Source organism: Vibrio sp. 9-16B-A1, from assembly GCF_056726165.1.
The window spans coordinates 1-95,363 of the sequence record NZ_JBSDZD010000016.1 but is presented as its reverse complement, the minus strand read 5'-3'; the positions used below and the strand labels follow the sequence as shown (position 1 = coordinate 95,363).

The following is a 95,363-nucleotide window of genomic DNA, read 5'->3' as shown; positions in this document are numbered from 1 at the left end:
GCCCTCTGTATGCGCCATTGTAGCACGTGTGTAGCCCTACTCGTAAGGGCCATGATGACTTGACGTCGTCCCCACCTTCCTCCGGTTTATCACCGGCAGTCTCCCTGGAGTTCCCACCCGAAGTGCTGGCAAACAAGGATAAGGGTTGCGCTCGTTGCGGGACTTAACCCAACATTTCACAACACGAGCTGACGACAGCCATGCAGCACCTGTCTCAGAGTTCCCGAAGGCACCAAAGCATCTCTGCTAAGTTCTCTGGATGTCAAGAGTAGGTAAGGTTCTTCGCGTTGCATCGAATTAAACCACATGCTCCACCGCTTGTGCGGGCCCCCGTCAATTCATTTGAGTTTTAATCTTGCGACCGTACTCCCCAGGCGGTCTACTTAACGCGTTAGCTCCGAAAGCCACGGCTCAAGGCCACAACCTCCAAGTAGACATCGTTTACGGCGTGGACTACCAGGGTATCTAATCCTGTTTGCTCCCCACGCTTTCGCATCTGAGTGTCAGTATCTGTCCAGGGGGCCGCCTTCGCCACCGGTATTCCTTCAGATCTCTACGCATTTCACCGCTACACCTGAAATTCTACCCCCCTCTACAGTACTCTAGTATGCCAGTTTCAAATGCTATTCCGAGGTTGAGCCCCGGGCTTTCACATCTGACTTAACAAACCACCTGCATGCGCTTTACGCCCAGTAATTCCGATTAACGCTCGCACCCTCCGTATTACCGCGGCTGCTGGCACGGAGTTAGCCGGTGCTTCTTCTGCAGCTAACGTCAAACAATGCCGCTATTAACGACAATGCCTTCCTCACTGCTGAAAGTGCTTTACAACCCGAAGGCCTTCTTCACACACGCGGCATGGCTGCATCAGGCTTGCGCCCATTGTGCAATATTCCCCACTGCTGCCTCCCGTAGGAGTCTGGACCGTGTCTCAGTTCCAGTGTGGCTGATCATCCTCTCAGACCAGCTAGGGATCGTCGCCTTGGTGAGCCTTTACCTCACCAACCAGCTAATCCCACCTGGGCATATCCTGACGCGAGAGGCCCGAAGGTCCCCCTCTTTGGCCCGAAGGCGTTATGCGGTATTAGCTATCGTTTCCAATAGTTATCCCCCACATCAGGGCAATTTCCCAGGCATTACTCACCCGTCCGCCGCTCGCCGCCCATAAACGCACCCGAAGGATTGTTTATGTCGCTGCCGCTCGACTTGCATGTGTTAGGCCTGCCGCCAGCGTTCAATCTGAGCCATGATCAAACTCTTCAATTTAAGATTTTGTCGGCTCAATGAATACTGAACATTACATATAGTAATGTTTGAATTGACTGTGCTGAGTCCGAAGACTCAATGGTCACTTCGTATCATTGAAACCATTTTGAAACCGAAGTTTCATATTGATTATCATCAACGAGTGCCCACACAGATTGATAGGTCTATATTTTTAAAGAGCTTCCTAACTTTGCCAAGCACTCAGTGCCGCGTCGTTAGGGGTGCGTATGATACGCTTTCAATCTTGAGTGTCAATAAGTTTTTTCAACTTTTTTTGTCACTCCCGACGTCGCTTTGTGACTTGCGCCTCATTCCGTGTCGGTGAGGCGGCATTATAGGGAGGTTTGAACTTATGACAAGCCTTTTTTTAAAAAAAACTTATAAGCGCTCAAAAATGACGCAAATCACTAAATAACGACTAAAATTTCAACATTTGAAGGCGGTCACAGCAATAGGTTGGCATTACATCGTGCTTAAACATAAGATCAATGTGTCTATTTTGTTAATAGCATCAGGACTTATTACTTCTCACCTACAAAGTAGTATTCAGATATGAACTCAAAAAAAACGTATTTAATGATAGTCGCGCTCGCGGTGTTAGGCGCCGTCGCTTTTTCTAAGATAGCTATCTCGCCCGCGATTACTTTTGTAATTGGTGTTTTCGCATGTGCGCTCGTTCTTTCTCTTTCTAACCCACCCTCAGAACAAAGCACTTCTTCTTCATCCGGCACCACTACCCTCTATGTGGGCAACCTCCCATATAAAGCTAACGAGTCACACGTAAGACAACTGTTTTCCGAGCACGGCCAGGTCTTCGCGGTAAGGTTAATGAAAGACAAGCGAACCGGTAAAAGAAGAGGATTTGGTTTTGTGGTAGTCGCCAGCGGTGACGCTGAGACCATTATCAAAGGGCTTAATGAGCAGGAGTATATGGAGCGGACGCTAAAAGTGCGCGTAGCGAACGATCCTAAACATCCGGATTCGGAAGAATCTCAATCTTAGCAAATCCCATCTCAGAGACACTCCGGCCAAGTGCATCGCCATCAAAAGGTGGTGCACTGGCAATAATAGTATTCAGTTCCACTCTCTTTTCTCCCCCATCTACGCCAAGCAGGTCTGCCACGCGGCGGGCGATCGCTTTTCCTGAATCAATCAGGACTACACCTTCACCCAGTACCTGACCGATCTCTTCTCTTAACAAAGGGAAGTGAGTACAGCCCAGAACTGCCACATCGATATGCGGTTTGATCGGCTCTAATACAGAAGCCAGTTCATTCAGGCAGACCGCTTTACCACGCAGCTTCTCTTCGGCCATATCTACAAGACGGGTAGAACCAAGAAGACGAACCGGCTTATCTGCGGAAAAGTGCCTAATAAGGTCATGCGTATACTGACGGCTGACTGTAGCAGGCGTCGCTATTACCCCTACGCCTTTCTTTGCAATAAGAGAAGCGGGTTTGATAGCAGGAACCACTCCTACCACAGGAATGGTCAGTGCTTCCCGCAAATGCGGAAGAACGATAGTGCTGGCAGTATTACAGGCGATCACCACCAGCTGAATGTTGCGCAGGCGAACCTGCTCACTGACCAGAGCCACAACCCGGTGGATGAGTGTCTCCTGAGGCAGCTCGCCATAAGGGTAGGCAAAATTATCAAACAGGTAGGTATAACTCAGCTGCGGCAGCTTAGCCGTCAGTTCCTGATAAACCGACAAGCCCCCCACTCCGGAGTCAAAAACCAGAATATTGTTGTCTGCTGTAGTGTTCACGCTGAAAACCTGTTTGTTTTATTCGCGCACATAATACTGCGACCGGGATTATTCGCAAACACTGGCCTGATATCTTTGATGGACAAATCGCTCTCCGTGCTCAACCTGTTGTGGCTTAAGTTCAATATAGCCTGTAAAACAGGGAGCCTTTGTCACCAGGGTGTGAAACTCGCCATTTTCACCACAAGGGTCGACGGACTCCGGCAGTGACGCCACCAGCCCCTTACTGTACCAAAGGCCACAGTAGTCAGCGCCAAGGCGGGTGGTATCGACAGTGACCAGCATGGTTTCGATACCACGCTGTATGATTTCCTCTGCCAGTTGCTCACTGGGTACACCCAACAACGGAAAGACGCACTCCCAGCCAGCTTTCTCTATATAGCTCTTTCGGTACTCAGCGATGCCATTGCAGAACATATCGCCAAACGCCACGGCATCGACCTCAAGCCCTGAGTTTCGGATCCCCTCCACCACCAGAGACTGATAGACAGGATTCGCCGGAAAGACTTCCGGCAGCTCTATCGTCACCAGTGGCAGGTCAGCCAGGCGGGCCTGCATTTCGACTACTTCCATCGGCGTGACCTGAAATGGCACTTCTTTACCTACATAAGTAGTGTACAGACCCACTACCTGGTATTGAGGATCTTCAAGCAGCTTTATCAGGGTAAGGGTGGAATCTTTACCAGATGACCAGCTGACAATGACGTTTTTAGGCGAATTCATATAAACCTCTGTAAAAAAACCGCCCGAAGGCGGTTTTGGTAAATCAAAACTGATGACTTAAACTCAGGTAAACACTTCGTCCTGGAGACGGATAACCATTCGCCGTTTGGTAGTCTTCATCAAACAAGTTATCTACTTTTGCTCTAAGTTGAGTATTCATCTCAAGATGATATGTAACTGATGCATCAAAAACAGTATAGGCACTCAGCATAATATCTTTCGCTGGGTAAGTGCTGTAATCAAGGTCTCGTCGCTCACCAACGTGAATAGCAGATAGTGACCAATCAAACTCACTCACACTTACCAAAGCACTCCATTTATAGGTTTCTTTTGCTCTGCGCTGCAACTGCTTTCCATCACTGTCTTTCGGATCTTTTATATCTACAGACACATTGTGCGAAACAACACCAGTCTCAAAGCCTGCTTCAAGCTCAACACCACGAATCCTTGTTTCGCCATCAACGTTTTCATATTTTTTTTGAGCACTATTGTAGCTAATCAGGTCCTGAACCCGGATATCATAGACTGTAACCGCCCAGTCAAATGAATCCGCCATACCTTTAAGACCAAAGTCAATGTTATCAGATGTTTCCGGTTTCAAATCTTTATTTGGCACAGTCCATGCGGAGCCATTTTGCTGAGATAACGTGGGAGCCTTAAATGCGGTACCGTAGGAGCCAAATACCGAAACAGAATCTGTGACAGAGTAGCCTGCCCCCATACTGTAAGTGGTGTTTTTACCATAGTCTTCGTTGTCATCAAGGCGACCGGACAGCTCAACTGTCAGCTTATCCAACTGACTAACCGCTCCGGCAAAAAAGCCCAGATTCGAACGGCTTTGGCTTTTTGCCGTACTCTTTTTATCGTCATACGTGTTATTGCGCCAATCCAGTCCGCCACTTAACGTTGTGTTGTCAGATACGTCAAAGCTATTTATCCAGCTCAGATTATCCTGAGAGTATTCATGATTATATTTATCGACAGAGTTGTCAGAGTATGGATTGTAAGTTCGGGAGCGACTCAACTCATTAGAGTACTGAAGTGAAGATGCGATACCGTCCTCAGAGTATGACAGCTGGCCACCAAGAACCCGGCTGTCTACTTGTGATTCAGCAGTTTTTCGCGCAGTTGCGGTCGAGTTATCATCATACTGATAGTAATTACGATATGCTCTGGCAAATACTGTTGCCTTCAAAGACTCCTGAAAAACATGATCGTAGCCAAGAGTTCCATTGGTAGACGAAAAACCATGTTCTTCACCATCATTGCCACCTGCTACAGGCTTTACGTTGTAGCCGTCATCCTTTTCATACCCTGCAGTTAAGCGCAGACGGCCGTTGTCAGATGTAGAGAATGATGAAGACAGATTAGCCTCGTTGTAACGACTGCCAGTACCAATCGTTACATTGGTTCGCTCCACTCCACTTTTTGAAGACGTAATAATATTGATTACACCGCCAATCGCTTCAGAACCATACATTGAAGCCCGGGCTCCACGAATGTACTCAACCCTTTCAATATGCAGAACGGGAACCTGATTAAAATCAACAGCACCACTCGCTGACTTAGCCATGCGAACACCATCAATCAGGAACAACACCTGATCCGAGCCTGTTCCCCGAACAAAAACACTGGCTGACTGACCACGACCACCGTTTTGGGTAACTTCTACCCCTGGTAATCTTTTTAATACGTCCGGGAGAGACTTAGCCTGCATCAGCTCAATCTCATCACGGGTAACAATACTGACCGGAGCCAGAACACTGTCTGCAGACTGCTCAAACCGGTTCGCGGTAACCACCATGGTCTCATCCGCGTCCTGAGCGTAAGAAACAGAAGGAATAGCAGAAATCAGCGACACCACTGTGGTCGCCAGAAGAGATTTTTTCATTGTTTTATCCTAAATCGCGAGAATCCCTGACACTGCAACACCCTGAGTGATTGATGTTATTTGGAGTGCAGTGCGTTATCGCTGGCAGATATTCGGACTTAAGAGCATGCCTGATGAAATCAGCAGGCGCCTTACGTCTCACTTCCCACTTAGCAAGCTAAACAGTGTTTGGGTCTTACCCGAGACGTTCGTTCTCTGATACCGCTGCGCGTCAGTTCCGGATTCACACCGGATTCCCTTTTAAGCCTGGATAAATTATTGAAATACCCCGGCACCAGCTAAGTGGCAGATAGTAGAGGGCTGGCTGTATGTTGTCCAGTTGTTATTGATAACCTGCCTGGTGCTTTTCCCGCTGTTTAGCCACCACCATTTAGCCACCAGGAGCGCCCGGACTGGACAAATGGCTACAATTGAATAAAATCTGCGCTCTTTATTTTTTCGCAACCATAAGGCATGACTTCATGGCTACTCTTGATGTAAATCCAGCCAGCTACCAGCAGCAGCTGGAAGAGAAAACCCAGCGTCTGACAAAGATGTTTGCAGATTACACTATGCCCGGGCTGGAAGTGTTTGAGTCTCCGGAAAAACACTACCGCATGCGTGCAGAATTCCGTGTATGGCACGAAGGGGATGATCTGTACTACATCATGTTTAATCAGCAGACCCGTGAGAAGTATCGTGTCGACCAGTTCCCGGCAGCCAGCCGTCTGATCAACGACCTGATGCCACTGCTGATGGAAGCGATGAAAGACAACGATACGCTTCGTCGCAAACTGTTCCAGGTGGACTTCCTGTCTACCCTGAGCGGTGAAGTGCTGGTTTCCCTGCTGTACCACCGTCAGCTGGATGATGAGTGGATTGAGCAGGCCAAAGCGCTTAAGCAGCGCCTGAACGACGAAGGCTTTAACCTCAACCTGATCGGCCGTGCGCGTAAGATGAAGATCGTACTGGACCGTGACTTCGTGGTTGAGAAGCTGAACGTGAATGGTGACAGCTACATCTACCAGCAGGTAGAGAACAGCTTTACCCAGCCAAACGCCACGGTTGCGCAGAAGATGCTGGAGTGGGCTATCGACTGTACCCAGGACAGCCATGGTGACCTGCTGGAACTGTACTGTGGCAACGGTAACTTCTCTCTGGCACTGGCGCAGAACTTCGACCGGGTACTGGCAACTGAGCTTGCCAAGCCATCGGTAGACTCTGCCCAGTACAACATCGCGGCCAACAAGATCGACAACGTTCAGATCATCCGCATGTCAGCGGAAGAGTTCACCGAAGCGATGGAAGGCAAACGCGAGTTCCGCCGCCTGAAGCAGCAAAACATCGACCTTAAGAGCTACAACTGCAACACCATCTTTGTCGATCCACCGCGTGCGGGTATGGATATCGACACCTGTAAGATGGTACAGGGCTACGAACGTATTATGTATATCTCGTGTAATCCGGACACCCTGCTGGAGAACCTGGAAGTACTGAGCGAAACACACAAGGTGACCCGTTTCGCCCTGTTCGACCAGTTCCCGTATACCCACCATATGGAAGCGGGTGTGCTGCTGGAGCGCAAGTAACAGACATAAAAAATGCCGCGATACTTATCGCGGCATTTTTGTATCTGTCGTCAGCTGAATGTTGCCTTACTGAGGCTTGGCAACATAGCCCAGCTTCTTACCGACCCACACCATCAGCAGCAGGGTAACGATAATCGAGAAAAAGTTAGATCCGGCTTCCGGGTACTGAGCCTTGAGAAAAGCCGAGTAACCAAAGGCACCGACAAAGAAGCACGCCAGCCCCACCAGTGGAATATCTTCTGCAACCGGCTTGCGCAGGTACTCCTGATACAGGTTTTGTACCGCCAGAACCAGGGCGATCAGCGGGAAGATTGAGAAAGACACCGCCTCCATCGTCAGTCCTGCAAGCAATGCGTTACCACACATACCAGCGACCAGCGCCAGCAGCAGCGTTTTCTTTTCTGACCCGCGGTCAGTAGTTGGAATATCTGTAGACATAGAATTAACCTGCTTGTTTGTTTTGCGTTTCACGTTCCCTGCGATAGGCGTCTGCACCTTTCGCAATAATTCTCAGCTGAGCCACCAGCTTTTCTGCCAGCTCATCTCTCTGTTGTTTGGTCAGATCCAGCGCTTCCGCACCTGAGCTGAATACCAGGGTTACACAGGCATCGGCCTGTACTGCCGCTTCCTGATGAGTCAGTCCGGTGCTCTCCAGGTACTCGGTCAGCTCGGCGACAAAGTGCTGCATCTCCCGGGCCACGGCGGCACGAAAAGCAGCCGACGTTCCCGAACGCTCGCGCAGCAGCAGGCGAAATACGTTCGGGCTGCTCTCGATAAATTCCATAAAGGTCTCTACCGAAGTGCGGATCACACTGCCACCCTTAACAATCCGCTGGCGCGCCTGGCGCATCAGCTGACGCAGCAACAGACCACCTTCATCTACCATGGTCAGACCGAGCTCATCCATATCTTTAAAGTGACGATAAAACGACGTCGGGGCGATACCCGCCTCTCTGGCGACTTCGCGCAGACTGAGATTGGAAAAACTGCGGTCAGCACTGAGCTGGCTGAACGCGGCATCAATCAGTGAACGACGAGTTTTTTCTTTTTGTTGAGCTCGAATTCCCATGTTGCAGAACTTATACCTGAAGACGTGTATTTTCCGTGTACTATAGCGCGAAAAAGGGCGCCCCGGACAGGCCGGAGACCTTACTTTACTCCTTTTTGACGCAATTGCCCGTGCAAAACCGGGAGATAATAGCCAGTTCACAAATTTAAAATTTGTCTCCTGCCCCGTGTTCTGAACAGACTCTTTCCCGCCCAACCAGGTTAAAATATCGCTAAGGATATGTTAAGCAAAACAATAAGGGACTGGGATATGAGCTCAACACACTTCGATGCGATCGTTATCGGCAGCGGTCCGGGCGGAGAAGGCGCCGCAATGGGGCTGACCAAACTGGGTCACAATGTTGCCATCATTGAACGCGAAAGCAGCGTCGGCGGTGGCTGCACCCACTGGGGAACCATCCCCTCCAAAGCCCTGCGTCACGCGGTCAGCCGGATCATCGAATACAACAACAACCCGCTGTTTTGCCACAACAACACCAGCCTGCACGCAACCTTTTCCACCATACTCGGGCATGCCAAGTCAGTCATCGACAAACAGACCCGGCTGCGTCAGGGCTTCTACGACCGCAACCAGTGCCGGCTTATCTTCGGGGAAGCGCGCTTTACAGACGCCCACACCGTCGCGGTTACCCAGCCGGACGGCAGCACCGATTATTACAGCGCCGACAAATTTGTCATCGCCACCGGCTCAAGACCCTACCGGCCTGCCGATGTGGACTTTGGTCACGACCGCATCTACGACAGCGACTCAATACTGTCACTGGAGCACGACCCAAGGCATATCATCATCTACGGCGCCGGAGTGATTGGCTGCGAGTATGCTTCCATCTTCCGCGGGCTGGATGTAAAAACCGACCTGATCAACACCCGTGACCGGCTGCTGGCTTTCCTGGATAACGAAGTATCGGATGCCCTCTCTTACCACTTCTGGAACAGTGGTGTCGTGATCCGCAATGACGAAACCTATAAGAAGATTGAAGGAACGCAGGACGGGGTGATCGTCCACCTGGATTCTGGCAAGAAGATGCGTGCTGACTGCCTGCTCTACGCCAACGGCCGTACCGGTAATACCGACACACTGAATCTGGAGGTCGCCGGGCTGACCCCGGACTCACGCGGCCAGCTGAAAGTGAATCAGAATTATCAGACCGAAGCTGAACACATTTATGCCGTAGGTGACGTGATTGGTTACCCGAGCCTGGCGAGCGCGGCGTATGACCAGGGCCGCTTTGCCGCCGAAGCGATCGACAAAGGCCAGTCCGACACTCACCTGATTGAAGACATTCCCGTCGGGATCTATACCATCCCGGAAATCAGCTCGGTGGGCAAAACCGAGCAGGAGCTGACGGCAGCCAAAGTGCCTTATGAAGTCGGCCGGGCGTCATTCAAACACCTGGCCCGCGCCCAGATCGCCGGTAAAGACATCGGCTCACTGAAAATCCTGTTCCACCGTGAAACCCGTGAAATTCTGGGTATTCACTGCTTTGGTGAGCGGGCGGCGGAGATCATCCATATCGGTCAGGCGATCATGGAGCAAAAAGGTGAGGCTAACAGTATCGACTACTTCGTTAACACCACCTTTAACTACCCGACCATGGCAGAAGCCTACCGGGTAGCAGCACTGAACGGCCTCAACCGGCTGTTCTGAGCCTATGCCTGCACCGGCAGAAAGCGCTGGCCGCGCCACTGCACAAGCAGTACGACGGCCAGTCCGATCCCGCGAATTGCCATAAAGCTCAGCATACCAATCCACAGGGCGTGGTTTTCCAGCCACGCCAGTAACCAGAAAACAACAAAGAAAGTGCAGGTCGCGACAAACATGCTGTTTCGCATCTCCCGCCCTTTGGTCGCTCCGACAAAAATACCGTCCAGCAGAAAACACCACATCGACACCAGCGGCATAGCCACCAGCCAGGGCAGATACGTCAGGGCGTGCTGTTGCACCTGCTCAATCGAAGTGATCAGGCCAATCATGTGATCGCCCCACACGCCAAACACCAGGGTCAGCAGCAGACTGATCACCAGCCCCCAGAACGTTGTCCCGAGTAATGATTCCCGCAGGGCTCTGGCATCCCGCGCCCCGGCCGCTTTGCCGACCATGGCCTCCATCGCGTACGCCAGGCCATCCATGCCATAGGAGATGATCATCAGAAAACTCATCAGCACCGCATTGGCGGCCACCGTGTCATCACCGTAGCTGGCTCCCTGAAAAGTCATAAAGCTGAACACCGCCTGCAGGCACAGCGAACGCAGGAAAATATCCCGGTTCAGCGCCACAAAGCGGCCCAGCCCTTCACCCAGGCCACGCACTCCGCTCAGCGGTGCCCTGAGCCCCAGCCGGCGCCACGTCCGGGCGACAAAAAACAGCCCCAGCAGCATACCGCTGTAGTCTGCCAGCACCGATGCCAGTGCCGCGCCTTCCACATTCCAGCCAAGGCCGATCACAAACAGTACATCAAGTACGATATTGGTCAGGTTAGAGATGATCACCATCCACATCGGAGCCCGGGCATTCTGAGTTCCCAGCAGCCAGCCGAGAATCACGAAGTTGGCCAGCGCCGCCGGGGCACTCCAGGCGCGGATAGCAAAGTACTGCTGACCATAAAGCTTCACTTCCTCACTGGCGTCGGTCAGGCTGAAAACAAGGTCGCCCAGCCAGCCATGACTGAGCAGAAACAGGGCGGCAAACAGCCAGGCGGTCAGCAGCCCCTGCAGGAGCACCCGCACCAGCTCACTGTTGCTCTCCCTGCCATACGCCTGCGCCGCCAGACCTGTGGTCGCCATACGCAAAAAGCCCAGCAGCCAGAAAGTCACGCTGACTACCGTGCTGCCCAGCGCCACACCCCCAAGATACCAGGCATGCTCAAGATGGCCGATCACCGCAGCATCGACCAGCCCCAGCAGCGGAACGGTAATATTAGACAGCACCATAGGCACAGCCAGCAGCAAAACCCGGCGGTGCAGCGACCATCTGGCAAGGGGAGAAAAAACGGAAAGATTCAAAGCGACCCCGCGGCTCACAGAACTGATGAAAAATGAGCCACGAGGGTAACGGGAAGCTGCGCGGTTGGCAATCAGGTATGCGGTAAAATCACCAGCGGATCTGGAGTACTGACGGGGTATAGGCGTAAGGTCTGCCGGTCAGGTTCGCCAGCCACTTATGCCACGCGCTCCAGCGCAGGCAGTCCTGGCTTTGCAGCGGTGAGTGCAGGCTGACCCATTCAGCCCATGGCAGCCAGTTACTGAATGTCTGTTGCGGGTTATTAAGCCCGTGGGCGTAAGCCTGGTTTCCGAGTTTTTTGCCCAGCCAGGTATCTGTTTTGTCTCCGGCGACCACAAAACAGCACTGCGCGTGCATAAAGCGTTTGGCCAGCGCCTGTAAAAACCGGCCCAGCACCGCTTTATCGACCTCCAGCAGGGCCTGGTCACAGACGATCAACAGAGGGGCATTTTCAGCCACTGCCAGATGCTGCAGCCAACTGAGCTCTGTCACACTGCCACAACGCAGCTGGTATCGTTCACAGGGATGAAAAAGGCGCTGACGCCATAAAAGATGCTCGCTGACGTCGATTTCTGTCCAGCGGCAGCGGCCGTTATCAAGGCGGTAGAAACGGGTATCCAGCCCCGCCCCCACATTCAGTACCCAGGCATCCGGATACTGACTGAGAAAACGGCTGATCTGCTGATCACACAGCTGAGTAACAGAGGCGTACAGCAGCTGTTGCTGATCCTGGTTTGCGCTGTGGCAGCCCGGGGCGAGCCGGCACTGGCGGCAGGCGCTGGCAGCAATCGGGTCATACACCAACCCCTGCTCATGAAGACTTTCCCGGCTGCGCATCCACATCGGACGCAGTAAATGTGCCGGGATCTGCCAGCGGGAGTCTTTGCCGCGCGGTGAAGGTATTCTCTGTGTCATCATCATCTTCCCTGAAATCAGAATTAGATGATAATAATTCTCACTAGCACTTTCAAGCCCTGGCAAAAACCCTCAGGCGCAGCATTACATCCAGGTGCTGTTGCGGATCACACCCACTGCAATGCCTTCAATATTGAAGTCCTGACTGGTCAGGTCCACTTTGATCGGCTCAAACTCTTCATTTTCAGCGTGCAGCAGTACCGTGGCACCTTTACGCTCCAGACGTTTAACCGTCACGTCCTCTTCCACACGGGCAACCACCACCTGGCCGTCACGTACGTCCTGGGTTTTGTGTACCGCCAGCAGGTCACCATCGAGGATGCCGATGTCTTTCATACTCATGCCGTTTACCCGCAGCAGGAAGTCTGCCTGAGGTTTAAACATCGCCGGGTCAACCTGGTAATGAGTTTCAACGTGCTCCTGAGCCAGGATTGGCTCACCGGCTGCAACCTGGCCGATCAGCGGCAGGCCTTCTTCTTCCTGCTGGTCTTCAAGCAGGATACGGATGCCGCGTGAAGCACCTGGAATGATCTCAATAACCTGTTTACGGGCCAGGGCTTTCAGGTGCTCTTCAGCCGCGTTGGCCGAGCGGAAGCCCAGCTCGCGGGCGATCTCGGCACGCGTTGGTGGCATTCCGGATACTTCAATCTTATCTTTGATCAAGTCGAATACTTGCTTCTGGCGTGGCGTCAGCTCTTTCATTACAGTCACCTGTCTTTTTATACAGTTAACTGTGAGTATATCCAGTGATGGACGGTTTTAAAAGCCAATTGTCTATTTTTTAACAGATTTCGTGTTATGACCGCAGGATCTGCCAGGCTGCTTTGCTTTTTAAGGTCACTGTTGCTTATCTTCAGAATAATCCGCTGGAATAAACCAGAGAACGCAGTAAAAGGTTGGACCAGTTTCTGGTATGCTTGCTGCGCATTTTTTCAGTAGCGGGCGGCAGCAAAAACCGCCCGTTGTACAGGATGAATCACCCGGAGGGTATAGCTCTCAGGGGTGGTCACCAAACATAACCGAGGCAGTGTACTGTTATGTCTTCCGGAGACACATTTTTCCGCTCTTTGCTTAAACTCCCCCTGTCGGTGTTAGTGAAGGGCAATACAATTCCATCCAACCCGGTTGAAGACCTGGGTATCGACATCACCAAACCGATTGTCTACGCATTACCGTTCCGCTCTAACGTAGATCTGGTAACCCTGCAGCGTTACGCACTCGACAGCGGCCTGCCGGATCCGCTCTCCCCGCTGGAGATCAATGGTCAGTCATTTGGCCGGTTTGTCTTTATCGCCACCCGTCCGACCCTGGTTCAGACCGACAGCGATGCGCCGCAGGAGTCGATTAGCCTGTTCTCTGATCTGCTTCAGCTTCACGCCGACAGCCAGGATCTGGATGTACAGGTTCTGCCGGTCACCGTGATGTGGGGACGCAAACCAGGTAAAGAAGAGAAACAAAAGCCTTACCTTGAAGCGATGAACGGCCCGCAGAAAATGATGGCGGTAACCGCATCCGGCCGCGACTGTATGCTGCGCTTCAGTCCTGTGGTGTCTCTGCGCTATATGGCAGATCAGCACGGAACCGACGAAAGCATCGCCCACAAGCTGACCCGGGTTGCACGCATCCACTTCTCCCGTCAGAAGATGGCTGCCTCCGGCCCGAACCTGCCTAACCGCCAGGTTCTGTTTAACCGTCTTCTGAAATCCGAGGCGATCAAACGTGCCATTGCCGATGAGGCAAGCAGCAAAGGGATCCCTCTGGAAAAAGCAGAGAAAGAAGCGCACGCCATCATGGATGAGATTGCAGCTAACTTCTCATACTCGCTGGTGAAAAAAGGCGAACGTATTCTGGGCTGGCTGTGGAACCGCCTGTATCAGGGCCTGAACATCAACAACGCGTCTGCGGTACGCAAGCTGGCGCAGGATGGTCATGAGATCGTGTATGTGCCGTGTCACCGCAGCCACATGGACTACCTGCTGCTGTCGTACGTGCTTTACCGTGAAGGTATGGTGCCACCGCATATCGCTGCCGGTATCAACCTGAACTTCTTCCCGGCAGGCCCGATTTTCCGCCGTGGTGGTGCCTTCTTTATCCGCCGCAGCTTCAAAGGCAACAAGCTTTACTCGACCATTTTCCGCGAGTATCTGGCCGAGCTGTTTACCAAGGGCTACTCGGTCGAATACTTCAGTGAAGGCGGCCGCTCCCGCACCGGACGTCTGCTGCCGGCCAAAACCGGTATGCTGGCGATGACCATTCAGGCAATGCTGCGTGGCCTTGACCGTCCGGTGACCCTGGTTCCGGTCTACATCGGTTACGAGCACGTGATGGAAGTGGCGACCTACGCCAAAGAGCTGCGCGGAAAACGCAAAGAGAAAGAAAACGCCGGCCTGGTGCTGCGTACCCTGCGTAAACTGCGCAACTTCGGCCAGGGTTACGTGAACTTCGGTGAGCCGATCCAGCTGAATCAGTACCTCAACGAGCACGCTCCGAGCTGGACCAGTGAGATCAACGCTATCGAGCCACAGAAACCGCAGTGGATGACGCCGGTGGTGAACCAGCTGGCCGACAAGATGATGACTCACATCAATGATGCGGCCGCAGCCAACGCCCTGACCCTGTGTGCAACTGCGCTGCTGGCTTCACGTCAGCGTGCCCTGTCCCGCGACACTCTGGAAAATCAGATCGAGTGCTACCTGGAGCTGATGCGTCAGGTGCCTTACTCACCAACCAGTACCGCACCGGATACAAGCGCTCAGGAGCTGGTTGCTCACGCCGAAAGCCTGGATAAGTTTGTCACCGAAGCCGACAGCATGGGCGATGTTATCTCCCTTGACCGTCAGCAGTCGATCCTTATGACTTACTACCGCAACAACATCATCCACATGCTGGCACTGCCGTCACTGATCGCGCAGCTGCTTGTCCAGCATCAGTCGATGAATGTGGCGGATATCCAGCGCAGCGTGGCTACCCTGTATCCGTTTTTGAAGAACGAGCTGTTCCTGCGCTATGACGAGCCGGAACTGCAGGCGGTAGTAGAACAGAGCCTTGATGAGCTGGTACGCCAGGAACTGCTGGTCCGTCAGACAGACCAAATCACTCTGAACCAGACCCGCATTCAGACTACGCTCCTGCTGTCACGCACCATTCTGGAAACCCTGCAGCGCTACTCAATTGCGGTTTCTCAGCTGGTTGCCAAACCTGATCTGGGTAAGAGCGAGCTGGAGCAGAAGAGTCAGCAACTGGCTCAGCGTCTGGGTCAGCTGCACGGTATCAACGCGCCGGAGTTCTTCGATAAAGGCGTGTTCAGTTCGCTGTTCAGCACCCTGAAACAGCAGGGTTACTTAAACAGTGAAGGTGAATGTGACCTTGAAAAAACCGAACAGCTGGCAAACATGCTGGGTGAGCTGGTCTCGACAGAGGTGAAGCTGACCATCCAGGAAAGCCTGTGTATGGACGACCTGGAAGACTGATCTCAGCTTTCCTGACATGACAAAAAACGGCACCCTGGGGTGCCGTTTTTTTATGTGCGGTTATTTGAGCATGACATCCAGCGCCAGCGCCAGCGCTATCGCCATCCCGGCATAGTTGTTGTTTAAAAAAGCACTGAAGCAGGCCTGACGGTCACGGTGACGGATCAGCCACTGCTGGTAAACAAACAGTCCGCCGGCTACCAGTACGCCCCAATAGAACACACCGCCGAGTGCCATCCGCTCACCCAGCCAGATAAGCATTGCCACGACAGCCAGCTGAAGCAGACCAATGATCAGCTTGTCGCGGTTGCCAAACAGAATCGCGGTCGACTTAATGCCAATTTTCAGGTCATCGTCCCGGTCCACCATGGCGTACTGGGTATCGTAGGCGATAGTCCACAGTGCGTTGATCGCAAACACCAGCCAGACCTCAGCGGGCAGCGCTCCCGCCTGAGCGGCCCAGGCCATGGGGATCGCCCAGCTGAACGCCAGACCAAGAAACAGTTGCGGCAGGTGGGTAAAACGCTTCATAAACGGATAGATGAAAGCGAGGAATATGCCCACAAACGAGAGTTTTACCGTCAGGCTGTTCATGCTCAGCACCAGCACAAACGAGAGCAGCGCCAGTACCACAAACAGCACCAGTGCCTCCGGGGCAGACACCAGACCGGATGGCAGCGGACGGGACTGAGTCCGCTTCACGTGACCGTCAAAGTGACGGTCCGCATAATCGTTGATCACACACCCGGCTGAGCGCATCAGAAACACCCCGGCGACAAACACCAGCAGCACTTCAACATCGGGCCAGCCACCGGCTGCCAGAAACAGCGCCCACAGGGTTGGCCACAGCAGCAACAGGGAGCCGATCGGCCGGTCCAGTCGCATCAGTTGAAAATAAGCACGCACTTTGGCAGTCAGCATCTATGCCATCTCCCTGGTATATAACGGTGCCCGGGGCAGAAACAATTCTGCCACCAGCATAGGTTTGTCATTCATCCACAGCCTTGAGCGCCGGGCCAGCAGATCGCCCTGCGGAGTATGAGCCACGCCGACTTCCAGTGCATCCCGGCGGACATTCTCTGCGCTGAATACGGTCTGACCGAGCGGAATTTCTCCAAGGCTCGCCAGTTCTGTATTCTGGTCCGTAAGTGAGGTGTGTGGGATCAGGGTCCGGGCCAGCACCCACGGGCTGTCATCACCACGCAGGATCACTTCCCTGACAAGGCAGGTCTGACGGCCAAGCCGGTCACTCTCCTGCTCTGTCAGCTGCTCTGCCGGCATCGGCTGATTTCTCAGCAGCTCTACCCCCAGCTGCTGACATTCTTCAGCCAGCAAACGGGACAGGGAACCTTGTTCCAGCAACCAACGACGGGACCAGCTACCACTAAAACTTAAATGCTCAGGCTGACACCATGCCACGTCTTCCAGTGCGGCAAAGTACAAGGCTCTCAACTCTTCCATACCAATATTCTACTTATCGCATTACAATTAATACGTTAACACGAAAAATTTGCTTTCAATTTAGTCACTGTTGACCCACTATTGTAACAGACTAAATCGTCACCCGGCTCATCATTACTAACAAGATAAGAAACAATTATGTACCGACACCTGTACGCAAAATTACTGCTGATTTTGGCTGCCCTGATCTCACTGCCGGCGATGGCAGAAGAGGAAGAGCAAACCGGCCCCAAGTTCTCTTACTACACCCTGCAGCCGGATCTGACCACCAACTTCCATACCAGCGGCAAAAAGCTGGGTTATCTGCAGGTGCGCATCGATATTATGGTCAACGACCCGGGTCATATCGTCATGCTGGAACAGCACAACCCGCTGATCCGCGATGCCATTGTGGATATGCTTGGGCAACAGAATGAAGACGTGGTGAAATCCCTGGCCGGACGCGAAGAGCTGCGCAAACAGCTGATGGAGAAACTCAACGAGTTACTGCTGGCCGAAACAGGCAAAACCCTGGTCGCAGACCTGTTGTTTACCAAGTATCTGTACCAGTAACCGGTATCCAGACACAAAAAAGACGGCTCAGCCGTCTTTTTTATTATCTGACAAAAGCCGCAATCAGCGTTTCTGACTATCCCACAGACCCAGCGCCACACCACTGAGCAGTCCCGCAAGGTGTGCGGTATTAGCGATGGCCAGAAACGGCTGAACAAAACCCAGCACCAGCCACACCAGCATAAAGCCCACGATCGGCTTTGGTACGCCGATTCCCTTTTGCGGTGCACGGGCCCCCATCACCCACAGGTATCCCAGCAGGGCATAAACCACACCGGACAGGCCGCCAAAATTGGCCCCTTCGACCCAGTACTGACCAGCACCGGACAGAGCGGCCGAAACCACAAACAGCTGCACCAGTTTACCGCTGCCAAGCTTCTGCTCGATATCCCCGCCGAACTGCCACCACCACAGCAGGTTAAACACGATATGGGTAACGGAAAAATGCAGCAGGGCATGAGACACCCAGCGCCACAACTGAAACTGCTGTCCTTCCAGCGCCGGGAAATGCATTGCCATAAACACATCACGTCCCGCTCCCAGTTGCTGCAGGGTAAACACCATCAGCGCGCTGAGCATGATCAGCAGGGTAAACGGCCCCGCTTTGGCTTTGACCATCGCCATCAGGCTGGGTGTCTGGTAGCGAAAGTTGTTGGTCCGGCTCTCTGCCATATCCCAGGAAGCGGCCTGGTATTTACGGTCTCCCGGATTAGCGAGGAAGTGTTTTAATTCGGCCTCGGCTTCCACCTGGTGCTGATCGTCCATCAGCCACAGGGCGAACTGGCCGCCACCTTCGGGCATCATGTTCAGCTCGATCTGGCGCGATGCCATATAATCGATAAATGCCTGACCCAGGCGCGGGTTATCCAGTATGACTAATCTCTGCATCGCTTTATCCCGTTACCACCGGCAATGCCAGCTTCTGCCATTCGGTAAAACCGCCATCCACGCTGTACACCAGCTCAAAGCCCTGGTTAACCAGATACTGAGCGGCACCCTGACTGCTGACCCCATGATAACAAAGTACCAGCACCGCCTGGTCAAAGTCGTGGTCACGCATAAAATCCACCAGACTGTCATTAGTCAGATGAACGGCTCCTTCCGGACGGCCACTCTGAAATGACTGAAGATCGCGGATATCCACCAGCACCGCCTGCTGTGATTCAAGTAACTCAGAAGCCTGCTTAACGTCGATGCGTAAAAACGTATCCATACCTTTCCTGTCTGAAGCTGGTTAAAACGAATCCTCATTGTAACGTATCCAGAGGACGGAGGAGAAGACATCACGTTATCCGCGCCACAAACTGTGCATTATTTACCCTGATGTGGATAAAGCTGTGAATTGCGTTGATAAAGTGTTTTTTGGATCCCGGATCCACCAGATGTAGTGATGATCCTTGTTTTCCTGTGAGTAATTGATTTTCTGTCCCCAGCCGGAAGGTTTGGTTCAGGCGCGATATTACCGGGCCTCAGCCCGGAGTGCCTCAGAGGCGTTCACAGAGTTATCCACAGAGAGAGAACAGCCGTGGCGATCAACAGGCATAAAAAAACCGGGATCCATGGATCCCGGTTTTGTGTATCTGGTAAGGCTGAATCAGAGTTCGCCGACCGCGGTCTTGAGCTTCTTCATCGCGTTCTTTTCAAGCTGACGGATACGTTCAGCCGATACGCCATAAGTGTCTGCCAGCTCCTGCAGGGTCGCTTTCTGATCATCAAGCCAGCGGGAGCGCACAATGTGCTGGCTGCGCTCGTCCAGCGCAGAAATCGCGTTGCTCAGACGAGCATTGGTGTGCTGTTCCCAGTTATCCGCTTCAATGTTCTGCGCCACGTCAGACTGTTTGTCTTCCAGGTAGAGCATAGGAGCGCTGTAGCTGGCTGCGCTGTCATCATCGTCAGACGGCATGTCAAACGTTGCATCCTGAGCCGCAAGACGGGATTCCATCTCACGTACTTCAGCAGGCTCAACACCAAGCTCGCGGGCTACGGTTTCCACTTCACCGTGGTTAAACCAGCCAAGACGCTTCTTGTTCTTACGCAGGTTGAAGAACAGCTTGCGCTGGGCCTTGGTAGTCGCGACTTTCACGATCCGCCAGTTACGCAGTACAAACTCATGGATCTCAGCTTTGATCCAGTGAACCGCAAACGACACAAGACGAACACCCACTTCCGGGTTGAAACGTTTTACAGCCTTCATCAGGCCGATGTTGCCTTCCTGAACCAGATCTGACATTGGCAGACCGTAGCCGGAATAGCCACGCGCAACATGAACAACAAAGCGCAGGTGAGACAGGATCAGCCCTTTCGCTGCGTCGATCTCGCCTTTGTAATGCAATCGCTCTGCCAGTTCACGTTCTTCGTCTGCCGTCAGCATCGGGTAGCTGTTCGCCGAACGAATATAGCTGTCTAAGCTATCCTGTGTAACCAGAGCCATTGGATATGCCTGTGTAGTCATTCAATTCCTCGTATATCTTTGCAATTCGCCATTAAATCTAGCGCCGCTTTCCTGAACCAAAGATGAACAAAATAACGCCACCGGTTCAGAAACGGGAAACCTATTATGCATAGATCTTTGTTAGGTACAAGTCAAGACCTTTGCGCTTTCGGGCCCAACCCGGTTAGTAAGACCCGAAAATGCTACACAGGTTCAATTTCATTAAGATGACGCTGGGCAGAAAGCCTTGCCGCCGCGAGCCCCAGGCCGGTTCCGGTCATCAGCAGGATCAGGGCTTCATCCCAGCTCATGCCGATCAGACGGAAGGTACTGTCATAAGAAAGGGCCAGCTCTTCCACCGCACCATTAAGCAGTACGGTCAGCAGGGCGGTCACTATCCAGGCCGCAATGGCACTCAGGCCACCGAACCAGACACCGGTATAAAGATAGGGACGCAGGATAAAACTGTCAGTCGCGCCGATCAGCTTCATCACTTTGATCTCTTCTTTATGTGCCAGCACGTTAAAGCGCAGGGTATTACCGACAATCAGAAACACCGCGCCCAGCATCAGCGCTCCCAGCGCTACAGCCAGCCCGGTTGCCAGACGGTAGATGGCGTTCAGACGCTCGAACCAGTCTTTATCCATTCGCACGTCAGTCACTTCATCCAGCGCCTGCAGCCCACCCGCCAGCGCGTTAAGCGCTTCCGGCTGTCCGGCAGCAGGCGTCACCACCAGCACAGGAGGCAGGGCAAAATCTTCAAGCATCGACAGCGCCTGCTCCATTCCGGCGTGGCGGCTCATGTCTTCCAGCCCCTGCTGAGAGGAGATATAAGTAACCTGCTCTATCTGCGGCCAGCCTTCGAGCTGATCTTTGAGCACCATGATGCGCGCTTCTGCCAGTTCTTCATCAAGGAACACATTCACCTGCGAAGAGGCGCTGACGCCCTGAGCGACTGCGGACAGGTTTTTACCTACAAGATACAGGCTTGCTGGCAGGGTTAATGCCACAGAAATCACCGCCAGGGTCAGCAGGCTGCCAAGCGGGCGCTGCAGCAGCTCCGAGAGCGCTTTTTTGGCCTGTTTAACATGGGTAGTGAAGAAGCCGTCGATCTCAGGCCGGTTTTTTTTAGCGCCCATACGCGTCCACCTCACTTAAAAAACCCTGATTGAGTTCCAGACGGCGATACTGAGGGCGGGTATCCATCATCTCTGTATCGTGGGTGGCAAACAGTACCGACACACCGGCCCGGTTAAACTCATCAAACAGGCTCAGCACCCGGTTAGACAGGTCCGCGTCCAGGTTGCCGGTCGGTTCATCAGCGAGCAGCAGGGTCGGACGGTTTACCACGGCCCGGGCGATCCCCACCCGCTGCTGTTCACCACCGGAAAGCTGACTCGGATAACAGCGGGCTTTGTCCAGCAGGCCGGTTTTATCCAGCGCCGCCGATACCCGGCGTTTGATTTCATTTTCTGACACCGATTCGATACGCATTGGCAGTGCTACGTTGTCGTAGACGGTTCTGTCCATCAGCAGGCAGTGGTCCTGGAACACGATACCGATATTGCGGCGCAGGTAAGGAATGTCCTTACTGCCTATTCGGGTGATGTCATGGCCGTTAAAGCTTATCTTACCGTCGGTCGGACGCTCAATGGCACAGATCAGCTTGAGCAGGGTACTCTTACCCGCTCCGGAATGACCGCCGAGGAAAACCATCTCCCCCCGGCGAAGGTGAAAGTCAACTTTCTGCAGAGCCTGACGTCCCCCGCGATAAGCCTTGCTTACCTGCTGAAACCTGATCACTGGGTTAGTCCTTATTCTTCACGGCTGAACAGCGCTTCGATGTAATCGTGCGCAGTAAACGGACGAAGGTCTTCAATGCCCTCACCCACACCGATGTAACGGATAGGGATCTTAAACTGGTCGGCAATCGCGAAGATCACACCACCTTTGGCGGTACCATCCAGCTTGGTCAGGGTAATACCGGTCAACGGTGCAACGTCGCTGAACAGCTTCGCCTGGCTGATGGCATTCTGGCCGGTACCGGCATCCAGGGTCAGCATGATTTCGTGCGGTGCACTGTCATCAATTTTCTTCATCACGCGGACGATCTTGCGCAGCTCTTCCATCAGGTTGGCTTTATTCTGCAGACGACCCGCGGTATCAGCGATAACCACGTCAACACCACGCGCTTTAGCCGCTTCGATAGCGTCATAGATCACCGAAGCGCTGTCCGCACCGGTATGCTGGGCAATCACAGGTACGTTGTTACGCTCGCCCCACACCTGCAGCTGTTCAACCGCTGCAGCGCGGAAAGTATCACCCGCCGCCAGCATGACTTTCTTGCCCTGGCTCTGGAACTGCTTGGCCATCTTACCGATAGTGGTGGTCTTACCCACACCGTTTACGCCGACCATCAGGATCACGTAAGGGGTCTTGCCGCTGTCAACTTCCAGCGGTTTTTCAACCTCACTCAGGATTTCACCCATTTCCTCTTTCAGCAGGCCATAAAGGGCTTCGCCGTCTTTCAGGTCACGGTAGTCCGCTTTCTCAGTCAGGTTTTCAATGATCTTCAGTGTGGTATCCATGCCCACGTCTGCCATCAGCAGCTGCTCTTCCAGCTCCTCAAACAGATCGTCATCAATCTGTTTGTCTTTAAACAGGCCAAAGAAACCGGCACCAATGTTCTCCTTGGTGCGGCGCAGGCTGCGCTTAAGGCGTTCAAAAAAGCTCTCAGTTGGTTTTTCCTGCTCCTGAGCACGGACTTCTGATTCGGGCTCTGGCTCAGCTTCAGATTGCGCGTCTTCTTCTGCGCTCTGCTCTTCTTCAGTGGCAGCCTGCGGCTCAGGCTGCTCTTCTTCCGGCTGCTGAGTCTCCTCTTCTGCCTGCAGTTCCGGCTCTGCCGGTTGTTCAGACTCTTCGGCCTGCTCTGATTCAGCGCCAGCCTGTGGCTCTTCCTGCTCCTGCTCAGCCTGAGGCTGCTGTGAAGTTTCTTTCTGTTCTTCGTCGCCAAAGCCAAGCCAGGACAGCAATCCGCGCTTTTTCTTAGTTGTCATTGGAATTCCTAACGATCATCCCCTTAAAGAGGGAGTTTTGGTACACTTTGTCAAATTCCAACCATACTATCATTTTATTTGCGGTCAAAAAATCTATGCGAAGACGTCGCCAGCCAAACACATCACAAAACACAAAAGCCAGTGGATTTATCCGTATCATCAGTGGTCTGTGGCGGGGAAGAAAGCTGCCGGTACACGATGCCGAAGGCCTGAGACCCACAACCGACCGGGTAAAAGAGACCCTGTTTAACTGGCTGGCCACCGATGTGCCGCGCGCCCGTTGCCTGGATCTGTTTGCCGGCTCCGGCGGCCTGGGCTTTGAAGCGGCGTCACGTCAGGCTGAGCAGGTCACCATGCTGGAACTGAATCCGGCCGCTTACCGCCAGCTGTGCCAGAACCGCGACCAGCTGAAGGCAGACAATATCGAAGTGATCAACGCCGATGCGCTGCAGTATCTGGGCCAGTCTGGCGCTCCTGTTCCGGACGCTCCGTTTGATGTGGTGTTTATCGACCCGCCGTTTCGCCAGGGTCTGCTGGATGAAGCGCTGGAAAAACTGGAGAAAAATGGCTGGCTGGCCGCCAACGCCATGATATATATAGAGACAGAAAAAGAACTTCAGCTGCCTGCGCTGCCGGCGAACTGGCAGTTGCACAGGGAAAAGACCGCCGGGCAGGTCAGCTACCGGCTCTATATCCGGGAGGAAGAATGAAAGCTCTGATTTTACTGGCTAAAGCCGCCATCGGTTTTGTGTGGTTTGTACTGGCGGTCAACATCGTCAATCCGTTCCCGGGCAACGCCGCAATTGCGCTGTACATCATGACCGGCTTTCTGCTGTTCATGCACGCCATTCAGATGCTGATCTTTATCGGGGCGTTTGGTGAGAAGATCAATATGACCCGCTGGGAGAAATGGTCGATACTGGTGTTTGGCATTTTTGCCCTGCTGGATATTCGAAGGAAGTACCTGAGTTAAGGGTTTCCGGATGAAATAACAAAAGGCGCGGACTGAATCAGTCCGCGCCTTTTGTTTTTGGGCTCTAGGCTCTGGGCTCTGGGCTCTGGAGCACAGAAGCATACCCCGCGTTTTAGATCAGATTAAAGTAGCGGCTGATACCATCGAGGAACATCTGGGTTGAGATGATCACCAGCAACAGGCCCATCAGGCGCTCTACCGCACGCAGGCCACGTTCACCCAGCAGTTTGTGGAAGAAATCGTAGAACATCAGCACGATAAAGCTGGCGCCCCAGGCCAGCAGCACCGCCAGCGCCCATTCCCAGAGCCGCCCCGGCTCCTGATTGGAGATAAGCAGCAGCGTAGCGATCACCGACGGCCCGGCGATCATGGGTATCGCCACCGGCACGATAAACGGCTCTTCACCCGCCGCCAGCCCGGTCACACCGCCCGGCGTCGGGAAAATCAGCCGTATTGCGATAATAAACAGGATGATACCACCTGAAATACTCAGGGTTTCCGGCTGTACGTGCAGGAAGTTCAGTATCTTTTGCCCGGTAAACAGGAAAATCATCAGGATGATCAGGGCAAAAACCAGCTCCCTGACCAAAATCATACGGCGGCGTTTTGGATCAAGATGCTTCAGTATCGACAACAGCACCGGCAGGTTGCCGAGCGGGTCCATGATCAGAAACAGCATCACCGCTGCAGACAAAACATCCATTATCGCTTCCTTAGTGCTTGCACATACGGGCAGGAACCAGTTTCAGTCCCTCACCGTTATCTTCTATCTTGCCGCGCTCAAGAAGAAAGCTCACCAACTGCTCCAGGCTCAGTCCGGTTTGCTTGCAGGTATGAAAACAAACGTCAGCACCAAAGCGCTCTTCAGCCAGCTTCTGGAGCTGAGAATACGGGACCGGCTCACCGGCGAGCAGTGCCATAAGGTCATGGCCGTGAACAGACTGAGACATAGAAACTCCTGAACTTATTAAGTGGTGTCATTTTAGCCGAAGAATACGGTTCAGGTCACTATAGTCACACAGGAAGGAGAAAAAACATTCCCACAGCAAAAGCACATCCTCCAGCAGTATTTTGCCGGACAAAACCATACCCGGAAGGCATATCTCCAGCATAACCAGCTGCACGCCAAGCTGTAGCACGTGAGACGCAACCAACCTTACCCGGTTCTTTCCCTTCCGAACAGACCAGCAGAGACAACCTGAGCCGGTTCAAAAAGATCAGCATGCTCAGCCAGTTAAACCAGCCATCCGCGCAATGAAAGCCGCCTTTCCCGGCCCTGAAGAGAAGTCTGCACCGCCCCGGGCCTCCGGCATTTATTTCACTTCCGGCTCAGCCAAACTGCGCTGTTTTTCACTTCATTTTTCAAAACAGGTGTTCACTGCCGGAAAATTTTCTGCAGCTGCCGGTTACCGCCACTCCGCCGCCGGCAGAGATCTTCGGCCAACCATAAAAACCAAAAGCAAACGATTGCAGGACTAATCAGCAAGATTGAGCACCTTACATAAGTGACTGAAAATTAAGAAACAAACACTGATAAAAATGTACTTTTAAACACAAATCAGACCAGAGCTTAACTTCCGTCCGGATACAACAATCAGCCTGTTTTTTTCTTTATCTTCACGCCGATTTTAACCGTCACACATACCCCATCACGCCGACAAACAAATCAAACAGCGTTTTATTGACAATCCAACCAGGATAAGTCATTGAAGAGCATTTTCTCATTAAGTGAGAAACGAACACCAAACACCCAACTATTTACCCTTAAAATACAGCAACTTAAAGCAACAAAAGCCCCCAAAAGAGACCCTGCGCACATTGTTTAACCAGCCAAAAACACATACAAACCCCGTCAAAAACCGCCATTTTCGTCAGGGAAAAGTTAGTTTTTTGGCGATCTCGCAAATTTGGGGTTGATCAAAGCACAAAAATGATGCTATTCTCTTTGTCAACGGTTAAACGAAAAGAATTTAGGAGCAGCGTTATGATTACTTCTTCTCAAACACAAGGGCTTGTTATGATTGCAGTTGTTATGGGTCTCATGACGCTGCCAATGATGTACTAAGCGACATACCCCAAAAGAAAAGGGACGCATCACGCGTCCCTTTTTTATTTTTTTCAAAAACTTACAAATGCTGACTGAGTGTATTCCAGTGCACATAGTAGAAGCCCAGTGCTAATGCGGTCAGCAGCGCCATAAGACCCAGTGCCACACCCCAGACAAAGCGGCCACTTCTTGGCGTCAGCTCTTTTTCACACTCATTGCATACCCGCATAAAGTCGCGCCGGCTGTCGAGTCTGTAATTATCTTCATGGACAATTTTATTGCGAATGGTCGCAACGTATCTCAGTTTAGCGATCACATCATGAGGCAGGCGCTCTTCACAGCTGGACACCAGCTGGTGCAGTCCCTTACCGTCTGCGTGATACTGAGTACGCAGCAGTTTTTCCAGACGCCGGGTTCGGGTCACGACTTTTTCTATATCAGACATATCCTTATCTCCAGCGATTGAATGGGTTCCATATCATGGTTATATATCAACTCTTATGGTCTGTTTTAAACTTAGCTGAGGAATATCAGTAAATTCTCTAGCGAGATCACGAATTAAACCACCTGGCTGGCGCAACCGCCAGTGGTTGGTAAACTGGCGGGGAATTGATAAGGATTATCGGATATGCCCATAAGTCTATTTTTAGCCGTCCTCTGTCTGGCCATTGGTGCCGGCTGGTTTTTTGTCCGCTTTCAGCGCAAACATACTTTGGGAGAAAACGCTCCGGAGATGCAGGCGCACGTCACCATTCTGGACAAACAGGCCATCGACGTCGAAGAGGCACAGCCTGGTCAGGAAGACCAGGAGTACTGGATCTACGTGCAAAAAGGCCGCCTCGGACCCAAACGCGAGTTTCAGGTCGGAGTCCACTATTTCTCAGCCCTTAACCCGGGTGATCAGGGAATGCTGACCTACAAGGGAGACAAGTTCCTCCACTTCGCCCTTGACCGTTAAGGGGTCAGCCAGGCGGTCAGGCGGGACCGGCTCAATGCATAACTCAGCATAAGGGCCGCCCCTCCGGCCAGCAGGGTCCAGACTGGAACAGACAACCACGCCGGCAGCAACCGGTACCACTCCAGCTCAATCACCGGCCATAAAAAAATCGGATGCAACAGATAGATCCCAAGGCTGTAGCGGCTGACAAAGCTTATCTTCCCGCTCCACTTAGCTGAAATCCCATCTCCCCAATAACGGGCAGCCACAAACACACTTGCCGCAATCACCACAGTATTAAGCGTTTTATACGACAGCCAGCGACCGGTGGTGTATTCCTGCAGGGTCAGGCTCTCTCCCAGCACCATCCACGCAGTCACAGCGACTGCCCCCACCCCGGCCAGCACAAACAGGGTTACCGTTGCCGGCACCAGTTCTGTTTTCTGATACAGCCACCAGCCGAGCAGCAGGTACCCGGAGTAAAGCCAGAGATCCATACTCCATGGCCCGTCGATGTCAGACAGAAACAGTCCGGTTGTGGTCAGCCACAAGCCCAGCCACATCAGAACTGTATTACTGTCATAGTTCGAAACCAGCCAACGCAGCAGTGGAATAACAAAATAGAGCGGCAGGAAATAGTAGAAGAAACCCAGGTGATAATAGGTTTCTTCAAACGGAGCGTGTGAAAGAACGGTAAGAACGGTATCCGGATTAAAACCGGAAGCGGTCAGGCCCGACAGCCCGGCGTAAAAGACCGACCAGGCCAAAAAGGGCACCAGCACTTTGGCAAAACGGCGACGAAAGAATGAGACCGGTTCAAAAGGACGGGGATCGGAGAGCATCAACGCCCCCGAGATCATAATAAAAACCGGTACTGCCCAGCGAACTGTGCTGTTGAGGCCAACGGCTGAGACCCACTCTGTTTGCGGGATCCGGCCAATCAGTTCCCGGTAAGGGCCGAGCACATGGATACTGACTACCGCAATGGCAGCCACAAAGCGCAGAACGTCGAAGAAAAATACCCGGTTGGTCACTGGCCCTCCAGCCTCAGCTTCAGAAATCATGGTGATAACCTGTATCACTTTAGTTGCTGAGACCAGAGGAGGGTCAGAGCCGGGTCATCTTTTGTTCAAATCTGACCCGATACTCAGGACCGTGCCTGCTCCGGATGACGCGGCAAACGTACGCTGATCACCGCCGTAATGAGCAGAAATGCCACTGATACCCACAGGCAGGCGCTGAGCCCGGCTATCTGGAATACCCAGCCCGACAGTACAGTACCGATAAGACGACCTGCCGCGTTAGCCATGTAGTAAAACCCAACATCAAGTGATACACCGTCGTCTTTGGCATAACTGACGATAAGATACGAGTGCAGCGAGGAGTTCACCGCAAACACCGCACCAAACAGCATCAGCCCGGCCACAATCACCAGTTTAGGCTGCCAGCCCGTCTGTACCGACCAGGCCACCAGCATGGTGATCCCCGCCAGCAGCAGCGCCCAGACCAGCGCCGCGCGACCGTCAGGCACCCGGCCCTGCGCTTTACCGGTAATCCGGGGAGCCAGCCCCTGAACAAACCCGTAGGCGATCACCCAGGCCGCGAGAAAGCCCCCCACCCAAGTGTGGTCCCAGCCAAACACGCTGCCAAGGTAGACCGGCAGGGCGACCACAAACCACACGTCACGGGCACCAAACAGAAACATCCGCGCCGCAGACAGGGTATTTACACTGCCTGACTTGGAGAAGATCTGTGAGAACTTCGGTTTGTTTTTGGCTTTCCCCAGTTCGCTTTTAAGGCCAGTTATGCTGCCAATCCACACCAGTGTCAGCACAGCCGCCATTGCCAGCATGGCATCGCGAAAACCGATCGTCGCCAGCAACAGGCCACCGACAAAAAAGCCCACGCCCTTGAGCGCGTTTTTCGAGCCGGTCAGGATCGCAATCCACTTATACAATGCACCCTGCTGACCATCCGGGACCAGAGTCTTAATCGCACTCTTGGCACTCATTTTGTTCAGATCCTTGGCAATACCCGACAGAGCCTGCGCAGCCATCACCCAGGGAATAGTCAGCCAGGCACCGGGGACAGCCAGCATCAGCAGGGCAAATATCTGCATGGCCAGCCCCAGATTCATGGTCCGGTTCAGACCGAGCCTGGCCCCCAGCCAGCCACCGAGCAGATTGGTAACAATGCCGAAAAACTCATAGAACAGAAACAGCGACGCGATGGCCAGCGAGCTGTATCCCAGATCATGAAAGTAGAGCACCACCAGCATCCGCAGCGCGCCATCGGTGACGGTAAAGTTCCAGTAGTTAAACGTCACCAGCATGTACTGGCGTACGCTTTGGCTCACATTTGACAGCATATCCGCCTCAGCTTAAGCGCCTGCAACGCCCTGAATGTATTCCAGCTGTACCGCTTTGGTGAATGCGCCCGGGCGCAGAGCCTGCACCTCAGAGATGATTTTCTCCAGCGGCCAGCCTTTTTCCAGCAGCAGGTGCGCTGCCAGCAGGCCGGTACGGCCCGAACCGCCCATACAGTGCATCGCGACTTTTTCACCGGCATCCACCCGGCTGTGCAGAGTATTGCTGACCTGCCGCCATTTGGCGGCAAAACCGGCCTCCGGCGCACAGTCGTCTTCAATCTCCAGCTGGAACCACTGCATGCCCAGTTCTTCGGTCAGGCTGCCAAGCTCAGAAACCTGCTTGTCGGCCATCTCCTGATTGCCCAGAGCAGTCACCACAGTGGTCACGCCATCAGCTTTCAGCTGTTCCAGTGACGCCTGCAGCGCCACTCCTTTGGTCCCCGGGCACGGAGTAAAGATCAGCGCGCCCTTTTCCAGATTCAGTTGCCAGGTCGGGTGTGTCATTCTCTTCTCTCCTTATGCCAGACCAACGGTACGCATCAGCTCTGCGGTACGGGTCGCATAGCCCATTTCATTGTCATACCAGGCGTAGATCTTCACCATACGGGTACCGACCACCATGGTGGACTGGGCATCGACGATAGTTGAACGCTGGTCGCCTTTGTAATCAATCGATACCAGCGGACGCGCTTCAAAACCCAGGATGCCTTTCAGCTCCCCTTCCGCCGCCTCTTTCAGCAGGGCATTCACTTCTTCTGCGCTGGTGTCGCGCTTCACATCAAAGATGATGTCGGTCAGCGAGGCGTTGGCCAGCGGAACACGTACCGCATGGCCGTTAATCCTGTCTTTCAGCTCCGGGAAGATCTCCACAATCGCGGTCGCACTGCCGGTGGTGGTCGGGATCAGGCTCATACCACAGGCACGGGCACGGCGCAGGTCTTTATGTGGCGCGTCCAGAATGGTCTGGGTGTTGGTCAGGTCGTGAATCGTCGTAAAGGCCGCCTGCTCAATCCCCAGTTTCTCGTGAATCACTTTCACTACAGGAGCGATACAGTTGGTGGTACAGGATGCCGCGGTCACGATGCGGTGCTCCGCCGGATTAAAGATCTCATCGTTAACCCCTACCACAATGTTGGCGATGCCCGGCTCTTTGACCGGAGCCGATACCACCACGCGCTTCACGCCCTGCTCCAGATACTGGTTCAGGTATTCGCTCTTACGGTGCACGCCGGTCGCTTCCAGCACCACATCACAGCCAGACCAGTCCACCGCGCCAATTTCACGCTCCTGAGTGGTTTTGATTTTCTGACCATTGATCACCATGGCGCCGTCTTCCACGCCGACCTCGTGGTGCCAGCGGCCCTGAACCGAATCAAACTCCAGCAGATGCGCCAGGGTTGTAACATCCCCGGCCACGTCATTGACCTGGACAAACTCCACTTCCGGCCAGTCAAAGCTGGCGCGCAGTGCCAGACGTCCGATACGGCCAAAGCCGTTGATACCTACTTTAATAGTCATGATTATGCTCTCTCTGTTTCCCTGCACGGACGGTCCGCCACAGCAAGCCGTGCGGTGTCCTGTTGATACTGCTCAGCCAGACAATTGGACTGCTTTAACCCATCAATCACTTTTCTCAGCCAGCCCGGCAACCCTTCTGCTTGACGGTAATAAACCCACTGACCATGGCGCTGGTCGGTCAGAATGCCCGACTGACGAAGCAGGGCCAGGTGGCGTGATATTTTAGGCTGGCTCTCTTCCAGCGCTGCGGTCAGCTCACAAACACACAACTGCCCTTCCCTTGCGATCAGCAGCAGGCAGCGCATCCGTGTTTCATCAGACAACAGCTTAAAAAATTGATGGGGTAACATATCCGGCCTTAAATTCTCATATATGAATATCCATATATGCTAATCATAAAAAAAGGCAGGTCAAGAGACCTGCCTTCATTGTCATAAAAGTTTCACTGATTGAGCGTCATCTGCACCCGCTCACTCCAGGCCATCGCCTGCACCAGCTCATGCTTCACGTCATCCACTTCCAGCCGCAACTGACCACACAGCCGCTCCACCCCGTGCCAGTCAGCCTGCTCAAAGTGTTCTTCGAGCGCCAGCAGCAGGCCAAGCGGGCCACCACGTTCCAGCAGGGCAATATTGATTTCAGAGCTGAGCGGCAGCTGACTGAGCAGGTTATCCATCGACTGGTCGAGAAAACTGTCGAGCAGAGAAAGCAGGCCGAGCAGAAACGCATGATCGCGCTGACCGGTAAACGGCTGATAACGGGTCATCAGATGACAAAAGCGCGCCCGCTGCAGGCTGAGCTTACGCAGCTCTGCCGGTTTACGCACCGCCACATAAGAGGCCACCACCAGCGAGACAAACTGCTTAAGACTGTCCTGGCCCAGATAGACCAGCGCCTGCCTGAAAGAGGAGATCGGCACCGACAACCGCTGGCTGAAACCGTTGACGAACTTGAGCAGCTGATAAGTCAGCGCAGTGTCCCCAGAGATCAGCAGTTCTACTTTGCGGTAGTCCACTTCCGGCTTACACACCTCGTGGAACAACTCCATCGCCAGGACCTGCTCCGGTTTGATCGCTTTCTTGCGCACCACTTCCGGCTTGCTGAAGAAATAACCCTGGAAGAAACTGAAACCGGCGGCTTTGGTCGCCTCGAATCCTTCGCGGGTTTCCACCCTTTCTGCAAGGAAACGCGCCCGGCTGCCCTGGGCTCTCTGCTCCTGAACAAACTGACACGCCCGCTCCACCCCAACCTGCATCAGGTCGATTTTGATGATCCGGGCCAGCGGAATAAACCGCTGCCATTCCGGGCTTAAATCAAAATCATCCAGCGCGATGAGATAGCCCTGACGGCTCAGGTGGCGGATAGCCTGAAGCAGCTCATCAGTCGGCTGACAGGTTTCCAGCACTTCCACCACAATCTGCTCTTTGGGCAGTGCCAGCGGCAGCAGGCGGATCAGGCTGTCATGGGAAAAATTGATGAAGTAGCGCACCGGCGCAGCGCCGGTTATCTCTTGAATAGAAAGGAAATTTTCCGCTATCAGACGGTAAGTCGCCCGGTTGGAATCCACGTGGACGGGGAAAGCGTTATTCTCCCCGTCCCGGAACAGCAACTCGTAACCCACTGTATGGCGTTTGCTGTTAAGGATCGGTTGTCGCGCGACATAAGTGTACATAATTCAGCAGGTTACTCAAAACTATAATATTGCCAAATGGGTAGCTAAGGATAACCCATCCCCGGCCTATATCAAAGGTCAGGCCCTTGCGCCAGCCAGCAAAACCCCACATCCGACGAACATTCCGCCAAACAGTTTGTTCAGCCGTGCCATATTGCGTGATGAGCGGATAAATCGTCCAAGCTGAGACGCCAGGCCGGTATAAAACACCATCACCATGGCGTCGATGCATACAGTGGTTGCCCCCAGGATCAGAAGCTGGGTCAGCTGATCGCCGGCCGGGTCAATAAACTGGGGAAACAGCGCCACCAGAAATACGATGGATTTCGGGTTGGTCAGGTTGATCAGCACCGCTTTTTTCAACAGCGTCATACCGGACTGCACCTGGTGCTGGTCGCTCAGCTGCATACCGCTGCTGTCACGCCATTTGCTCACTCCCAGGTAAATCAGGTAGGCCACACCCGCCCATTTGATCACACTGAACGCAGTAGCAGACTGCGCCACCAGGGTACCGATCCCCGCGCCCACCAGCACAATATGGATCGCCAGACCGATCTGCAGCCCCACAATGGACGGCAGCGAGCGGCGCATACCGTGACTGATGCCGTTACTGACCGAGTTCACCGTCCCCGAGCCGGGAGCAAGGCTGAACACCACCGCCGTTACCAGATACGCAAGCCAAACCTGTAATTCCATCATAAACTCCGGTCAACAATTACATCGAGTTGTCCTCCCGGCTCAGATATAATGCCGGGTAAGCAATTTCAGACATTTCGAAAAACAATAATTATGATTCAGACGCCAGCCACGCTCAGCCAGGAAGCGGATTTTCTGACCCTGATGGAGAGCAAGATTGCGCCTTTTTGGCAGCAAAGGCAAGACGGTTTTATCAGCGGAAAAGACAACTGCCGCCTCTACTGGTCTGCCATGACTAACCCGGCACATACCCGGGCTGTTGTGGTGATCAACGGCCGGATTGAAAGCGTGTGCAAGTATCAGGAGCTGTTTTTCGATTTGTACCGCCAGGGCTATGACATCTACTCCTTTGACCACCGGGGTCAGGGGCTGTCACAGCGGCTGGTGCAGGACAGGGAGATGGGCTACGTCGACAGCTTTGACGACTACCAGGACGATCTGAAACTGATGCTGGCCAGCTGGCCGCTGGACAAATACCGCCATCGTCACCTGCTGGCACACTCAATGGGCGGGGCGATTGCTACCGAATTTATGCAGCAAAACCCGCAGGCACCCTTTGACAGCATGGTGCTCAGCGCGCCGATGTTTGGCGTCAATATGGCCTGGCAGTTAAAGCCATTTGCCCTGCCACTGACCAGCCTGCTCGCCAAAATTGAAAATCAGCCCGGCTATGCCCCGGGGCACAAGGCCTACTTTCCCAAGCCTTTTGAGACCAACCCACTCAGCAACAGTGAAGTGCGTTACCGCTGGTTCCGCTCCCTATATGAGCAGCACCCGGAGCTCAAACTCGGCGGCCCGAGCAGCCACTGGGTCAGCCAGGCGCTCAGCGCTTCACGCCGCTGCCTGAAAGAGGCGGCAAAGCTGCGCATCCCAACCCTGCTGCTGCAGGCAGAAAAAGACACCATAGTCGATAACCATGCCCAGCACCGCTTTGCCCGCCGCTGCCCACAGGCAAAACTGGTCACCCTGAGCGGCGCCAAGCACGAACTGCTGTTTGACCAGGACAGCGTGCGCCTGCCCGCCATGACACAGCTGCTGGACTTTTTCCGCTGTCACGAATCCGCCTCATCTCAATAGGGGAAAAAAAGGGATTTCCGGTTTACCCTCTTTTTCCTCCCTTAAATGGCATAGAATTTCACCGTTCCCTGTTGTACCAAGTTGAGATACCTATGACCCAAGTGACAAGCCCTGCTGAAATTCAAATCGTTGCCTCAGACCTGGACGGAACCCTGCTGGCTCCGGACCATAAGCTGAGCAGCTTTACCCGTCAGACCCTGACCGAGCTGCACGACAAAGGCTACCACTTTATTTTTGCCACCGGCCGTCACCACGTAGACGTGGCAGGGATCCGCGAGCAGGTAGGTATTCCTGCGCACATGATCACCTCTAACGGTGCCCGGGTACACGACCACAATGATGAGCTGATTTACAGCCAGAATGTCCCATCCGATCTGGTGCAACCGGTCATTGACCTGTTTAAGAATGACAAAAAAATCGTCATTCACATCTACCAGAATGACCAGTGGCTGATGGACCGCGAAGACGAGCGTCTGCGCAACTTCCATGAAGAGTCAGGCTTTACTTACCAGTGTTTTGAGACGGACAACGCGCCGTCAGAAGGTATCGCCAAACTGTTCTTCACCTACGAAGACCACGACTACCTGGCAGAGTACGAACAGAAACTAAACGAGCTGTTTGGTGACCGGCTGAACATCGCCTTCTCAACCCCATGGTGTCTGGAAGTGATGGCGGCTGAAGTATCCAAAGGCGAAGCGCTGAAAGCGGTATCAGAGAAACTCGGCCTTGGGCTGGAAAACTGCATCGCGTTTGGCGATGGCATGAATGACGTTGAAATGCTGTCGATGGCAGGACACGGCCTGGTGATGGGCACCTCTCACGAGAAAGTAATGAAAGCCCTGCCGGATAATACCGTTATTGGCAGTCACGCCGATGATGCGGTTGCTCACTACCTGCGTGAACACCTGTTCTGATGACCTGAATCTGACTGGTGACCAGCCCCCTGTGGTCACCGGTCTCCCTTACCTTTTCTTCCCCAGCTCCACTATGGTCTGCCACTGAGCCTCAGTCACCGGCATCACCGACAGACGGTTACCCCGTTTTACCAGCGGCATCTCTTCCAGCGCCGGAAGGGCTTTAAGTTTGGCCAGCGGCACCAGGCGGTCAAATTTGGATTCGAACTCAATGTCCACCATCCACCAGCGCGGCGCATCTTCAGAAGCTTTTGGATCATAATAGTCACTTTGCTCATCAAACTGAAAATGGTCCGGATAGGCTTCGCGTACCACGGTCGCCGTTCCCACCACGCCGATCTGTTTGCACGATGAATGATAGAGCATCACTTTGTCGCCCTGCTTTATCTCATCACGCAGCATATTGCGCGCCTGATAGTTCCTGACACCCTCCCAACATGACTCCTTCTGTGTCAGTAAGTCGTCAATTGAAAAGGTGTCCGGTTCAGTTTTAAACAGCCAATATGCCATAATGATCCCAGTAATAATTTGTCAGGAACCATTATGTTAGCACGCTCACTGCTCACCGCGCTGGCCGGCGCGATGATTTTATCCGGCTGTGTTCAGTCACCAAAAACCGAAACAGAGCAACAGCCTGCCAGGGTTGAACTGGGTGAAGCACAGCCGCTGCCGCAAACTTTTGTGATCCGCGGCGAGATGGTTCTGGGCCATGAATCCCGCTCCATTCAGCCCTGTGGCAGCAACAGCCAGTACTGGCTCGACATCAGCCTGGACGACTACCAGCGCGCCAGTACCCTGATCAAGGAACCTTACGAGCCTGTGTATGCAGAACTTATCGGTTACCTGCTGCCCCCGCCGACAGACGGTTTTGCCGCCGACTATGATGCCCGCTTTGTGGTTAAACAGATAAACCGGGTCAGCCGGGAAGTCAGCTGTGACTTCAGCTACCGCCCAACCCAGGCCAGCGGCAACGAACCATTCTGGCAGGCCAGCCTGACCACAGACGGCATTGAGCTGTTTGAAATGGGCAAAGAGCGCCAGCAGTGGCCGGTGACAAAACAAAACGCCACCCTGACCAGCCGTGAGTACCAGACCGGTCAGGGTAACCTGACACTGGCCCGTCAGGACTGCCGCGACACCATGAGCGGTGATGTGTTCAGCTGGCAGGCCACTCTGACACCGGAAGGACAAACACCCCTGACCGGCTGCGCCACCCTGGCAAGCCTGGACCCGAGCCTGAACAGCTGGGCCGGACACTATATCGCGGCGTCCACCCGCAACCAGGGCTTTGTGGTAGAGATGGAGCTCTTCCCGGATCACAGCGCCGTGACCCGCTACGTGTACACCAATGGTGACCGCCCGCGCGAAGAGCGCGGTTTCTGGCAGCAGCTCAACGATGACCAGGTGTACGTGGTGATGACCCACCACATGCAGCAGTACCTGGTCAGCGAGCGGATCTATACCCGCAACGACAAAGGACTCACCACCGCCAAAGAGAAAATCAACGGTCAGATCTACCCGCTGTCCGATGGCGGCATGACCCTGTTCCCGGCCGATAAAATTCAGGATGACCAGCAGCTGGAGCGCATTCCCGGCCGCACCGATTTTCAGCCGGAAGTCGACCAGGCGGTACGCCGCTTTGCTGCCGAATACGGCGCAGACACCGAAGATACCCGCTACCTGTGGCTGACTTATGACCTCAACCACGACGGCAAACCAGAGCTGCTGACCCTGTTTAACTGGTGTGGAAGCGGAGGCTGCAGCCTGGCAATCTATGAACAGGACGACAACAACCAGTGGCAGGCGACCAGCAACATGACTCTGGTGAACTCTCCGGTGGGAGTCAGCCAGGATCAGCATCAGGGCTGGCAGGACCTGATCATGTCAGTGAAAGGTTATGACCTTATGCGTCACAATCATCGTCTGCGCGCGGTAAACGGCAAATACCCGCTAAACCCCAGCGTTCAGCCTGAGATTCTCAGCGAACCACAGCGTGAGGCGATACTGTTTTCCGCTGAACAGTCGCCATTTGACGGGGTGAAGCTCTGAATGGCGGCCTGTAACCGCTGCGGCCTTTCGCACCAGTGCATCTGCGACAGAATCCCGGCCATCTGCCCGCCGTGGCAGCTGGTTCTGCTCACCCACCCGAACGAACTGGGCCGCGATACCAACAGCGGACGCTGGCTGAAAGAGAGCCTGGAAGGGTGTGACGTGGTGGTGTGGGACCGGGTAAATCCGCCCGAAGCGCTGCTGGCGAAAATCAGCAGTAACCAATTTGAGCCGCTGCTGCTCTGCCCGGACGAATCCAGCCGGGAGATCAGCACTCAGCTTAATGGCAGTGAAGGAAAGACGCCGCTGGTGATCATCCTCGATGCCACCTGGCAGGAAGCACGCAAGATGCTCAACCGTTCAGAGTGGCTCAAGGCCCTGCCCCGCTATCACCTTGAGCCAGAGCGTGACTCCGGCTATTCACTGAGGCGCAACCAGCAGCAGGGTCACCTGTGTACCTGTGAAGTGGGCATTGAGCTGCTCCGGCTCAGCGGCCAGACGACGCAGGCAGAGCAGCTGAGCGGGTTCTTTGAGTACTCACTGAGAGTGTTTCAGGCCGACAAAAGCGGCCATGCGCTGAAAGATTAACAGGCGTCAGCTGCTGCCGACTGAGCCTCACCCAGCAGGTGGGGCTCGCCAAGGTAATACCCCTGCAGATAATCCACCCCCAGGTCTTCGGCTATCCGGCATACCTGCTGATTGTGAACAAACTCAGCCACGGTTCTGGCCTCAAACACATGACACAAGCGCACCAGCTGCTGGGCTATCTGACGCTGACGGCGGTCCTTATCAATATTGCGGATAATACTGCCGTCGAGCTTGATGATCTGCGGCTCCAGCTTGATGATTTCGTCAATATTGGAGTAACCACTGCCAAAGTCATCGACGATGATCCGCGCCCCCAGACGGCGGAAATGGTCACACACTTCCTGCATCCGGCTGTAATCTTTGATCTGCTCGGTCTCCAGCACTTCCAGCCCGACCCGGTCCGGGGCACGCATGCGCTGCATCGACTGCTCCAGCAGATAGAGGGTCTTGTCACTCATCAGATCCTGCGGTGACAGGTTGATCGAGAACGACTCACCGCTGTTTTCCATCTGACTGAAAGTATGGGTGATCATCTGACGGCTGAGACGGGTATAGAGGTGAGTGCCCTGAATGATCGGCAGGAAACGTCCCGGTGCAATCACCTGGTCATCTTCCCGTATGCGCACCAGACACTCCTGCGACACTTTCAGATGACTGTGCGCGGCAAAAATCGGCTGGGTATAGGCGATCACCTTGTTGTTCAGTACCGCCCGGCTGACACAGGACAGCCACTCCAGCTGGTCCTGACGGTGGGCCTCTTCCCCGGCCAGCAGCCTGGCATTACACATATGGCGGTTATTCTTCATCCCGTGACGGCGCGCTTCAATCGACTTGAGCAACAGCTCGTCGACCCCGGCTTCCGGGAAATCACGCCGGCTGGCCAGGCCACCACACAGGGAAACCGACAGGTAATCGAGATCCGGCAGGCCATAAGGCTCAAAGTTGACGTGCTCTATCTGGTCGACAAATTCGGTAAAGCGCTGGCGGATAAAGGCACTGGTACGCTCAGAGTAAAATACCGCCGCCCACTCCCCGACGCCGATACTGAACAACCGTGCGTCTTCACTGAAACCGCTGCGCAGTTGCTCAACGAAGTACGCACTCAGGTCACGCAACAGCTGATCACCAACCTGATAACCATACTTTTCATTCACGGTACTGAAGTTGGTCAGCTTGAGGGTCAGCAGATGGTCGTTTTGCAGCATCTGACTCAGGCGCTCCCGCAACACCTGACGGTTAGGCAAACCGGTACGCCGGTCGCGGCGATAACTCTCGGTCAGCTGATGAGTCTGCTCCAGCAGCTTCTGCTCCATATTATTGTTCATCTCATCCACGTCTGCGATGGCATTGCGGATCAGGGTAAACAGGGGAGACACGCTGTGGTGATAATGACGCGCAGGCTCAGCTGCCCGCAGAGCCTGAGGCTCGCCTTCACTCATCGCCAGATAAGTCAGGCTGTGGTGCATAATCAGCTGGCTGCGGTTGTCGCGGTACAGCTCGCCCATGCAGTAACTGCCGTGGGCATCGGCAACCGCCTTAAACGGTTTGAGCTCATCTGCCCCGTCCATAAACTCCAGCCGGGAGGCACAGTTATATACAAACAGGGTTTCCGGCTGGTGCAGCGCCAGCTGCTCGGCGCCAAGACGAACCTGCTCCTGGGTCAGGGAAGGATGGTTGTAACAAAAACGCACTTCATCGCCAACCTGCCACTCGGCATCAAACTCTATCGATCCATCTTCAAGCAGGCGCTGGGGAAGATAGACCGACTGATGATTCTCTTCGCCTTTAATCAGCGGGAAGTCCTGCAGCTGCTCAAACGGGACGGTTTTACCATCCGCCAGGTAACGGTTGTAGACTTCCTGAGCCGGAACATGGTCGAGGCTTTTCAGTACCCCCTGCTCCGCATCGGTGATCCTGAAACGACGGCCGACCGGGTTCCATTCGGCGTAAGCGTTCCGCCACACCTGAAGATGTTCATTGTGCAGCGCAACCGCTACACAGGCGTCACTGAGCAATTTCTGATTGAGCAACACCCACTGACCATACAGGTTCGGGTGTGCCAGTCCGCCCGCCACCGGAAGTTCAAACGCCAGTTGGTTAAAGGCACCAAACAGCGGATAGTCAGCCGCTTCCATCTGGTCGGCAAAGGCAATCACAACCTTGGTCTTGCGGTTTACAAACAAACCAGACACCAGTGCGTCACTGTCGCGCTGCTGCTCACCACTGTAGCTGACTGCGTTGCAGGTAAGGTGGGTGTTTTCCAGCCGGGTGATCACCACCAGGGTTCCGGCACTGACAATTTGGCTGTGATGGATAACGTGGGTGGCACTGTGGCCGATCACGGTCGCTTTACCGGCAAACCGCTGCGCGATAATGCCACTGTATTCCAGCGCCTGCTCACCCGACTGAGTGGAAAACAGCTGAACCAGGTAATTGGACACGGAGTCCACCTGAATAGTCAGCAGCTCCGCCTGCAGCTGATGTATATCGTGGGCCAGAATAGTGTGACAGTGCATATTACAACTTATTAACAAAAATCGGTGACCAATCACTATAGCGGCTTGCCAGCCGGTGAAAAGAGTCGTTTGATCAACTTTTACGCGATCAGCCCATACTTATTACTTAATTAGTGAGCCAGCTCGAAAATTGCGGGGTTGCAAAGCAGGGAAACGTTTGCTGAGTGTGCGTTTACAGGGATGACGTTCACAAAATGTGTGGAATCAAAGTTTTAACAATGAGCTCAGTGAGCCGACCGCGACATCAGGAAGCAGACGTATTTTGTTATCACTCAGTTGGTTATGGTGGATCCAGCAGGCACTCAGACCGGCCTGTTTGGCACCGGTAATATCACTGTGCGGGTGGTCACCCACGTGCAGAATGGACGGCTTCTCCACCCCAAGCAGCTGATGAGCACGTTCAAACATATCCGGCCACGGCTTCTGGCGGCCGTCGGGACCAGCACGCAGGATATGACAGAAGTAGTGACCGATACCAATCTTATGCGGGTCCACGTTGCCGTTGGTGATCGCCACCAGCGGATAGCGACGCGCCAGCTCTGCCATCACTTCGTGAGTCTGCTGTGGCACCTCCACCTGGTTGCGCCAGTAGTACACCTGTTCCAGGGCAGCCAGTGAACCTGCTTCTGCCTGCTCCCGGTGGTATCCACACGACTCCAGCCCCACCACAATCTGGCGGCGGCGCCACTCGGTCACATCGTGGACCACATCCGGATTCTGTTGTGCCAGCTCACGCTTGATCCTGTGCCACTCTTCCACCGCCAGTGCCCGGCAGGCCGGAAATTCGGTGTGCAGCCAGGCCAGCACCTCCTGCTCCACCCGCACGATCACCGGGTGGTTGTCGTAGAGGGTATCGTCGAGATCAAATGTCATGGCTTTGATGGCCGGGAGTGAACGGTAAAACTGCATGGGGATTACTCTTTTTTGTCTTTGCCTTTACGGGCACGGGGGTGCGCCTGATCATACGCCTGAGCGAGATGCTGGAAGTCCAGGTGGGTATAGATCTGGGTGGTCGAAATGTTTTCGTGACCCAGCAGCTCCTGAACCGCACGCAGGTTGCCGCTCGATTCGAGCAGGTGAGTCGCAAACGAGTGGCGCAGCTTGTGCGGACTGACATGGCTGTTCAGTGCCTGCTTCTGGCCCCACTCGGCCATCCGCTTCTGTACATTACGGTGAGAAATACGCACACCCTGTTTGGAAACAAACAGCGCCGGTTCACCACTGCCAGCCAGGCTGCCGCGGATTTTCAGCCACTCGGCCACCCAGTCACGCGCCATACCGGTAAACGGTACCTTACGCTCTTTATCGCCCTTACCCACCACTCTCAGCTCGCCTTTGCTGAGGGAGATGTCTTTGACGTTGATACTGACCAGCTCAGCCAGACGCAGACCCGCGCCGTACATCAGCTCCATCATCGCCCGGTCGCGAATGGAAAGCGGATCATCCGGGTCCACTTCCAGCAGCTGGCCCACTTCGTCCACGTCGAGGTTTTTCGGCAGCGGGCGCTGCTTACGTGGGGCCGACACACCTTTGGCCGGATTGGCCTTAAGAATGCCGCGCAGGATCAGAAAATCAAAAAAGCTGCGCAGGGCAGACAAGCGGGTCGCGATGCTGCTCGGTTTCATTCCCTCGCGCATGCTTTTACCCGCCAGCTGACGGACCCAGCCGGCGTCCACCTGACGCCAGTCGCTCAGACCCAGCTCTGCGAGCTGCTCTGCCATACTGGTAAGCTGGAGTTTGTAGTTACGCTGGGTATGCAGGCTGAGACCGCGCTCGGCGCGCAGGTATTCATAAAAGCGCGCCAAAGGGCGCGCCAGATCAGAGGGAAGAGGTACAGCTGACATGCGCTTCGTGCTCAGTGCGCCACGGCAGGGTGGCCGCCAGATTGCCCATCACCAGCGCGAGGTGACGCAGGAACAGGGTATCCATACTCGGCTGGAAATGACCGCCGTCTTCACTGGCAAAAATCACCAGTCCGGTATCAGAACCGCGGATATTAAGTGGCAGTACCACAAACGAGCCCAGCTCCGGTACCGGCTGGTCGCCAAACAGGGCTTCGCGGTCCGAGCTTTTCATCCGGCCCAGGAAAGCCGGTTTGCCGTTAAGGTGATTGGTAGCAAAACGCTGGTACGCTTCAGTGCTGATCCGGCAGCGCTCCAGCGGGGCACCGGTCAGTTTCATCCAGCCCTGCAGGCCAAGCTTACGCGCGGTCTGTTCAATACAGCCCAGCGCCTCTTCCATATAATCGCACTGCAGCACCTGCTCCTGCAGTTGCATGAAGTCGTGGAAGGTGCGGTCATTGCTGGCCGCCAGTGACATCAGGGTGGTGATCTCTTCTTCCAGCTCTTCGATACGCTGACGCTGACGTTTCAGCTGGATTTCCACCAGCGAAACCGCGCCCTGCTGCTGGTGCGGGATCTGCAGGGACGCAACCAGTTCGCTGCGCCGGGCAAAAAAGTCCGGATGATCCTGAAGGTACTGAGCAACAATTTCTGCGGTCAGTTCATCCGCTTCGGGGTAAGACAAAACAACTCCTTGGAAGGTCAGCAGCTGAGCTGACCGTCAAAAACATGGGTAGCAGAACCGGTCATATACAAAGGATGCCCCGGGCCCTGCCACTCGATCAGCAGGTCACCGCCAGGCAGACGAACCGTCACCCGGTTGTCCAGCAGGCCCTGCAAAATGCCCACCGCAGCGGCCGCACACGCGCCACTGCCACAGGCCTGGGTTTCACCCACACCGCGCTCGTAGACCCGCAGGGCCACTTCATCGCGGCTGATCAGCTGCATAAAGCCGGCATTCACCCGCTCAGGGAAACGCTCGTGGCTTTCAAGCAAAGGACCGATGGATTCAATATCCAGTGCGTTGATGTCATCAACCGTGGTCACCACGTGCGGATTGCCCATGCTGACCGCCCCACAGAACAGGGTGTGCTCTCCGGCGCGCAGGATATAAGTCTTCTCCTGCGACTTGGCTCTGAACGGGATTTTACCCGGCTCAAACACCGGCTCGCCCATGTTAACCCGCACCTGATCACCCTCTTCAATGTGCAGGGTGATCTTGCCTTTTTTAGTACTTACGCTGATCTGGTGCCTGTTGGTCAGCCCTTTCATCCGTACAAAGCGGGCAAAGCAACGCGCGCCGTTACCACACTGCTCGACTTCACTGCCGTCCACATTGAAAATCCGGTAGTGAAAGTCGGTTTCCGGATCATAAGGCGCTTCAACCACCAGAAGCTGGTCGAAACCAACCCCGGTATGGCGATCACCAAGACGACGGATAAGCTCCGGCGAGAAAAACACATTCTGGGTAATACAGTCGACGACCATAAAGTCGTTGCCCAGACCGTGCATTTTAGAAAAATGAAAGTGCATAGTGTAGCCAGTTACTCCGGTAACAGTTGTTCCAGTTGCCACAGGCTCTGCAGAGGTTCGCGCTGACGCACCAGGTGTACCTGGTCACCGTCAACCATCACTTCCGCTGCCCGTGCCCGGGTATTGTAGTTTGAAGACATCACGAAACCATACGCGCCTGCGCTGCGTACCGCCAGCAGATCGCCCTGCTCCAGCACCAGCTCGCGATCCTTACCAAGGAAGTCCCCGGTCTCACAGATCGGGCCCACCAGGTCATAGCAGGTCGCTTCACCCTGACGCGGTGCCACCGGCACGATGTCCTGCCAGGCCTGGTAAAGCGCCGGACGCATCAGGTCATTCATCGCAGCATCAATGATGGCAAAGTTTTTGTGTTCGGTATGCTTGAGGAACTCAACTTTGGTCAGCAGCACCCCGGCATTAGCCGCAATCGCCCGGCCCGGCTCAAAGATCAGCTCGATTTCCGGGTGACTGTGCAGACGTGCCAGCAGCGCTTTGGCGTAATCTGACGGCTGCGGTGGCAGTTCATCACGATAAATCACCCCAAGACCGCCGCCCACATCCAGGTGACGGATGTCGATGCCTTCAGCCTGCAACTGGTCAATCAGATCCAGCAGGCGGTCGGTAGCGTCGATAAACGGGTCGATATCGGTCAGCTGAGAGCCGATATGGCAGTCGATACCCTGCACGTTAAGGTTTGGCAGGCTGTGAGCAAAACGGTACACCTCAGGTGCACGGTCAAACGCAATACCAAACTTGTTCTCACGCAGACCGGTGGAAATATACGGGTGGGTATTGGCGTCCACATCCGGGTTGATGCGCAGTGAAATCGGTGCGACCACACCCAGCTCTCCGGCCACCTGGTTTAACAGCTCCAGCTCCGGCTCAGACTCCACATTGAAACACTTAATCTTCAGTTCCAGCGCCCGCTTCATCTCAGCGGCGGTTTTACCCACGCCGGAAAACACCACTTTGGACGGGTCACCGCCTGCGGCGATCACCCGCTCCAGCTCACCCAGCGACACGATGTCAAAACCACTGCCCAGTCTGGCCAGTACGTTGAGTACGCCCAGATTGGAGTTGGCTTTCACCGCATAACACACCAGGTGCGGATGCTCTGCCACGGCAGTGTCAAAGGCTTTCCAGTGACGCTCCAGGGTAGCACGCGAGTAAACGTAGAGTGGGGTACCGTGCTGCTCTGCCAGCTGGCTCAGTGGTACATCTTCGGCCCATAGCTGGCCATCGTCCTGATAATTAAAGTAATCCAATGTGTGTTCCCTGCCTGTTACTGTGATTGTTGCTGCTCAGTTGGCTCCTGAGGAAGATAAAGTGCGCCGGACTGGCCGCATCCGGCGAGTCCAAGCAGCGACAATAATACGATTGCCATCAGTGACTTTTTCATGCTGCATGTCGTGATTAATCCATCAATGCCCCCTATAATCGCACCACCAACAGGAAAAGCAATAGGACAGAGCAGGATGAATGATACTGAATTTCATCAACTGGCGGATGCCGCACTCCATACGATAGAAACGGCCATTGATGACTCGGGTGCGGATATCGATTATGAAGTGACGGGCAACGTCATGACGCTGGAGTTTGATAACCGCAGCCAAATCGTGATCAACCGTCAGGAGCCGATGCACGAAATCTGGCTGGCGTCGAAGTCCGGCGGCTATCATTTCCGCTATGACGGAGAGGTATGGCTCTGCTCCAAAACCGGTGCTGAGCTGATAAGCCTGGTGAAAAGCGAATGCGAAAAACACGCAGAAGAGAGTATCGACTGGGTGTAGTACCAACCCATAAGACACAAAAATGCCGGCTGTTCAGCCGGCATTTTTATATGATGTGATTCAGGCGTTAACCGCTTTGCTGGTGCGGGCCTGGTTGCTGTTACCGCGATAAGGCACGATATACGCGTCGCCTTCTTCCGGCTTCACAATCTGATAGTACTGCGGCAGGTTAAAGTTGATGAACTTGCTGCTGATTTCCAGATCGTCCTGATAGGAGGTGTAGAATCGGTTCACACTGGCTACCATCTCATCTTTATTACCGTTGAACTGATGGTAAACCTCTACCCGGTTCGACTCGTCGAGCACATAGATATTGAAGCCTTCCTCAATGTCTTCAAAGAAGAACTGGATCAGGCCTTCACTGGCAAAGCTGTCCACCAGTTCAGGCAGCGGATGGTCATGCTCTTTATCCAGCATCATCAGCGGTGAGCCTTTGAGCTTGTTGGTGGAGATACTGCTGTAGAAGTCGACCGAGTTCTCCAGCTTCTGTACCGATACCCCACGGCGCTCGAAGAACAGGCCATAAACCTGGTCGCGGATACGGATCGCTTTAAAGCGACGGCGTTTTTCCTGCTCGACCGGCTTCAGACGCAGCTCGATACACTCAGCCAGCAGCTGATACACCAGGTTGCGCATTACACCGCGCAGGTTTTTGCTGTAGCAGAACACATCCACCGACTCCGGCGGCAGGGCGTCCTGGTGCATTTTACCCAATACGGTTTTCAGCGCGTCAAGCATCGCTGTTTCGCCGGTAAAGTGCAGGGTACGCACTTCGTGCCAGGAATTACGGTAAACCAGGTCAACACTGCCGACCAGGCACTGGCTCTCGCTGCCAAAGCTGAAAATGTCGATGTTCTTAAGATCGACTTTCAGCGCCCGGCCTTTGAGTTCTTCAGTCGGGTCGTTCTCAAAGTTGATGAACATCGCCAGCTGGCTGATCTCACACGGGCTCGCCAGCGCCTGCATACTCGGGCGGCGTTTGTGCAGTGAGAAGGTGTTTCGCAGGTCACTTACCATCTGATAGAACTTGTCGATATCCAGATTGGCTTCGCGCACTACGGAGTGCAAACGGGTGGACTCAGTGATCATGCCGTTAAAGAATGACCAGGCCACCAGCTTACTCAGGTATTCGTTGTGTTCCAGATATGGCTGACCGATGATCCGCTGCGGCTCAAGCGGCTGCTTATACAGGTACCAGCCCGGAAGGTTACTGCGCCCCTCACCAACCTGAATAAAGCTCAGGTCCGCTTCGTGCAGGTCAGGGGAAATCTGTGGGTTCAGCAGGGTAACTTTGCCAGGCAGCACCTCAAAGGCCGCATACAGCTTACGTGCCAGGATACTGATGTCCTGCGGGCTGATCGCCGAGGTAATATCGTTGCGGCGGGCAAACTGGATCAGGTTACGGTAGCTCTGCATCAGGGCATCGAGCAGCTGCTCGTGCACCACTTTAACCTGCTCCACTTTCCAGTTACGGCGGTTATCCAGTTCCATTACGGTCACCGGATCCCACTGCCATTTTTTCACCATGTCCGTCAGGGCTTCACGGCGCCAGGCCACTGAGCCAACGCCCGGCTCACGGGAAAGCTTCTCATGGGTTTTGAGATAGAAACAACGGCGCACCAGGTCCAGACGGCCAAGGTCATCCACCCGCTCAAGGTAACGGGTGACTTTTTCCAGCATCAGGTAGTAGGCGTCCATCCCGTACAGGTCCGGCTCGTGGGCGAAGAAACGCCGCTTGGAGTCGATACACAGCAGCTGGGTACACGGGTATTCCCAGGAATAGGCTTCCAGTAGGATAGCCTTCAGCACCGATTTATACGGCGCGTCGATACTCTTGTACAACTGCCACAGACTGGAGCCAAAGTACTCTTCCGCCGGGATACGGTCGAGCTGACCAAAGTCAATCCACTCATTGCAGTCAATCTGCCCGTCGTTACACAGCTGGGCCACGTAATCGTCGTAACACTCTTCCATTTCCGGTGGCACGATCTGCCACAACAGGCGCTGACCGGCAAGGCGCACCGCAGAGCGGTAAAACTCATCGAGCAGCAGCAGGTGCTGGGAAGAACCGCAGTTGTCACCGGTCATCTCTTCAGAACGGTTACTGCGAAAACGCTCTTCATCCATCAGGAAGAAGTTGGCTTCCACCCCCATGTTCTTGGCCCAGTCGGTGATCAGCAGACACTTGTTAGTCAGGTTGCTGCGCTCATCCGAAGACATCTCAGGCGAAATACACACCCAGACATCGAGGTCACTGGAAGTACTCTGGCCTATAGAGGAGGTACTGCCCATGGTGTACATCGCCAGAATACCGGGCTCTGCCGGAGACTGCAGCGACTCACCTATGGTCAGTTCTGTGTCCTGAACAAACTGGGTCTGCGATTCATCAGGCTCAAAGCCCCACACGCCGTGCGGCACCTGACGGTCGTAATAACCGGGTATGGAAGGATGATTAAAGTGAAGCAAAACAGGCAGTAAACTGAATACACGTTGCCCCTGCACATCCATCAGAGCCTGCGCACGTTCAATACGCTGCTGATTGAGCAGATCGAGTCTGTGTATCAATGTTTGAGTAAATGCCTGCAAGAGGGCGATCCTTGATCTTTGATTAATCAGATATTTTTGATTAAAAGGTATTCACAACCACATCAAAAACGTGATCAATTTAACACTTTTTCTGATAAAGGTAAACAAATAGCGTGAGAATCGTCCAATCCTCACACTAATTAACAGGACCTTAATGACCCTCCATAGTGTCGGCTTTTTTACCCCTTTTTGAGTAATTATCCGCTTTGCAAATGTGAACGTGGTCACATATTTTTTTCTCAATACTAAGAAACCGCTCGCGATTCACAGGCTTGACACTGAAACAGTAATACTTTGCCCGTCTCAATGGTAGGATTGGGGACTATCTGTGAAGTCATTCAAATCAACGGAACCCTTATGTCACAAAGTGCTCCTATCCGTATTGCTACCCGCAAAAGCCCGCTGGCACTCTGGCAGGCTTACTATGTAAAAGACGCGCTGCAGGCCGCTCATCCCGGACTGGAAGTTGAGCTGGTGACCATGGTCACCAAAGGCGATGTGATCCTGGATACCCCACTGGCCAAAGTCGGCGGCAAGGGGCTGTTTGTTAAAGAGCTGGAAGTGGCGATGCTCGAAGGCCGCGCCGACCTGGCGGTGCACTCTATGAAAGATGTCCCGGTCGATTTTCCCGAAGGTCTTGGACTGGTGACCATCTGCGAACGCGAAGACCCGCGTGACGCCTTTGTTTCCAACACTTATGACAGCATCGACGCCCTGCCTGAAGGCTCGGTGGTCGGTACCTGCAGCCTGCGCCGTCAGTGCCAGCTGAAAGAAGCCCGCCCGGACCTGGTCATCAAAGAGCTGCGCGGCAACGTCGGCACCCGCCTTGGCAAACTCGATGCCGGTGAGTACGACGCCATCATTCTTGCTGCCGCCGGTCTGAAACGCCTGGAGCTGGAATCCCGAATCCGCGGCTTTATCGAACCGGAGCAGTCGCTGCCGGCAGTCGGCCAGGGCGCAGTCGGTATTGAATGCCGCCTCGATGATGAACGGCTGATCAAACTGCTTGAGCCACTGAACCACAAAGACACCGCCGACCGGGTGAAATGCGAGCGCGCGATGAACCTGACGCTTGAAGGTGGCTGTCAGGTACCAATCGGCAGCTACGCGCTGCTGGAGGAAGACCAGATCTGGCTGCGCGCCCTGGTGGGTGAGCCGGACGGATCCCATATTGTGCGCGGCGAAATCCGCGGCCCGCGTGAGCAGGCAGAAGAGCTGGGTATCACCCTGGCTAACCAGCTGCTCGATAGCGGCGCCAAAGCGATTCTCGACAAACTCTACTGCGGACAGGAATAACCCGTGGCGGCCGTACTGGTTACCCGGTTTGGCCCCGAGGGGGAAGCGCTGTGCCGGATGCTGACAGAACAGGGACACCAGGTCGTGTCCCACCCGCTGCTGCGCATTCTGCCCGGCACTGAACTGGCGCAGCTGCCCGATATGCTCAGTCACAGCGATTTTATCATCGCCGTCAGCGGGCACGCGGCAGAGCTGGCAAACCAGTACCTGACTCAAAATCAAATCAGCTGGCCGGGCTGGCCTGTTTATCTTGCCGTTGGTCAAAAAACCGCGCACAAATTAAGCAAAGCCAGCCAACAGAAAGTACACTACCCTGGCGTGAGCGACAGTGAGCATCTGCTGAAACTGCCACTGCTCGAACAGGTCACAGGGAAACAGATCACCATTCTCAGGGGCAACGGCGGCCGGGAGCTGATCCGGGAAACTCTCGAATCACGCGGCGCGACCGTGAACTACTGCGAAACCTATCAGCGTGAATGGCTGCCGTTTGACGGCCAGACCGAAGCGCAGCAATGGCAGACGCAGAACATCGATACCCTGGTGGTCACCAGCGGAGAGCAGCTCTCCTGGCTGGTACGCAACCTGCCTGCCGGGCATTTTGCCTGGCTGCGCCATTCGCACCTTATCGTGCCCAGTCAGCGCATCGCCGACGATGCGGGGCAACTTGGCTTTACCCGTGCAGTCAGCGCGGAAGGTGCAACGAATCCGGATTTACTCAGTGCACTGAGTAACACCTAACCATAGGACAACAGCATGACCAGTAAAAAAAACAATAACGAACAGATTGACGCTGAACAGACCCCTGCCTCCACCGGGACGCCTCAGCCTGAAGCAGAGCAGACGTCATCCGCATCCGAAAAGGCAGAGCCAGCTCAGCCAGCTCCACAGCCTCCGGTCGCTGAAAACAAAAAAAGCAAAGGCAGTAAACTTGGCGCGCTGGCCATCGTACTGACGCTGCTGTTTGGTGGTGGCCTCAGCTACCATATTCAAAAGCAGGGCCACGCCCAGCAGGAAGAAATTGCCGCGCTGAAAGCGCAGATTGCCAGCATGCAGTCTTCGGTCTCCGGCCAGCTCACTGAAGCGCAAAAGAACATCGATGCACAACTGGGTAAAGCCACCACCCGCATGCAGGTTGAACTGGGCCAGCAACAGACCAGCATTGAGAACCTGCAGAGCGCCCTGGCTGACGTAAAAGGCCGCCGTCCGAACGACTGGCTGCTGGCCGAAGCCGACTACCTGGTGAAACTGGCCGGACGTAAGCTGTTCCTTGAACACGACATCGAAAGCGCGACCCGCCTGATGGAAAGCGCCGACCAGCGTGTCGCCGCACTGAATGACCCAAGTCTGGTGCCGCTGCGCAAAGCGATGGCAGAAGACATCACCACCCTGCGCGCACTGCCTCTGATTGACCGTGACGGTCTGGTCCTGACCCTGACCAGCCTACAGCAGCAGGTCGATGCACTGCCACTGGCAAATGCCATCCTGCCGGAGGCTCCGGTTGAAGAACATCAGGAAGTCAGCGGTGACATCAACGACTGGCAGACCAACCTGAAAACCTCACTGAAAGATTTCTCTGAGCAGTTTATTACTTTCCGTACCCGCGACGGGAACGTGGTACCGCTGCTGTCACCTGAGCAGCACTTCTACCTGAAAGAGAACGTGAAAGCCAAACTGGAAACCGCGATCAAAGGCGTATATCTGGAAAACGGCAGGCTGTACGGCGAAGGGCTGAAGACCGCACAGCAATGGTCACAGCAGTTCTTCAACCAGTCTGACAAAGGCGTGCTGGAGTTCCAGCAGCGCATCGCCAGACTGGCAGAGCAGGACATTCACGTCGATTACCCGGTGAAACTGCACACCCAGCAGCAGCTGTCGGATGTGATCCGTGACCGCCTGCGCCGTGAAATTACCGTGCTGGTAACGGAGGAACAACAATGATCCGGATGCTGCTGTTATTTATCTTCCTCGGTGCCGGTCTGTTCGCCGGTACCCAGTTCGCCGGTCAGCAGGGCTATGTGCTGATCTCGGTGGCCAACACCACCATCGAAATGAGCGTCACCACCCTGGTCGTGATGGTGATTGCCCTGCTTGGGGTGCTGTTTGGGCTGGAGTTCATCATCAAGAAAATGCTGCGCATGAGCAACGCGACCTGGAACTGGTTCAGCGTACGCAACCTGAAACGCGCCCGCCGCGACACCAACGAAGGCATGATCAAACTGCTCGAAGGTGACTGGCAGGCCGCAGAGAAGAAAGTGACCCAACGGGCCAAACACCACGACATGCCGCTGCTCTGTTATCTGGTGGCTGCGGAAGCTGCCCAGGGCAAAGGCGACATTGAAAAGCGCAACTACTACCTGCAGCTGGCTGCCGAGCAGAGCGACTCTGATCTGGCGGTGACCCTGACCCGTGCCAAACAGCAGGTGGCAGAAGGCGAATACCGCCTTGCGCTGAGCAGCCTGGATGAGCTGCACGGCCGCTTCAACCCTATCGCGCTGAGACTGCAGCAGCAGTGTTACCAGGCGCTGGGTATGTGGCCTGAACTGCTGGCTCTGCTGCCACAGCTGAAAAAAGCCCGTCAGATCAATGGTGAAGAGCTGGAGAAACTGACTTACCAGGCCGAGCTGGGCTCACTGGAAAGTATCGGTGAACGCGACGGCAGCGATGGCCTGATGAGCCACTGGGATAAGCTGCCACGTAAACTCAGACAGGACCGCGCCCTGGTGCTGAAGCTGGTTGAGCAACTGGTCGCGCGCAGGGCCGATTCTCAGGCTTACATCGTCCTGCGTGACGCACTGAAAAAGCGCCCGCACGATGACCTGTACGCGGCTATCGCCACCCTGGAACTGCCGGACATTCACCCGGCAGTGGTTCTGCTGCAGGCCGCGCTGCAACGCGACTCGCGCAACGCCACCCTGCACAGCACCCTGGCACAGCTGCTGATGAAGCAGGAAAAATGGCCGGAAGCCCAGCAACACTTCGAGCAGGCACTGAAAGTTCGCCCGCTGGTTGCTGACTACGCGAACCTGGCAAACAGCCTGGAGAAACAGCAACTGACCCAGGCGGCGAACACCGTCTCCCGTCAGGCACTGGCGCTGGTCGAGAGCTGATTTTCTGTTACCACTTCATGATAAAACCGGCGCTTCAGGCGCCGGTTTTTTTATGCCTGCTCTCCCTGAAATTACCGGCTGACGTATGGTTTTCCTTGGTTTCACCCATAAGTTGATCAAATTCAAAACAACCAATTCATTTATGATGGGGATCTTGTTTTTAATATTTAAAACGCGGTTTCTATTTTAAAAAACCACCATTTCCTTATGATGAGCAAAGTGAATAATTCACGAATCAATCAATAACTGATGGATATGGTTATGACTATTAAAAACAAAACTTCCCTCACTCTGCTCAGTGCCTCGGTAATGGCCGCGATGGCATCAATGCCGGCGTTTGCGAACGACGTTGATCCAAACGATGTACTGAACGAAAGTGCCGCTGCAGTGGACCTGGCTGATGAAGCAAAACAGGCGTTTTACGAAGAGTCTTCGTCAAAACTGCACTCTTTCCTCTACATTCGTGACCGTGAGCAGCGCGCTAACGGTTCTGAAGGTGACTTTGTTCCCAACATTGAAAACCAGACCCTGCAACTGGCGTGGGATTACCGCTCCGGTTACTTCAAAGATGTGATTGGTCTGGATATCTGGGCTAACGCCAACCTGCAGGTGGGCAACACTACCGGCATGTCAGAAATCCTCTACTACGACCACGAATGTGCCGGAAACAAAGCCTACGCTGGTGAAGCGTGTGAGAAGTCTTATGCCGCACTGTCTGTTGCTGCGCTGAAAGCCAAATTTGGTGATGACAAAGCCGGTCTGGCGCTGCGCGGTGGTTACACCCGCATCAACATGGGTACCATCCGCTCAAGCTGGGGCCTGAACCCGCACGCATACCGCGGCCTGGAAGTTAAAGGGCACTACGGCAACCTGATCCTGGGTTACGCCATCGCTGACCAGTTTAAAAACGACTGGCGTAAAGAGTTCCTGCCTATGACCACCAAGTGGCACCAGAACCAGGTTCTGGACAGTACTGCGCACGGCGGCACCATCGACTATATCCATACCGTCGGTGCTATCTACAAGTTTGGCGACGGCCAGATTGACCTGGGTTACGGTGAAGGCAAAGACTACCGCACCAACTGGCAGGCTCTGGGTAAATACAACTTTGACCTGGGCTCAGCCAAGCTGGCCCTGACCGGTTTCTACCACGGCAGCATCGCAGCTGAAACCGAACTGACCGGCAAAAAAGATCAGGAAGCACAAAGCTACCTGGCTCTGGGTGCGCGTCTGAAACACGGCGGCTTTACCTGGATCGCGGGTGCGAGTGCCACCGATACCAAAGGTCAGGAACTGAACTACAACTTCCGCCTGACGCCTTGGGCAAACTCGGATAACCGCCACTTCCAGCAGGCAACTTCTCAGCTGGACGACTACAACACCGATGGCACCAAAGCAGTAAAACTGGCAGTGAACTACAACTTTGCTGACTGGGGTGTACCTGGCCTGACCGCAGGTATTGGCGGTAACTACGGTACCAATGTTCGTTCAAGCAAAACTGAGAAAGAGTACGATGGCACCATGCACTCTTTTGACTGGAACGTAGGCTACAAATTCCAGGAAGGCGGTCTGAAAGGCCTGAACGTTCGCGCGTTTAAAGGTACTTTCCGTGGCGATAACATCGTTCATAAAGCAGACCGTAATGACCTGAAACTGCTGATTTCATACAGTGTTGACCTGAAGTAATTCACTGTCTGTCTGATAAAAGCCACTCCGGTGGCTTTTTTTGTGCCTGCCGGAGCACCACCGGGCATGATCCCGGTCCCATCAATGACCTGCTCACATAATTAATGGAACGGGAAAAAACTGCAGGCATAAAAAAACCTGCCAAAACGGCAGGTTTTCTTCATCCGGATGGGATTACTGCTGGCCGTGCGGGTACTCTTTACAGCCCAGCTTGTTCGAGATACGCGCTGCTGCTGCGTGCAGCTCAGCAATGTATTCCACTTTCTTCTCTTCGGTAAAACGAATGGTCGGCAGTGAGATACTCATACCGGCCACCACGTTGTTGAAGCGGTCGTAAACCGGCACTGCCAGACAGCGCAGACCCACTTCCTGCTCTTCGTTATCTTCACCAAAGCCAAACTCTTTCACGCCTGGCAGCTCAGAAATAAACGAATCCACGTCGGTGTGGGTGCGTTCTGTCGAGCGGGTAAACTCAACTTCGCCCAGAATCTGCCTGATTTCCGCTTCACTGCGCTCTGCCAGCAGCACTTTACCGATAGCGGTTGAGTAGAGCGGGTTGCGGCGGCCGATACGCGACTGCATACGCAGGTTGTACTTAGAGTCGATCTTGTGCACGTAGATAATGCCATCACCGTCCAGCGCCCCCAGGTGCAGCGCTTCGCTGGTCAGGTCACCGATACGGCGCATTTCCGGATCAGCAAGGTCGATCAGGTCAACGTATTCCAGTGCACTTGCGCCCAGCTCAAACAGCTTCAGCGTCAGGGCGTAGTTTTCACTGTCGCCATCCTGCGATACATAGCCCATGGTTTTCATGGTTTGCAGAAAGCGGTAAACCGTGCTTTTAGACATCATCAGACGCTGTGCCAGCTCACTGATGCCAATGTCCTTTTGAGTACTTAAAGCCTGTAAAATGCCAAAAGTTTTCATCACCGAAGATACGGCTTCCGGTTGTTTTGTCGTTGTCATTATCTCTTACCTGTTACCATCTCATTGTAACAAGACAGCTTTTTCGTTCTGTTGTTTTGCCATGGGGCATGCGGTTTGAACAATTTAAAATATTGTTCTGAAAAATAAAAGCTGCCAGAATATTTTTTTAGTACAAATAAAGTCAAAGTATGACGCAGGTTCAACCTGATACCGTACAGGTCGAATGCATTGCGGCGCATATCACACCCGATAGCGGGCCACCAGCTGCTCCTGCTGCTCCACCACCAGGTTCAGCTCCAGACCATTGCCGGTGATGACTTCCATGCGCTGATAGTTCGCCTCTGAACGTTCCCGCATGTCCGTCAGGCAGCCGGCGATCTCCTGGCTGGTTGCCCGTTGCTGCTCTGCCGCCACCGCAATCTGTCCCGACAGGCGGGAAACATGCAGTACCTGCTCAAGCAGGCTGTCCATCGCCTGACTCGCCTGCTCTGCACTGCCAAGAGACTGCTCCATTTCGCCGGAACAGAGTTCCACCAGCTCTACCGCATTCGCCACGCCGCTGCGCAGCGCTTCAATGGTAGACTGGATCTCAGTGGTCGAATCGCTGGTACGGGTCGCCAGGTGGCGCACCTCATCGGCCACCACCGCAAACCCCCGCCCCTGCTCTCCGGCACGGGCCGCTTCGATCGCCGCATTCAGCGCCAGCAGATTGGTTTGCTCGGCAATTCCCTGAATAACTTCAAGTACGCTTTCTATCCGCCGCGCGTCATGGCTGACAGTTGCGATGGCCTGTGTCGCCTGCCCCAGACTCTCCGCCAGCTGATGGTGGGTATCAATGTTACGCTGCATGTTGCGCTGGCCATGCCGGGCGCCCTGCTCAATGCCCCCGACCTGCTCCTGACTGACGCTGGCCGCCTCGGCAACTTCCGCGGTAGTCTGCTCCATCTGCACCATGGCCTGAGCGACTTCATCGGCCTGATGACGCTGCTGATCAAGCGCCTGCTGCGCGCCCTGCACATTGTCACCGTTACTGCCCGCGACCTGCTGCAGGGTTTCCGCGCCGCTCTGAAGCTGTCCAAGCAACAGGCGCAGATTATCCTGCACCATCGCCAGCTGGTGACTCAGGGTGCCAAACTCACCGCCTCTGTCCCGCGCCAGTTCGCCGGTCATGTCACCCTGACTGAGCTGACCGAGCACCCGCAGCATACTCTGCAACGGCCGGTTAATAGAGCGGGCCAGTGCGGCAGCCAGTCCCATCAGCACCAGCGCAGTGCCAAGGCACAGCCACAGGGTCATGCGATTAAAATCCTGCTGGTCACGGCTGGCACCGGACAACTGATCGGCGCCTTCGCTCAGCAACTGCTGATTATAACCATCAAGCCTGATCAGCTGCGTATCTACCTGCTGGCGGATCTGATTGCTCAGCTCCAGCTGGTCTGTCTTCAGCTGATACAGGGTGAGCTGGGCGGCAACTACCCCCTGCTCTCCCTGGCCATGCTCCAGCAGCTGATCCAGCCGCCGCAACTGAGCCCGGCCAAAACCAGGGGCTGCCTGCTGCAATCCCTCCGCGTCCCTTTTCAGCTGAGCAGCAATACGGGCATTCGTTGTCCGGAGCTTTTCAATTTGCGCCAGTTCACTGCTCATCAGTGCCCGGTCGATATTAAATGCGAAGGTGTCGATACTGCTGCTGATGCTCTCGGCTTTCATCGCCACGTTCATGTTGTCACTGTTGCCGGCCAGCGCGTACACAGCACGCCGAAGCTGACTGGTCACCAGCTGATAACGGCCACGCTGCTTATCCACCAGGGCAGCACTTTCCAGCATTTCCCGGCGCACCACCTGCAGCCGGTCAAGACTCTGCTCCAGCGCTGCCCGCTCCTGGTCCGGCACCAGAGGAAAGTCCGGGGAGCCTGCAAGCTGACCGGTCAGTGACTGCCCCTGAGCGGCCAGTGACTCCAGCCTCTGCGGGTCTGTGGTCGCTGTCAGCTGGTCACCCAGCGCCGCTACCGCGACCAGTTGGTGCTTGGCCTGCCCCAGAACCGTCAACCCGGGTATGGTCTGGCCCGACAGCTGGCCGAGCCGGGTATGCATCTGCTGGCCCTGACCAACCGCCAGCCAGGCAAAACCGAGCAGAATCGCCAGGCTGAGACCAAAGCCAAGATAGACCCGCTGCACTATAGTGGCCTGATTCCACATTCTCATTGTTAAGATCCCTTAATCAAAAAAGCCTCCCGGAGGAGGCTTGGTTTTAAACTCAGGCGGCCGGCAGTTCGGCGACCGGTACCGCGGCAATCAGTTCGCGGGTGTATGGCTGCTGAGGGTTATGTACCACCTGCTCCACACTGCCCTGCTCAACAATCTTGCCGTGCTGCAATACGATCACCCGGTCACAGAAGTATTTCACTGTCGCGATATCGTGGGTGATCAGGATAAAGGCAGTGCCATAGGTGTTCTGGAACTCGATAAGCAGGTCAAGAACCTGGGCACGCAGCGACACGTCCAGTGCGGCCGTGGCTTCATCGGCAATCACTACCTTCGGCAGGGTCACCAGTGCACGGGCGATCACGATGCGCTGACGCTGACCACCGGAGAACGCGTGCGGGTAACGGCTGGAAAATTCCGGCGGCAGTCCCACCCACTTCATCATGTTACGCACCCGCTCTTCGCGCTGTTTGCCGTCCATTTCTGTGCGCAGCAGTTTCAGTGGCTCTTCAATGATATCGAACACCGTCATCCGCGGGTTAAGCGAGGACCACGGGTCCTGGAAGATCAGGCGCAGGTCAGCAAACAGCGGGTCGCGCTTGCCACGCTGGTAATCCGCCAGCTCCAGCTGCGTTTCACCATCGTCATAACGGATAGAGCCCGAGGTTGCCGGCGCCATGCCCAGAATCGCGCGGCCCAGGGTGCTCTTGCCCGAACCGGACTCACCCACGATGCCCAGCGATTCACCCGGGTGCAGCACCAGGTCCGCCTGGTCCACCGCAGTCATCAGCTGTTTCTTCTGGAACATTTTGGCCGGTTTCTCAAACTGCTTGGTGACTTTGGCTACATCCAGGATCGGGGTGTCGTTATCACCGCTGACCAGTTCAAACGGACGCTTCACCAGCGATGGCTTTTCCAGCGCACGGGTCGCGTGCATCAGCTTGATGGTGTAAGGGTGCTGTGGGTTTTCAAAAATCTGGCGCACATCGCCACACTCCACCAGCACGCCTTTTTCCATCACCGCCACCCGGTCAGAGATCTGCGCTACTACGCCGAGGTCGTGGGTGATAAACAGGATCGCCATACCGATTTCCTGCTGCAGTTTGGCAAACAGGTCCAGGATTTCCGCCTGAGTGGTCACGTCCAGCGCGGTGGTTGGCTCATCGGCGATCAGAATATCCGGACGGGATGCAATCGCCATCGCGATCACCACCCGCTGGCGCTGGCCACCGGAGAGCTCAAACGAGTACTTGTTCACCAGGCTTTCCGGCTCCGGCATCTGCACCTGACGCAGCAGCTCAACCGAACGCTCGTGTGCCGCTTCTTTGGTGATGTCCGGGTCCACCAGACACAGCACTTCTTTCAGCTGATCACCCACGGTGTGTACCGGACTCAGTGCCGCCATCGGCTCCTGAGACACCAGTGAGAAGTTAAAACAGCGCAGTGAACGCATCGCTTTGCTGCGCGGCTCCACCTGGGTGATGTCAATGATCTGTCCTTCACCCAGATTAAGCAGGATCTGGCCTGAATCGATACGGCCCGGACGGTCAAGCAGCTGCATGATCGCGCTGGAAGTCACCGACTTACCGGAGCCCGACTCACCGATCACCGACAGGGTTTCGCCGCGGTAGAGGTCAAACGAGACGCCTTTTACCGCATGGAAGTGCTCGGTACTGGTTGGAAAGCTCACATTCAGATCTTTCACCTGTAAGATTTTCTCAGCCATTATTTTGCTCCCTGGTCGTGGTATGGGTCGCACGCATCGCGCAGGCCGTCACCCACAAAGTTCATTGCCAAAATTACTACTACTACTGCACCGGCCGGGACCAGCAGCCATGACGCGTCTGCCAGGGCACGGATGTTCTGCGCTTCCTGCAGCAAGACGCCCCAGCTCACCATCGGAGCCTGCAGACCAAGGCCAAGGAAACTCAGCGCCGTTTCACCCAGAATCATCGCCGGGATAGCCAGGGTCACCACAGCGATAATGTGGCTGAGGAAGTTCGGCACCATGTAGCGGCGGATGATTTCAAACGGGGTATTGCCGTCCAGCCAGGCCGCAGCCACATACTCTTCACTGCGCAGCGACATAAAGCGGGAACGCACCACCCGCGCCATATCCGGCCAGGAGACCAGACCGAGGATTATGGTGATAAGGAAGTATTTGGTCAGCGAACTCCACTCCGCCGGAAGCGAGGCCGACAGCGCCATCCACAGCGGCAGGGTCGGAATCGACTTCATAAACTCGATGCTGCGCTGGATAAAATTATCCACCGCGCCGCCGAAGTAACCGGAGATACCCCCGATCACGATACCCAGTACAAAGGTGGTGAATACCCCCATCAGGCCGACCGACAGCGAGATCCGGGCACCGTAGATAAGCCGCGACAACATGTCCCGCCCCATCCGGTCTGAGCCGAGGATAAAGAACGGCTGTTTCGGGTTATCCGGCACGATGAACTTGCGGTTCATCGGGATGAAGCCCAGCAGCTCATACGAATCCGTCTTACCAAAGAACGAGAAATAGACCTTTTTGTTCTCATCCAGGGTGTAGTGACGCTTGAGGGTACGCATGTCAGTTTTCACCCTGTAAAAATCAAGGTGCGGTGCCCAGCGAAAACCCAGCCCTTCATCGGTACTCTCAAACAGGCTCACCGCCTGAGGTGGCGCATAGGTGTAACGGCGCCAGTTGTCACTCGGGTCAAACGGGGCAAAGAACTCAGCAAACATAGCCACAAAGTAAACCAGCGCCAGGAACCAGATGCTGTACCAGGCCAGCTTGTGCTGACGCAGCTTAATGCCGATCAGCTGCCACTGGGTAGCGGTCGCCAGGTCCAGCTGCTTTTTCTTTTTACGCCCGAAGGGCAGTTTAAATACCTGGCCAATACCCTGGCCAAAGCGGGAAAGAACAGACGTCGTCATGATTAAAACTCCTTGGACACGCCAACGCGTACTCGTGGGTCGACCCAGTACAGCAACAGGTCAGAAATCAGGGTACCTATGATGGTCAGAATCGACATGATCAGCAGCACGTCACCGGCCAGGTACATATCCTGTGCGCGCAGTGCCGACAGCATCAGCGGGCCCAGGGTAGGAATATTCATCACCTGGCTGACGATGATGTCCGCGCCAAGCAGCGCAGGCAGCATCCAGCCAATGGTAGATACGATAGGCAGAATCGCGATACGAACCGGATAGCGCATCACCAGGCGGGCTTCGCTCTGGCCTTTGGCCCGGGCGGTTTTCACATACGGCTTTTTCAGCTCATCGAGCAGGTTGGCACGCATAATCCGGATGATGCCTGCCATGCCCGCGGTGCCCACCACCAGGATGTAAACCCAGCTGCGCGATACTGCATCCATAAACTTGGCCCAGGACATCGGCTGGCCAATGAACTCATCTGAATAGAGACCGGAGAGCACCACATCAAAACTGTAGTAACCCACCAGCAGGGCAAGAATCGCGATAACAAAGTTTGGCGTCGCCATACCAATAAAACCGAATACGGTGGCGATGTAGTCACCCACCGAGTACTGGCGCAGCGCCGAGTACATACCGATTGGGATCGCGAGCAGAAACTGGAACAGAAATACCGCCAGCGCCAGACAAACCGTAGGGCCAATTCGCGGGGCAATGGTGTCCCACACCGGCTGGTTGTTGGTCAGGGAAATTCCCAGATCACCGGTCAGCAGACCGCCAACCCAGCTGGCATAGCGCTCCAGCAGAGGCTTATCCAGGCCATACATTTCACGCAGGGTATAAATCATCTGTGGGTCAACGGTCTGACCCATGGCTTGCAGTTCGGCGATTTTCGACGAGGCGAAATCTCCCGGCGGCAGGTCGATCACCGCAAAAACCACAAGAGAAACGGCAAACAGGGTGACCAGAATTGAAATCAACCGCTTACCTGCAAACAGAAAAAAACTGTTCATCATTGTTCCTTAACTTGGTTACATCAGGCTGGCTGGGCAGACCAGGCTGCCAACACTCAACATCTCAGCATCGGGCTCCTGCCCGGTGCAGTTTTATTAGAACGCACCTTAAGTTATTTTTGAAACGCTTTTTCATAAATGTGCGAAACGGATCAGCGGCAATCTTTCTTATTGTGATCATTCACAACAAAAATGAGTTGCCCCGTAGGTGAAATGATGTTTTAAAAACAAAAAAAGCCCCGCGAAAGCGGGGCAAAATATGGAGAATAATGAGTGTAATTATTTAGCTTCTTTCCACAGCTGGCTCATGCGCATTGGCCCAGGAGTCGGGAAAGTCCAGGACTGAGGCATGTTCTCCGGCGTGTTACGCAGCTGGTTGTTCACCACTACGCCTACCGGCAGTGATTCCACAGTACCAATCACGTAGAAATGCTCTTTGGCGATCTCCATGATTTGCTCCATGTACTTGTACTGCTCCTGCTGAGAGGAAGTCGCTTCAATCTTGTCCCACAGCGCCAGCTGCTGCTTCACGTGTGCCGGTGGCTCAACCGCGTACTGGTTACCCGGCTCGTTAGCCCACAGGTAGTAACCCAGACCCCAGGTAGATTCGGGGCTGAACGGCATGTAGTGACGCGCTTCGTCGATGACACCCACACCACCGTCACCCACGATTGGGATCATGTCGTAGTCGTTGGTCAAACGCATATTGGTCACGTGGTTGTTCTCCAGGATACGAATATCCAGGAAGATGCCCACATCTTTCCACTGGTTCTTCACCAGCTCCAGTGAGTCAGCCAGTACGCCTTTGTCGTTCACCTTGGAAACGGCCTCAATGCGCAGACGCTCACCGTTCTTCATCAGACGGTAGCCTTCTTTGTCACGCTTGTTCAGGCCCAGGCTGTCGAGAATTTTATTCGCTTTCACCTGGTCAAACTCGGTGAACTGGGTCGCCATCTCTTCATCAAAGAAAGGAGACATCTCCAGCGGCGCCGCCTGGTACGGGCCTACCGCACCGGAGAACACCGTTTCGCTGATCTCTTCACGGTCAATTGCGTGAGACAGGGCGATACGGAACTGCTTGTCAGCAAACAACTCACGTTTCACCGGATCTTTCACCGTCTGGTTCAGGGCAATCGCCAGCTCTGTGCTGCGGGTGCTCGGACGGAACTTGTAAGTAAAGCCACTCTTCTTCTCGTTTTCGATCAGCAGCGCACGGTGCGACGCTTTACCGATGTGACGGTGCTGGTAATCCGCTTCGCCGTTGGCTGCGCGCAGAACCATCTCTTCCAGGTCTTCACTGTAGCGCCAGCGAACACTGTCCAGGTATGGCAGCTGGTTGCCTTCAGTATCAACCTGCCAGTAGTACGGGTTACGCACATACTCAGCAAAAGGCGCGTTCGGACCAGGAGGCGTCTCCACCATCCACGCGGTCAGAACCGGGCGGTCGATGTTGTTGTAGTGCTCGATAAAGTAGTGCGCGTTACATTTGGTCGACGCGTACTGACGCCAGGAGTCAAAGCCCGCCGCTTTGGCACTGGCTTCCGCTTTATCGTTAAATTTCGGGTAGAACTGAGAACAGTAGTGTTTAGGGAAAGCGGTGTAGCTCTCGCTGTCTACCGTCGCCAGGCCACGGATAAACATACCGTTTGGCTCAGCCAGGGTAATTTTAACTGTGTACGTATCGATCACTTCTGCTTTGGCAGAGTCGTGTGATGGCAGCGCCAGCGGACGGTTACCCGCGTGCTCAGGGTCACCCACGATGTCATTGATGTAGAAAGCGATGTCTTCTGCGGTAAACGGGGTACCGTCAGACCACTTCACGCCTTTACGCAGGGTAATGGTGTACTCAGTATTGTCAGCATTAGCACTGAAACCGGTCGCCAGATTTGGCACCACTTTCGAGTAAGTCGCGTCAAAGTTGAACAGGTTATCGTAAGCAATGGTACGGATACGGTGACCGTTATCCACTACTTTGCCCACCAGGTTCAGGGTACCACCGTACTGGCCCACGGACTCGTAAGGCTCCACCACCAGAGGCTCAGATGGCAGACGCTGCTCAACAGCCGGAAGCTGGCCACTCTTTACCAGTTCCGCCAGTTGTGGCGCTTCGTTGTAGGTTGCCGCCGATGCCGAAAACGACAGGGCTGCGGTTACGGCGAGGGTAATGCTGCCCAGCACAGGCACGCTTGTATGTTGTTTCATCAGTCACTCCCTGATGTTAATTCTTATGTTACTGACAGGCTTCATCACTGAAGACCATTTTTGTTCGCCCGCCGCCCGGCAAAGACGTGGTACTCCAGCAGGGTCTCTCCCGCTTCCACGCTTCCGCTCAGCGCAGGTACGCTGGCGTGGGCATAAAGCAAATTCGTATTCGGTGCACATGGGTAAACCGACGGGCTGCACGCCCCGGTCACCGGCACCAGTTCACTGAACAGCCGTTCCCCTTCTGTCCTGGCACGCTGGCCGGGATCCAGATGACTGAACCATGGCCGCCAGGTATCGGCTGCGTGGCCGGTCGCCAGAAAATCCAGTTTCTGTTCCGCTTCAATGCGGTGAGTGCGGACTTCCCTGTCCACGGTAAAGAACTGCTCAGTAGTCACCCGGCAGCCTTCAAACGGCTGCCAGACGGAAATCAGTTTGTTATCACGGCTTTCACTGCTGATAAGACGCGCGCGGCCATGCCAGCTCCCGGTCTGCGGGTGTTTAAACGCCATCAGGTTGTCGCCGGCAAAGCCCTGGTCAATCCAGCGCTCCCCTTCAACACACAGGCCATGATCTGAACTGTAGGCAAACTTAAGGTATTTATCGGCGCAGTGGCGCAGCTCACCACTGGCCGGGGAATTACTCAAAAGATAGCTCCCGCCACGGCGGCAGAGCAGATGACGTCCCGCCACCAGCGCAGGTGATACCTCTTTCTGTGCAGGCTGCTCATCCGCCAGCCAGAACGGGTGGTCAGCAGGCAGGCGCAACGCACTGAATGCTTTAAAGGCCAGCAGCGGTGAAGCCGGACTGGTATAGAACTCGCTCGCCAGCAGGTTAGGATAAGCAAAACCGGAGCTGAGCTGACCATCGCAGTGCCAGATCGGCTGGCGTGCCCACCAGCGCATATTGCGTGCCCAAAGGCCGCGCAGCTGGCCCATTTCCTGGCTGTCTGTCGGGAGCAGCCCGGCCAGCTCGGCCCAGAAACCGGCACCGGCAAATCGATAGTTCAGTGAGCGGCCATACACCAGCTGAGCGCCATCGTCGCCAAACCAGAGCTGATAACCGGCGGCAAACTCCCGCGCCCTGGCAATCAGAGTCTGGCTGCGCGGGCTGCCCGGATACCAGCGGGCATAGATCAGACCATACAGGTGAAAAGCAAACGGGTTGTAGTAGTCGAGCACCGCTGACGGACCATCCTGGTACCAGCCGTGCTCCAGATAACTCTCTTCAAGCAACGCAAAATCGCGCTCAATGGCAGCCTGCTGGTCCACACTCAGACCATGCAGTTTTTCCAGTGCACTGAGGATGAGAATACGGAACCAGCGCCAGTTGTTCGGCGGCAGCTCCAGCTCTGTTACGCTGCCAAACCAGTCAAAAAGGTGCTGACGCCCGTCCTCATCAAGCGGGGAGAAATACAGCTCTCCGGCATCGATCATCGCGACCGCGACCGACGACATCTCAACCACCCGCTGGTCATAGTTAACCGGCGTACCCCAGTAGTCCGGGCTCTGTGGAGCAAGCCCCCGGGCCAACCGGGTCGCCAGAAAACGGTTAAATCGTGCCGACTCTGCACCGGCAGGTACGGCCCCCCACATCAGACGGGCCAGTTGCTCAAACTCTGCAACTTCCGGCAGATAATGTGCCGCCTGACTGCCCTGACTCAGGCCGGAATTAAACAGCTCACACTGCTTTTCCAGCAGCAGGTTGAGTACCGCCACACAAGCTTCACGGCTGGCAAACTCAGCGTCTTCGGCTAACCAGTCTGTTAAAGCGATGTTCATGGGCATTTCCTGTCAGGCAATCGTTGTCGAAACAAATTAAAACGCACTGAAATTGATTTTTGAAACGCTTTTTTATATTTGTGATAAGCAGATCAAAACTACGTTTTATTTTTATCAATTATTGTTCGTTACGATCACATTTTCAGCCTAAATGACCATTTCCCCCCTTACACCGGAACACAAAAGGATATAATTGAAACGGCATTTCATTTAACAGGAGGAAACGTGAATCTCGCTATTCTGCTTATGGACCAGACCCGGGCTGACATGCTTGGCTGCTATGGCCACCCCCGGGTTGCCACCCCGAACATGGACAAACTGGCGGCGGCGGGGACCCGCTTTGACCAGGCCTACTGCGCCTCTTCGGTCTGCACCCCGTCACGTACCTCCCTGTTTACCGGCCAGATGCCCAGCCACCACGGTGTGATGTGTAATTCTGACAAGGAAGGGGAAAAGCAGGACGTACCGCTTAACCAGCCGAACCTGATCTCTGAACTGCCGGACCACCGCCATCTCTACATCGGCAAATGGCATATCGGCCATAAAAAACTGCCGGAAGAGTACGGCTATGTGGGCCACAACTTTGACGGCTACGCCTACCCGGGCAGCGGCGTGTACCAGGGGCTGGTGTTTGACAGCGTGCCGCTGAACGGCAACCGCTATGAAGAGTGGCTGCATGAGAAAGGCTTTGCGCTTCCGTCTGTGACGGAATGTACCTTTGGCGATAACCCTAACCTGCAGATCCAGGAGTTTTACGCCCGTCTCGAAGCCCCGGCAGAAGCGAGCATTCCTTTCTTCCTGGTGGACGAAGCCATCACCGCGATCAAACAGGCCATCGCCGACAACAAACCGTTCACCCTGTGGATGAACTTCTGGGGGCCGCACACCCCGTGCGTGATCCCGGAGCCTTACTTCTCGATGTACGCACCGGAAGAGGTGGAGTTTGACCCAAGCTTCCACCAGCCGCTGCAGGGCAAACCCGAGCACTACACCAACATCGCCAAAATGTGGGGCGTGTGGGAGATGAGTGAAGAGAAGTGGCGCGAAGTGATCGCCAAATACCACGGATATATCACCCTGATCGACGACGCCATCGGCGAACTCATCGAATTTCTGGAAACGCAGGGACTGTGGCAGGAGATGTTTATGGTGCTCTCGGCCGACCACGGCGATGCCATGGGTGCCCACCGGATGATCGAAAAAGGCGAGTTCATGTTTGACCAGACCTACCGGGTACCGATGGTGGTCAAAGACCCGCTCGCCAGCCAGACCGGTCAGGTGAGCGATGAGATGGTCTGCCTGCACGATGTCACCGCCACCTTTGCCGATATCGGCCAGGGCGTCATACCGGGCAGCTTTGACGGCCGCTCACTGCTGCCACTGCTGCGCGGCGGGGAGTTTACCCCGCGCGAAGGGATCCTGGCCCAGCAGAGCGGACACTTTACCCCGTATCCGCAACGGATGTGGCGCACCCGGGAGTACAAACTGGTGTTTAACGCCAGTGGCAAATCCGAGCTTTATCACATCAGCCTGGACCCGCACGAGATGACAAACCTGATTGACCACCCGGACTACGCAGAGATCAAAGCACGGCTGTTTGATGAGATGTACGCGGAAATGGAACGCTATCACGACCCGCTGCTGACCTGGCTCTACCGGATGATGAAAGTCGCTTAACCCTCATACTCTGTCAGCCATACCGCCGCACACTTCGGCGGTATTTGTTTGGGTATTCAGGAACGCTGTCAGGCCTGCGGTTCAGGCATAAACCGCCGGTACTCACTGGCGGGCAGACGGCGCTGCAGACAGGCCGCCATCGCATTCAGGTACGGCTGCAGATGACTGAAAAATGCGAAGTAGCCTTCGCACAGATAGTGACGGGCAGACACAGACAGGTTGCCTTTTTCATCCAGCCGCTGGGCCGGACAGGCACCGTTACAGAGAGAACGCACCGCGCAGCCCTGGCAGTGCAGCTCACTACCGGTGGGTTTTCGGCTGGAAAACTCCACCTGCAACGGGGTTTCGATCAGATCCGGATAAGCCTTCTGGCGGATACTTCCCAGCTTAAACTCCGGGTAAACAAAGTGATCGCAGCTGTAGACATCGCCGTTGTGCTCCACCACCAGGTTATCGCCACACTGCGGGGCGTGGACACAAATGTTTGACGGCATCCCCAGCGTCATCCCCAGCGCGTTATCAAAATGGCTGACAAACACCCGGCCGATGTCGCGCTCACACCAGGCCTCAAACACGTCAGTCATAAAGCGGCCGAACTGAGCCGGAGTCACGCTGCGCTCAGAAATGCCCTCACCAGGCTGCGCCTCCACCACAGGAATAAACTGGATAAACTGCACCCCAAGCGAAGTCAGATACTCATACACCCGGCGGCCGTGATCGCCGTTGTCGCGCTGAACCACGGTCAGGACATTAACCTCCACCCCGTGGCGCAGCAGGCACTTCAGCCCCTTTATCACTTTGCTGTGCGAGCCTTTGCCGGAGCGGGTTTTGCGGTACCTGTCGTGCAGCTCTGCATCCCCGTCAATGCTCACCCCGACCAGAAACCCGTGCTCACGCAAAAAGCGCCCCCACTCGTCATCGATCAGTACGGCGTTGGTCTGCAGGGTATTACGCACCGCCATTCCGGGCCGTGCGTAACGGCGCTGCAGTGCCACCACCTTTTCGAAAAATGCCACCCCGCGCAGGGTCGGCTCACCGCCCTGCCAGCCAAATACCACCTCCTGACAGCCGCGCGGCTGAGACTCAATGTAGTCCCGGATGTGCGCTTCCAGGGTTGCCTCATCCATCTCAAAACGTTTCTGGCCCGGATAGTACTGGGTTTTATCCAGATAGAAACAGTACTCACAGTCGAGGTTACATACCGGGCCAACCGGCTTGGAGAGAATATGAAACGGGCGCTTCGCCTTTGGTGCACTGGTGGGGATCTGGCGGTTCATGCAGGGCTCCTGTTACAGCTGAACCCGCACAGTTTAACCAATATTTTTAAAAAGCCATTTCATTATCTTCAAATTGTGTGAAGCCACACTTGTTTTTAAAACACCTTTTCATTTTAAAATTATCCTCCCAAAACCAACCCGGAGACCCGTATGCCCGCCAACCTGCTGTATGTCTTTCCCGACCAGTTCCGCCAGTCCTCGATGGGATTCTGGCGTCAACACAGTGATTACCCCGGCGGACAGCCCGATCCGGTGCATACCCCACACCTGGATGCCCTTGCTGCCCAGGCGACCGTGATCACCGGCGCGGTCAGCAACTGCCCGGTCTGCAGCCCGCACCGCGGCAGCCTGATGACCGCCAACTACCCCAACCGCAGCGGAGTACCGCTGAACTGTCATTCCGGCCGCCCGCAAAGTCAGCTTCCGGCGGACATGGCCTGCCTGACCGATGTGCTGGCAGAGCAGAACTACCATATTGGCTACATTGGCAAATGGCACCTGGACTGGCCAACCCCGAACGACCCCGCCAACCCGGGTCACTACGTGGAAGCCCGGCGTCCGGCGTGGGACTCCTATACCGAACCGGACCGCCGCCACGGCATTCACTACTGGTACGGCTACGGCACCTTTGATGAACACCATAACCCGCACTACTACGACAGCGAAGGCAACCGCCACGAGCCGGGCGAATGGTCAGCCCGTCACGAAACAGACAAAGCGATTGAATACCTGCAGAACCAGAACGGTGAGCGGGACCCGGACAAACCCTTTGCCCTGTTCGTCTCGATGAACCCGCCGCACTCGCCTTACAACTCAGAGCGCGACTGTGACCCGGCCCACCTGCCGGCCTATCTGGAACAAAGCATCCCGGATCTGCTGGTTCGCGACAACGCCGACACAAATATGGAAAAAAGCAGCTGTGCCCCCTACTACTTCGCCAACATCAGCGCGGTGGACGAGCAGTTTGGCCGCATCGTTGCAGAGCTGAAAACCATGGGTGAATGGGACAACACCCTGGTGGTGTTCAGCTCAGACCACGGCGAGACCCTGTGTGCCCATGGTATTCAGGACGCCAAGAACAGCATCTTTCACGAAGCGTTTTCGGTACCGTTTGTGCTCAAACGCCCGCAGCAGCAACACCGTGACTTTGATGACCTGCTGATCAGCAGCCCGGACATTATGCCAACCCTGCTCGGCAGCCTTGGCATCGGTGAGCGGATGCCACCAGAGCGCCACGGCCGGGACCTTAGCACCTGCCTGGGTAAACCCGAGCACCCGGCTCGCCCGGAGTGCGCCCTGTATATCCGCAACCTGGACGACACCAGTGAAGATTACTTCCCGGAAAGCCGCGGCATCAAAACCGGCCGCTATACCCTGGCACTGACCATCAGCCGCTATCACAGCCTGACCCAAACCCTGTTCTTTGACGACAGCCAGGACCCGTACCAGCAAGACAACCTGACGTTTAACCCGCAGGGTGAAACGGAACGCCAGCTGCTGAGCCTGATGGCAAGAGAACTGAACCGAATCGACGATCCGTGGGCAGAGCGACACATATTGTGTGATCTGCTGCCTTACCCCAATGAAAAGGAATCCCAATGAACCCGTCTCCCAATATCATCATCATCTACGCCGATGACCTCGGCTTTGGTGACATCGGCTGCTACGGCGCCGGTCAGATCCCGACCCCTAACCTGGACCGCCTCGCGGAGCAGGGGCTGAAATTCCATCAGGGCTATGCAACAGCTGCGACCTGCACCCCGTCGCGCTACAGCCTGCTGACCGGCTCTTACCCGTGGCGTAACCCGGAAGCTGCCGTGCTGCCGGGTGATGCGGCTCAGATCATCGGCAGCGGTGACCGCACCCTGCCGCGGATGCTGAAACAGGCAGGTTACGCCACCGGTATCGTCGGAAAATGGCACCTTGGACTGGGTGATGGCGGGCTGGACTTCAACCAGCCGATTTCCGGCACGCCGAACGATGTCGGCTTTGATTCGTCTTACATCATGGCCGCCACCAACGACCGGGTGCCGTGCGTCTACATCAATAACCGTGAAGTAGAAGGGCTCGACCCGGCGGATCCGATTGAAGTGACCTACGACTGGGATAAAGCCTTCCCGGATGTACCAACCGGCCGCCATAACCCGGAGCTGCTGGATATGATGTATGACCACGGCCATGATGGCACCATCATCAACGGCGTCAGCCGCATCGGCCACATGCGCGGCGGTAAATCGGCACTGTGGGATGACGAAACCATGGGGGAAGTGTTTGCCCAAAAAGCGATTGAATTTGTCGAACAGAACCAGACGCAGCCTTTCTTCCTGTTCTACGCCATGCACCAGCCGCACGTACCGCGTATCCCGAACCCGAAATTCCGTGGCGCGACCCCACACGGCGTACGCGGCGATGTGATCGTCGAAATGGACTGGTGTATCGGCCAGCTGCTCGACCGGCTCGATGAGCTGGCGCTGAGCGACAACACCATAGTGGTGTTCTCCAGTGATAACGGCCCGGTGCTCAACGACGGCTACAAAGACGAAGCGATTGAGCGCAACGGTCCCCACAATATGGCCGGCCCGCTGCGCGGCGGCAAATACAGCCTGTTTGAAGGCGGTACCCGGGTACCCTTTATCGTCCGCTGGCCGGATGGCATCCGCGGCGGTGACAGCCAGGCGCTGATCAACCAGGTGGATCTGTACGCTACGTTTGCCCAGCTGACCGGCCAGAATCTGGAAAACCAGGAAGCCCCGGACAGCCAGATGCAGCTCGATGCCCTGCTGGGCCACGACCCGCAGGGACGGGATAACATGGTGCTGGAAGGAATGCAGTACAAAAAAGTGCTGCGCGACCAGAACTTTGCCTACATCCCACCACACGATGATGACTTTATCTGTCAGTACACCGGCAATGAGAAAGGCTGCTGGTCACAGGCCCAGCTGTATGACCTCAGTGATGATATCGGCCAGCTGCAAAACCTCGCCACAGAGCAGCCTCAAAAGGTGGCAGAAATGGAGGCCCTGCTCAGCAAACTGGTCAGCCAGCCCACCAGCCACAACCGCGATTAATACTCCGCTCCCGACAAAACAAAGCCCGGTCAGCAATGACCGGGCTTTTATTATTCAGAGCAAATAACTCAGAGGAAATCCTGTCTGGCCGGGGAGAAAGTATCGAGCAGCACCGAGCCCGGCTCAAGCGCCACCACCCCATGCAGCATCCCTTTGGCGGCGACAAACGTGTCCCCTTTACTGATACGGCGCACCTCTCCTTCGAGGCTGACCTCAAAACTGCCCGCGACCACATAAGCGATCTGGTCGTGCGCTTCATGCGCGTGCGGCTCACCGACTGCTCCGGCGTCAAAATGGACTTCGACCAGCATCAGCTCCGGTGTATGGCCGGTAATTTTACGCCTTACCCCGCCGCCCAGCTCCGTGTACTCATGTTGCTGACTGTGAAAAAAACCACTCATGCTGTTATTTGCTCCTTAGTTAATCCTACCGTCGCGGTTGCACCCCGCTCCGGAGTATTCAGCCATACCGGCGCACTGCCGGTAATACCAATCTGCAGCGCCACTGCCCCATCCGGAGTGGCCACATGGGCTATGTGCCCCTGCAGGGTGATCACGCAGGGCCGGCTGACCCACAGCGTGCGGCCATCCCCGCAATCAAGGCTGCCGGGCTGGTGAAACACCGCCGCCAGTGAGTTCTGACAGCAAACCGCCTGAACATGGCAATCATTGCTCAGCACCTCAAGATTCAGGGACTCCACCCGCTTTCTCATCTCTGCACTGCTCACACCGGCAAGAATCGCGTACTGATAGTCCTGATCCTGCGGCTGACTGCTGTGCTCTATACACAGTTGCATCACTTCCTCTTCCACCGGGGCTCCGTCCAGGTGCGCATTCACCCGCTGCCAGCTGCCTTTGCGGGTGCCCATGGTCAGCTCTGCCCGGCTCTCACCCAGCAGCAGATAGCCAAATCCGTCGTGATGCAGCCAGTCGCCCGGCCCCAGCTCAGACTTTCCGTTCTCACGCCGCCGTCCGTTGACCAGCACAGCCCCGTTCAGACGACACTGGTTAAGCGTCGTTGCCACCGGCTCCGGGTGAGCAGAACTGATCCCGGTCCCCAGCGCCACCACCAGCTCACCGAGCAAAAACCAGGATTTCAGCCCCTGGGTCTGCTGGCAGTCGAGCTCAAAGGTCAGCACGCTGCAACCCGGCGCGCTCACTCCCCCGCACCAGCCGGTCTGCTGCTCGATCTGCCCCCACTCCACGGTCGGCATCGCCACCTGCGGACAGGTAACCCCCGGAATCCGGCTCCAGTCCCACACCGGAAACAGGTCATGATACTCCTGCCCGTGACGGGCCAGATTCATGCTGCCAAAACCCAGCCAGTAACCGAGCAGGTTCTCCTGATTGCCGGTTTCTATTGGTTTGGTACGGCGTGAGTTGGCCTTAATGGTAATCATATGGTCACGGCCGATCTGCACCGCGTAATCTGAACAGTGATACACCCGGCTGCCAAGGTAGGGGTGCACGTCCCCCTCAAGGTGGTCGAGGTAAGCCTGCAGCAGCCCGGTCTGATCCGGTGCCAGCTCTTTCAGCCAGCGCGCCTGCGAGGCGGCCACTTCACGGCTGCGGGGCTGCTCCAGCGAAGGTTTGGCCACCGCCCGGCCACAGACGTTGTAATCAAACCGGCCGGAGCGGTTCATCCACATGGTGCCATGAATAAAGTAGTCCACCAGCAGGCGCTGTTTTTGATGCGATACCGCAAACGGGGTATTCCGGGTCAGATACACCCACATCAGCACGCCGTTGATAAAGGACTCGCCATACCCGCCGTTATAGATCTGCGGCCCGTGCTGGTGATAGGAAAAGTCCGCCTGAATCCCCTCTTCTTCGGTGACCACTATGGTCTCTGCCATGGCATCAATACCGGCCTGAAACCGTTCACTGTTGCTTTCAAGCAAACCGCGCATTACCACGCCATTAGCCAGGTCTGCCAGATTGGCACCGGTCATGCCCGCCTGATCCGGAAGATCGGCAATGATCCTGGCCTGCAGTTCATCCGGCAGGGCGTCACCGGTCAGCAGCGCAGCCGGTCCGAGATAACGCTGACGGCCAATCTCATTCCACCACCAGTTCCAGTTCTGGCGCGGCTCCCGGTACCAGTACCAGAGCGCCTGCAGAGTGGCGCGAAGTGAGTCCTGATGGCGGTAACTGTAATAATCTGCGGCCAGCAGCATCACCCGGGTTAAATACGCTTTTATCTGCCCGCCATCTTCCGCCACATTATCCAGGCAGATATCAGGCCAGCTGCCATCGGCCTGCTGGGTTGCCATCCACCGGGCGGTCTGCTCCCTGAGCTCCGGGTTCACCGTACGCTGCAGGCGGGCCATTTCTCCCGCGCAGCGATTCCTTATGATCAGTAAATGTTGTGAAATCATGCTTTAAAAAAAGGGCGCTGACGCGCCCTCTGGTTGGTTAGTCCTGTATCCAGCGCCACTCATACGGCGCCAGCTGATAGTGTTGCTCACTGCCCTTCCGGTCACAGACGGTCAGCTGCTGAGGCTGATCGCTGAAGTTGACCAGGGTCGCCATACCGGTTTGCGGGTAATAAGCCGCATCCACATACGGATGCTCAGACAACCAGGCGTGCTGAACCTGTTCATTACCACCCAGCCACAGCAGAATGTGCTGCAGCAGGCGTGCATTGGACATGGAGAACGGCAGGTTACCCAGATATACCGCGCGGCCTTCACCGTATTCACGCGCCGTCAGTGCCAGGTGCTGACCCTGGGCGGCGATCACCGCCAGGTTTTCCGCCTGCGGGTAGACATAACTCGGGTTACCAAAGTCGTGTTCCGCGCTCAGCGCCTCACTCAGGTAGTGGTTGTCTGCCAGACTGACCGGCATGGCTACCCGGCCCATGGTCAGCGCGGTCTCTTTCTCCAGACCAAACACATCCCCAAGCTGGAAATAACGGCCATTGGCCTGGAAGGCTGACGGGTCACTTACCCCCAGCAGACCGCCGCCCTCTGCAACAAAGCGGCGCAGCGCCACCAGCACCTGCGGATTATCCCAGCATTCGCCGCCACTCCAGGCGGAGTTAGCATCACCGGTGTTGATGATCACTTTAATCTCATCGCTGATGCCATTTTCCAGGATGTCATCGAAACTGATGAACTCCACCTCAAACGGCAGGCCGGACAGACACTCAAGCAGGTTGTTACCAACAAACTCCATCACGTCCGGACGCGGCGGCACGTAGAAACGCTGATCACGGGCCTGGTTCTGCAGCCAGCTGCGGGCTTTACCCCAGGCGCTCAGTACCGCGACTTTACCGGCCACTTTCTGTGATTCGCTACCCCGGGTGTGGCTGAGATAATCGCCGAACTGAGCGGAAATCTCAGACACATGGTCGATAAAGTGCGGGAACTGGTTGGCCAGCGACAGGTAACCGCCATAGCCGATCCGGTCGAGCGGCTTTTGCAGCATCGCGCGGCGGATTTTAGTCCAGTTGGACATTGACTCCACCACAGGGTCGTTGCCTTCACGGAATACATCCGGGAAGAAATACGGGTAGAAACGCGCTTCGCGCACCTGCTCGCCCGGGGAGTCGGTCAGGCGGCGCAGCGCCACCCCGTCTTCCACCGCACCGATATTGATGTCCAGGCCGATCTGCTGGTAGCTCTCCAGGAAAGGTTCGGTACCGATCCAGTGGTCACCCTGGAACATGGCGGTTTTCTTGCCGGCTTTATGGGCCATTTCCACCAGCTCGGCAGCAAAGCCGACTACAAATTCCTGCACAAACGTCATCCAGTCCTGGTAACGTTTGGAAGGTACTTTGTAAGTGCCGTTGTAGTAACCGGCGTCGACAAAGTCTTCCGGTGTCAGGGCGTAGCCAAAGCGTTGTTCAAAGTCCTGCAGCGCGCGCGGTGAAACCGTCTCACCGTAGCCGGTCCAGTCGCGGTAGATGTCCTGGTTTTTCTCACCGGTATCGATCACGAACAGGAAGGCGAAGGTGGTAAAGCGCACCACAGAAGTGTTCGGATGCGTCTCCAGCCAGTGAGCAAAATGCTCCAGCAGGTGGGCGCGACACTCCGGGTGATACGGGTCGAGACTCTTAATGCGCGGGCCATCCCAGTCATTGGTCAGGGCGTTGTACATCGACACGCTGTCCCACACCTGACGGGCAAGGAAAGTCACGGTATATTCATGGTACGGCACGGCCTGATAAACGGTGACCTGGCTGCCGTCAAACTCCCACTGCGATGGGCTGACCACTTCATTGGTAGTGCGGTTGCGCACTTCCCACCACTGTTTCGCATCACAGTCATCATCGAGTTCGTATTTGTCTTTGCTGTAACCATCGAGTGGCGTGACCACCACGGTTTCGTCCATCGCGGTGACCGGGAAAGACATCAGGTATTTGCGGTGCAGGTACTGAGGATTCTGATTCGCATACTCCTGGTCGGCACGCACCAGACACATCACCGAGTAGATATCACAATCCTGCTCTGCCAGTACGGCAGGCATGCTGGTGCCGTCACTGTCACGCAGTGCGTCTGCCTGCCACTTTTTGTAAAGATCGAGCACGACCTCTTCCTGCCCGACTTCTACCGGCAGGGTCATATGACCTTTGGTTGTCATGGGGTTTCCTTACTTACCAGAAGAATTTTTGGTAACCGTTGGCCCGCATCAGGGCTTCCAGGTAGTAGTAGTCGCCGTATGGCAGCATGTTGTCGCACAGGCCAACTTTGACGAACGAAGCGCCGTGCGCCAGCAGACCCAGCGCAGTTTCATCGCCGGTCAGGTCGCAGCTGTCCATCAGTCCCTGCAGCAGGTACAGGCCCCAGTCACGGAACGCTTTGGCTTCTGCTTCGTCATCACAGCACTGGGCGATCAGCAGCAGACCGGCCGCGGTGATCGCACCGGCAGAGCTGTCTTTGTACTGCACCTGGTCGGCTGGCAGCGAGTAGTCCCACACCGGCACGCCGTCCGGGGTGATCTGCTCCAGCGCGTAACGGCCCAGCTCTTTCGCCAGCTCAAGGAATTTTTCATCTCTGGTGTAGAGGTAGGTCTGGGCAAAACCGTGGATCGCCCACGACTGACCACGCGCCCAGCAGGAGTCGTCGGCGTAACCCTGGAAGGTTTCACCTTTGATCGGCTGTTGCGTCACCGGATGGAAGTTAAACGAGTGGTAGGTTGAGAAATCATCACGCACTATGTGTTTGGCCAGTGTCTCGCTGTGACGGCGGGCTGCCTGTGCGTAGACCGGAGATCCGGTCACCTCAGATGCCCAGAACAGCAGCGCAGTGTTCTGCAGCGAATCGATGATAGATTTGCCCTGGGTGATTTCCGGACCCAGCGGATGAGTGTCATTCCACGCGACGATATAACCGCCAATCTTGCGGAAGCGGTGGATCAGGTGGTCTGCGGCGCGAATGCCCATCATTTTCGACTCTTCGTCGCCGGTCAGTTTGTAATCCGCCACGCAGCTCAGGCTGTACTGGAACCCCAGGTCGTGGTCGAGCCAGAATGGGTCGAGCAGCATATCCGCAAAGTAGGATTTGCGCAGCTTGGCACTGTTCTTAAACTGGCTTTCGGCTGTCATCTGGTAACAGAGCCACAGCTCTCCGGTCCAGAATGACGATACCCAGTCAAACTGGTCACAGTATTGCCACTGGTTATCTGCAGTACCGATCTTGGGATTGCGCTCGCCGATTTTCGGGATATTACGCTTGATCGCGTCAACCACGACCGGCAGGTGACCAATCACGCGCTGTGCGTCCAGCGTTCCGGGTAACGGGGGGAGGGTAACACTCATGCGGATACAACTCTCTTAACTGAAAAATATTCCTGCCTGACATCCGTGCAGGCACCATCATTGATAAGAGTAATACTAGCCTGGTCAGGCGCAGGAAACCGGCGTCTCGCTCACATTTTTAAAACGTTGTTTTAGTTTTTAATTTGAGAGCAATAAAAAAGGATTGCCGAAGCAATCCTCTTTCGCTTAGCGGGCCAGCCAGCCGCCATCGACGGCGACCGTATAACCATTGATGTAGTCTGCGGCCGGGGAAGCAAGAAACACCACCGGACCGGCCAGGTCTTTTGGGTCACCCCAGCGGTCTGCCGGAATACGCTCCAGAATCGCCTGGTTACGCGCTTCGTCTGCACGCAGCGCAGCAGTGTTGTCGGTTGCCATGTAGCCTGGGGCAATCGCGTTAATGTTGATGCCCTTGCTGGCCCACTCGTTAGCCAGCAAACGGGTCACGCCCATCACCGCACTCTTGGATGCAGTGTAAGACGGTACGCGGATACCGCCCTGGAAAGAGAGCATGGAAGCAATGTTAATGATCTTGCCGCCATTTCCCTGAGCGATAAACTGACGCGCCACCGCCTGAGACATAAAGAACACGCTCTTGATGTTGATGTCCATTACGTCATCCCAGTCTTTTTCACTGAAATCGATCGCGTCTTCACGGCGGATAATACCGGCGTTGTTGACCAGAATGTCGATGCGTCCGGCAGCAGACACGGCCTGATCGACCACCTGAGGGATCACATCTGACTGACCCAGGTCCGCCTGAATCGGGTAAAAACGTCGTCCGGCCGCTTCGACCAGCGCCGGGGTATCGTCTGCGCCGGCGTAGTTCACGCCCACGATGTCACAACCCGCCTGAGCCAGCGCCACAGCCATGCCCTGGCCTAAACCGGTATTACAGCCAGTCACCAGCGCAACTTTGCCTTCAAGGTTAAAACTGTCTAAAACCATCTTTCGTTTCCTTTATGTAATTATCCGCTGCCTCTCTCAGCTCGCCAAGAAAAGAAACCTTTATTTGTATATATTGAAACATCGTTTCACCAAAAAAATAAAGACAAAAAAATTTTGCGTTACGGATATGTGATTAAACTCTTACTTATCCCGGTAATGCACTGCCGGAACGGCTCTCAGTTTTTCAGCCGCCTGCTCAGGGGTCAGGTCGCGCTGACTTTCGGCCATCATCTCGTAACCCACCATAAATTTACGCACGCTCGCGCTGCGTAACAGGGGCGGAAGAAACGTGGCGTGCACCTGCCAGTGTTCACTGCGCGCCTGATCCAGCGGTGCGCCATGCCAGCCCATGGAGTACGGGAAGGAACAGCTGAACAGGTTGTCGTAACGACAGGTCAGCTCTTTGAGTACTTTCGCCAGATCCTGTTGCTGTTCATCTGTCAGCTCCGTCAGGCGGGCCACCGGAGACAGCGGCAGCAGCAGGGTTTCAAACGGCCAGGCCGCCCAGAACGGCACCACCGCAATCCAGTGTTCACCTTTCACCACCACCCGCTCACCATCCGCGGCTTCACGGCGGGCGTAATCGAGCAGCAGCGATGAGCCGTGCAGATCAAAATAGTCACGCTGATGGCGGTCTTTTTTCGCCACCAGGGTCGGAATAAAGCTGTTGGCCCAGATCTGGCCATGCGGATGAGGCTGGGAACAGCCCATGGTCTCGCCTTTATTTTCAAACACCTGAACCCATGGGTAGTCCTGACCCAGCTCACGGGTCTGCTCCATCCAGGTGGCGATCACTTTCTCTATCTCACCACACTCGAGCTCCGGCAGGGTGCGGCTGTGATCGGGCGAAAAACAGATCACCCGGCTTTCACCACGGGCGCTCTCCATCTTCATCAGCGGATCCTGGCTTTTGGGGGCAAACGGGGTGTCCTGATTCAGCGCGGCAAAGTCATTTTTAAATACAAACGTGCCCTGATAATCCGGGTTCACATCACCGCTGATGCGGGTATTGCCCGGGCACAGAAAACAGTCGTGCTGGTAATCTGGCAGCTTCTCATCGTTCACGCTCTCCTGCTGGCCCTGCCACGGACGTTTGGCCCGGTGCGGGGAAACCAGTACCCACTCCCCGGTTAACGGGTTATAACGGCGGTGCGGATGATCGACAGGATTAAATAACTCACTCATGATTCTTTCTCCGGGTTGGTGTAACCGTGTGGGTTGCTCTGCTGCCAGTGCCAGCTGTCGCGGGCCATTTCTGCCAGGGTGTATCTGGCCTGCCAGCCCAGTTCGCGCTCTGCGCGGCTGGCGTCGGCGTAGCAACAGGCGATGTCACCTGCGCGGCGCGGCTCGGTTCTGGTCGCGATCGGTGCGCCAACCGCCCCTTCCATCGCGTTGACCATCTCCAGTACCGATACGCCCTGACCTGTGCCAAGGTTATAAGTGTGCAGACCGGCGACCGGGCCGCGTTTTTCCAGCGCCGCCACGTGACCGTCCACCAGATCCTGAACATGGATATAGTCACGTACACCGGTGCCATCGATGGTCGGATAATCGTCGCCAAATACACTCAGGTAATCCCGGCGACCTACCGCTACCTGGGTAATAAACGGCATCAGGTTGTTGGGGATGCCCTGCGGGTCTTCGCCAATCCGGCCTGACGGGTGTGCGCCCACCGGGTTGAAGTAACGCAGCAGGGTAATACTCCAGTCCGGCTCCGCCGCGGCAATATCAGTCAGACAGCGTTCGACCATGTATTTGCTGGTCCCATACGGGTTGGTGGTGGCCCCGGTCGGGTCGGTTTCCACGATTGGCACCCGCTGCGGATCGCCGTACACGGTCGCCGACGAGCTGAAGATCAGGCTTTTTACTCCGGCGCGACGCATGGCATCGGCCAGCACCAGGGTGCCGTTAACGTTGTTATCGTAATAACGCAGCGGCTCACGCACCGACTCGCCCACTGCTTTCAGTCCGGCAAAGTGCATCACTGCATCGATGGAGTAGCTGGAAAAAATGTCATCCAGCAGCGCGCTGTCGCGGATATCCCCGCGGTATACCGGTACGGTCTCCCCCATCAGGGATTCCAGCGGAGCCAGAATCGCCGGCTGGCTGTTTGAAAAATTATCCAGGATCACCACCTGATGCCCGGCTTCTTTCAGCGCGACACAGGCGTGCGAACCGATATAGCCGCAGCCACCGGTTACGAGTACTTGCATTGTCCGTTTCCTAATTCGGTTATCAGTTCACTCAGGCGGGGATAGAACCGCCGCGAGTCAAAATCACGGGCGAAGCAGCTCTGTTCGAGAGTCTGCTGCACCCCGGGTTTAAAACGGCAGAAATAGACCTGACGCCCGGACTGTGCCACCTGCTCAGCCAGCAGCTGGGCTCCGGGATGGTCAATAAAATTGATCCCCCTGCCGAGGATCACCAGGTTGGGCTTGCTGACCGCTTCCAGTGCACTGTGCAGGTGCGGCACGCAGCCAAAGAAAATCGAGCCGTTGATACGGATCACCTGGGTGTGCTCGGCCGCTTCGCCCCCCAGCCCCAGCTCATCGTTATCCAGATAGTCCACCACCGGTCGTGAGGTCTGACGCAGATAGAAAAACAGCGATACCGCGACACCGGCGTACACCGCCAGCTCCAGATGCAGGGTGACGGCAGCAACAAAGGTCACCACCAGCACCAGGCTCTCTTTGCGGTCATGACGCAGAATGTCACCAATGTGCTCCACATCGATGAGCTTAAACGCCACCACCAGCAGGATCCCCGCCATACCCGCAACCGGAATGTATGAGGCGTATTCCGCCAGCATCAGCATGATCACCGCCAGAATGATGCCGGCAAACACCGCCGCCAGCGGAGTCTGTGCACCACAGGTGTAATTCACCCCACTGCGGGTAAAGGAGCCGGACGAGACATAGCAGGAAAAAAACGCCCCGGCGATGTTCGACAGCCCCTGACCAATAAATTCACGGTTGGCATCCAGCCGCTGGCGCGATTTAAGTGCCACCGAGCGGGCGATGGAGATCGCCTCCACCAGCCCGAGCAGAGCCACAGCAATAATTCCGCTCAGCATCCCGCCGCTGTTTTCAAGTGAAGGCAATACAAACTCCGGCAGCCCGGCAGGGACTTCCCCCACCAGCGCCAGCGGGTGACCGCTGAGGCTGAGCAGGTGTGCCACCAGCGCAGACGCCAGCATCGCCAGCAGCATATTCGGCCACTTCGGCCGCCACTTCTGCACCACCACACACACGGCGATGGTCACAGAGCCCACCAGCAGTGACAGGGGCTGCCAGCCGGTCAGGCCGTGCAGCGTCAGCCACAGATTTTCCAGCGCAGTCTGACCGCCGGAAATATTGAGACCGAACAAATGCTTAATCTGGCTGATAGTGATCACCACCGCGGCACCGGCGGTAAATCCGAGCACTACAGAGTGAGAAACAAAATTGACCAGCGCGCCAAAGCGGGCCAGTCCAAGAACCAGCTGCACCACCCCGGCACACAGGGTCAGGGTCAACGCCAGCTGGAGATATAAGTCACTGCCTGGCAGGGCAAACTGGCTGACAGTGGTAAAGACAATCACCGACAGGGCCGCCGTCGGCCCGGAGATCAGATGGTGGGAAGAACCACACAACGCCGCCACAATCGCCGGGACGATAGCGGTGTACAGACCATATTCCGCCGGAAGACCAGCGATCATGGCGTAGGCGACCCCCTGGGGCAGCACGATAATGGCGCCGGTCAGCCCGGCCATCAGATCGGCGCGGAGGCTGTCCCGGTTCACCCTGTCCCACCAGGGCCAGAGGCGGTTTAAGCGCATAGCGCTTCCTGCTGAACGCCCGCCACCGCTTCACGCACCAGCTCCGCCAGCACGGACCACTGGCCCTGCTCAATCAAATCTTTTGGCACCATCCAGGTACCGCCACAGGCCAGTACATGCGGCAGCTCCAGGTACTCACCGATGGTTGAAGCACTGATCCCGCCTGTCGGCATAAATTTCACCGGATACACCGCACCCAGCGCTTTAAGCATGCCGGTACCGCCGGAAACGCTGGCCGGGAAAAACTTGAGGGTTCTCAGACCCATTTCCATCGCCTGCTCCACCAGACTCGGGCTGTTTACCCCCGGGATCATCACAACCCCGCGCTGCTGACAATAACGCACCACCGACGGGTTAAAGCCCGGGCTGACCACAAAATCCACCCCGGCTTCTATCGCCTGATCCACCTGCTCTGTGGTCAGCACCGTACCGGCACCAATCAGCATTTCAGGGAAAGCGTCACGCATCAGGCGAATCGACTCTGCCGCCGCTTCGGTACGAAAGGTCACTTCAGCGCACGGCAGGCCATTTTCCACCAGGGTTCTGGCCAGCGGCACCGCCTGGGCGGCATCTTCAATCGCGATCACCGGTACCACTTTCATCTCCTGCAGGCGCAGGGCAATGCTTTGTTCACTCATGGTTTTCTCTCTCTGTATTTGGATTTCAGGCCAACGCAGGCATGGCTGTACGGGGGATGATCCCGCCTTTGTGCTGGATCACCCGCCCGGCGAGACTGTGCCCGGCCCGGGCCGCTTCCCCGCAGCCATAGCCCTGCAGATAACGCAGCAGAAATGCAGCGTTAAAGGAGTCTCCGGCAGCGGTGGTATCCACAACCTGGCTGACCGGCTGGGTCGGTACCTGCAGGGTCTGTCCCTGGCTGGCAATCCAGCAGCCTTCTGCACCGGTTTTCAGCACCAGGGTTTCAATCTCATAGCGCCCAAGCCGTGCCAGACTGGCGTGAAGGTCTTTGTCACCAAACAGCGCCTGCTCGTCTTCCTGGGTCAGCAGCGCCACATCCAGCAACGGGTAAATCTTCTCCATCCACTCAATAGCCTGCTCGCGGCCGGGCCACAGGGCCGGACGGTAATTACTGTCAAACGCCAGTTTGCAGCCACGCTGTTTGAGCCGGATCAGGATGGCCAGCAACCGGCTGCGGTCTTCTTCACTCAGCACCGCCAGGCTGATCCCGGAAAGGTAAATCAGGTCATATTTCGCCAGGTTCCGCTCCAGGAACGCGTCCTGCCAGGCACTCATCCAGTCACGGGCGGCAGACTGGCCACGCCAGTAGAAAAACTCCCGCTCCCCGCAGGGACGGTTTTTGACCCAGTAGAGCCCGGGCATTCTGCCTTCCAGCCTGCGCACCGGACGGGTATCAATACCTTCGGCCTGCCAGGCCTGGATCATCTGCGCACTGAGCGGGTCTTCGCCCAGCGCAGTGAAATAACTGATCTGAGCCTGACGCTCGCCCTGACGGCATAAACGGGCCAGATAAAGGGCCGTATTGAGGGTATCTCCGGCAAACCCCTGGCGAAGCACATCACTGACTTCCTGAATTTCCACCATACATTCGCCAATTACCGCGACTTTCATACTCCACACCTCAATAACATCTGTGACGCCATCATAGCGGCACCAAAACATTTTTGAAAAGGCGTTTTAATTTATTCGATGTGCATTTTTCGAAATGTGTGACAGAGATTATAAAATGGCGTTTCAAAAATTCACATGGACCGCAACGGGTGATAATTTGGTCAGCAACAACGCAATGGGAGAGAAGAATAATGCAAGTGCGTCAAGCCATTCACAGTGAGCACGCCAAAACGCTGGACACGGAACAGCTGCGTAACGAATTTCTGGTGGAGGAGATCTTTTCCGCCGACCAGCTGACCATGACTTACAGCCATATCGACCGAATCATCTTCGGTGGCGTGAACCCGGTAAAAAAGCAGGTGGAGTTAGACCCGGAACTGGGTAAGAAAATCGGTGTGGACTATTTTCTGCAGCGCCGCGAGCTGGGCATGATCAACATCGGCGGCGACGGCGCGGTTATCGTCGACGGCGAGCGTTATGACATCGCTCATCAGGAAGCGCTGTATATTGGTCAGGGTGCCAAAGAGATTCTGTTTGAAAGCAATGACGCAGCGAATCCGGCCAAGTTCTACTACAACTGTGCCCCGGCCCACTGCCATTATCCGAACAAGAAAATCACCCTGGCGGAAGCCGCTCCGGTGACTCTGGGTGAAGCAGAAACCAGCAACCGCCGTACGATTTACAAATACATCGTGCCGGACGTGCTGCCGACCTGTCAGCTGCTGATGGGTCTGACCAAACTGGAAGACGGCAGCCTGTGGAATACCATGCCATGCCATACCCATGACCGCCGCATGGAAGTGTACTTCTACTTCAACATGGAAGACGAAGCGGCGGTATTCCACTTTATGGGCGAGCCACAGCAGACCCGCCACCTGCTGGTACACAACGAACAGGCCGTGATCTCACCGAGCTGGTCAATCCACTCAGGTGTGGGCACTCAGGCGTACACTTTTATCTGGGGAATGGTGGGTGAAAACCAGACGTTCACCGATATGGACCACATCGACGTTTCTGCCTTACGTTGACCGACTTCACCGGCATTGGCCACGTCCATCCCTTAGGACGTTTGCCGGTTTAGATACCCTGAAAATGGGTATAGCTGTTCGCCGGCGCATTGCGCCGGCATTTTTGTTTCCGTTTAACCGTGACTGACTAAGGCGTCAGGGCAGGAAAGTTAAAACTGCCTGCTTCTGAGTCACCCAGGGTGACTTCACCAATACTGGCAGCCGGGTTTGGAATGGTCAGGGAATCCAGGTTCACCGGATCATCGCCATCGGCATCACAGGAGAACGCCACGGTATAGCTGCCCGGTGGCAGGTTACCTATCTGGTACGATGGTTCATTACTGTCTTGCTGCCCCTGAATTACTACCGGCGCTGAAGTATATGGCGCAATGCTGCCTTCCGGCAGGGTGGAAGTGTAAGTTTCATCGTCCGGATCCACCATATCAATCAGCTTGGTCGCATCCAGACCAGTGCCTGAGTAGAGGTAAACAAAGTTGCCGCTCTCAGCCACACAGCTGCCTTCTGCCAGCAGGCTGGCATCCACCGTACCACTCAGTGACGCGGCAATATCACTGGCCACGATGCTTACGCCGTGAGGCTTGAGGATATAGCCGTTGTTATTACCCTGATTACCACGCATCACCAGCGACTGGCGCAGGTCAAACTCGATGGTAAAGGCCTGGGTTGGCTGCTCTGCGATAGTGATCGCGCCAAGTCTGAGTTTATTACTCGGCTGTTTAAGTGGCTGATTACCGCTGTTATCCACCACATAGTTGAGGCCATTGGTTGGTTCAACGTGGAGGATCAGGTTCTGATAACTGCCGACCGGAATATCCTGCCCGGCCAGAATCGAATCCACCGAGGTGCCCTGCACCTGAAGCAGGTCGATCTGCTGGTAATCATTATTGCCGTCGGGATCCACGTCGTAGATCAGGCTGTCACCCTCTGCAGGGACCAGTTCGATCTTATCAAACGCGATCATCACCACGCTGGCACTGTCGACCGGCGCATCCGACACCGAAAAAGAAACTTTGGATGTAGATACAGAGGATGCCCCCCCTGAACCATTACAACCGGCCATCATCAGTGCCGCCAGCGACACCGCCAAAACTGATCTGTTCATACTGCTTATCCTGACTGAGGTTCTCCTGTTAATTATTGACCAAATCATCAGTAATGCCAGTTCCGGCAGGCCGGAAAAGGAACCAGGACCACAAAAATCAGACATAAAAAAACGGCCCCAAATGGGGCCGCCTGAGATTCAGCTTTGGTTTATACCAGACCAAGGCGCGAACGCACTGCGTACTCACAGATATCTATCCGGCTGATGTCTTTGGGGATGATCAGCACGGTGTCGTTGCCACCGACGGTCCCCAGAATTTCTGAGTGAGGGTCGGTGTCCACCAGCCGGGCGATCAGCTGGGCGCTGCCCGGATGGGTTTTCACCACCACCATCGACTGGTTGTGGGTAATAAACTCGATCTGAGATGAAATAGAAGATTCCACCCGCACCGGCGCATTTTCCACCGTAATGCAGTACACTTTTTTACCCCGGGCGTTCGGGACTTTCACCACCCCAAGCTGGGACAACAGACGCGACACGGTCGACTGGCTCACTCCGGTAAATCCCAGCTCAACCAGCTTTTCACGCAGTTCGTTCTGTGTGCTGAAGCTTTGATTTTGAAGCAGGTATTTACATGCAGAAGACAGTTTCTGATCGTCGATCGTGACTGCTCTGTCTTCACATTCAATGGCGTTGCTCATGGCCGCTCCTCCAACATAGTATGACGCTCACACCCGACCGGCCTGCGGTTTGAATGTGACACGAGCCTGATAAGCCATCAATTTTACCAGCAATCCATAAACCGGTTTTTGAATAAGATCACCAAACAAAACACCACCCGGGAATATACAGATAAGATATATAACCAAATTCAAAACCGATCACAGAATTTATCCGATCGGCATACTGATTACACAAAAGTGATATGCGCCGGAATCTTATCAGCCTGACCGGCGCTCCGGCCAAGGAGCCGGTTCCTGTTTGCAGAGACCCAAAAAAAGGGGCAGCCAAACCGGCCGCCCCTGTTCTGTCAGTCCCATATGATCAGCGGGATTCAGTCATGATTTCGCGTGAGAACACTTTCTCACAGTAGTGACACTTAAGCTGTACCTGCTCTTTGGCAGTCAGAACTTTAAAGTGGCTCTCCACCGGCTCACCGTGGGAGATACAGTTGCTGTTCGGGCAGCTGAATACGCCATCGATACGCTCCGGCAACTCCAGGGTCAGTTTATTGACGACCTGGTACTCTTCAATCTGATTCACAGTCGCTTTTGGAGCGTACAGGGCCAGCTGGTTGGCCTGCCCCGGAGTCAGGAACACGTTCTCAATTTTAATCAGGTCTTTGGCACCCAGTGCCGATGATGGCAGGTTCAGACCGATAGTAATGCGCTCATCAGTGCGGTGCAGTTTAAACAGTTTGAGGATTTTAATCCCAAGGTTTGCCGGGATATGGTCGATCACCGAACCGTTGCGGATTGCTTCTACCTGCAGTTGATTTTGCTTCACCATGATTATCTCCCCGTATTATTAAACTGTTTCATTCAGAACAAGAGCCAGCAATGCCTGACGGGCGTAAACCCCGTTTTCAGCCTGCTCAAAGTAGTACGCATAAGGCGTTTTATCGACATCCGTGGTGATCTCGTCCACCCTTGGCAGCGGGTGAAGAATTTTCAGGTTGTCACGCACACCGGTCAGGGTTTCTGCGGTCAGGATGAAAGCCGACTTGATGTGCGCGTACTCTGATTCGTCAAAGCGCTCTTTTTGCACCCGGGTCATGTACAGAATATCCAGCTCCGGCGCGACTTCTTCGATGCTGTTGTGCAGGCTGTAAGTCATACCCAGTTCGTCGAGCTCTTCGCAGATGTAGTCCGGCATCGCCAGCACTTCCGGCGCGACAAAGTAGAAGCGCACGTTATTAAACTTGGCCAGCGCCTGAGTCAGGGAGTGAACGGTGCGGCCGTACTTAAGGTCACCAACAAACGCGATGTTGAGGTTGTCCAGACGTCCCTGGGTTTCGTAGATAGACAGCAGGTCGAGCAGAGTCTGGGTCGGGTGCTGGTTGGCACCGTCACCGCCGTTGATGATTGGCACACCGTTGGAGAACTCAGATGCCAGACGCGCAGCGCCTTCCTGCGGGTGGCGCATGATGAATGCGTCCACGTAAGATGAAATCACCTGTACTGAGTCAGCCAGTGTTTCCCCTTTCTTGGCCAGCGAAGTGTTGCCGCCGTTATCGAATCCGATCACCGTACCACCAAGGCGCTGCACCGCGGTCTCAAATGACAGGCGGGTACGGGTTGATGGTTCAAAAAAACAACTCGCTGCGACTTTATTACGCAGCAGCTCTGGAGACGGCTCCGCTTTTAAGCGGACTGCGGTCTCAACGACTAGTTCCAGTTCACTGCGGCTCAGCTCAGGAATAGAGATGATGTGCTTGTTGTATAACGGATTCGTCATGACGTTTCTTCCTCCATCGGATTTCGGGCAAAAAAAAGCCCTCTTTAAAAAAAGAGGGCTGATATAAAGGTTGTAACTGAGAAAAAACAAAGGGCCGGCACCACCTTCAGGCGGCACTGCAGTTTGGACTTGGCGCAAACGTTTACCTTGTTCATTTTTTTCTCTCAGCAGACAAATTGCGAAGGATTATACGCGCAAAAAAACGCCGCGCAACCCCTTATCTAAAGTATTCATTCATCGGATAATTATTCAAGAATAGTACAAATTTCAACCCGCAGCGTAAGCCCCGTCACAACAACAAAAAGCGGCGCAAAATGCGCCGCTTGTTCACAGAAGAGCGGAATTAATATCCGTCATTTATTCTGCTTTGTTTTACAAAATGGGGTTAGTCACCCAGGGTTGCCACCATCACAGCCTTGATGGTGTGCATGCGGTTTTCTGCTTCATCGAACACGATAGAGTAATCAGACTCCACCACTTCATCAGTCACTTCACAGCCATTTTTCAGCTCAGGGTATTCTTTGGCAAGCTGAGCACCAACGGTAGTATCTTCGCCGTGGAATGCAGGCAGACAGTGCATGAATTTCACGTGTGGGTTACCGGTCGCTTTGATCATTTCCATGTTCACCTGGTATGGCAGCATCAGTTTGATACGCTCATCCCATGCTTCTTTCGCTTCACCCATAGATACCCATACGTCGGTGTACAGGAAGTCACAGCCTTCAACGCCTTTCTGCACGTCTTCAGTCATGGTGATCTTCGCGCCGGTAGTCTCAGCGATGTCCAGACACTGTTTAACCAGCTCTTCTTCAGGCCAGAACTGCTTAGGCGCTACCAGACGGATGTCCATGCCCATTTTCGCTGCGCCCACCATCAGAGAGTTACCCATGTTGTTACGCGCATCACCCAGGTAAGCAAACTTCATTTCATGCAGCTGCTTGCCACGGCCGTGCTCCATCATAGTCAGGAAGTCAGCCAGGATTTGAGTTGGGTGGAACTCGTCAGTCAGGCCGTTCCATACTGGTACGCCAGCGTACTCACCCAGCTGCTCAACGATTTCCTGACCAAAACCACGGTACTCGATACCGTCGTACATGCGGCCCAGAACGCGGGCAGTATCTTTCATTGACTCTTTGTGACCGATCTGAGAACCAGATGGGCCAAGGTAAGAAACACAAGCGCCCTGATCAAACGCCGCTACTTCGAACGCACAACGGGTACGGGTAGAGGTTTTCTCAAAGATCAGCGCGATGTTTTTGCCTTTCAGACGTGGCTGCTCATAGCCGTTGTACTTGGCTTTTTTCAGCTCAGCAGAAAGCTCCAGCATGTGCTGAATTTCGCGTGGAGTGAAATCAAGTAGTTTCAGGAAGTTACGGTTACGAAGATTAAAAGCCATGGTCAATTCCTCATGTTTGGCGCCCTCCCCCACAATCTGCGTGGCGGGAGTGCGCATCGATATTGGTTTAGATAGTTGTTGTTTTGATTCTGTTGTTTAGTCGCGGGTGATATTAGTACCAGCCTGTCCCTGAAGGATACGCAGACCGTCTTCCAGTGCCCCGATACCCACGACTTTGCCACCCTGCTTGATGAACTCACACGACGCTTCGATCTTCGGTCCCATTGAGCCCGCATCGAACTGGTACTGACCCAGCTCAGAAGGGTTGGTGTGGCGCAGTGCGTGCTGGGTTGGTTTGCCCCAGTCCAGGTAAACCGCATCGGCGTCAGTCAGGATAAGCAGAGCATCAGCATTCAGCTGTTTGGCCAGGTAGGCCGCTGACATGTCTTTGTCGATTACCGCTTCCACACCCACCAGTTTGCCATTTTCGCGTTTCACCGGAATACCGCCGCCGCCGGTGCAGATAACAAGGTGTCCTGCTTCGACCAGACTGGTGATCGCTTCATGCTCGATGATGCCGGTTGGCTGAGGGCTTGGTACCACGCGGCGGAAGTGCTGGCCATCCGGCTTCACTGTCCAGTGGTATTTCTCTGCCATTTCGCGGGCTTCTGCTTCTGTATAAACCGGACCAATTGGCTTGGTTGGGTCTGCAAATGCAGGGTCACGAGGGTCAACCGTCATCTGGGTCAGCATGCAGGTTGCGTTGATATCAGGCATCTGGTTTTTGAATTCCTGCATCAGCATGTAGCCGATCATGCCCTGGGTCTCACTGCCCAGTACGTCAAGCGGGTATGGATTTACTGCTTTGTATTCCAGTCCCTGCAGTGCCAGCAGGCCAACCTGAGGACCGTTTCCGTGCACCAGTACCACGTTGTACTCTTTTGCGATTTCAGAAATGGTTCTGACCGCTGTTTCAATATTCTGACGCTGTACTTCTGCTTCCAGCGGCTCACCACGACGCAACAGGGCATTACCACCAAGTGCTACAACTACTGTTTGTTTGGTCATCTTTCTTATCTCTGCTGTGGGCCAGAACCAGGGCTCTGGCCCGTATTACCGGAAGACGGGTTATCAGATACCGTCACGCTCAATAGGACAGCTCATGCAGCGTGCGCCGCCACGGCCACGGCCAAGTTCGTCGCCAGGGATTGGCAGAACGGTAATGCCGGCTTTGTCGTATTTCTCGTTGGTGTAAGTGTTGCGCTCGTAACCGATAACCACACCTGGTTTCACAGTCAGTACGTTGTTCGCATCATTCCACTGCTCACGCTCAGCTTCGAAGCTGTCACCACCGGTGGTGATCATGTTCAGCTGGCCCACACCCAGTGCTTTTTCGATGGTGTGGATGTAAGAGCTCTGCTGGGTCGCTTTCACTGCGCCGGTTGCGTCGCCGGTCAGGCTCCAGCAGTTCACGTCATCAGGGATAACGTTCGGGTAGATAGAGAAGGTATCTTCACGCATGTGGGTCATTACAGTATCCAGGTGCATGCATGAACGGTCTTTTGGCAGTTCCAGCGCGATAACTTCTTTCGCCTGACCATGTTTGAACAGGCTTGAAGCCAGCTGCTCAACACCCTGAGCTGTAGTACGCTCAGACATACCAATAAGCACAGCGCCTTTACCGATAACCAGTACGTCACCGCCTTCAATAGTAGAGCGGTCGTAGTTGCGCTCTTCATCGCCGAAGTACTTGATAAAGTCCTGACCAGCGAAGGTTGGGTGCCAGCGGTAAATCGCACGCAGATGGTTGGTTTCTCTCTGACGCGCCACTTTAGCCATTGGGTTGATAGACACACCGCCGTAAACCCAGCATGAAGTGTCACGGGTAAACAGGTGATTTGGCAGCGGATCGATGATGAAATCAGTCGGCTTGTGCATCGCCTGCAGCATGGATGAAGAAGGCATTGGCATTTCACCGAATGACAGACCACCAGTCAGGATTTTAGCCAGCTCCAGATTTGGCAGGTCGCCCAGGTAGCAGCGCACGTCGTTAGCGAATGCAGGGCCGAAACGGTAGTTGCTGATTTGCGTACCCAGCAACCATTCTTTCGCTTCAGGCACTTCCAGGGTTTCAGCAAGCAGGTTAGTCAGCAGCAGAACTTCCACGCCCTGGTCACGCAGGGTCTTGGCAAATACGTCGTGCTCTTCACCCGCACGGTCAACAGCCAGCACATCATCAAACAACAGGTCGTGACAATTTGACGGGGTAAGATGAGTGAGGGAACGGCGAGGACGGTGAATCAGAACGCGGCGTAATTGACCTACTTCAGAACCTACATAGAACTTACTCATGATCGTATCTCTCTATCTTTCTGTTGCCTCTCTATGGAGAAGCAATATTATTTTGCAGGAAAAAGGTATATGGATTTGTTTATCCATTTATTTGTTCTGGAATTAATATTACGCCTCACCCACCTTTATTCTTAGACATCAGTCACAATTTATTTTTAATTAAGAATCACCCCAAAACAGCCCCAAATAACAATCTTTATTCAGTTAAAACCCGCCACTAACGCATATAAATATGCCACCCAAAGGGAAGTTTAATCACGTTTTCACGCCAAATCGCCCCCACTATGCAAGTACAGAGGATTCCTATGCGCGATGAATAAAGTGTAAAAACGAAATCACTAAGTTATTTATGCAAAAATTCTGTCTAGTCAGATAATTTCTTTACGCAAAATAACAATATCTCAACAGGTTTTTACCTGTAAAGTCTACCTGGATCACATTTTTACCGTGCTACGGGTTAATTTTAGTTATCCGAACAATAAAAATAATTAATCCAGATATTCAGGCAAAAAAAAGGCATAAAAAAAGCCACCCGAAGGTGGCTTAATTCAATAATTCATTCTGTTATTACAGCAGAGCCTTACAGCATCGCACCGATACTCAGCATGATGATACAGAATACGGTCAGGATACCCAGCAGCGGCGCAACCCATTTCACCCAGCGCACATAAGGCACCCGTGCGATCGCCAGACCACCCATTACTACCGCAGAGGTAGGCGTAATGAGGTTCACCAGCCCTGAAGCAGACTGATACGCAGTGATCACCAGATCACGTCCCACACCGGCAAAGTCAGCCAAAGGCGCCATGATAGGCATGGTCAGTACCGCCAGACCGGACGTTGATGGCACCAGGAACGACAGCAGCAGCTCAAGGAAGAACATCACGTTGATGAACACGAATGAGGACAGGCCTGTCACCATCTGCTCTGCAGAGTAGAGAATGGTGTCGGTGATCATACCCCGGTCCATCACTACCACGATACCACGGGCGATACCAATGATCAGGGCCACGCCCAGCAGGTCTCTTGCACCATCAATAAAGCTGTTAGTGAACTCTTCTTCGCTCATGCGGGCAACAATACCCACCAGAATCGTTGCAGCAAGGAACATGGCCGAGATCTCTGCCATCCACCAACCAGCAACGGATACGCCGTAGATCATCACACCAAATGAACCGCCGAAGATGGCCAGGATCAGTTTGCGTGTACCGGTAAATTCAAGCTGCTCTGCACCGTGGTTACCCAGGAAGTGCGCTTTGTTTTCTTCGTACTTGTCGTAAACAATCGACTTGCTCTGGTCTTTCTGAACCATGCGTGCATAACGCATTACATAAGCCACACAGATTACCCAGCCAATCACCAGCATAGCGATACGCAGCATGATACCGTCAGTAAACGGAATCGAGGAGGCGTTCGCTGCAATAACAGTTGCAAACGGGTTAATGGTCGAGCCCAGCACACCGATACCTGCACCCAGAAGAACGGTAGCAGCCGCAACCAGCGGGTCAAAGCGCGCAGCCATCATAACCGGTACCAGCAGGGTATAGAATGGCAGGGACTCTTCAGCCATGCCGTAGACGGTACCACCGGCTGCAAACAAAGCCATCAGGATAGGGATCATTAACTCTTCCCTGCCCTCCAGACGCTTGGTCACCCGCTCGATACCTGCGTCAATCGCGCCGGTCTTGGTCACCAGACCAAGGAAGCCACCGATAACCAGGATGAACAGAGAAACGTCAATCGCGGCCGCTTCGTAGCTGTTGTGGTCATAGAAACCATCAATCGGCGCAAGGAGTACGTCGATAACCCCCTGAGGGTTACCTTCCACTGCCTGATAAGTACCGGTCACCGGTACCTCGCGCCCAAGCTCTTCATTCATCTGGCGATCGTACTGACCTGCAGGAATAATCCATGTCAGCATTGCCACCAATGCGATTAATATAAATAGAATTGTATAAGCAGAAGGGAATTTAAAATTTGCGAAAAAACCGCTTTTTTTGTTTTCAGTAGGTACAGATTGTGTTGTCATAGCTCTCTCCTTACGCTTCGCGTATGGGCTAATGTGTCAATTAGCGACAAACTAATATTGGCGATATAAAGCATCCTTTCAGATATTAAAAACAAACCATGAGGCATTATTATTAATATATTCCTCATAGTTAAAAGCTGATTTTAATATCAGTTCAGCAACACTCTAATTAACAACCATTTTAATCAGTCAAACCGAAGACAACTTTGCGTCCCTTCACAAAACCAAATTAGTTAAAACCCCTGCCAAAACAGCCCCAAAACACCCAGAGATACTTTGGTATTTTCCGTGGATTAAAATTCAGAATATTCACGGTTCCGGGGTAAACGGATGCTGAGAAACGCTGACCACGCTCCGGAGCCGGAAAATTTATTCACAGCCCTTATTCAGACTCAAAAATCACTTATCGGGCAAAACTATGACCTGAATCAATTATGCGTCCTGGCAAAAACCGCCTTTCAGCCTCTCTGCGCTCTGAAAGCCACGCTGTGAGGGCGGTTCCACTTACTGAGTAAAAGAACAAAAGAAGGTACAGATCGGCCTTATGAGGCCACCAGGGAAGCAAAATTTAAGTGGTTCAGGTCCGCCTGCTCTGCCTGGCCACAGATGACAAAAACCTGCCATCTCAGGTGTGATTATTCAGAGATAAAAATCCGATAGTTTGCAGCGATTTTTCGAGTGTGGTTCAGATAATTGAGATCTTAATGGGACAGAGCCAGATCCTGGTAATGGGGGATTTACTCATCAAGTCCCTGCTTCTACGATCTCAGGACGAAAAAACCGCTGTTTTCACAACGGTCTCTTTAATGTGGCGGAGCCAGAACGAGGTATAGGGGGATTTGTTCTTCAAATCCCTGGTTCAGCGATCTCCAGACGAAAAAAAACCGCTGTTTTCACAACGGTCTCTTTAATGAGGTGGAGCCAGATCAAGGCATAGGGGGATTTGCGCTTCAAATCCCGGCTTCAGCGATCTCCAGACGAAAAAAAACCGCTGTTTTCACAACGGTCTCTTCAATGTGGCGGAGCCAGATCCAGGTATGGGGGGATTTGCTTCAAATCCCTCTGACCACGATCTCCAGACGAAAAAAAACCGCTGTTTTCACAGCGGTTTCTTTAATGTGGCGGAGAGATAGGGATTTGAACCCTAGATACGCTATTAACGTATGCCGGTTTTCAAGACCGGTGCTTTCAACCACTCAGCCATCTCTCCACAATTTGTGTGTTCTTAGCGTGATGACACTAAAAACGATGTTCAAAGCCTGGCGATGTCCTACTCTCACATGGGGAAGCCCCACACTACCATCGGCGCTATTGCGTTTCACTTCTGAGTTCGGCAAGGAATCAGGTGGGTCCACAATGCTATGGTCGCCAAGCAAATTCTTTAATTCGGAAAGCTGTTTTTAAGTTCTGTATTCACACAATCAAGTTTTCGTTCTTGCTTTGAGTCCATCAAAACCCCTTGGGTGTTGTATGGTTAAGCCTCACGGGCAATTAGTACAGGTTAGCTCAACGCCTCACAACGCTTACACACCCTGCCTATCAACGTTCTAGTCTCGAACAACCCTTCAGGACACTTA

Annotated in this window: 83 protein-coding genes, 1 tRNA gene, 3 rRNA genes and 1 riboswitch; of the genes, 22 read left to right on the top strand and 65 right to left on the bottom strand. The window is 54.7% G+C overall.

Annotated elements, in window-relative coordinates; translation table 11 throughout:
• Positions 1–1,266: ribosomal RNA gene (locus ACVB80_RS21120) — 16S ribosomal RNA — on the bottom strand; the annotation flags it as partial.
• A 552-nt stretch (positions 1,267–1,818) separates the two neighbouring features.
• Between ACVB80_RS21120 and ACVB80_RS21115 the strand changes: the two genes are divergently transcribed.
• Complete coding sequence (locus ACVB80_RS21115; protein WP_481083266.1) at positions 1,819–2,268, top strand: RNA recognition motif domain-containing protein; 450 nt, start codon at positions 1,819–1,821, stop codon at positions 2,266–2,268.
• On the opposite strand, the gene murI is transcribed toward ACVB80_RS21115, so the two are convergent.
• The 3 genes from murI to btuB are packed head-to-tail and all read right to left on the bottom strand — an operon-like array spanning position 2,234 to position 5,648.
• Positions 2,234–3,034: a glutamate racemase gene (gene murI / locus ACVB80_RS21110; RefSeq protein ID WP_481083265.1), complete on the bottom strand. Its 801-nt coding sequence runs from the start codon at positions 3,032–3,034 to the stop codon at positions 2,234–2,236. The genes ACVB80_RS21115 and murI overlap by 35 nt on opposite strands.
• Positions 3,035–3,082: 48 nt before the next feature.
• A complete protein-coding gene (locus ACVB80_RS21105; protein ID WP_481083264.1) occupies positions 3,083–3,757 on the bottom strand; it encodes a Dph6-related ATP pyrophosphatase in 675 nt (224 codons plus the stop codon).
• A gap of 43 nt (positions 3,758–3,800) precedes the next feature.
• Entirely contained in the window at positions 3,801–5,648 is a 1,848-nt protein-coding gene (gene btuB / locus ACVB80_RS21100) for a TonB-dependent vitamin B12 receptor (RefSeq protein WP_481083263.1), read from the bottom strand.
• Positions 5,649–5,714: 66 nt separating this feature from the next.
• A riboswitch (cobalamin riboswitch) is annotated at positions 5,715–5,942 on the bottom strand.
• Between the two features lie 167 nt (positions 5,943–6,109).
• Here btuB and trmA point away from each other — a divergent pair.
• Positions 6,110–7,216, top strand: coding sequence for a tRNA (uridine(54)-C5)-methyltransferase TrmA (trmA, locus tag ACVB80_RS21095; RefSeq protein ID WP_481083262.1), 1,107 nt, complete (start codon positions 6,110–6,112; stop codon positions 7,214–7,216).
• Positions 7,217–7,282: 66 nt separating this feature from the next.
• Here trmA and ACVB80_RS21090 read toward each other — a convergent pair whose 3' ends face one another.
• Both ACVB80_RS21090 and fabR read right to left on the bottom strand, forming a co-directional pair.
• Positions 7,283–7,654 carry a YijD family membrane protein gene (locus ACVB80_RS21090; protein ID WP_481083261.1) on the bottom strand — a complete coding sequence of 124 codons (372 nt, stop codon included), beginning with the start codon at positions 7,652–7,654 and terminating at the stop codon, positions 7,283–7,285.
• Between the two features lie 4 nt (positions 7,655–7,658).
• Positions 7,659–8,285 (bottom strand): HTH-type transcriptional repressor FabR, encoded by a 627-nt coding sequence (gene fabR / locus ACVB80_RS21085; protein ID WP_481083260.1) that lies wholly within the window; start codon positions 8,283–8,285, stop codon positions 7,659–7,661.
• A gap of 249 nt (positions 8,286–8,534) precedes the next feature.
• Between fabR and sthA the strand changes: the two genes are divergently transcribed.
• Positions 8,535–9,932, top strand: a complete 1,398-nt coding sequence (sthA, locus tag ACVB80_RS21080; protein WP_481083259.1) for a Si-specific NAD(P)(+) transhydrogenase — start codon at positions 8,535–8,537, stop codon at positions 9,930–9,932.
• Positions 9,933–9,934: 2 nt separating this feature from the next.
• On the opposite strand, the gene dinF is transcribed toward sthA, so the two are convergent.
• The 3 genes from dinF to lexA all read right to left on the bottom strand — a co-directional run bounded on the left by dinF (position 9,935) and on the right by lexA (position 12,902).
• Entirely contained in the window at positions 9,935–11,287 is a 1,353-nt protein-coding gene (dinF, locus tag ACVB80_RS21075) for an MATE family efflux transporter DinF (protein ID WP_481083258.1), read from the bottom strand.
• Between the two features lie 88 nt (positions 11,288–11,375).
• A complete protein-coding gene (locus ACVB80_RS21070) occupies positions 11,376–12,200 on the bottom strand; it encodes a class I SAM-dependent methyltransferase (protein ID WP_481083257.1) in 825 nt (274 codons plus the stop codon).
• An 84-nt stretch (positions 12,201–12,284) separates the two neighbouring features.
• On the bottom strand, positions 12,285–12,902 hold the full coding sequence (lexA, locus tag ACVB80_RS21065; RefSeq protein WP_481083256.1) for a transcriptional repressor LexA: 618 nt from the start codon (positions 12,900–12,902) through the stop codon (positions 12,285–12,287).
• A gap of 335 nt (positions 12,903–13,237) precedes the next feature.
• Between lexA and plsB the strand changes: the two genes are divergently transcribed.
• Positions 13,238–15,670, top strand: a complete 2,433-nt coding sequence (gene plsB, locus ACVB80_RS21060; RefSeq protein ID WP_481083255.1) for a glycerol-3-phosphate 1-O-acyltransferase PlsB — start codon at positions 13,238–13,240, stop codon at positions 15,668–15,670.
• A 60-nt stretch (positions 15,671–15,730) separates the two neighbouring features.
• On the opposite strand, the gene ubiA is transcribed toward plsB, so the two are convergent.
• Together ubiA and ACVB80_RS21050 are read right to left on the bottom strand one after the other, a co-directional pair.
• Positions 15,731–16,591, bottom strand: a complete 861-nt coding sequence (gene ubiA, locus ACVB80_RS21055; RefSeq protein WP_481083254.1) for a 4-hydroxybenzoate octaprenyltransferase — start codon at positions 16,589–16,591, stop codon at positions 15,731–15,733.
• Positions 16,592–17,131, bottom strand: coding sequence for a chorismate lyase (locus ACVB80_RS21050; RefSeq protein WP_481083253.1), 540 nt, complete (start codon positions 17,129–17,131; stop codon positions 16,592–16,594).
• 138 nt (positions 17,132–17,269) lie between these two features.
• On the opposite strand from ACVB80_RS21050, the gene ACVB80_RS21045 reads away from it, so the two are divergent.
• A complete protein-coding gene (locus ACVB80_RS21045; RefSeq protein ID WP_481083252.1) occupies positions 17,270–17,683 on the top strand; it encodes a flagellar basal body-associated protein FliL in 414 nt (137 codons plus the stop codon).
• Between the two features lie 63 nt (positions 17,684–17,746).
• On the opposite strand, the gene glpG is transcribed toward ACVB80_RS21045, so the two are convergent.
• The 6 genes from glpG to ftsY all read right to left on the bottom strand — a co-directional run bounded on the left by glpG (position 17,747) and on the right by ftsY (position 23,170).
• Positions 17,747–18,571 carry a rhomboid family intramembrane serine protease GlpG gene (glpG, locus tag ACVB80_RS21040; protein WP_481083251.1) on the bottom strand — a complete coding sequence of 275 codons (825 nt, stop codon included), beginning with the start codon at positions 18,569–18,571 and terminating at the stop codon, positions 17,747–17,749.
• Positions 18,572–18,575: 4 nt separating this feature from the next.
• On the bottom strand, positions 18,576–18,896 hold the full coding sequence (gene glpE / locus ACVB80_RS21035) for a thiosulfate sulfurtransferase GlpE (protein WP_481083250.1): 321 nt from the start codon (positions 18,894–18,896) through the stop codon (positions 18,576–18,578).
• A 381-nt stretch (positions 18,897–19,277) separates the two neighbouring features.
• The gene (rpoH, locus tag ACVB80_RS21030; protein ID WP_481083249.1) at positions 19,278–20,135 is read right to left on the bottom strand and encodes an RNA polymerase sigma factor RpoH; all 858 of its coding nucleotides are present in this window, start codon (positions 20,133–20,135) and stop codon (positions 19,278–19,280) included.
• 182 nt (positions 20,136–20,317) lie between these two features.
• Positions 20,318–21,253: a permease-like cell division protein FtsX gene (ftsX, locus tag ACVB80_RS21025; RefSeq protein ID WP_481083248.1), complete on the bottom strand. Its 936-nt coding sequence runs from the start codon at positions 21,251–21,253 to the stop codon at positions 20,318–20,320.
• Entirely contained in the window at positions 21,243–21,917 is a 675-nt protein-coding gene (gene ftsE, locus ACVB80_RS21020) for a cell division ATP-binding protein FtsE (RefSeq protein WP_481083247.1), read from the bottom strand. Before ftsE ends, ftsX begins: the two co-directional genes overlap by 11 nt.
• Positions 21,918–21,928: 11 nt before the next feature.
• A complete protein-coding gene (gene ftsY / locus ACVB80_RS21015) occupies positions 21,929–23,170 on the bottom strand; it encodes a signal recognition particle-docking protein FtsY (RefSeq protein ID WP_481083246.1) in 1,242 nt (413 codons plus the stop codon).
• A 95-nt stretch (positions 23,171–23,265) separates the two neighbouring features.
• Between ftsY and rsmD the strand changes: the two genes are divergently transcribed.
• Entirely contained in the window at positions 23,266–23,880 is a 615-nt protein-coding gene (gene rsmD / locus ACVB80_RS21010; protein ID WP_481083245.1) for a 16S rRNA (guanine(966)-N(2))-methyltransferase RsmD, read from the top strand.
• Positions 23,877–24,143: a DUF1145 domain-containing protein gene (locus ACVB80_RS21005; protein ID WP_481083244.1), complete on the top strand. Its 267-nt coding sequence runs from the start codon at positions 23,877–23,879 to the stop codon at positions 24,141–24,143. The genes rsmD and ACVB80_RS21005 overlap by 4 nt, the downstream gene beginning before the upstream one ends.
• A gap of 112 nt (positions 24,144–24,255) precedes the next feature.
• Here ACVB80_RS21005 and ACVB80_RS21000 read toward each other — a convergent pair whose 3' ends face one another.
• From ACVB80_RS21000 to ACVB80_RS20990, 3 genes are all read right to left on the bottom strand, one after another.
• Positions 24,256–24,846 (bottom strand): YhgN family NAAT transporter, encoded by a 591-nt coding sequence (locus tag ACVB80_RS21000; protein ID WP_481083243.1) that lies wholly within the window; start codon positions 24,844–24,846, stop codon positions 24,256–24,258.
• A gap of 10 nt (positions 24,847–24,856) precedes the next feature.
• Positions 24,857–25,093, bottom strand: coding sequence for a YecH family metal-binding protein (locus ACVB80_RS20995; RefSeq protein ID WP_481083242.1), 237 nt, complete (start codon positions 25,091–25,093; stop codon positions 24,857–24,859).
• Positions 25,094–26,269: 1,176 nt separating this feature from the next.
• On the bottom strand, positions 26,270–26,635 hold the full coding sequence (locus ACVB80_RS20990) for a DUF4145 domain-containing protein (protein ID WP_481083241.1): 366 nt from the start codon (positions 26,633–26,635) through the stop codon (positions 26,270–26,272).
• A gap of 183 nt (positions 26,636–26,818) precedes the next feature.
• Here ACVB80_RS20990 and ACVB80_RS20985 point away from each other — a divergent pair, with 183 nt between their 5' ends.
• Positions 26,819–27,148, top strand: a complete 330-nt coding sequence (locus tag ACVB80_RS20985; RefSeq protein WP_481083240.1) for a DUF2500 domain-containing protein — start codon at positions 26,819–26,821, stop codon at positions 27,146–27,148.
• Here the strand turns inward: ACVB80_RS20985 and ACVB80_RS20980 are convergent.
• From ACVB80_RS20980 to rhtB, 7 genes are all read right to left on the bottom strand, one after another.
• Positions 27,145–28,161 (bottom strand): acyltransferase, encoded by a 1,017-nt coding sequence (locus ACVB80_RS20980; protein ID WP_481083267.1) that lies wholly within the window; start codon positions 28,159–28,161, stop codon positions 27,145–27,147. The two genes, ACVB80_RS20985 and ACVB80_RS20980, sit on opposite strands and share 4 nt — an antisense overlap.
• A 113-nt stretch (positions 28,162–28,274) precedes the next feature.
• Positions 28,275–29,495, bottom strand: coding sequence for an organoarsenical effux MFS transporter ArsJ (gene arsJ / locus ACVB80_RS20975; protein WP_481083239.1), 1,221 nt, complete (start codon positions 29,493–29,495; stop codon positions 28,275–28,277).
• A gap of 12 nt (positions 29,496–29,507) precedes the next feature.
• Positions 29,508–29,999 (bottom strand): cyclin-dependent kinase inhibitor 3 family protein, encoded by a 492-nt coding sequence (locus tag ACVB80_RS20970; RefSeq protein WP_481083238.1) that lies wholly within the window; start codon positions 29,997–29,999, stop codon positions 29,508–29,510.
• A gap of 12 nt (positions 30,000–30,011) precedes the next feature.
• Complete coding sequence (locus ACVB80_RS20965) at positions 30,012–31,013, bottom strand: ArsJ-associated glyceraldehyde-3-phosphate dehydrogenase (protein ID WP_481083237.1); 1,002 nt, start codon at positions 31,011–31,013, stop codon at positions 30,012–30,014.
• A 2-nt stretch (positions 31,014–31,015) separates the two neighbouring features.
• On the bottom strand, positions 31,016–31,363 hold the full coding sequence (locus ACVB80_RS20960; protein WP_481083236.1) for a metalloregulator ArsR/SmtB family transcription factor: 348 nt from the start codon (positions 31,361–31,363) through the stop codon (positions 31,016–31,018).
• Between the two features lie 92 nt (positions 31,364–31,455).
• Positions 31,456–32,685 (bottom strand): EAL and HDOD domain-containing protein, encoded by a 1,230-nt coding sequence (locus tag ACVB80_RS20955; RefSeq protein WP_481083235.1) that lies wholly within the window; start codon positions 32,683–32,685, stop codon positions 31,456–31,458.
• A 78-nt stretch (positions 32,686–32,763) separates the two neighbouring features.
• Positions 32,764–33,381, bottom strand: a complete 618-nt coding sequence (rhtB, locus tag ACVB80_RS20950) for a homoserine/homoserine lactone efflux protein (protein WP_481083234.1) — start codon at positions 33,379–33,381, stop codon at positions 32,764–32,766.
• A gap of 93 nt (positions 33,382–33,474) precedes the next feature.
• Here rhtB and ACVB80_RS20945 point away from each other — a divergent pair, with 93 nt between their 5' ends.
• Both ACVB80_RS20945 and ACVB80_RS20940 read left to right on the top strand, forming a co-directional pair.
• Entirely contained in the window at positions 33,475–34,458 is a 984-nt protein-coding gene (locus ACVB80_RS20945; RefSeq protein WP_481083233.1) for an alpha/beta fold hydrolase, read from the top strand.
• A gap of 92 nt (positions 34,459–34,550) precedes the next feature.
• Positions 34,551–35,372 (top strand): Cof-type HAD-IIB family hydrolase, encoded by an 822-nt coding sequence (locus ACVB80_RS20940; RefSeq protein ID WP_481083232.1) that lies wholly within the window; start codon positions 34,551–34,553, stop codon positions 35,370–35,372.
• 48 nt (positions 35,373–35,420) lie between these two features.
• Here ACVB80_RS20940 and ACVB80_RS20935 read toward each other — a convergent pair whose 3' ends face one another.
• The gene (locus tag ACVB80_RS20935; protein ID WP_481083231.1) at positions 35,421–35,882 is read right to left on the bottom strand and encodes an EVE domain-containing protein; all 462 of its coding nucleotides are present in this window, start codon (positions 35,880–35,882) and stop codon (positions 35,421–35,423) included.
• Between the two features lie 33 nt (positions 35,883–35,915).
• On the opposite strand from ACVB80_RS20935, the gene ACVB80_RS20930 reads away from it, so the two are divergent.
• A complete protein-coding gene (locus ACVB80_RS20930; RefSeq protein ID WP_481083230.1) occupies positions 35,916–37,421 on the top strand; it encodes a COG3650 family protein in 1,506 nt (501 codons plus the stop codon).
• Positions 37,422–38,009: a tRNA-uridine aminocarboxypropyltransferase gene (locus ACVB80_RS20925; protein ID WP_481083229.1), complete on the top strand. Its 588-nt coding sequence runs from the start codon at positions 37,422–37,424 to the stop codon at positions 38,007–38,009. It abuts the gene before it with no gap.
• On the opposite strand, the gene ACVB80_RS20920 is transcribed toward ACVB80_RS20925, so the two are convergent.
• From ACVB80_RS20920 to lptM, 7 genes are all read right to left on the bottom strand, one after another.
• Complete coding sequence (locus ACVB80_RS20920) at positions 38,006–40,525, bottom strand: bifunctional diguanylate cyclase/phosphodiesterase (protein WP_481083228.1); 2,520 nt, start codon at positions 40,523–40,525, stop codon at positions 38,006–38,008. The genes ACVB80_RS20925 and ACVB80_RS20920 overlap by 4 nt on opposite strands.
• A gap of 204 nt (positions 40,526–40,729) precedes the next feature.
• On the bottom strand, positions 40,730–41,434 hold the full coding sequence (gene yigB / locus ACVB80_RS20915; protein ID WP_481083227.1) for a 5-amino-6-(5-phospho-D-ribitylamino)uracil phosphatase YigB: 705 nt from the start codon (positions 41,432–41,434) through the stop codon (positions 40,730–40,732).
• A 5-nt stretch (positions 41,435–41,439) separates the two neighbouring features.
• Positions 41,440–42,369 (bottom strand): tyrosine recombinase XerC, encoded by a 930-nt coding sequence (gene xerC / locus ACVB80_RS20910; protein WP_481083226.1) that lies wholly within the window; start codon positions 42,367–42,369, stop codon positions 41,440–41,442.
• A complete protein-coding gene (locus ACVB80_RS20905) occupies positions 42,344–43,051 on the bottom strand; it encodes a DUF484 family protein (RefSeq protein ID WP_481083225.1) in 708 nt (235 codons plus the stop codon). Before ACVB80_RS20905 ends, xerC begins: the two co-directional genes overlap by 26 nt.
• A 17-nt stretch (positions 43,052–43,068) precedes the next feature.
• Complete coding sequence (gene dapF / locus ACVB80_RS20900) at positions 43,069–43,899, bottom strand: diaminopimelate epimerase (protein WP_481083224.1); 831 nt, start codon at positions 43,897–43,899, stop codon at positions 43,069–43,071.
• Positions 43,900–43,910: 11 nt separating this feature from the next.
• Positions 43,911–45,164: a diaminopimelate decarboxylase gene (gene lysA, locus ACVB80_RS20895; RefSeq protein WP_481083223.1), complete on the bottom strand. Its 1,254-nt coding sequence runs from the start codon at positions 45,162–45,164 to the stop codon at positions 43,911–43,913.
• Positions 45,165–45,181: 17 nt separating this feature from the next.
• Complete coding sequence (gene lptM, locus ACVB80_RS20890) at positions 45,182–45,298, bottom strand: LPS translocon maturation chaperone LptM (protein ID WP_481083222.1); 117 nt, start codon at positions 45,296–45,298, stop codon at positions 45,182–45,184.
• Between the two features lie 76 nt (positions 45,299–45,374).
• Here lptM and cyaY point away from each other — a divergent pair, with 76 nt between their 5' ends.
• Positions 45,375–45,689 (top strand): iron donor protein CyaY, encoded by a 315-nt coding sequence (gene cyaY / locus ACVB80_RS20885; protein ID WP_481083221.1) that lies wholly within the window; start codon positions 45,375–45,377, stop codon positions 45,687–45,689.
• 60 nt (positions 45,690–45,749) lie between these two features.
• Here the strand turns inward: cyaY and ACVB80_RS20880 are convergent, their stop codons facing one another.
• Positions 45,750–48,275, bottom strand: a complete 2,526-nt coding sequence (locus ACVB80_RS20880; RefSeq protein ID WP_481083220.1) for a class I adenylate cyclase — start codon at positions 48,273–48,275, stop codon at positions 45,750–45,752.
• Between the two features lie 357 nt (positions 48,276–48,632).
• Between ACVB80_RS20880 and hemC the strand changes: the two genes are divergently transcribed.
• The 5 genes from hemC (at position 48,633) to ACVB80_RS20855 (ending at position 54,364) form a co-directional block, all read left to right on the top strand.
• Positions 48,633–49,571 (top strand): hydroxymethylbilane synthase, encoded by a 939-nt coding sequence (gene hemC / locus ACVB80_RS20875; protein ID WP_481083219.1) that lies wholly within the window; start codon positions 48,633–48,635, stop codon positions 49,569–49,571.
• Positions 49,572–49,574: 3 nt separating this feature from the next.
• The gene (locus ACVB80_RS20870) at positions 49,575–50,309 is read left to right on the top strand and encodes a uroporphyrinogen-III synthase (RefSeq protein WP_481083218.1); all 735 of its coding nucleotides are present in this window, start codon (positions 49,575–49,577) and stop codon (positions 50,307–50,309) included.
• 15 nt (positions 50,310–50,324) lie between these two features.
• Positions 50,325–51,509: a uroporphyrinogen-III C-methyltransferase gene (locus ACVB80_RS20865; RefSeq protein WP_481083217.1), complete on the top strand. Its 1,185-nt coding sequence runs from the start codon at positions 50,325–50,327 to the stop codon at positions 51,507–51,509.
• The gene (locus tag ACVB80_RS20860; RefSeq protein WP_481083216.1) at positions 51,506–52,678 is read left to right on the top strand and encodes a heme biosynthesis HemY N-terminal domain-containing protein; all 1,173 of its coding nucleotides are present in this window, start codon (positions 51,506–51,508) and stop codon (positions 52,676–52,678) included. Before ACVB80_RS20865 ends, ACVB80_RS20860 begins: the two co-directional genes overlap by 4 nt.
• Before the next feature lie 261 nt (positions 52,679–52,939).
• Entirely contained in the window at positions 52,940–54,364 is a 1,425-nt protein-coding gene (locus ACVB80_RS20855; RefSeq protein WP_481083215.1) for an OprD family outer membrane porin, read from the top strand.
• 174 nt (positions 54,365–54,538) lie between these two features.
• Here the strand turns inward: ACVB80_RS20855 and kdgR are convergent, their stop codons facing one another.
• The 7 genes from kdgR to ACVB80_RS20820 form a co-directional block, all read right to left on the bottom strand.
• The gene (kdgR, locus tag ACVB80_RS20850; protein WP_481083214.1) at positions 54,539–55,330 is read right to left on the bottom strand and encodes a DNA-binding transcriptional regulator KdgR; all 792 of its coding nucleotides are present in this window, start codon (positions 55,328–55,330) and stop codon (positions 54,539–54,541) included.
• A gap of 201 nt (positions 55,331–55,531) precedes the next feature.
• Positions 55,532–57,493 carry a methyl-accepting chemotaxis protein gene (locus ACVB80_RS20845; protein ID WP_481083213.1) on the bottom strand — a complete coding sequence of 654 codons (1,962 nt, stop codon included), beginning with the start codon at positions 57,491–57,493 and terminating at the stop codon, positions 55,532–55,534.
• 52 nt (positions 57,494–57,545) lie between these two features.
• On the bottom strand, positions 57,546–59,219 hold the full coding sequence (locus ACVB80_RS20840; RefSeq protein WP_481083212.1) for a dipeptide ABC transporter ATP-binding protein: 1,674 nt from the start codon (positions 59,217–59,219) through the stop codon (positions 57,546–57,548).
• Positions 59,219–60,412 carry an ABC transporter permease gene (locus tag ACVB80_RS20835; RefSeq protein ID WP_481083211.1) on the bottom strand — a complete coding sequence of 398 codons (1,194 nt, stop codon included), beginning with the start codon at positions 60,410–60,412 and terminating at the stop codon, positions 59,219–59,221. The genes ACVB80_RS20840 and ACVB80_RS20835 overlap by 1 nt, the downstream gene beginning before the upstream one ends.
• 2 nt (positions 60,413–60,414) lie before the next feature.
• Positions 60,415–61,422, bottom strand: a complete 1,008-nt coding sequence (locus ACVB80_RS20830; protein WP_481083210.1) for an ABC transporter permease — start codon at positions 61,420–61,422, stop codon at positions 60,415–60,417.
• Positions 61,423–61,701: 279 nt separating this feature from the next.
• Complete coding sequence (locus ACVB80_RS20825; RefSeq protein WP_481083209.1) at positions 61,702–63,624, bottom strand: ABC transporter substrate-binding protein; 1,923 nt, start codon at positions 63,622–63,624, stop codon at positions 61,702–61,704.
• 44 nt (positions 63,625–63,668) lie between these two features.
• Positions 63,669–65,405: a DUF2264 domain-containing protein gene (locus ACVB80_RS20820; protein ID WP_481083208.1), complete on the bottom strand. Its 1,737-nt coding sequence runs from the start codon at positions 65,403–65,405 to the stop codon at positions 63,669–63,671.
• Between the two features lie 225 nt (positions 65,406–65,630).
• Here ACVB80_RS20820 and ACVB80_RS20815 point away from each other — a divergent pair, with 225 nt between their 5' ends.
• Entirely contained in the window at positions 65,631–67,082 is a 1,452-nt protein-coding gene (locus ACVB80_RS20815) for a sulfatase family protein (protein WP_481083207.1), read from the top strand.
• A 68-nt stretch (positions 67,083–67,150) separates the two neighbouring features.
• Here ACVB80_RS20815 and ACVB80_RS20810 read toward each other — a convergent pair whose 3' ends face one another.
• Entirely contained in the window at positions 67,151–68,359 is a 1,209-nt protein-coding gene (locus ACVB80_RS20810) for an anaerobic sulfatase maturase (protein WP_481083206.1), read from the bottom strand.
• Positions 68,360–68,509: 150 nt separating this feature from the next.
• Here ACVB80_RS20810 and ACVB80_RS20805 point away from each other — a divergent pair, with 150 nt between their 5' ends.
• Both ACVB80_RS20805 and ACVB80_RS20800 read left to right on the top strand, forming a co-directional pair.
• A complete protein-coding gene (locus ACVB80_RS20805; protein WP_481083205.1) occupies positions 68,510–69,961 on the top strand; it encodes a sulfatase family protein in 1,452 nt (483 codons plus the stop codon).
• Positions 69,958–71,427 carry a sulfatase family protein gene (locus ACVB80_RS20800; protein ID WP_481083204.1) on the top strand — a complete coding sequence of 490 codons (1,470 nt, stop codon included), beginning with the start codon at positions 69,958–69,960 and terminating at the stop codon, positions 71,425–71,427. Before ACVB80_RS20805 ends, ACVB80_RS20800 begins: the two co-directional genes overlap by 4 nt.
• 68 nt (positions 71,428–71,495) lie before the next feature.
• Here the strand turns inward: ACVB80_RS20800 and ACVB80_RS20795 are convergent, their stop codons facing one another.
• The 10 genes from ACVB80_RS20795 to ACVB80_RS20750 form a co-directional block, all read right to left on the bottom strand.
• Positions 71,496–71,828: a cupin domain-containing protein gene (locus ACVB80_RS20795; protein WP_481083203.1), complete on the bottom strand. Its 333-nt coding sequence runs from the start codon at positions 71,826–71,828 to the stop codon at positions 71,496–71,498.
• A complete protein-coding gene (locus ACVB80_RS20790) occupies positions 71,825–73,756 on the bottom strand; it encodes a polysaccharide lyase 8 family protein (protein WP_481083202.1) in 1,932 nt (643 codons plus the stop codon). Before ACVB80_RS20790 ends, ACVB80_RS20795 begins: the two co-directional genes overlap by 4 nt.
• A gap of 85 nt (positions 73,757–73,841) precedes the next feature.
• Positions 73,842–76,010 carry a 1,3-beta-galactosyl-N-acetylhexosamine phosphorylase gene (gene gnpA / locus ACVB80_RS20785; protein WP_481083201.1) on the bottom strand — a complete coding sequence of 723 codons (2,169 nt, stop codon included), beginning with the start codon at positions 76,008–76,010 and terminating at the stop codon, positions 73,842–73,844.
• A 13-nt stretch (positions 76,011–76,023) separates the two neighbouring features.
• Entirely contained in the window at positions 76,024–77,187 is a 1,164-nt protein-coding gene (locus tag ACVB80_RS20780) for a glycoside hydrolase family 88 protein (RefSeq protein WP_481083200.1), read from the bottom strand.
• 186 nt (positions 77,188–77,373) lie between these two features.
• Positions 77,374–78,135, bottom strand: coding sequence for a 2-dehydro-3-deoxy-D-gluconate 5-dehydrogenase KduD (kduD, locus tag ACVB80_RS20775; RefSeq protein ID WP_481083199.1), 762 nt, complete (start codon positions 78,133–78,135; stop codon positions 77,374–77,376).
• Positions 78,136–78,276: 141 nt separating this feature from the next.
• Positions 78,277–79,320 (bottom strand): UDP-glucose--hexose-1-phosphate uridylyltransferase, encoded by a 1,044-nt coding sequence (locus tag ACVB80_RS20770; RefSeq protein WP_481083198.1) that lies wholly within the window; start codon positions 79,318–79,320, stop codon positions 78,277–78,279.
• Positions 79,317–80,348: a UDP-glucose 4-epimerase GalE gene (gene galE, locus ACVB80_RS20765; protein ID WP_481083197.1), complete on the bottom strand. Its 1,032-nt coding sequence runs from the start codon at positions 80,346–80,348 to the stop codon at positions 79,317–79,319. Before galE ends, ACVB80_RS20770 begins: the two co-directional genes overlap by 4 nt.
• The gene (locus tag ACVB80_RS20760) at positions 80,333–81,952 is read right to left on the bottom strand and encodes a SulP family inorganic anion transporter (protein WP_481083196.1); all 1,620 of its coding nucleotides are present in this window, start codon (positions 81,950–81,952) and stop codon (positions 80,333–80,335) included. Before ACVB80_RS20760 ends, galE begins: the two co-directional genes overlap by 16 nt.
• Positions 81,943–82,590 (bottom strand): bifunctional 4-hydroxy-2-oxoglutarate aldolase/2-dehydro-3-deoxy-phosphogluconate aldolase, encoded by a 648-nt coding sequence (locus tag ACVB80_RS20755; RefSeq protein ID WP_481083195.1) that lies wholly within the window; start codon positions 82,588–82,590, stop codon positions 81,943–81,945. Before ACVB80_RS20755 ends, ACVB80_RS20760 begins: the two co-directional genes overlap by 10 nt.
• Positions 82,591–82,615: 25 nt before the next feature.
• Positions 82,616–83,542, bottom strand: a complete 927-nt coding sequence (locus ACVB80_RS20750) for a sugar kinase (protein WP_481083194.1) — start codon at positions 83,540–83,542, stop codon at positions 82,616–82,618.
• Between the two features lie 191 nt (positions 83,543–83,733).
• Here ACVB80_RS20750 and kduI point away from each other — a divergent pair, with 191 nt between their 5' ends.
• The gene (gene kduI, locus ACVB80_RS20745) at positions 83,734–84,570 is read left to right on the top strand and encodes a 5-dehydro-4-deoxy-D-glucuronate isomerase (RefSeq protein ID WP_481083193.1); all 837 of its coding nucleotides are present in this window, start codon (positions 83,734–83,736) and stop codon (positions 84,568–84,570) included.
• Positions 84,571–84,697: 127 nt separating this feature from the next.
• Here kduI and ACVB80_RS20740 read toward each other — a convergent pair whose 3' ends face one another.
• The 11 genes from ACVB80_RS20740 to ACVB80_RS20690 form a co-directional block, all read right to left on the bottom strand.
• Positions 84,698–85,672, bottom strand: coding sequence for a DUF4382 domain-containing protein (locus ACVB80_RS20740; RefSeq protein WP_481083192.1), 975 nt, complete (start codon positions 85,670–85,672; stop codon positions 84,698–84,700).
• Positions 85,673–85,821: 149 nt separating this feature from the next.
• On the bottom strand, positions 85,822–86,313 hold the full coding sequence (locus ACVB80_RS20735; protein WP_481083191.1) for an arginine repressor: 492 nt from the start codon (positions 86,311–86,313) through the stop codon (positions 85,822–85,824).
• A 343-nt stretch (positions 86,314–86,656) separates the two neighbouring features.
• On the bottom strand, positions 86,657–87,121 hold the full coding sequence (gene pyrI / locus ACVB80_RS20730; RefSeq protein WP_481083190.1) for an aspartate carbamoyltransferase regulatory subunit: 465 nt from the start codon (positions 87,119–87,121) through the stop codon (positions 86,657–86,659).
• A gap of 18 nt (positions 87,122–87,139) precedes the next feature.
• On the bottom strand, positions 87,140–88,069 hold the full coding sequence (gene pyrB / locus ACVB80_RS20725; RefSeq protein WP_481083189.1) for an aspartate carbamoyltransferase: 930 nt from the start codon (positions 88,067–88,069) through the stop codon (positions 87,140–87,142).
• Positions 88,070–88,454: 385 nt separating this feature from the next.
• Positions 88,455–89,465: an ornithine carbamoyltransferase gene (locus tag ACVB80_RS20720; protein ID WP_481083188.1), complete on the bottom strand. Its 1,011-nt coding sequence runs from the start codon at positions 89,463–89,465 to the stop codon at positions 88,455–88,457.
• A 96-nt stretch (positions 89,466–89,561) separates the two neighbouring features.
• A complete protein-coding gene (arcC, locus tag ACVB80_RS20715; RefSeq protein WP_481083187.1) occupies positions 89,562–90,473 on the bottom strand; it encodes a carbamate kinase in 912 nt (303 codons plus the stop codon).
• A gap of 63 nt (positions 90,474–90,536) precedes the next feature.
• Positions 90,537–91,757, bottom strand: coding sequence for an arginine deiminase (arcA, locus tag ACVB80_RS20710; protein WP_481083186.1), 1,221 nt, complete (start codon positions 91,755–91,757; stop codon positions 90,537–90,539).
• A gap of 580 nt (positions 91,758–92,337) precedes the next feature.
• Positions 92,338–93,786, bottom strand: a complete 1,449-nt coding sequence (locus ACVB80_RS20705) for a YfcC family protein (RefSeq protein ID WP_481083185.1) — start codon at positions 93,784–93,786, stop codon at positions 92,338–92,340.
• A 1,119-nt stretch (positions 93,787–94,905) separates the two neighbouring features.
• A tRNA-Ser gene (locus ACVB80_RS20700) sits at positions 94,906–94,996 on the bottom strand.
• A 47-nt stretch (positions 94,997–95,043) separates the two neighbouring features.
• A 5S ribosomal RNA gene (gene rrf, locus ACVB80_RS20695) occupies positions 95,044–95,159 on the bottom strand.
• A 97-nt stretch (positions 95,160–95,256) separates the two neighbouring features.
• A 23S ribosomal RNA gene (locus ACVB80_RS20690) occupies positions 95,257–95,363 on the bottom strand; the annotation flags it as partial.

What these genes read in the sequence shown, in the direction of transcription:
- ACVB80_RS20755 (WP_481083195.1), bottom strand. Translation starts at nt 82,590, where the DNA reads ATGAGTGAACAAAGCATTGCCCTGCGCCTGCAGGAGATGAAAGTGGTA.
- ACVB80_RS20860 (WP_481083216.1), top strand. Translation starts at nt 51,506, where the DNA reads ATGATCCGGATGCTGCTGTTATTTATCTTCCTCGGTGCCGGTCTGTTC.
- ACVB80_RS20740 (WP_481083192.1), bottom strand. Translation starts at nt 85,672, where the DNA reads ATGAACAGATCAGTTTTGGCGGTGTCGCTGGCGGCACTGATGATGGCC.
- ACVB80_RS20720 (WP_481083188.1), bottom strand. Translation starts at nt 89,465, where the DNA reads ATGGCTTTTAATCTTCGTAACCGTAACTTCCTGAAACTACTTGATTTC.
- ACVB80_RS20770 (WP_481083198.1), bottom strand. Translation starts at nt 79,320, where the DNA reads ATGAGTGAGTTATTTAATCCTGTCGATCATCCGCACCGCCGTTATAAC.
- ACVB80_RS21070 (WP_481083257.1), bottom strand. Translation starts at nt 12,200, where the DNA reads ATGACACAGAGAATACCTTCACCGCGCGGCAAAGACTCCCGCTGGCAG.
- ACVB80_RS20940 (WP_481083232.1), top strand. Translation starts at nt 34,551, where the DNA reads ATGACCCAAGTGACAAGCCCTGCTGAAATTCAAATCGTTGCCTCAGAC.
- ACVB80_RS20760 (WP_481083196.1), bottom strand. Translation starts at nt 81,952, where the DNA reads ATGCGCTTAAACCGCCTCTGGCCCTGGTGGGACAGGGTGAACCGGGAC.
- kduI (WP_481083193.1), top strand. Translation starts at nt 83,734, where the DNA reads ATGCAAGTGCGTCAAGCCATTCACAGTGAGCACGCCAAAACGCTGGAC.
- ACVB80_RS21000 (WP_481083243.1), bottom strand. Translation starts at nt 24,846, where the DNA reads ATGGATGTTTTGTCTGCAGCGGTGATGCTGTTTCTGATCATGGACCCG.
- dapF (WP_481083224.1), bottom strand. Translation starts at nt 43,899, where the DNA reads ATGCACTTTCATTTTTCTAAAATGCACGGTCTGGGCAACGACTTTATG.
- ACVB80_RS20795 (WP_481083203.1), bottom strand. Translation starts at nt 71,828, where the DNA reads ATGAGTGGTTTTTTTCACAGTCAGCAACATGAGTACACGGAGCTGGGC.
- ACVB80_RS21115 (WP_481083266.1), top strand. Translation starts at nt 1,819, where the DNA reads ATGAACTCAAAAAAAACGTATTTAATGATAGTCGCGCTCGCGGTGTTA.
- ACVB80_RS20805 (WP_481083205.1), top strand. Translation starts at nt 68,510, where the DNA reads ATGCCCGCCAACCTGCTGTATGTCTTTCCCGACCAGTTCCGCCAGTCC.
- ACVB80_RS20735 (WP_481083191.1), bottom strand. Translation starts at nt 86,313, where the DNA reads ATGAGCAACGCCATTGAATGTGAAGACAGAGCAGTCACGATCGACGAT.
- ACVB80_RS20790 (WP_481083202.1), bottom strand. Translation starts at nt 73,756, where the DNA reads ATGGCCCGCCTGCAGCGTACGGTGAACCCGGAGCTCAGGGAGCAGACC.
- ACVB80_RS20930 (WP_481083230.1), top strand. Translation starts at nt 35,916, where the DNA reads ATGTTAGCACGCTCACTGCTCACCGCGCTGGCCGGCGCGATGATTTTA.
- ACVB80_RS21105 (WP_481083264.1), bottom strand. Translation starts at nt 3,757, where the DNA reads ATGAATTCGCCTAAAAACGTCATTGTCAGCTGGTCATCTGGTAAAGAT.
- pyrB (WP_481083189.1), bottom strand. Translation starts at nt 88,069, where the DNA reads ATGACGAATCCGTTATACAACAAGCACATCATCTCTATTCCTGAGCTG.
- btuB (WP_481083263.1), bottom strand. Translation starts at nt 5,648, where the DNA reads ATGAAAAAATCTCTTCTGGCGACCACAGTGGTGTCGCTGATTTCTGCT.
- ftsY (WP_481083246.1), bottom strand. Translation starts at nt 23,170, where the DNA reads ATGACAACTAAGAAAAAGCGCGGATTGCTGTCCTGGCTTGGCTTTGGC.
- pyrI (WP_481083190.1), bottom strand. Translation starts at nt 87,121, where the DNA reads ATGGTGAAGCAAAATCAACTGCAGGTAGAAGCAATCCGCAACGGTTCG.
- ACVB80_RS20830 (WP_481083210.1), bottom strand. Translation starts at nt 61,422, where the DNA reads ATGAACAGTTTTTTTCTGTTTGCAGGTAAGCGGTTGATTTCAATTCTG.
- arcC (WP_481083187.1), bottom strand. Translation starts at nt 90,473, where the DNA reads ATGACCAAACAAACAGTAGTTGTAGCACTTGGTGGTAATGCCCTGTTG.
- glpE (WP_481083250.1), bottom strand. Translation starts at nt 18,896, where the DNA reads ATGGATACGTTTTTACGCATCGACGTTAAGCAGGCTTCTGAGTTACTT.
- lexA (WP_481083256.1), bottom strand. Translation starts at nt 12,902, where the DNA reads ATGAAAGAGCTGACGCCACGCCAGAAGCAAGTATTCGACTTGATCAAA.
- ACVB80_RS20970 (WP_481083238.1), bottom strand. Translation starts at nt 29,999, where the DNA reads ATGACACACCCGACCTGGCAACTGAATCTGGAAAAGGGCGCGCTGATC.
- yigB (WP_481083227.1), bottom strand. Translation starts at nt 41,434, where the DNA reads ATGCAGTTTTACCGTTCACTCCCGGCCATCAAAGCCATGACATTTGAT.
- ACVB80_RS20780 (WP_481083200.1), bottom strand. Translation starts at nt 77,187, where the DNA reads ATGAGTGTTACCCTCCCCCCGTTACCCGGAACGCTGGACGCACAGCGC.
- ACVB80_RS21045 (WP_481083252.1), top strand. Translation starts at nt 17,270, where the DNA reads ATGTACCGACACCTGTACGCAAAATTACTGCTGATTTTGGCTGCCCTG.
- ACVB80_RS20955 (WP_481083235.1), bottom strand. Translation starts at nt 32,685, where the DNA reads ATGTACACTTATGTCGCGCGACAACCGATCCTTAACAGCAAACGCCAT.
- gnpA (WP_481083201.1), bottom strand. Translation starts at nt 76,010, where the DNA reads ATGACAACCAAAGGTCATATGACCCTGCCGGTAGAAGTCGGGCAGGAA.
- ACVB80_RS20855 (WP_481083215.1), top strand. Translation starts at nt 52,940, where the DNA reads ATGACTATTAAAAACAAAACTTCCCTCACTCTGCTCAGTGCCTCGGTA.
- galE (WP_481083197.1), bottom strand. Translation starts at nt 80,348, where the DNA reads ATGCAAGTACTCGTAACCGGTGGCTGCGGCTATATCGGTTCGCACGCC.
- ACVB80_RS20995 (WP_481083242.1), bottom strand. Translation starts at nt 25,093, where the DNA reads ATGTCTCAGTCTGTTCACGGCCATGACCTTATGGCACTGCTCGCCGGT.
- ACVB80_RS20810 (WP_481083206.1), bottom strand. Translation starts at nt 68,359, where the DNA reads ATGAACCGCCAGATCCCCACCAGTGCACCAAAGGCGAAGCGCCCGTTT.
- kdgR (WP_481083214.1), bottom strand. Translation starts at nt 55,330, where the DNA reads ATGACAACGACAAAACAACCGGAAGCCGTATCTTCGGTGATGAAAACT.
- ACVB80_RS20825 (WP_481083209.1), bottom strand. Translation starts at nt 63,624, where the DNA reads ATGAAACAACATACAAGCGTGCCTGTGCTGGGCAGCATTACCCTCGCC.
- ACVB80_RS20835 (WP_481083211.1), bottom strand. Translation starts at nt 60,412, where the DNA reads ATGACGACGTCTGTTCTTTCCCGCTTTGGCCAGGGTATTGGCCAGGTA.
- hemC (WP_481083219.1), top strand. Translation starts at nt 48,633, where the DNA reads ATGTCACAAAGTGCTCCTATCCGTATTGCTACCCGCAAAAGCCCGCTG.
- kduD (WP_481083199.1), bottom strand. Translation starts at nt 78,135, where the DNA reads ATGGTTTTAGACAGTTTTAACCTTGAAGGCAAAGTTGCGCTGGTGACT.
- ACVB80_RS20945 (WP_481083233.1), top strand. Translation starts at nt 33,475, where the DNA reads ATGATTCAGACGCCAGCCACGCTCAGCCAGGAAGCGGATTTTCTGACC.
- ubiA (WP_481083254.1), bottom strand. Translation starts at nt 16,591, where the DNA reads ATGCTGACTGCCAAAGTGCGTGCTTATTTTCAACTGATGCGACTGGAC.
- ACVB80_RS20925 (WP_481083229.1), top strand. Translation starts at nt 37,422, where the DNA reads ATGGCGGCCTGTAACCGCTGCGGCCTTTCGCACCAGTGCATCTGCGAC.
- ACVB80_RS20985 (WP_481083240.1), top strand. Translation starts at nt 26,819, where the DNA reads ATGCCCATAAGTCTATTTTTAGCCGTCCTCTGTCTGGCCATTGGTGCC.
- ACVB80_RS20965 (WP_481083237.1), bottom strand. Translation starts at nt 31,013, where the DNA reads ATGACTATTAAAGTAGGTATCAACGGCTTTGGCCGTATCGGACGTCTG.
- ACVB80_RS20800 (WP_481083204.1), top strand. Translation starts at nt 69,958, where the DNA reads ATGAACCCGTCTCCCAATATCATCATCATCTACGCCGATGACCTCGGC.
- ACVB80_RS20750 (WP_481083194.1), bottom strand. Translation starts at nt 83,542, where the DNA reads ATGAAAGTCGCGGTAATTGGCGAATGTATGGTGGAAATTCAGGAAGTC.
- ACVB80_RS20845 (WP_481083213.1), bottom strand. Translation starts at nt 57,493, where the DNA reads ATGAGAATGTGGAATCAGGCCACTATAGTGCAGCGGGTCTATCTTGGC.
- ACVB80_RS20820 (WP_481083208.1), bottom strand. Translation starts at nt 65,405, where the DNA reads ATGAACATCGCTTTAACAGACTGGTTAGCCGAAGACGCTGAGTTTGCC.
- plsB (WP_481083255.1), top strand. Translation starts at nt 13,238, where the DNA reads ATGTCTTCCGGAGACACATTTTTCCGCTCTTTGCTTAAACTCCCCCTG.
- rsmD (WP_481083245.1), top strand. Translation starts at nt 23,266, where the DNA reads ATGCGAAGACGTCGCCAGCCAAACACATCACAAAACACAAAAGCCAGT.
- trmA (WP_481083262.1), top strand. Translation starts at nt 6,110, where the DNA reads ATGGCTACTCTTGATGTAAATCCAGCCAGCTACCAGCAGCAGCTGGAA.
- sthA (WP_481083259.1), top strand. Translation starts at nt 8,535, where the DNA reads ATGAGCTCAACACACTTCGATGCGATCGTTATCGGCAGCGGTCCGGGC.
- fabR (WP_481083260.1), bottom strand. Translation starts at nt 8,285, where the DNA reads ATGGGAATTCGAGCTCAACAAAAAGAAAAAACTCGTCGTTCACTGATT.
- cyaY (WP_481083221.1), top strand. Translation starts at nt 45,375, where the DNA reads ATGAATGATACTGAATTTCATCAACTGGCGGATGCCGCACTCCATACG.
- ACVB80_RS20960 (WP_481083236.1), bottom strand. Translation starts at nt 31,363, where the DNA reads ATGTTACCCCATCAATTTTTTAAGCTGTTGTCTGATGAAACACGGATG.
- ACVB80_RS20920 (WP_481083228.1), bottom strand. Translation starts at nt 40,525, where the DNA reads ATGCACTGTCACACTATTCTGGCCCACGATATACATCAGCTGCAGGCG.
- rhtB (WP_481083234.1), bottom strand. Translation starts at nt 33,381, where the DNA reads ATGGAATTACAGGTTTGGCTTGCGTATCTGGTAACGGCGGTGGTGTTC.
- ACVB80_RS21090 (WP_481083261.1), bottom strand. Translation starts at nt 7,654, where the DNA reads ATGTCTACAGATATTCCAACTACTGACCGCGGGTCAGAAAAGAAAACG.
- xerC (WP_481083226.1), bottom strand. Translation starts at nt 42,369, where the DNA reads ATGTCAGCTGTACCTCTTCCCTCTGATCTGGCGCGCCCTTTGGCGCGC.
- ftsX (WP_481083248.1), bottom strand. Translation starts at nt 21,253, where the DNA reads ATGGGCGCTAAAAAAAACCGGCCTGAGATCGACGGCTTCTTCACTACC.
- rpoH (WP_481083249.1), bottom strand. Translation starts at nt 20,135, where the DNA reads ATGACTACACAGGCATATCCAATGGCTCTGGTTACACAGGATAGCTTA.
- ACVB80_RS20705 (WP_481083185.1), bottom strand. Translation starts at nt 93,786, where the DNA reads ATGACAACACAATCTGTACCTACTGAAAACAAAAAAAGCGGTTTTTTC.
- ACVB80_RS20935 (WP_481083231.1), bottom strand. Translation starts at nt 35,882, where the DNA reads ATGGCATATTGGCTGTTTAAAACTGAACCGGACACCTTTTCAATTGAC.
- ACVB80_RS20865 (WP_481083217.1), top strand. Translation starts at nt 50,325, where the DNA reads ATGACCAGTAAAAAAAACAATAACGAACAGATTGACGCTGAACAGACC.
- ACVB80_RS21005 (WP_481083244.1), top strand. Translation starts at nt 23,877, where the DNA reads ATGAAAGCTCTGATTTTACTGGCTAAAGCCGCCATCGGTTTTGTGTGG.
- ACVB80_RS21050 (WP_481083253.1), bottom strand. Translation starts at nt 17,131, where the DNA reads ATGGAAGAGTTGAGAGCCTTGTACTTTGCCGCACTGGAAGACGTGGCA.
- lptM (WP_481083222.1), bottom strand. Translation starts at nt 45,298, where the DNA reads ATGAAAAAGTCACTGATGGCAATCGTATTATTGTCGCTGCTTGGACTC.
- glpG (WP_481083251.1), bottom strand. Translation starts at nt 18,571, where the DNA reads ATGCAGAGATTAGTCATACTGGATAACCCGCGCCTGGGTCAGGCATTT.
- arcA (WP_481083186.1), bottom strand. Translation starts at nt 91,757, where the DNA reads ATGAGTAAGTTCTATGTAGGTTCTGAAGTAGGTCAATTACGCCGCGTT.
- ACVB80_RS20840 (WP_481083212.1), bottom strand. Translation starts at nt 59,219, where the DNA reads ATGGCTGAGAAAATCTTACAGGTGAAAGATCTGAATGTGAGCTTTCCA.
- ACVB80_RS20990 (WP_481083241.1), bottom strand. Translation starts at nt 26,635, where the DNA reads ATGTCTGATATAGAAAAAGTCGTGACCCGAACCCGGCGTCTGGAAAAA.
- arsJ (WP_481083239.1), bottom strand. Translation starts at nt 29,495, where the DNA reads ATGCTGTCAAATGTGAGCCAAAGCGTACGCCAGTACATGCTGGTGACG.